Annotated in this window: 82 protein-coding genes and 1 tRNA gene; 37 read left to right on the top strand and 46 right to left on the bottom strand. The window is 58.2% G+C overall.

From position 1 onward, the window contains the following. Nucleotides 1–198 precede the first annotated feature (198 nt). Nucleotides 199–2,406: a penicillin acylase family protein gene (locus E5K02_RS10775; RefSeq protein WP_135394726.1), complete on the bottom strand. Its 2,208-nt coding sequence runs from the start codon at nt 2,404–2,406 to the stop codon at nt 199–201. A gap of 226 nt (nt 2,407–2,632) precedes the next feature. On the opposite strand from E5K02_RS10775, the gene E5K02_RS10770 reads away from it, so the two are divergent. After that, entirely contained in the window at nt 2,633–3,433 is an 801-nt protein-coding gene (locus tag E5K02_RS10770; protein WP_135394725.1) for an alpha/beta fold hydrolase, read from the top strand. A gap of 79 nt (nt 3,434–3,512) precedes the next feature. On the opposite strand, the gene E5K02_RS10765 is transcribed toward E5K02_RS10770, so the two are convergent. Next, nucleotides 3,513–3,866, bottom strand: coding sequence for a HesB/IscA family protein (locus E5K02_RS10765; protein ID WP_135394724.1), 354 nt, complete (start codon nt 3,864–3,866; stop codon nt 3,513–3,515). Between the two features lie 153 nt (nt 3,867–4,019). On the opposite strand from E5K02_RS10765, the gene E5K02_RS10760 reads away from it, so the two are divergent. Beyond that, nucleotides 4,020–4,556, top strand: a complete 537-nt coding sequence (locus E5K02_RS10760; RefSeq protein WP_135394723.1) for a DUF7935 family protein — start codon at nt 4,020–4,022, stop codon at nt 4,554–4,556. A 164-nt stretch (nt 4,557–4,720) separates the two neighbouring features. Here E5K02_RS10760 and bshA read toward each other — a convergent pair whose 3' ends face one another. Next, complete coding sequence (gene bshA, locus E5K02_RS10755) at nt 4,721–5,857, bottom strand: N-acetyl-alpha-D-glucosaminyl L-malate synthase BshA (protein WP_135394722.1); 1,137 nt, start codon at nt 5,855–5,857, stop codon at nt 4,721–4,723. Between the two features lie 192 nt (nt 5,858–6,049). Further along, nucleotides 6,050–9,004: a glycoside hydrolase family 3 N-terminal domain-containing protein gene (locus tag E5K02_RS10750; RefSeq protein ID WP_135394721.1), complete on the bottom strand. Its 2,955-nt coding sequence runs from the start codon at nt 9,002–9,004 to the stop codon at nt 6,050–6,052. Between the two features lie 284 nt (nt 9,005–9,288). Between E5K02_RS10750 and mutL the strand changes: the two genes are divergently transcribed. The 4 genes from mutL (at nt 9,289) to E5K02_RS10730 (ending at nt 13,615) form a co-directional block, all read left to right on the top strand. Next, entirely contained in the window at nt 9,289–11,247 is a 1,959-nt protein-coding gene (gene mutL, locus E5K02_RS10745) for a DNA mismatch repair endonuclease MutL (RefSeq protein WP_135394720.1), read from the top strand. A gap of 20 nt (nt 11,248–11,267) precedes the next feature. Then, nucleotides 11,268–12,053 carry a rhomboid family intramembrane serine protease gene (locus E5K02_RS10740; RefSeq protein ID WP_135394719.1) on the top strand — a complete coding sequence of 262 codons (786 nt, stop codon included), beginning with the start codon at nt 11,268–11,270 and terminating at the stop codon, nt 12,051–12,053. A 12-nt stretch (nt 12,054–12,065) separates the two neighbouring features. Beyond that, the gene (locus tag E5K02_RS10735) at nt 12,066–12,956 is read left to right on the top strand and encodes a rhomboid family intramembrane serine protease (protein WP_135394718.1); all 891 of its coding nucleotides are present in this window, start codon (nt 12,066–12,068) and stop codon (nt 12,954–12,956) included. A 98-nt stretch (nt 12,957–13,054) separates the two neighbouring features. Beyond that, complete coding sequence (locus E5K02_RS10730) at nt 13,055–13,615, top strand: DUF4468 domain-containing protein (RefSeq protein ID WP_135394717.1); 561 nt, start codon at nt 13,055–13,057, stop codon at nt 13,613–13,615. Nucleotides 13,616–13,637: 22 nt separating this feature from the next. Here E5K02_RS10730 and E5K02_RS10725 read toward each other — a convergent pair whose 3' ends face one another. The 3 genes from E5K02_RS10725 to tilS all read right to left on the bottom strand — a co-directional run bounded on the left by E5K02_RS10725 (nt 13,638) and on the right by tilS (nt 16,800). Beyond that, on the bottom strand, nt 13,638–14,336 hold the full coding sequence (locus E5K02_RS10725; RefSeq protein WP_135394716.1) for a DNA alkylation repair protein: 699 nt from the start codon (nt 14,334–14,336) through the stop codon (nt 13,638–13,640). Nucleotides 14,337–14,430: 94 nt separating this feature from the next. Further along, nucleotides 14,431–15,372, bottom strand: a complete 942-nt coding sequence (gene mdh / locus E5K02_RS10720; RefSeq protein WP_135394715.1) for a malate dehydrogenase — start codon at nt 15,370–15,372, stop codon at nt 14,431–14,433. A gap of 99 nt (nt 15,373–15,471) precedes the next feature. Next, the gene (gene tilS, locus E5K02_RS10715) at nt 15,472–16,800 is read right to left on the bottom strand and encodes a tRNA lysidine(34) synthetase TilS (RefSeq protein ID WP_135394714.1); all 1,329 of its coding nucleotides are present in this window, start codon (nt 16,798–16,800) and stop codon (nt 15,472–15,474) included. 86 nt (nt 16,801–16,886) lie between these two features. On the opposite strand from tilS, the gene E5K02_RS10710 reads away from it, so the two are divergent. From E5K02_RS10710 to E5K02_RS10680, 8 genes are all read left to right on the top strand, one after another. After that, the gene (locus tag E5K02_RS10710) at nt 16,887–18,617 is read left to right on the top strand and encodes an OstA-like protein (RefSeq protein ID WP_135394713.1); all 1,731 of its coding nucleotides are present in this window, start codon (nt 16,887–16,889) and stop codon (nt 18,615–18,617) included. A 55-nt stretch (nt 18,618–18,672) separates the two neighbouring features. Beyond that, nucleotides 18,673–19,497 carry an outer membrane protein assembly factor BamD gene (locus tag E5K02_RS10705; protein ID WP_135394712.1) on the top strand — a complete coding sequence of 275 codons (825 nt, stop codon included), beginning with the start codon at nt 18,673–18,675 and terminating at the stop codon, nt 19,495–19,497. A gap of 93 nt (nt 19,498–19,590) precedes the next feature. Further along, a complete protein-coding gene (locus tag E5K02_RS10700; RefSeq protein ID WP_135394711.1) occupies nt 19,591–19,935 on the top strand; it encodes a DNA-directed RNA polymerase subunit omega in 345 nt (114 codons plus the stop codon). An 11-nt stretch (nt 19,936–19,946) separates the two neighbouring features. Then, on the top strand, nt 19,947–20,498 hold the full coding sequence (locus tag E5K02_RS26160) for a flavoprotein (protein ID WP_317128908.1): 552 nt from the start codon (nt 19,947–19,949) through the stop codon (nt 20,496–20,498). Nucleotides 20,499–20,558: 60 nt separating this feature from the next. After that, complete coding sequence (locus E5K02_RS26155; RefSeq protein ID WP_317128907.1) at nt 20,559–21,212, top strand: phosphopantothenoylcysteine decarboxylase; 654 nt, start codon at nt 20,559–20,561, stop codon at nt 21,210–21,212. Continuing rightward, nucleotides 21,205–22,125, top strand: coding sequence for a type IX secretion system protein PorD (gene porD, locus E5K02_RS10690; RefSeq protein WP_135394710.1), 921 nt, complete (start codon nt 21,205–21,207; stop codon nt 22,123–22,125). The genes E5K02_RS26155 and porD overlap by 8 nt, the downstream gene beginning before the upstream one ends. Nucleotides 22,126–22,343: 218 nt before the next feature. Then, nucleotides 22,344–24,017, top strand: a complete 1,674-nt coding sequence (recN, locus tag E5K02_RS10685) for a DNA repair protein RecN (RefSeq protein ID WP_135394709.1) — start codon at nt 22,344–22,346, stop codon at nt 24,015–24,017. A 154-nt stretch (nt 24,018–24,171) separates the two neighbouring features. Further along, nucleotides 24,172–24,993, top strand: a complete 822-nt coding sequence (locus tag E5K02_RS10680) for an enoyl-ACP reductase FabI (RefSeq protein ID WP_135394708.1) — start codon at nt 24,172–24,174, stop codon at nt 24,991–24,993. A 204-nt stretch (nt 24,994–25,197) separates the two neighbouring features. Here the strand turns inward: E5K02_RS10680 and E5K02_RS10675 are convergent, their stop codons facing one another. Continuing rightward, nucleotides 25,198–26,133 carry a D-2-hydroxyacid dehydrogenase gene (locus E5K02_RS10675; protein ID WP_135394707.1) on the bottom strand — a complete coding sequence of 312 codons (936 nt, stop codon included), beginning with the start codon at nt 26,131–26,133 and terminating at the stop codon, nt 25,198–25,200. Between the two features lie 61 nt (nt 26,134–26,194). After that, the gene (locus E5K02_RS10670) at nt 26,195–26,602 is read right to left on the bottom strand and encodes a hypothetical protein (protein ID WP_135394706.1); all 408 of its coding nucleotides are present in this window, start codon (nt 26,600–26,602) and stop codon (nt 26,195–26,197) included. Nucleotides 26,603–26,862: 260 nt separating this feature from the next. On the opposite strand from E5K02_RS10670, the gene E5K02_RS10665 reads away from it, so the two are divergent. Then, nucleotides 26,863–29,013 carry a carboxy terminal-processing peptidase gene (locus E5K02_RS10665; protein WP_135394705.1) on the top strand — a complete coding sequence of 717 codons (2,151 nt, stop codon included), beginning with the start codon at nt 26,863–26,865 and terminating at the stop codon, nt 29,011–29,013. Nucleotides 29,014–29,718: 705 nt separating this feature from the next. On the opposite strand, the gene E5K02_RS10660 is transcribed toward E5K02_RS10665, so the two are convergent. Further along, on the bottom strand, nt 29,719–30,219 hold the full coding sequence (locus E5K02_RS10660) for a hypothetical protein (RefSeq protein WP_135394704.1): 501 nt from the start codon (nt 30,217–30,219) through the stop codon (nt 29,719–29,721). A gap of 229 nt (nt 30,220–30,448) precedes the next feature. Between E5K02_RS10660 and E5K02_RS10655 the strand changes: the two genes are divergently transcribed. Beyond that, complete coding sequence (locus E5K02_RS10655; protein WP_135394703.1) at nt 30,449–31,786, top strand: cytochrome P450; 1,338 nt, start codon at nt 30,449–30,451, stop codon at nt 31,784–31,786. Between the two features lie 73 nt (nt 31,787–31,859). After that, on the top strand, nt 31,860–32,273 hold the full coding sequence (locus E5K02_RS10650; protein WP_135394702.1) for a tellurite resistance TerB family protein: 414 nt from the start codon (nt 31,860–31,862) through the stop codon (nt 32,271–32,273). A 22-nt stretch (nt 32,274–32,295) separates the two neighbouring features. On the opposite strand, the gene E5K02_RS10645 is transcribed toward E5K02_RS10650, so the two are convergent. From E5K02_RS10645 to E5K02_RS10625, 5 genes are all read right to left on the bottom strand, one after another. Beyond that, nucleotides 32,296–32,694, bottom strand: coding sequence for an ACT domain-containing protein (locus E5K02_RS10645; protein WP_135394701.1), 399 nt, complete (start codon nt 32,692–32,694; stop codon nt 32,296–32,298). A 50-nt stretch (nt 32,695–32,744) separates the two neighbouring features. After that, on the bottom strand, nt 32,745–33,359 hold the full coding sequence (locus E5K02_RS10640; RefSeq protein ID WP_135394700.1) for a hypothetical protein: 615 nt from the start codon (nt 33,357–33,359) through the stop codon (nt 32,745–32,747). Nucleotides 33,360–33,441: 82 nt separating this feature from the next. Continuing rightward, on the bottom strand, nt 33,442–33,744 hold the full coding sequence (locus E5K02_RS10635) for a hypothetical protein (protein ID WP_135394699.1): 303 nt from the start codon (nt 33,742–33,744) through the stop codon (nt 33,442–33,444). Nucleotides 33,745–34,015: 271 nt separating this feature from the next. Next, nucleotides 34,016–35,224 (bottom strand): porin, encoded by a 1,209-nt coding sequence (locus E5K02_RS10630; RefSeq protein ID WP_135394698.1) that lies wholly within the window; start codon nt 35,222–35,224, stop codon nt 34,016–34,018. A gap of 200 nt (nt 35,225–35,424) precedes the next feature. Continuing rightward, nucleotides 35,425–36,123 (bottom strand): hypothetical protein, encoded by a 699-nt coding sequence (locus E5K02_RS10625; RefSeq protein ID WP_135394697.1) that lies wholly within the window; start codon nt 36,121–36,123, stop codon nt 35,425–35,427. A gap of 180 nt (nt 36,124–36,303) precedes the next feature. Between E5K02_RS10625 and E5K02_RS10620 the strand changes: the two genes are divergently transcribed. After that, complete coding sequence (locus tag E5K02_RS10620; protein ID WP_135394696.1) at nt 36,304–37,524, top strand: PAS domain-containing sensor histidine kinase; 1,221 nt, start codon at nt 36,304–36,306, stop codon at nt 37,522–37,524. A 10-nt stretch (nt 37,525–37,534) separates the two neighbouring features. Here the strand turns inward: E5K02_RS10620 and E5K02_RS10615 are convergent, their stop codons facing one another. From E5K02_RS10615 to E5K02_RS10605, 3 genes are all read right to left on the bottom strand, one after another. Continuing rightward, nucleotides 37,535–38,158, bottom strand: coding sequence for a DNA-3-methyladenine glycosylase I (locus tag E5K02_RS10615; protein WP_135394695.1), 624 nt, complete (start codon nt 38,156–38,158; stop codon nt 37,535–37,537). Between the two features lie 78 nt (nt 38,159–38,236). Then, the gene (locus tag E5K02_RS10610; RefSeq protein ID WP_135394694.1) at nt 38,237–38,815 is read right to left on the bottom strand and encodes a hypothetical protein; all 579 of its coding nucleotides are present in this window, start codon (nt 38,813–38,815) and stop codon (nt 38,237–38,239) included. Nucleotides 38,816–38,932: 117 nt separating this feature from the next. Beyond that, nucleotides 38,933–39,196, bottom strand: coding sequence for a barstar family protein (locus E5K02_RS10605; protein ID WP_135394693.1), 264 nt, complete (start codon nt 39,194–39,196; stop codon nt 38,933–38,935). Nucleotides 39,197–39,367: 171 nt separating this feature from the next. On the opposite strand from E5K02_RS10605, the gene E5K02_RS10600 reads away from it, so the two are divergent. Further along, a complete protein-coding gene (locus E5K02_RS10600) occupies nt 39,368–40,240 on the top strand; it encodes an EamA family transporter (protein ID WP_135394692.1) in 873 nt (290 codons plus the stop codon). A 5-nt stretch (nt 40,241–40,245) separates the two neighbouring features. Here the strand turns inward: E5K02_RS10600 and E5K02_RS10595 are convergent, their stop codons facing one another. Then, nucleotides 40,246–41,316 (bottom strand): SDR family oxidoreductase, encoded by a 1,071-nt coding sequence (locus E5K02_RS10595; RefSeq protein WP_135394691.1) that lies wholly within the window; start codon nt 41,314–41,316, stop codon nt 40,246–40,248. Nucleotides 41,317–41,558: 242 nt separating this feature from the next. On the opposite strand from E5K02_RS10595, the gene E5K02_RS10590 reads away from it, so the two are divergent. Then, complete coding sequence (locus E5K02_RS10590; RefSeq protein WP_135394690.1) at nt 41,559–42,296, top strand: hypothetical protein; 738 nt, start codon at nt 41,559–41,561, stop codon at nt 42,294–42,296. 309 nt (nt 42,297–42,605) lie between these two features. Here E5K02_RS10590 and E5K02_RS10585 read toward each other — a convergent pair whose 3' ends face one another. From E5K02_RS10585 to E5K02_RS10560, 6 genes are all read right to left on the bottom strand, one after another. After that, entirely contained in the window at nt 42,606–43,310 is a 705-nt protein-coding gene (locus E5K02_RS10585) for a hypothetical protein (protein WP_135394689.1), read from the bottom strand. 225 nt (nt 43,311–43,535) lie between these two features. Then, nucleotides 43,536–44,246: a hypothetical protein gene (locus E5K02_RS10580; RefSeq protein ID WP_135394688.1), complete on the bottom strand. Its 711-nt coding sequence runs from the start codon at nt 44,244–44,246 to the stop codon at nt 43,536–43,538. 418 nt (nt 44,247–44,664) lie between these two features. After that, on the bottom strand, nt 44,665–46,476 hold the full coding sequence (locus tag E5K02_RS10575) for an ABC transporter ATP-binding protein (RefSeq protein WP_135394687.1): 1,812 nt from the start codon (nt 46,474–46,476) through the stop codon (nt 44,665–44,667). A gap of 73 nt (nt 46,477–46,549) precedes the next feature. Beyond that, entirely contained in the window at nt 46,550–47,101 is a 552-nt protein-coding gene (locus tag E5K02_RS10570) for an ankyrin repeat domain-containing protein (RefSeq protein ID WP_135394686.1), read from the bottom strand. Nucleotides 47,102–47,103: 2 nt separating this feature from the next. Then, on the bottom strand, nt 47,104–47,394 hold the full coding sequence (locus E5K02_RS10565) for a putative quinol monooxygenase (protein WP_135394685.1): 291 nt from the start codon (nt 47,392–47,394) through the stop codon (nt 47,104–47,106). Nucleotides 47,395–47,465: 71 nt separating this feature from the next. Continuing rightward, nucleotides 47,466–48,038: a hypothetical protein gene (locus tag E5K02_RS10560; protein WP_135394684.1), complete on the bottom strand. Its 573-nt coding sequence runs from the start codon at nt 48,036–48,038 to the stop codon at nt 47,466–47,468. 263 nt (nt 48,039–48,301) lie between these two features. Between E5K02_RS10560 and E5K02_RS10555 the strand changes: the two genes are divergently transcribed. The 4 genes from E5K02_RS10555 (at nt 48,302) to E5K02_RS10540 (ending at nt 54,487) form a co-directional block, all read left to right on the top strand. Continuing rightward, on the top strand, nt 48,302–49,390 hold the full coding sequence (locus tag E5K02_RS10555) for a sensor histidine kinase (protein ID WP_135394683.1): 1,089 nt from the start codon (nt 48,302–48,304) through the stop codon (nt 49,388–49,390). A 187-nt stretch (nt 49,391–49,577) separates the two neighbouring features. Beyond that, nucleotides 49,578–50,000: a response regulator gene (locus tag E5K02_RS10550; protein WP_135394682.1), complete on the top strand. Its 423-nt coding sequence runs from the start codon at nt 49,578–49,580 to the stop codon at nt 49,998–50,000. A 78-nt stretch (nt 50,001–50,078) separates the two neighbouring features. Continuing rightward, nucleotides 50,079–51,629: a M28 family metallopeptidase gene (locus E5K02_RS10545; RefSeq protein ID WP_135394681.1), complete on the top strand. Its 1,551-nt coding sequence runs from the start codon at nt 50,079–50,081 to the stop codon at nt 51,627–51,629. A gap of 125 nt (nt 51,630–51,754) precedes the next feature. Further along, nucleotides 51,755–54,487, top strand: coding sequence for an alpha-L-rhamnosidase-related protein (locus E5K02_RS10540; protein ID WP_135394680.1), 2,733 nt, complete (start codon nt 51,755–51,757; stop codon nt 54,485–54,487). 63 nt (nt 54,488–54,550) lie between these two features. Here E5K02_RS10540 and E5K02_RS10535 read toward each other — a convergent pair whose 3' ends face one another. The 3 genes from E5K02_RS10535 to E5K02_RS10525 form a co-directional block, all read right to left on the bottom strand. Then, a complete protein-coding gene (locus E5K02_RS10535; protein ID WP_135394679.1) occupies nt 54,551–55,408 on the bottom strand; it encodes a dienelactone hydrolase family protein in 858 nt (285 codons plus the stop codon). 94 nt (nt 55,409–55,502) lie between these two features. Beyond that, nucleotides 55,503–55,871 (bottom strand): cupin domain-containing protein, encoded by a 369-nt coding sequence (locus tag E5K02_RS10530; RefSeq protein WP_135394678.1) that lies wholly within the window; start codon nt 55,869–55,871, stop codon nt 55,503–55,505. Between the two features lie 11 nt (nt 55,872–55,882). Further along, nucleotides 55,883–56,131 (bottom strand): Kazal-type serine protease inhibitor family protein, encoded by a 249-nt coding sequence (locus E5K02_RS10525; protein ID WP_135394677.1) that lies wholly within the window; start codon nt 56,129–56,131, stop codon nt 55,883–55,885. Nucleotides 56,132–56,383: 252 nt separating this feature from the next. On the opposite strand from E5K02_RS10525, the gene E5K02_RS26150 reads away from it, so the two are divergent. Both E5K02_RS26150 and E5K02_RS10515 read left to right on the top strand, forming a co-directional pair. After that, nucleotides 56,384–56,818, top strand: a complete 435-nt coding sequence (locus E5K02_RS26150) for a YtxH domain-containing protein (protein ID WP_135394676.1) — start codon at nt 56,384–56,386, stop codon at nt 56,816–56,818. A gap of 168 nt (nt 56,819–56,986) precedes the next feature. After that, nucleotides 56,987–57,370: a YtxH domain-containing protein gene (locus E5K02_RS10515; protein ID WP_135394675.1), complete on the top strand. Its 384-nt coding sequence runs from the start codon at nt 56,987–56,989 to the stop codon at nt 57,368–57,370. A 716-nt stretch (nt 57,371–58,086) separates the two neighbouring features. Here the strand turns inward: E5K02_RS10515 and lysS are convergent. From lysS to E5K02_RS10485, 6 genes are all read right to left on the bottom strand, one after another. Beyond that, complete coding sequence (lysS, locus tag E5K02_RS10510) at nt 58,087–59,649, bottom strand: lysine--tRNA ligase (RefSeq protein WP_135394674.1); 1,563 nt, start codon at nt 59,647–59,649, stop codon at nt 58,087–58,089. A 305-nt stretch (nt 59,650–59,954) separates the two neighbouring features. Next, nucleotides 59,955–60,995: a hypothetical protein gene (locus tag E5K02_RS10505; protein WP_135394673.1), complete on the bottom strand. Its 1,041-nt coding sequence runs from the start codon at nt 60,993–60,995 to the stop codon at nt 59,955–59,957. A gap of 227 nt (nt 60,996–61,222) precedes the next feature. After that, a complete protein-coding gene (locus E5K02_RS10500; RefSeq protein WP_135394672.1) occupies nt 61,223–63,367 on the bottom strand; it encodes a carboxy terminal-processing peptidase in 2,145 nt (714 codons plus the stop codon). A 356-nt stretch (nt 63,368–63,723) separates the two neighbouring features. Then, complete coding sequence (locus E5K02_RS26245; protein ID WP_394346417.1) at nt 63,724–64,545, bottom strand: hypothetical protein; 822 nt, start codon at nt 64,543–64,545, stop codon at nt 63,724–63,726. 196 nt (nt 64,546–64,741) lie between these two features. Then, complete coding sequence (locus E5K02_RS10490) at nt 64,742–65,110, bottom strand: hypothetical protein (RefSeq protein ID WP_135394671.1); 369 nt, start codon at nt 65,108–65,110, stop codon at nt 64,742–64,744. Between the two features lie 126 nt (nt 65,111–65,236). Then, nucleotides 65,237–66,427 carry a proline dehydrogenase family protein gene (locus E5K02_RS10485; protein WP_135394670.1) on the bottom strand — a complete coding sequence of 397 codons (1,191 nt, stop codon included), beginning with the start codon at nt 66,425–66,427 and terminating at the stop codon, nt 65,237–65,239. A gap of 176 nt (nt 66,428–66,603) precedes the next feature. Between E5K02_RS10485 and E5K02_RS10480 the strand changes: the two genes are divergently transcribed. Then, the gene (locus E5K02_RS10480) at nt 66,604–67,701 is read left to right on the top strand and encodes a bifunctional 3-deoxy-7-phosphoheptulonate synthase/chorismate mutase type II (protein ID WP_135394669.1); all 1,098 of its coding nucleotides are present in this window, start codon (nt 66,604–66,606) and stop codon (nt 67,699–67,701) included. A 21-nt stretch (nt 67,702–67,722) separates the two neighbouring features. Here E5K02_RS10480 and E5K02_RS10475 read toward each other — a convergent pair whose 3' ends face one another. Next, nucleotides 67,723–68,172 (bottom strand): hypothetical protein, encoded by a 450-nt coding sequence (locus E5K02_RS10475; RefSeq protein WP_135394668.1) that lies wholly within the window; start codon nt 68,170–68,172, stop codon nt 67,723–67,725. A gap of 121 nt (nt 68,173–68,293) precedes the next feature. Between E5K02_RS10475 and aroB the strand changes: the two genes are divergently transcribed. Both aroB and E5K02_RS10465 read left to right on the top strand, forming a co-directional pair. Further along, nucleotides 68,294–69,343 (top strand): 3-dehydroquinate synthase, encoded by a 1,050-nt coding sequence (aroB, locus tag E5K02_RS10470; RefSeq protein WP_135394667.1) that lies wholly within the window; start codon nt 68,294–68,296, stop codon nt 69,341–69,343. Between the two features lie 212 nt (nt 69,344–69,555). After that, the gene (locus E5K02_RS10465) at nt 69,556–70,644 is read left to right on the top strand and encodes a 3-phosphoshikimate 1-carboxyvinyltransferase (protein ID WP_240737217.1); all 1,089 of its coding nucleotides are present in this window, start codon (nt 69,556–69,558) and stop codon (nt 70,642–70,644) included. Here E5K02_RS10465 and E5K02_RS10460 read toward each other — a convergent pair. The 6 genes from E5K02_RS10460 to E5K02_RS10435 form a co-directional block, all read right to left on the bottom strand. After that, nucleotides 70,641–71,441: an ABC transporter substrate-binding protein gene (locus tag E5K02_RS10460; protein WP_317128906.1), complete on the bottom strand. Its 801-nt coding sequence runs from the start codon at nt 71,439–71,441 to the stop codon at nt 70,641–70,643. The genes E5K02_RS10465 and E5K02_RS10460 overlap by 4 nt on opposite strands. Before the next feature lie 12 nt (nt 71,442–71,453). Beyond that, nucleotides 71,454–72,326: a glycosyltransferase family protein gene (locus E5K02_RS10455; RefSeq protein WP_135394665.1), complete on the bottom strand. Its 873-nt coding sequence runs from the start codon at nt 72,324–72,326 to the stop codon at nt 71,454–71,456. A gap of 119 nt (nt 72,327–72,445) precedes the next feature. Continuing rightward, nucleotides 72,446–73,516 carry a M42 family metallopeptidase gene (locus E5K02_RS10450; RefSeq protein WP_135394664.1) on the bottom strand — a complete coding sequence of 357 codons (1,071 nt, stop codon included), beginning with the start codon at nt 73,514–73,516 and terminating at the stop codon, nt 72,446–72,448. A 133-nt stretch (nt 73,517–73,649) separates the two neighbouring features. Then, entirely contained in the window at nt 73,650–75,218 is a 1,569-nt protein-coding gene (locus E5K02_RS10445; protein WP_135394663.1) for an acyl-CoA carboxylase subunit beta, read from the bottom strand. A gap of 168 nt (nt 75,219–75,386) precedes the next feature. Then, nucleotides 75,387–77,987: an ATP-dependent Clp protease ATP-binding subunit gene (locus E5K02_RS10440; protein WP_135394662.1), complete on the bottom strand. Its 2,601-nt coding sequence runs from the start codon at nt 77,985–77,987 to the stop codon at nt 75,387–75,389. 122 nt (nt 77,988–78,109) lie between these two features. Continuing rightward, nucleotides 78,110–78,730, bottom strand: coding sequence for a WbqC family protein (locus E5K02_RS10435; RefSeq protein WP_262709842.1), 621 nt, complete (start codon nt 78,728–78,730; stop codon nt 78,110–78,112). A 187-nt stretch (nt 78,731–78,917) separates the two neighbouring features. On the opposite strand from E5K02_RS10435, the gene E5K02_RS10430 reads away from it, so the two are divergent. Both E5K02_RS10430 and E5K02_RS10425 read left to right on the top strand, forming a co-directional pair. After that, nucleotides 78,918–79,790: a hypothetical protein gene (locus tag E5K02_RS10430; RefSeq protein WP_135394661.1), complete on the top strand. Its 873-nt coding sequence runs from the start codon at nt 78,918–78,920 to the stop codon at nt 79,788–79,790. Further along, the gene (locus tag E5K02_RS10425; RefSeq protein WP_167856355.1) at nt 79,787–80,683 is read left to right on the top strand and encodes a lysophospholipid acyltransferase family protein; all 897 of its coding nucleotides are present in this window, start codon (nt 79,787–79,789) and stop codon (nt 80,681–80,683) included. Before E5K02_RS10430 ends, E5K02_RS10425 begins: the two co-directional genes overlap by 4 nt. A gap of 230 nt (nt 80,684–80,913) precedes the next feature. Here E5K02_RS10425 and E5K02_RS10420 read toward each other — a convergent pair whose 3' ends face one another. Next, complete coding sequence (locus tag E5K02_RS10420) at nt 80,914–81,543, bottom strand: L-threonylcarbamoyladenylate synthase (protein ID WP_135394660.1); 630 nt, start codon at nt 81,541–81,543, stop codon at nt 80,914–80,916. Nucleotides 81,544–81,737: 194 nt separating this feature from the next. Beyond that, entirely contained in the window at nt 81,738–82,733 is a 996-nt protein-coding gene (locus E5K02_RS10415) for a T9SS type A sorting domain-containing protein (protein WP_135394659.1), read from the bottom strand. A 464-nt stretch (nt 82,734–83,197) separates the two neighbouring features. On the opposite strand from E5K02_RS10415, the gene mltG reads away from it, so the two are divergent. The 6 genes from mltG (at nt 83,198) to E5K02_RS10385 (ending at nt 86,928) form a co-directional block, all read left to right on the top strand. Further along, nucleotides 83,198–84,271, top strand: a complete 1,074-nt coding sequence (gene mltG, locus E5K02_RS10410; protein WP_135394658.1) for an endolytic transglycosylase MltG — start codon at nt 83,198–83,200, stop codon at nt 84,269–84,271. A gap of 2 nt (nt 84,272–84,273) precedes the next feature. Continuing rightward, nucleotides 84,274–84,636 carry a hypothetical protein gene (locus E5K02_RS25535; protein WP_167856354.1) on the top strand — a complete coding sequence of 121 codons (363 nt, stop codon included), beginning with the start codon at nt 84,274–84,276 and terminating at the stop codon, nt 84,634–84,636. A 4-nt stretch (nt 84,637–84,640) separates the two neighbouring features. Further along, the gene (locus E5K02_RS10400; RefSeq protein WP_135394656.1) at nt 84,641–85,156 is read left to right on the top strand and encodes an acyl-CoA thioesterase; all 516 of its coding nucleotides are present in this window, start codon (nt 84,641–84,643) and stop codon (nt 85,154–85,156) included. A gap of 7 nt (nt 85,157–85,163) precedes the next feature. Then, nucleotides 85,164–86,105: a YihY/virulence factor BrkB family protein gene (locus E5K02_RS10395; RefSeq protein ID WP_135394814.1), complete on the top strand. Its 942-nt coding sequence runs from the start codon at nt 85,164–85,166 to the stop codon at nt 86,103–86,105. A gap of 148 nt (nt 86,106–86,253) precedes the next feature. After that, a tRNA-Ser gene (locus E5K02_RS10390) sits at nt 86,254–86,340 on the top strand. A 96-nt stretch (nt 86,341–86,436) separates the two neighbouring features. Then, nucleotides 86,437–86,928 carry a hypothetical protein gene (locus E5K02_RS10385; RefSeq protein WP_135394655.1) on the top strand — a complete coding sequence of 164 codons (492 nt, stop codon included), beginning with the start codon at nt 86,437–86,439 and terminating at the stop codon, nt 86,926–86,928. Here E5K02_RS10385 and E5K02_RS10380 read toward each other — a convergent pair. From E5K02_RS10380 to E5K02_RS10370, 3 genes are all read right to left on the bottom strand, one after another. Beyond that, on the bottom strand, nt 86,909–87,238 hold the full coding sequence (locus tag E5K02_RS10380) for a hypothetical protein (RefSeq protein WP_135394654.1): 330 nt from the start codon (nt 87,236–87,238) through the stop codon (nt 86,909–86,911). The two genes, E5K02_RS10385 and E5K02_RS10380, sit on opposite strands and share 20 nt — an antisense overlap. Beyond that, nucleotides 87,235–87,438, bottom strand: coding sequence for a hypothetical protein (locus E5K02_RS10375; protein WP_135394653.1), 204 nt, complete (start codon nt 87,436–87,438; stop codon nt 87,235–87,237). The genes E5K02_RS10380 and E5K02_RS10375 overlap by 4 nt, the downstream gene beginning before the upstream one ends. Before the next feature lie 69 nt (nt 87,439–87,507). Then, nucleotides 87,508–88,098 (bottom strand): DUF551 domain-containing protein, encoded by a 591-nt coding sequence (locus tag E5K02_RS10370; RefSeq protein ID WP_135394652.1) that lies wholly within the window; start codon nt 88,096–88,098, stop codon nt 87,508–87,510. Nucleotides 88,099–88,148 lie beyond the last annotated feature (50 nt).

The following is an 88,148-nucleotide window of genomic DNA, read 5'->3' as shown; positions in this document are numbered from 1 at the left end:
CCTGAACTGCTGCCCATGCACGTCTACTGGCCTAGTAAAGTAGTCCTACAGACCAGATTGAGTTCAAGAAACTCGTTCACCTTTCAACGTTCATTTAACTCAGGATGGTGATGAGTTTCCTGAACTCTTTGCTTTTCGGAAGTTTGGGTAAGGACAAGCCCCCAGCCGGGGCTTTTTGTTAGTACACACTCCACAGCATTACTGGCCCGGCGAATACGTCCGCTCGGCGTGCTGCCGAATTTCCTCGGGGTAGAACAGCACGTCCTTGAAGTTCTCTTCCACGTACAAGCCGGCCTGGTCGGTGAAGTGGGCCGAAGTGGGCTGGTTGTTGTTGCCGCCGGCCAGCACCGAGCGGGCCTTCACGCGGGGCCCAAACTCAACGACGGCAATAAAGCTGTTGCCCACGTAGCCGTAGCGCTTCTTAGTATTGGGTGCCGTTCGGGCGCCAAAAGCTGCCAAGGAGCCCCAGGCGGAGGAAGTAAAAGCCACCGGCAGGCTGGGCTTCGTGTCGTCGTAAGTTTCCTGAATCTTGCCGGTTAGGCGCTGGAAGCGGTTCACCTCGCCCCAGGGCATCTTCCAGGTGCCGAAGTCCTTGGTCAGCTCGTCGAGGGTTTCCTGCAGGGCCGCTACCTTTTCCGTGGGCGTGGTTTTGGCAATTGTAAAAGCCGTGAAGGAGAGGTTGTCCAGGCGCAGATCGGGCGTGACGCGGGTGCGGGCCAGCTTCTGGATTCTTTCGCCCCAGTAAATGGCCAGGGTCTGGGCCACGGAGGTTTTGCTGTAGCGTTTGTCCCAGCTACGTAGCAGCTTCATGGCTTCTACCACCTCGCCTTCGGGCGGGTTAGAACTGTCGACCACAAACTGGAAGTCCTTGGCCAGGGCGGGCAGCAGGTCTTCGAAGCCAGCCAGGTAAGGGTCCTTGGCGGCGGCAATGAGCGTGTCGAGGGTAAACATCGGCTTGCGGCTCAGCACCCGCACGGCATTCACGCCCCGGTAGTTTTCCGCGTCGGGGGCCATGTAGGCCGGGTACTGCTCCCGCTTGGGGCTGCTAGGGCCCGACACGGTAAAGGGCGTGGCGTTGCAGTTCTGAATCCAGCCGCTGGCCGGGTTTTTCACCTGCACGATTTCCTCCACCTTGTGCAGGCCTTTCCAGTCGGTTTTGGGGTTGCTGCCATCCACGGGCATGCTCCAGTCGAACTGCGCATCGCGCCGGGGCATGAAGTTGCCATGCCAGTAGGCAATGGTACCCTTGCTGTCGGCAAACACGGTGTTGTTCGAAGCGTTGCCGTTGAGCTGCATTACCTTCTGGAACGAGGCGTAATCCGTGGCCTTGGTCCGCAGATACGACTGCTGCAGCGCCTCCAGGGGCGTATCCATCATGCGCACCGTCACCCACTTATTCTCGGCCTGCTGACCCACTACCGGCCCGTGGTGGGTGCGGTAGGTCGTGAATTCCTTGCGGGCCAGGGTGCCGTCGGCCTGCTTGTAGGCAATGGAGACTTTAGTGGTTTGCACCGGCCGCAGCTTGCCGCCGTAGCGGTACATCAGCTTGCCGTCCTGTTGCTGCTCAATGGTTTCCAAGTATTCGTCCATCGAGTCGGCAAAGCTGGAAGTGTGCATCCAGCCGCAGTGCTCATTAAAGCCCTGATACACAAAAAACTGCCCCCAGGTCACGGCCCCGTAGGCGTTCAGGCCCGTGGCGCTGGTCATCTGCACCTCGGGCCGGAAATAGAACGAAGTGTGCGGGTTAATCAGCAGCAGGGCGTGGCCGCTGGCGCTTTTGGCCGGGGCAATGGCAAACCCGTTGGAGCCCACCGGCTCCCGGTCGGGCCGCTCGAAGTCGGGCCGCATCCACGACGTAGACTTGCGCTGGCCGTAAAAGTTCTTGAGCCGCTCCAAGGGCACTACGCTGATGTTGCCGCCGATGCTGCCTTCACTAAACATCAGGGGCATCCAGGGTTGGAAGCGGCGCAGCAGCCGGGGTTTCACGCTGGGGTGGGAGTAGAGGTAGTAGTTGGTGCCGTCGGCAAAGGCGTTGAGCAGCTGCTTCATCCAGGCCGGACTTTTCTGGTAGATGCTGATGGCCTGGGTGGAATCCAGAAACAGCCGGGCCCGCAAGTCCTGGTAGATGGCCGCCTCGCCTTCCACCTCGGCCAGCCGCCCGATATTGACGATGTAGTTGTCCTCGACGCGGGCAAAGTCGTCCTCGCACTGGGCGTAGAGCAGGCCGAATACGGCGTCGGCGTCGGTTTTGCCCGTTACGTGCGGCACGCCCCAGTTGTCGCGCACGATGGTGATTTGCTTGGCCTGTTGCTGCCAGCGGGCAATTTCGGCTGATGTAAATGCCTGGGCCTGCCCTAGCGTCGGCAGGGCGCAGGAAAGGGAAAGGGCTAGTACAAAGCGGTTCATAGTCGAAGCGTAAAAGCGAAGGGCAACCTTGGGTTTGCTGTGCCAAAGTAAGATAAAGGCTGCTAGCTCTACGTAGGGCGGGTAAAGCAGGGTAGATACACGGGGTTGCCAGCAAGGATGCTTACAACCGGAAGGAATTTTTTATCTTATTTCTATAATTATTTGTCTTGTTGTGTTGTAATGCTTAATTACAAAGACATTAGGCTGTATTCACCTATTCGAAGCCATGACCACTCTGCAGCGAAACAATGTTCGGGTACTGGGGCAAGGACCGCGGCCGATAGTTTTTGTGAACGGGTTTGGATGCGACCAAAGCATGTGGCGCTACCTGATTCCCGCCTTCGCCGACTCCCGCCAGTTTACCCTCGTGCTCTACGACCATGTGGGGGCCGGACAGTCGGTAGCGGAGGCCTATAAGCCCAGCCGGTACAGCTCTTTGGAAGGCTACGCCCAGGATCTGCTTGAAATCTGCCACGAGCTGCACCTGACGGCCGTAACCCTGATTGGGCACTCGGTAGGCGGCATGATCGGGACCTTGGCCGCCATTGCCGAGCCCGCCCTATTTCAGCAGCTGCTCTTGCTCTGTCCCTCGCCTTGCTACGTCAACGAAACCGACTACCACGGGGGCTTCGACCGGGCCGATCTGGAAGCCATGCTCACCTTTATGGAAACCGACTACGTGGGCTGGGCCGACACGTTTGGCCCTTTCATCATGGGGGCCCCCGACCGGCCTTCGTTAGCCGCCGAGCTTATTCACAGCCTTTGCCAAACCAATCCGGCCATTGCCCGGCAATTTGCCCGGGTTACCTTTCTTTCTGATAACCGGGCCGATGTGGCCCGCCTGCAGCACCCTTGTCTGCTGGTGCAGTGCGAGCAGGATTTGATTGCCCCCCTGGAAGTGGGTACCTACCTGCAAGAAGTTATTCCGGGCGCCAAGCTGGTGACGCTGCCCATTGCGGGCCACTGCCCCCAGCTGAGCGCGCCTATACACACGCTCAATGCTATAGAAGATTTTCTGGCCGTATAAGTCGGGCCGACGAGTACTACACAAAAAGCCCCAGCCGCAAGGCCGGGGCTTTTTGTGTAGTTGGTGCTCTGGGGAAGGCTTAAGCCGAAAACGACGAGCCGCAGCCGCAGGTGCTCTTGGCCTGGGGGTTGTTGAACACAAAGCCGCGAGCATTCAGACCGTCCTGGAAGTCGACTTCCATGCCCAGCACGTACATAGCGTGCTTTTTGTCCATGATCAGCTTCAGGCCGTCGAGGTCGTACACTTCGTCGTTATCCTTGGCCTTGTCGAAGCCAAGCAGGTAGCTCATGCCCGAGCAGCCGCCGCCCTGCACGCCGATGCGCAGACCGTATTCGGTCGGCACTTTCTTTTCCTCGATGATATTCTTTACCTCAACCAAGGCCCCCGGCGTGAGGGTGATGGGAGCAATTTTAGTTGAAACGGCCGTTGCCATAGTGCGTTCGTTGTTAGAAGAGTAAGCGCAAAGATACGAAGCCATGTGCATACACCATTCGCTCCGACCCGTATAGAACAGCAAGAATGGGTATCCGGTTCACCGAATATTTCCCGACCTTGCTTCCTCTAAAATAGCAGTTTTCCTTTCCGCATGGACACCACCGCGTACATTTTTGACTTATTGAAAATTATTCTGCCCGCCCTTATCGTCGCTGGCTCCCTGTTTTACCTGATTCAGCAGTACCTGGAAAAAGAGCAGCAGCGCCGCCTGATTGAGCTGCGACTGGAAAATTCCAAAACTACGCTGCCCTTGCGTTTGCAGGCCTACGAGCGGGTGACGCTGCTGCTGGAGCGCATCACGCCCAACAACCTGCTGGTGCGCCTGAGCAGCGCGGGCCAATCGGCCTCAGAATACCACCGCCTGCTGATAACCGAAATCCGGGCCGAGTACGAGCACAACCTCAGCCAGCAGCTCTACATGAGCCCCGAAACCTGGGAGCAGGTCAAGCAGGCCAAGGAGAACATCTTGACTATGATTAACAAAGCCTACCACGCCCTGCCCACACCCCAGCAGGCGCGCGGCACCGAGCTAGCCAAGCGGGTGCTCGAAACCCTCATCACCGATGAAGTAGACCCCACTACGCAGGCGCTATTAGCCGTGAAGCGCGAGGCCTCGGGCTTGTTTTAACCGTGTCATGGTGAGCGGAGCGCGGCCGTCCATCCTCTGAACTATGCGGAGCCTTCTAAAGTGAAAAGCCCTTAATCGGTAGCAACGATTAAGGGCTTTCTGGGTAAAGGGCATAACTGCCTTCGCAAAAGACGGAGGCGCTTCGCTCGCCAGGACTGGCGTACCTACACCGCCGCCAGCTGCGCGTCGATAGCGCGCTGGTAGCAGGCTTCGTAGAGCGGAACGATATTCTCGACGGCAAACTCCTCAGCCCGGGTGCGGGCGGCCTCCTTGAAACGGGGCAGGTTATCGTCCTGTAGCACGTACAGGGCGTTTTTAACCATATCCTCCACGTCCCCGATTTCGCTGAGCATACCCGTCACGCCGTGCACGTTGAGCTCGGGAATACCCCCGGCGTTGGTACTGATAACGGGTACTTCGCAGGCCATGGCTTCCAGGGCAGCCAAGCCGAAGCTCTCCTTCTCGGAGGGCATCAAAAACAGGTCGGCGATGCTGAGCACTTCCTCCACGGCTTCGAGCTTGCCCAGAAAGCGGATGTCGTTGCAGTAGCCTATTTCCCGGCACAGCTTCTCGATGCGGGGCCGGTCGGGGCCGTCGCCCACGAGCAGCAGCTTGGCTGGAATCTGCTTCCGTACTCCGGCGAAGATGTTGACCACGTCGTCCACGCGCTTCACCGAGCGGAAGTTGGACGTATGCACCAGCAGCTTTTCGCCCTCGGGCGCAATAGCCGCCTTAAAATGGCCTTTGTTCTGCTTTTTGAAGCGCTCCAGATTGATGAAGTTGGGAATCACCTCAATGTCTTTCTCGATGGCGAAGTACTCGTAAGTTTCCTTGCGCAAATCGGCGGATACGGCCGTCACCCCGTCGCTCTGGTTGATGCTGAACGTGACAACCGGCTCGTAGCTGGCATCCTTGCCCACGAGCGTGATATCGGTGCCGTGCAGGGTCGTAATAACTGGCACCGTCAGGCCCTTGGTGCGCAGAATCTGCTTGGCCATAAAGGCCGCTGAAGCGTGGGGAATGGCGTAGTGCACGTGCAGCACGTCGAGCTTCTCGTTCTGCACGATGTCGACCATCTTCGAGGCCAGGGCCAGCTCGTAGGGCGGAAACTGGAACAGCGGATACGGCGGAATATAAACCTCGTGGTAGAACAGGTTTTCGTTGAAGAAGTCGAGCCGTACGGGTTGGCTGTAGGTAATAAAGTGCACGCGGTGGCCTTTCAGAGCCAGGGCTTTGCCTAGCTCCGTGGCTACTACGCCGGAGCCGCCAAACGTAGGGTAACAGACGATGCCGATATTCATGGAGAGAGGAAGGCAGTAGTGTGAAGCTCCAGCTTTACACCTCGTTAAACGACACTGCAAGGGGGAAATAAAGGGGGCAGATCGGGGCAAAGCTGGAGCTTTGCCAGGAAAACAAAATCGGCGGTAAGCCGCTCAGAGAAACGTCTTACCGCCGATTGCGGAGTCAAAGAAACAGAAATGCTGGGCAACAGATCATGTCTTTTGTAAAGACTTGTAAATAACGTCGTGGATGCGTGTGCGGATGTTGTACTGGCGCAATTTGTTGTTGCCGCCGTCGGGATACACCCGATTGGAAAGAAAGATGTAGAGGATTTTGTTTTCGGGGTCCATCCACACGCAGGTGCCGGTAAAGCCCGTGTGACCGAAGGTGCTGGCCGGCGACAGGTTGGAGGTGGGGCCCTCGGGCTTTTCGGGGTTGCCGTGGTCCCAGCCCATGCCGCGCTTATTGCCCGCTACCTGAGGGCGGGAAAACTCTGTTACAATTGGGCTCTGGAAATAGCGCTGTCCACCGTAGCGGCCGTTCTGCAAATCCATCTGCATCAGAATGGCCAAGTCGTTGGCGTTGGCAAACAGCCCCGCGTGGCCGGCTACGCCACCCAGCAAGGCCGCGGCCTGGTCGTGCACCGTGCCTTGCAGCTGGGTTTTGCGGAAGTACGTGTCGTTTTCGGTGGGGGCAATGCAGGACTTGGGAAAGCGCTCCAGCGGGTTGTAAGTCATGGAAGCCAGTCCCAGCGGCTTGTAGAAGGTGCGCTGCAGGAAGGCATCAATCGGCTCGTTCAAGACCTTTTCACTCAGACGCTTGAGTACCATAAAGCTCAGGTCGCTGTACTCAATGGGGTACTTACCCTTGATTTTGGGTAGCATGCTGCTGCGCACAATCCAAGTCCAGACGGAATCATCCACGGCTTTGGTGCTGAATGTGCCGGGGGCTACCTCATTGGGAAAGTCATCGGAGCGGGTGCTGGCGTAGAACGTCGGTTTGAGTCCGGCTTTGCCCACGGTCCGCTCCCAAGTTGGGATGCCGGGCTTGAGGCCCGCCTGGTGCAGGAGCACGTCGCGCACCGTCATGTCCTTCTTGTTCGAATTTTTCAGCTCGGGCAGGTAGTCGGCCACCTTGGCATCGAGGTTGATTTTGCCCTGGTCTTTCAGATACATTACCGCCTGCAGGGTCCCGGCCACTTTCGTTACGGAGGCTAGGTCGTAGAGCGTGCTGCTTTCTACCGGCTGGCTCTTGTCATAAGTACAGTAGCCGTAGCTCTTGTCGAAGACCACGGCGCCGTCTTTGGCAACGAGAACCTGACAGCCGGGCGCCGCTGCATACGCCACCGACTCCAGGGCAATGTTGTCGATCTGACTCAGGATTTTCGAGTCCAGGCCTTCACTCTCGGGCGTGGCGTAGCGCAGGCGGCGGAAGTCGGGCGTGGGCAACCCAACCCCGGCTTTGAGCAGGGGCGACACCGTTACGGGCAGGCGGCCCTTGGCTGGCAGGGCGCCAAACAAGACCTGTGGCACCACCAGCTGGGACGGATAGTTGTCTTCGTAGCCGCAGACCAAGTTGCGGGCTTCCTCCACGTATTTCAGGGCGTAGGCGTTGCCCATCACCACAACCACCGTTTTCAGCTTCGGATTGGCCTGCAGGTCTTTCAGAAACTTCAGAGCTCCTTCGCCGATGCCGTAGTTGTGCGCAGGCGTATTGTTCATGCCGTGCAGGCTCACCACCACTACGTTGTAAGGCGTCAGGCGCGCCTGCAGCCGGGTAAAGGTAGAGTCGAGGGCGTACCGGTTGGGCACGGAGTATACCGGGCCGTTCTGGTACTTGTTCATAATGGTCCCGAAGGTGCTGCCCGTGCCAGTCCCAATGGTAACGGTGGCAATGCGCAAAGTATCGAGGCGGTGGAAGGGGAGCAGGTCGTCCTGGTTTTTCACCACCGTGGTGGCGTGCTCATAGATCTGCTGCTGCACCGTGCGGCTCAGCGGCCGGTTCAGGTTCTCCACCAGGTTGGGCACGTCCACGGGCTGGTAGCGGTTCAGGCCGGCCCAATACTTGGCCCGCAGGATCTTGCGCACCCGGTAATCAATGTCTTCCTGCGCAATCGTGCCGGCCGCCACTGCTTCCCGGATTTTCTGCAGGGCCATGGGCACATCTTCCGAGAACAGCAGCACGTCGTTGCCCGCCAGCAAGGCCAGCGCGTCCAGCTCGCCGGGCTTGTAGAGGTTAGCCACGCTCTTCATGTTGAGCGCATCGGTGAAAACCAGGCCTTTATAGCCCATTTTCTCCTTGAGCATACCCGTCACCAGGTTTTTGGAAATAGTGGCCGAGACGGACTGCACCGTGTCGAAGAGGGGCATGTAGAGGTGGCCTACCATCACGCCCATTACTCCCGACTGAAACGCCTGCTGAAACGGGTACAGATCCACGTTGGTCAGGCGGGCCAGATCGGAGTTGATAACCGGCAGGGCTACGTGCGAGTCCACGTCGGTGTCGCCGTGCCCGGGAAAGTGCTTCACCACGGCCACAATGCCATGATCCTGCAGGCCGCGGATGTAAGCTACCCCACGCTTAGCTACTTGCTCCTTGTTTTCGCCGAAGGAGCGGTTGCCGATAACCGGGTTGTCGGGGTTGGAGTTAACGTCGATAACGGGCGAAAAGCTCACGTGCACCCCCAGGGTCTTGAGCTTCAGCGCAATTTCGCGGCCCATCTGGTACACGTACTGGTCGTCGTCCATGGCGCCCAGGGTCATCTGCTTGGCGAAGTGCATGCTCGAGTCCAGGCGCATATCCAGGCCCCACTCGGCATCCATGGCTACCAGCAGCGGCACTTTGGCTTCGGCCTGGTAGCGGTTGGTCAGGGCCGCCTGCCGGCGGGGGCCGCCCTGCAGAAACATCACGCCGCCCACGCCATACACTTTCACCAGCTCGTCGATGCGCTGGACGTGCTTTTTGTCCTTGTTGGAGTAGGCCGCCACCATAAAGAGCTGACCCAGGCGCTGGTCGGGAGTGAGGGTTGCAAACACGCTGTCTACCCAGCTTTGCTCGGCGGCGGAAATAGGGGGGATGTCCTTGTCCTTGGGGGCCGACGACGAGATGATTAGACCCGTGACGGCCAGAATAACCAGTAAGAGACTAATCCGAAATTCCTTGAGCATTGACTCCCGTGGTAGCGTCGTAAAGTTGAATCTGAGCGGAAATAGCCCTACTTTTGTGTTCCTCTGAAAGGAAAATCGTGCCAGGGATTTGGCCGCTGTTGCGGGCTTTCTTTCCCCTACTTTCCTCTCTTCTAACGCGTCAAAACCAAGAACGGTATGGCGCGCGGCACACAAAAGTTGGCCGCAAACTTACGGATAAATTTCCGAGGTCGGACGTTTTCTGCCCTCCGGTTTCCGTAGTAAGCGTTGCTAACCAATTCAGTATCACCTTCAGTTCCCGGTCGATGGCGGATGTAATTCAGTTGCTCCCCGAATACCTTGCCAACCAGATTGCGGCAGGAGAGGTGGTCCAGCGTCCGGCGTCGGTAGTTAAAGAACTACTCGAAAACGCCGTCGACGCCAAGGCTACCCAGGTGCAGCTTATTGTGAAAGAAGCGGGCAAACAGCTCGTGCAGGTGGTCGACAACGGGGCGGGCATGTCGCCCACCGACGCCCGGATGAGCCTGGAGCGGCATGCGACCAGCAAGATTCGCACCACCGAAGACTTATTTAAAATCCGGACCCTGGGTTTCCGCGGCGAGGCCCTGGCTTCCATTGCCGCCGTGGCCCAGGTAGAGCTGCGCACCAAGCAGCGCGACCAGGACACGGGCACGCTGCTGCTCATCGAAGGCTCCCAGGTAATGAGTCAGCAGCCCGTGGCCTGCCCCGACGGCACCAGCATTGCCGTCAAGAACCTGTTCTATAACGTGCCGGCCCGGCGCAACTTTCTCAAGACCAACGCGGTGGAAATGCGCCATATTCTGGACGAGTTCCAGCACGTGGCCTTGTCGAACCCCCAGATTGCCTTTTCGCTCTACCAGAACGATTTGGAGGTGTTCAACCTGCCGGCCGGCCGCCTGAGCCAGCGCATCGTGGCCCTGCTGGGCAACGGCTACAAAGAGCAGCTGGCTCACTGCGAGGAAGTCACGCCCTTTATTTCGGTGAAAGGCTACATTGGTAAGCCCGAGTCGGCCAAGAAAAGCCGGGGCGACCAGTTTTTCTTCGTCAACAACCGCTTCATCCGCTCGGCCTACCTCAACCACGCCGTGCTGGCCGCCTACGAGGGCCTGCTGCCCAAAGACACCCACCCGTTCTACGTGCTGTTTCTGGAGCTCGACCCCAAGGCCATCGACATCAACGTGCACCCCACAAAGACGGAAATCAAGTTTGAGGACGAGAAAACCGTGTATGCCATTGTGCGGGCCGCCGTGAAGCAGTCCTTGGGCATTCACAACATGGCCCCGTCCCTGGACTTTGAGGGTGACGTCAATTTTGCGCCCATTCAGCCCCTGCGCGCCTCGCCCAACGCCAACCCGTTCGGCGACGATTACCGGCCCGACGCGCTGGCCTCGGCCGCCGCCCGGGCGGCCGCCCCAGCGCCCAAGGAGGGCGGCGGCAAGGGTGCCGGGGCCGACCGGCAGGTACCGCCGCGGCCTACCGAGCAAGCCAAGCGGGACCTGGAAGCCTTTTACAAGTCCTTGGGTCAAACAATAGTGCCCGATTTGCCGGAAACGGCGGCGCCTGTTACGATTGAGAAATTCGAAAAGGCCACCAATCCGCTGGTGATGTCCAACCCGGTACCCGCCGCCAAGGCGGCTCCGGAGTTGCCCTTGCCCGAGCAAACCAGTGGGCCGGGCAACCGCGCCGTGCAGATCAACCAGCAATACCTGGTGGTGCCGGTGAAGTCGGGCATGATGCTTATTGACCAGGTGGCGGCCCGGGAAAGAATTCTCTACGAGCAGTACGCCCAGGCGCTGGAGCGGCAAAGCGGCAGCTCCCAAACGCTGCTGTTTCCGCGCACCGTTACCTTCACGCCCCAGGATTTTGCCATTCTGCGCGAAGTATCGGCGGCCTTGCACGATTTGGGCTTCCGTTTCAACGAGTTTGGGCCCAATACCATTGCCGTCGAGGGTATTCCGGCCGACGTGGCCAACCGGGACGAGCGGGAGCTACTGGAAGGGTTGATTGAGCAGTTTCGTACCCACGCCGGCCCCGTCCGCCTCGACCGGCGCGAGCAGCTGGTGCGGGCCCTGGCCCGGCGCCTGGCAACCAACAGTGACAATGCGCGGTTATCGGATGTAGAAATGACGGCCCTGGTCGACCGGCTTTTTGCCTGCTCCGTGCCGAGCTACACGCCCGACGGCCGCCGCACCCTGGTTCTGCTGGAGTTAAACCAGCTGCAGGACCTTTTCCGTAAACCCTGATTTGGCCCCAAATTCCCTGCATGTTCAACCTGACCCCGACAGTCCGCATCCTGCTTTTTATCAACCTAGGGGTGTATCTGCTGCAAACCCAGCTAGCCCGGCAAATGAATATGCTGGCGCTGTTTCCCGTCACGTCCGACTACTTTCAGCCCTGGCAATTCGTAACCTATATGTTCATGCACGGCGGCGTGATGCACCTGCTCTCGAACATGTTTGGGTTGGTTTCCTTCGGGCCTCTGCTCGAGCAGCGCTGGGGTGGCAACCGGTTCCTGACGTTCTGGATGATTTGTGGTATCGGGGCCGGGGTGCTGTATTCGGGGGTGCGCTACTACGAGCTGAACCGCATGCAGCAGGATATTGCCGCGTTTCAGCAGAATCCGAGCGACGTGAACCTGAAGGACTTTGTGGAGCGCAACCTGCCGCAGTACGAAGCGGCTTTTGAGCCGGTGATTCAGCAGCTGCACAAAACCCCCGACGACCAGAAGCTGATTCAGGGAGCCCTTACCTCCATCCAGGAAACCTTTCGGGCCGGGCTCAACTCTCCCATGCTGGGGGCTTCCGGCGCCTTGTTTGGCATCTTGTTCGCCTTTGCCTACCTGTTTCCGAACACTGAGCTCATGCTGCTCTTTTTGCCTTTTCCCATCAAGGCCAAATATTTCGTGGGTTTGTATGCCCTTTATGAGCTGTATAACGGGGTGCACCGGACCCCGGGCGACAATGTGGCGCACTTTGCCCACTTGGGTGGATTGTTGATTGGGTTTATTGTGTTAAAATTCTGGGAGCGGGGTCGTACCCGGTTCTACTAGCGTAGCCCATCCATGAGTATTGTCAACGATATCCGCACTGCCTTCAGCCGGCGCGACAACGCCCTGAACCAGCTGCTGCTGATCAACGTGCTGGTGTTTGCCGTCCTGATTGTGCTGCGGGCCATTCTGTATGTAGCCAGTGCCAGCGGGGCGTACAACGTGGTAATGCGCCAACTGGCCATGCCTTCCGACCTGCCCAGCCTGCTGCGCCACCCCTGGACCATTCTCACCTATGCCTTCACCCACGAAGGCTTTCTGCACATTATCTTTAATATGCTGAACCTGTACTGGTTTGGCATGCTGATCCGAGAGTATCTGGGCAACCGCAAGCTGGTGAGTATCTACATTCTGGGCGCTTTGGTCGGGGCCGTATTCTTCCTGCTGAGCTTCAATCTGATACCGGTTTTTCAGGTGCGGCTGGGCATTCCGATTGTCGGCGCTTCGGCCGCCGTCACGGCCATTATCGTGGCCGCGGCCACCTTGCTGCCCGACTATACCTTCAACCTGATCCTGATCGGACCGGTGAAGATTAAATACATTGCGGCCGTTGTGGTGCTGGTTTCCATTGCCGGCATCAACGGGGGCAACCCCGGCGGGGAGCTGGCCCATATCGGCGGCGCCCTGATCGGGTTTTTGTTTATCAAGCAGCTGCAGGCCGGGCGCGACCTGGGCCGCCCCGTACAGGCCGTCGGCGACTTCGTGGGCAATATCGTTTCGGGCCGGCCGCGCATGAGCGTAACGCACCGCAGCCGGGCCGCCGAGGCGCCCACGGCGAAGAAAGCCGGCCCGGGCCGCCCCGAGCAGGACGAAATCGAACTGATTCTGGACAAGATTTCCCGCTCGGGCTACGAAAGCCTGTCGAAGGAAGAAAAGCAGAAGCTATTCAAGGCCAGCCAGAAGTAAGCAGGCCCTGCGGACCAGAAAAGACCTGTTGAGGATACTCGACAGGTTTTTTTGTGCTCCGGTATGCAAAAGCAGAAGCTCGGCGGTAACTAGCAGCTATGAAGTCATGTTACATAGCCTTGCTTGCACTTAGCATCAGCAGCTCGGCCGCCGCGCAAAAAAGCCCGAAGCCTCACGGCTATAGCCGCCTGCCCCAGGTAGACTACAAAGTGGTCTACAGCGGCATAGTGCCCGCCGATGGTATTGCCCAGAGTGTCTTGTTTGAGCGCGCCAAGCAGTGGATGGCCCGCAACATAACCGGCAGCCCCGACACGAGCCAGACCCGTAACAGAGAAACGGGCACGCTGGTAGCCCACGGACTGTTGCAGCAACCGCCCGTCGGGTTGTTTAAGGACCCCAATAGCTACGCCTACGACTGCACCGTGCAGGTGAAAGACGGCAAGTTCAAATACCAAATTGACCACATCCAGTGGACCTATAGCACCCTGGATGTCAGCGGCAAGACTCTTCAGGGGCCTTACACGCTGGCCGTCGAATACCTAGGCTCTATGAAGCCGGGCTACGCTGAAGACCGCGCAGCCTACCTCGACGAGCAAGCCAAAGCATTGATTAAGTCGCTGGAAGAAACGATGGTGCCCAAGCGGTTAGAAACCTGGTAGCGGCTACACCCAACCAGGGGCATTATGCCTGCAGATGAAACTGTCGCCGCGCGGGCGGCAGCCGTTCAATGGCATAGCGCAAAGCCGTGCGGGGTAGCTGCCCGTGGTGGTCGATCAGAAATTCTTCTAGAGCGTCCTCGTTGCGCTTGCCCACTTCCCGCAGCATCCAGCCCATGGCTTTATGAATCAGGTCGTGGGGGTGGGAGAGAAGCTGCTCGGCCAGGGCAAACGTGTCCTGAAACTGCCCTTTGCGAATAAAGGCCAGGGTGGAAACTAAGCTCATGCGCTGGCTCCACAGGTTGGGCTCGACGGCCAGCTCGTAGAGCAGGGCTCGGTCCTTATCCAGCAGATGCGTGCCTACCAGCAGCGGGCAGGTAATATCTACCAGGTTCCAGTTGTTGACCCGGCTGCGGTTGCGCAGATAGCCCTCGTGAATAAGCTGCTGCTGCGCCGGGCCGGCCTTGGCGAATTGCAGCGTCCAGATGATGAGGGCCGTTTGGCGATGCTCGTGCCAGGGGCTGGCCAGCAGCGTTTCTGTCTCGTTCATGGGCAAGTGCCGAAACTGGCGGGCCAGCTGCCGCTGCTGGGGTAGGGGGAGGCCCAGAAACTGGTCTCCTTCGCCGTACTGGCCCGGGCCGGTTTTAAAAAAGCGCTGCAATAGTATTGCCCGTTTGGGGTCGGCTAGGCTGTCGAGGGCTTGAGCAAGGCTGGCGGCTGTCATGTGCTATTCCGAAGCAGGTGGAGCAGCGAATATAAAAAAGCGGCCGTCCTGCTTCTGCAGAACGGCCGCTTCTATTGGGTCAATTTCCGGAAAGCTAGGCGCTGGCCTTGCTCATGTTGTCCAGCGCATCCATGACTTCTTTCACGTGGCCACGCGAAGTTTCCAGCAAGGCCTTCTCGTCGTCATTGAGCTGGAGCTCAATCACCTTCTCGATACCGTTCTTACCCAGGATAACCGGAGCTCCCAGGTATACGCCGTTGATGCCGTATTCGCCCTGCAGTTCGATGCACACGGGGAACACGCGGCGCTGGTCGCGCACGATGGCCTCGACCATCTGGGCGGCGGCGGCGCCAGGAGCATACCAGGCCGACGTACCCATCAGCTTTACCAGTTCACCACCACCCACGGCGGTGCGCTGCACAATGGCGTCCAGTTCAGCTTTGCCGATCAGCTCGGTTACCGGGATGCCGCCCACGGTGGTGTAGCGGGGCAGGGGCACCATCGTGTCGCCGTGGCCACCCATCAGCACTGCCTGAATATCTTTGGGGCTAACGTTGAGGGCTTCGGCTAGGAAGGCGCGGTAGCGGGCCGTATCCAGGATACCCGCCATGCCAAACACCTTCTCGCGGGGCAGACCCGAAGTGAGGTGGGCCTGGTAGGTCATCACGTCCAGCGGGTTCGACACCACGATGATAATGGCGTTGGGCGAGTATTTTACTACCTGCTCGGTTACCGATTTGACGATGCCAGCGTTGGTCGAAATCAGGTCGTCGCGGCTCATGCCGGGCTTGCGGGGTAGGCCCGAGGTAATTACTACCACGTCGGAGTCAGCCGTACGGCTGTAGTCGTTGGTGACGCCTACCGTGCGGGTGTCGTAACCGATAACGGGAGCCTTTTGCCAGATATCCAGGGCTTTGCCTTCCGCAAAACCTTCCTTAATGTCAACCAGAACAACTTCGTTGGCGATTTCGCGGGTGGCTAATACGTCGGCGCAAGTAGCGCCCACGTTGCCAGCCCCAACTACGGTAACTTTCATTGGGTGAGGGTTGGGTTGAGAATTTTATTCGCAGCCGTAAAAGTAAGCGAAAACCCGTAGTGGCCTAGAACAAGTTACGGGAACGATACCAGTCGGAAATTACATGCGTCGCACCGTCAGTACGCGCTGGGTGTCTTCGGTGATTTTGAACCGGTCATCGGGACGGAAGCCGATAACCCAGGCAATCTTCTGGTCGGCCGTGACGAGCACGCGCACGTCGTCCTTGAGGTTGAGCGGCACTTTCTGGTCAATCAGGAAGTCCGAAAGCTTCTTCTTGCCCTTCATACCGATGGGCATAAACCAGTCGCCCTCCTGCCAGCGCCGCACCGTGAGTGGAAAGCTCAGCTTATCGGCGTCCATGGTAGCCACCTGTTTGCTGCGCGGAATCTCCTGGTCCGAGGCTTCGCTCAGCTCGGCGCGCAGGTTGAGGCCCTCGGCCTTAAGCTCGGTCTGCCCGGCCTGCAACTGATAGGTGCCGAATTTGGTCAGGCTGCGGGGCTTGATGACCAGCTGCTCCCGGTCCTTGACCAGCAGGTGCGTCGGCGACTCAAACCGCCGGCCCGACTCGCCCTGGAAGGCGGCCACAATGTCCTTTACGACCAGGTAGGAGAACCCGAAGGGTTTGAGCAGTTCGTGCAGGACCAAGGTAGTGGCGGCCGTGCGCTGCAGCGTCGGGATGTTCAGGTACACCACCTCGGCTTCGTCGCGGCGGACCTGGGTCTGGGTGTCCTCTACGTAGCGGCGCAGAATTTCCTCGGCCCCGCCCACCCGCTCGGCCGTAATCTGCAGGGTCTGGTCGAGGTTGGGGTTGATGTCGCGCAGCACCGGCAGCACGTCGTGGCGGAGACGGTTGCGCTGGTAGAGGGTGCTGTCGTTGGAGGCGTCTTCGCGCCAGATCAGCCGGTTTTCCACCAGGTAGTCGTACAGATCTTCCTTGCCCATACCCAGTAGAGGCCGGATGATGCGGCCATTTTTGGCCTTAATGCCGTGCAGGCCGGCCAGGCCGGTGCCGTGGGTCAGGTTGAGCAGCATGGTTTCGGCCGCGTCGCGCTGGTGGTGGGCCGTGGCAATATAGTCGAGCTGCTGGGTCTGGCGAATCCGCTCAAACCAGGCGTAGCGCAGGGTGCGGGCGGCCATTTGGGTGGAAATTCCTTCCTGGGCCGCAAACTCCTTGGTTTGGAAGAACTCGGCGAAATAGGGCACTTCGTACTTTTTAGCCAGCTTGCGCACAAATTCCTCGTCGGCATCGGCTTCCTCGCCGCGCAGGCCGAAGTGGCAGTGAGCAATGGCAAACTTAACTTCAAGGCGGTGCAGCACATCGGCCAGCACTACCGAGTCCATGCCGCCGCTGACGGCTACCAGCAGGTAATCGGTAGTGGGGGCGAAAAGCTCCTGCTCTGCAATAAACTGACGAACACGCTCAAGCATATAAAAACTGATTCGGGAAGGCAACATTGGGCACTACGCTGCAAAGATGGGCGTTACCAGCGGGCCTTCCGTACCTTTGCCCCGAAATGCGTTTTGTAAAGTTTGTTTTTCTGGTTTTTCTCGCCGCGCTGCCCCTGCTCAGCTGGGCTCAGCAACGCCCCCGGCCGGCGGCCCCACCCGCACCCCCCAAAGGCCAGCGCATCGAGCTGCTGCCCGGTACCGAGAAGCTGATTGGGGGCACCTTCAACGGCGTGGAGATTCGTAAGCTCATTGGCAACGTGAGCTTTAAGCAGGGCACCACCTTGCTTTACTGCGACTCGGCCTACCAGTATCTGGAGAAAAACGCCCTGGAGGCCTTCAGCAACGTGCGCATCATCCAGAACGACACGGTTACCATTACCGGCGACCGGGCCACCTACGACGGCGACACCCGCAAGGCCCGCATGACGGGCAACGTGGTGATGCGCGACCCCCGCATGACCCTGACCACCACGCTGCTCGACTACGACCTGAACAAAAACCTGGCGTACTACAGCACCGGCGGCCACCTCGTCGACCCCGAAAATACCCTGGACAGCCAGTTTGGGTACTACAATACGGTGTCGAAGGTGTTCAGCTTCAAGCGCAACGTGAAGCTGGTGACCAAAGAAAACAACATCGACACCGATACGCTGCAGTATAATACGGTGTCGAAAATTGCCTACTTCTTCGGCCCTACGCGCATCACGGGTAAGCAGGGCAACCTGTACGCCGAAAACGGCACCTACAATACCATTACTAAGGTTTCTAACTTCCAGCGCAACGCCAAGATTGAAACCCCGAACTACCTGCTCGGCGGCGACAAGCTGGTGTACGACGAGGCCCGGCAGTACGGCGTGGCTACCGGCCACGTGTCGATGATTTCGAAGAAAGACAACCTGGTGCTGCGCGGCGACGTGGGCAAGTACTGGCGGGCCCAGGGCCGGGCCAAGGTCTACGGCAGCAGCCCGGTAATGCGCAACATCACCGACAACGACACCTTGTACCTGGCCGCCGATACGTTGGTAAGCGTGGAGGGCCGCCCGCCCCAAAACGCGGCGGGCGTGCTGTATGCCTACCCCAGGGTAAAAATCTTCCGCACCGACCTGCAGGGCCGCTGCGACTCGCTGACCTACGACCGGCAGGACTCGATTATCTACCTCAACAAGCGCCCGGTGCTGTGGTCGGATAAAAACCAGCTGACGGCCGACAGTATGGAAATTCGGCAGCGCAACAAGAAAATTGACCAGATGCGCCTGTATGCCAACTCGTTTATCATCGGGCAGGACACGATTCTGAACTACAATCAGGTGAAGGGGCGCAACATGGTGGCCTACTTCGTCGACAACAAAATAAAAAAAGTGGATGTGCTTGGCAACGCCGAGAGCCTCTACTATGCTCTTGAGGGAGATACGGCTACCACGGGCCTTAACAAAGCCGTGAGTGCCAACATGGCCCTGCGCTTTGCCGACAACAAGCTCCAAACCATTACGTTCCTGACCAACCCCGACGCCAGCTTTATTCCGCCCCACGAGCTGAAGCCGGAAGACCAGAAGCTCAAGGGCTTTACCTGGCGCGCCACGGAACGCCCCACGCGTCGGCTGGTGTTAGGCAAGCACTTTGCCCTGCCCGTGAAAGCCAAAGCCAAGCCCAAGGCGAAAGTCAAACCTAAAACGGCCGTCAAAGCCAAGTCGAAACCCGCAACCAAGCCGAAGACTGCCGCGCCGAAAGCCACTTTGCCCAAGCCGGCCACTCCGGCTCCGAAGCCGAAAGCGCCCCTGACCCGGGCCGCTAAGTAGGCCACCGGCCTTCACCTTTGATTCGGCCTTGTAATCCGTTACCTTTGCCCCCCTTATGCTGTCTTTTCGCCCCGCCTTCTTTGTTCTGTTAGTGAGTACGTTGCTGCTTGGCTCGTGCTCCGGCTACCAAAAGCTGCTCAAGAGCAGCGACGTCAACAAGAAGTACGAGGCCGCGGTGCAGTACTACGACAAAGGCGACTTTTTTAAGGCTGGTACGCTGCTCGAGGATCTGATTCCGCTGCTGAAAGGTCGTCCCGAAGCGGAAAAAGCCCAGTTCTACTTCGCCAACACCAACTACCGGCAGCGCAACTACGTGCTCAGTGCCTACTACTTCAAGTCGTTTGCCGACACGTATCCCAACTCGCAGTACGCCGAGGAAGCTACTTTTTTGAATGCCAAGTCGCTGTTTCGCGACTCTCCGGAGTTTGAGCTGGACCAGACCAACACGTATTCGGCCCTCGAATCCATCCAGGACTTTCTGAACCGCTATCCGTCGAGCCAGTTCCGGCCCGAGGCGGAAAATATGTCGCAGGAGTTGCAGAAAAAGTTGGAAAACAAGGCTTTCCAGAGCGCCAAGCTCTACTACAACGTGCGCTACTACCAGGCGGCCGTTACGGCGTTCAGCTCCTTTCAGCAGCAGTACCCAGCTTCGGCTTTCAACGAGGATGCGGCTTTCCTGAAGCTAAGCGCCCAGTACGACCTGGCCAAGGAAAGCGTGCCGGAAAAGCAGCGGGAGCGGTACCTGGACGTATTGTCTTTTTACCAGGCCTTCATCGACAACTATCCGCAGAGCCGGAACCTGAAAGCTGCCGAATCCATGTACACCGCTTCGCGCGACGAAATGGCCAAGCTGAAGCCCGCCGATACGGCTGCCAAGTAAATTGTAACGAGCTGATGTCGTATTTTGGGCGGAAGTTGACCGCTCGAATGGCCTCGGCTCATTTTTTAAGTAGTACTTAAGACCCTTCATCATATGAAAACTCCGAACAACGTCTCTGCTTCCATCGTGACCCGCAACATGTCGGACTTCACCCACGAAACCGGCAACGTGTACGAGTCGATTGCCATCATCTCGAAGCGCGCCAACCAGATTTCGGTGAAGCTGAAAGAGGAGCTCAACGGCAAGCTGGCCGAGTTTGCTACCACGGTCGACAACCTGGAAGAAGTATTCGAAAACCGGGAGCAAATCGAGATTTCCAAGCACTATGAGCGTCTGCCCAAGCCGACCAACCTCGCCATTGAGGAGTTTCTGGAAGGCAAAGTGACGTTCCGTACGCTCGAAGAAGAGGCGCTGCCAGTAGTTCGTCCTACTGAATAAGTAGCCGCGCGATGCCGCTACAAGGCCGCAAAATCATTCTGGGCGTGTGTGGCAGCATTGCTGCCTACAAATCCGCCATGCTGGTGCGGCTGCTGATCAAGGCCGGGGCTGAGGTGCAAGTCATTCTGACGGCCTCGGCCTCGGCCTTTGTCACACCTTTAACCCTGGGCACCTTGTCTAAAAAGCCCGTGCTGACGGGTTTTCTGCGCGACGAGGCCGCCGGCGAGTGGCACAACCACGTCGAGCTGGGGCTCTGGGCCGATGCCTTGGTCATTGCCCCGGCCAGTGCCAACACGGTAGCCCAGCTAGCCAACGGGCACTGCCCCAACCTGCTGGCGGCCGTTTATCTGTCGGCGCGTTGCCCGGTGTTTTTGGCTCCCGCCATGGACCTGGACATGTACGTGCATCCGGCCGTGACCCACAACTTCGAGCGCCTGCGCAGCTTCGGCAACCACGTGCTCGAGTCGCCGGTCGGGGAGCTGGCCAGTGGCTTGTCGGGCCCGGGGCGCATGCTGGAACCCGAGGATATTGTGGCCCGATTGGAGCAGTTCTTTAGTGAATAAAAACCCAACGCCTCATGCCTCGCTACGGCACGAGGCGTTGGCATGCAAGCAAGTCAAGCAATGCGCGTCTTACTTACGGCCGGCCCCACCTACGAGCCGATTGACCCGGTTCGATTTATTGGCAACCATAGCACGGGCAAGATGGGCTATGCCCTGGCCGAAGCATTTGCTGCAACCGGCGCGCATGTAACGCTCATTAGTGGCCCCACCAGCCTGTCCAACCCCAGCAGCCCGCTGATTCATACTACGCGGGTCCAAACTGCGGCCGAGATGTTTGCCGCCGCCGCCGCTGCCGCGCCCGAGGCCGACGTGTGGGTTTTTGCCGCCGCCGTGGCCGATTACCGGCCGCGCACCGTAGCCGAAAACAAGATCAAAAAGGAGGGCGACACGCTGACCCTGGAGTTGGTCAAGAACGTGGACATTGCGGCTACGCTCGGCCAAACCAAGCGGGCTGAACAATTTTCCGTGGGTTTTGCGTTAGAAACCAACGACGAGGAAGCCCACGCCCGGGGCAAGCTGCAGCGCAAGAACTTCGACCTGATTGTGCTCAACTCCCTGCGTGACCCCGGGGCCGGCTTCCGCCACGATACCAACAAAGTGATGCTGCTGGACGCGGCGGGCCAAATGACTATCTTTGAGTTGAAGCCCAAAGCCGCCGTGGCCCACGATATCGTCCGCACCGTTCTTGCCCGCCTTTCCCTCCGCCATGCGTAAAGTTCTGATTCCGCTGCTGTTTGTGCTGACCCTGCTGACCCGCCCCGGGCAGGCCCAGGAAATATTGGCCGATGTGCAGATTACGGCCGAAAACGTCAACATTGCCGACCGGCAACTGGTGCAGCAGATGAAGAACGACATGCAGGCGTTTTTGAACACGCGGGCCTTCACCAACCAGACCTACCGGCCCGAGGAGCGGATCCGGTGCCGCATCTTTGTGGGTATTACCAACGTGCCCCAGACCGGTACCTACGAGGCCACGGCCCGGATTGTGTCGACCCGGCCCGTGTACGGCACCAGCTACGAAACCAACTTGCTGTCGTTTGCCGATAAGCGCTGGGTGTTCAACTATTCGCCCCAGAACCCGATTGACTACTCGGAAAACACGTTTGTTTCCAACCTCTCGTCCTTGTTGAGCTTCTACGCCTACATCATTATCGGCATGGACCAGGACAGCTTTTCCCGGCTGGGCGGCTCGCCTTACTACGACCGGGCCCGCAACATTCTGAATAACGCCGCCAACCAGACCGTGACCAATGAGGCCGATCCGGCCTGGCAGGATGCCGAGTCGCGCAACCGCTACTGGCTCCTCAATAACCTGCAGGACCCGCAGCTGGAGGCCTTCCGGACCGGTATTTACGCCTATTACCGGCAGGGGCTGGACATTTTTATTCAGAAGCCAGAAGAAGCCCGTACCAGCCTGTTTACGGCGTTGCAGGGCGTGCAGCAGGCCGCCATTCGCCGGCCCGGCACCCTGCTGGCCCGGGCCTTCTTCGACACGAAGTCGGATGAAATTTCCAATATTTTCCGCACGGCCCAGGACCAGCAGCAGAAGCAGCAGGTGGTCAATATGCTCACGGAAGTAGACCCCACCAACTCGGCCCGTTACCAGACAATTCTGCGCCAGCCGTAGTATTAGCGGGTGCGAATATAGAGCTGTGAGTTGCTAAAGTAGTTGGCGTAAGGTGGTTGTATCGTGAAAATCAACTAATTTTATTAGTTGGAACCAGGCTGCAAGAAGTTTTGGTGCTACGAGCTAGCTTTCCGTCTTTCTAGAGAAGGCCGATGGAGTAGTTGGGCACCAAGGCAAATCCGGCCTGCTTTCTATCCCCGCCAACTAATTGCAAAACCGTGCTGGTTGATCTTCGCATACAGAACTACGCTCTGATTGAGCAACTGGAGCTGCGGCCTTCCGCATTGCTCAATATTATTACCGGCGAAACCGGGGCTGGTAAGTCCATCATGCTGGGCGCTATTGGCTTGCTGCTCGGCAACCGGGCCGATTCCAAGATGCTCTTCGACACGCAGCGCAAGTGTGTTATCGAAGGCCAGTTCGATATTTCGAACTATCAGCTCCAGGATATTTTCGACTCCGAAGATCTGGACTACGACGCCCAGTGTATTCTGCGTCGCGAAATCAGCCCCTCGGGCAAGTCGCGGGCCTTTGTGAACGACACGCCCGTAACCCTGGACACGCTGCGCAACATCGGGGCTAACCTGATGGACATTCACTCCCAGCACGATACGCTGCTGCTCGGCGACGCCGTATTTCAGCTGAATCTGCTGGACCTTTATGCGGGCCTGGTGCCCACCCGGGCTCATTACAGCAACGCTTACCGGCAGTACCGCAAGCTGGAAGCCGACCTGAAAATGGTGGAGGACCAGATTGCCCAGGCCAACAAAGAGCTGGACTACCATAGTTTTCTGCTGAGCGAGCTGGAGGAGGCCCGCCTCGATGATGAGGATCAGGAGTCCCTGGAACAGGAAATAAAGCAGCTGGAGCACGCCGAGGAAATCAAGTACAAGCTCACCCAGGCCTTGCACAGCCTGAGCGAGAGTGAGTACTGCGCCGCCGGGAGCATGAAGGAAGCCGCCACGCTGCTCGGTCAGATTTCGGGTTATGCCGACTCGTTCAAAGTACTCAAAGAGCGCCTCGACAGCTGCCTGATCGAGCTTCACGATATTGCCGATGAAGTGGAAGCCACCGAGCGGCGCACCGAGGGCGACCCGGCCCGTATCGACGAGCTGCAGAGCCGCCTCAACGTACTCTACAACCTGCAGCGCAAGCACCAGGTGCGCGACGTGCCCGAGCTGATTGCCGTGCGCGACGACCTGCGCCAGAAAGTGGGTTCGGTGCTAAACCTGGACAAGGAACTCTCCCGCCTGCGCAAAGACACGGAAGGGGCCCTGGCCACCGTGACGCGGCAGGGCAGCAAGCTTTCGGAGAGCCGTAAAAAGGGCTTTCCTAAGTTTGAGAAGGAACTGGCCGGGTTGCTGGCCGAGCTGGGCATGCCCCACTCGCGCATCGTGGTGCAGCACAGCACCGGGCAGCCGGCGGCCAGCGGCATCGATATTATCAGCATTCTGTTTACGGCCAACAAGGGTGCCCAGCCCCAGACGCTGAGCAAGGCTGCCTCGGGGGGCGAATTCTCCCGCCTGATGCTGTGCATTAAGTATATGCTGGCCGACAAAACCGCGCTGCCGACCATCGTCTTCGACGAAATTGATACGGGTATTTCGGGCGAAATTGCGGTGAAAGTGGGCCGTATGATGCAGCAGATGGCCAAAAAGCACCAGCTCGTGGCTATTTCTCACCTGCCCCAGATGGCCGCCGCCGGCGACGCGCACTACTTCGTCTATAAAGAGGACCGCGCCGACCGCACCGTAAGCCGCATCCGCCAGCTGACGACCGAAGAACGGGTGCGGGAAATTGCCCACATGATAGCCGGGGCTAAGCCCAGCGAAAATGCCTTCCAGAGTGCCCGCGAGCTGCTGGCTATGCGGGGCGAAATCGTGGCTGCCTAATCCGGAACCGTCCGAATCAGAAGAGGCCCTGCACCATGCGGGGCCTTTTTTGTGTGCGTCTTAGCCGTTTGCAAACCCGGGAAAAGCGCGGGTGCGTGATGGAACCGTTTGAAAAGCTATTTTTGCCCACCATTCCCCTGCAAAACACAACCTCATGTCCAATAATCTGCTTGCCGGCAAAGTCGGTATTATCTCCGGCGCCCTCGACGAAAAATCCATTGCCTGGAAAGTTGCCTTGAAAGCCCACGCTGAAGGGGCCCGGTTTGTGCTGACCAACGCCCCGCTGGCCATGCGCATGGGCGAAATCAATAAGCTCTCGGAGCAGTGCGAGGCGCCCATTATTCCGGCCGACGCTACCTCGATGGAGGACCTGGAAAAGCTCTTCACCGGTGCCCAGGAGCACCTCGGCGGCAAGCTTGACTTTGTGCTGCACAGCATTGGCATGAGCACCAACATCCGCAAGGGCAAGCACTACGGTGAGCTGAACTACGAGTGGTTCCTCAAAACCCTGGATGTATCAGCCCTGTCGTTTCACAAAATGATGGCCGTAGCTGAAAAGCAGGACGCCCTGAATGAGTGGGGTTCGGTAGTAGCCTTGTCCTACATTGCCGCCCAGCGCGTATTCCCCGACTACACCGATATGTCGCAGGCCAAGGCCGTGCTCGAAAGCATTGCCCGCAACTACGGCTACCGCCTCGGCAAGCAGAAGAGAGTGCGCGTAAACACCATCAGCCAGTCGCCGACCAAAACTACGGCCGGCACCGGCGTGGGCGGCTTCGACGCTTTCTACGACTACGCCGACAAGATGTCGCCGCTGGGCAACGCCCCGGCTGAAGCCTGCGCCGACTACTGCATCTCGCTGTTCTCGGATCTGACCCGCTACGTGACCATGCAGAACCTGATGCACGACGGCGGCTTCAGCAGCACGGGTATTTCGGAGGATATCGTGGAGACGATTACCAAGCTGAATTCGTAATTACGTTTCAGTGCTAACGCAAAAAGCCCGGCCAGTTGGTCGGGCTTTTTTGATGCAATTGCGCCTGGCAATTAGGCATAAGCCAACCTCAGTCAAACCGAATTTCGGTGGGCCACCAGTAGAACAGGCCGCTGCTCAAGAAAAAGCCTGGAAAGTATTGCTGCATAAAGGCAGCGCTGGGCAGGGGAGACATAGTTCTATTGGCTAATACCCGCGCCCCAGCTCCACCAGATTCTCCAGCGGCTCGCCGCGGCGCAGCAGCTCCAGGTTGTGCAGCAGCATTTCCACTTTGCCTTCGTCTTCCCGGGGCTGGCCGCCGCCGGTGTGCTGGGTGAGCAGCACGTTGGGTAACGTCCAGAGCGGGTTGTCGGCGGGCAAAGGCTCCTGCGCCGTTACATCGAGCACTGCGCCCCCGAGGCGGCCGGCTTGCAAGGCGGCTAGGAGGGCGGGCTCGTCGGTGGTATTGCCCCGGCCTACGCTGGCGTAGATGCTGCCGGGTGCCATAGCCGCTACCAGCTCCGCCGAAAAGAAGTTTTCGGCGCTGCCCGGCAGGCAGTTGACAACGATGTCGGTTTCGGGCAGCACGGCCAGCAGCTCGGCGGCGGAGTGGAGCTGGGCCTGCGGATCGGTGCGGGCCAGCAGCTGCACTGTGCACCGAAAGCCGCTGAGCTGCTCGCGCACGGCCTGGCCGATGGCTCCGGCGCCCAGAATCACGACCCGCTTGTGGCGCAGCAGCCCGGTTTGGGCCCGCAGCGGGGCACCTACCCAGCGGCGTTGTTGCTGGAGCACGGCCAGCTGGGGAATCTGCCGGTACAAAGCCAACAGGCCCGCTACCATGGTTTCGGCGCAGGGCCAGGCAAAAAAGTCGCCCATGTTGGCCACCGGAAACGGCAGGTGCAGCCCCCGGTACCGCTCAAAACCGGCCGAGTCGATTTGCCAGAAGCGCAGCGGCAGCGGGGAGGAACTGGTAAACCAGGCTGGCGGCACATTGCCCAGGACCACTTCTGCCCGCTGAAAGGCCGCTAGCTGCTGCTCGGGAGCCAGATCGGTGCGAAAAACTGGCATGACCCCGGCCGGAAGCTGCTGCATTAACGCGTGGCGGGCGGCCGGGCTAAGCGCCGAATAAATGAATAGGTGCATGGTTGCTGGGGCTGCCTAGATGAGCTGGTTGGCAGCTACATTTCTCTAGTCGGTCTGGGTTTTATGGTTGGGCGCGTAACCACGTCTGGGCCTCGGTGAGGCTGGCGAAGAGCTGAATGTGCAGCAGGTCGCCGATGCGGTGTTGCAGGTCTTCAATGGAAAGCTGACCAAACACGTCGGGCGACAGGACCTGGGCGAAGTAACGGAGCCCGGCACTGATAATCAGCGGGGTCCAGACCTGCTGAATCCAGTCGTTGGCTTCCGTAAACGTGCCGACCAGGTCGCGGTGGTCGTTGAGCAGCTTGGGGCAGGGCGCGGCGCGCAGCATGTCCACGTAGGTGAGGCCCCCGTCCATGATAGTGCCCATGGTCTGGCGACCCTGCCAGCGGGCATGAATCCAGTTTTCCTGCTGATTGCGCTCCACGGTAAGGTATACTGACCCGTCGCCCCGGTAAAGAGATGTTGTCATGGTTAAGCGAATGGTCTGTAGCCGATCAATTGGCTAAAAACGCGTTATTGGCACAAAGATGCAGAATTGTGCGGCCCCGGCCGGGCGGGGCTGAACTACTGGCCTCCCCGGCATCGTTGTGCAACTAGCCTGGCAGTTTAGTGTCTTACTGTCTGCTGTTTCGGCACCACGAGTTGGAGCAGAGCCAGGGCACCTACCACGCATCTTGGGCTGAGAACCGGCCATCCTCTACGTTGTTATATCTTTTTTGTCCATAGCACATGGCATCATTTCGCTCTTCTCTAGGTTTCTCAGCCCTGCTGCCGGGCCTGTTTGTTTTATTGCCCAGCGGGGTATTGTCGCAGCAACCTGTAGATGATCTGCCGCCGCAGAAAAAAGAAGTGCTGCTGGCTACCGTTACGCAAGGCCTGGGCGTGGCCCACGTGCAACCCGAACAGCTCAATGACGATTTCTCGCGCCGGGTATTTTCGCTTTACCTCAAGCACCTCGACGGCAGCAAACGATTCTTACTGCAGCCGGATATCAAGCAGCTACAGCAGTTCGAAACCAGCATCGACAACGAGCTCAAGCAGGGCAAGCACGGCTTTCTGGACTTGAGCACCAAGCTTATCAACCAGCGGGTGCAGGAAGTGCAGAGCCTGTACCGGGAGCTGCTGCAGCAGCCGTTCGAGTTTACGGCCAACGAAACCCTGGAAACCGACGCCGACAAGCTGAATTACCCAACCGATGCCGCTGCCCGCAAGGAGCGGTGGCGCCGCCTGCTCAAGTACCAAACCATGATGCGGGTATCGGAGCTGATGGACGAGCAAAACCGGAAACAGACCAAGTCGCTGGCGGCGGCCAAGGCCAAGCCCTCGGATGCCAGCATCTCGCCCCCGGTGCGCACACCCGCTCAGCTCGAAGCCGACGCCCGCAAGCAGGTGCTCAAGTACTACGACGAGTCGTTCAGCGACCTGCGCCAAACCGATGAGGCCGACCGCCTGGCCGAGTTTGCCAATACCATTGCTAATACCTTCGACCCGCACTCGGAGTATTTTGCGCCCAAAGACAAAACCAACTTTGACCTGGCCCTCACCGGCCGCCTCGAAGGCACCGGGGCCCAGCTAGGGGAGAAGGACGGGCAGGTGTTCGTGGCCAGCATCGTGCCCGGCTCGGCTTCCTACCGGCAGGGCGAGCTAAAAGCCGGCGACATTATTCTGCGCGTGGCCCAGGGCGCCGCCGAACCGGTGGCGGTGGAAGGCATGCGCTACGACAAGGTAGTGCAGATGATTCGGGGCAAGAAAGGCACCGAGGTACGCCTGACGGTGAAAAAGCCCGACGCCAGCACCAAGGTTATTTCCATCATCCGCGACATCGTGGTGCTCGAGGAAACCTACGCCCAGTCGGCCGTTATCAACGAAGGCGGTAAGAAAATCGGCTACATCCTGCTGCCCAGCTTCTACGCCGACTTCAATCACAACGGTGGCCGCAACTCGGCCGACGACGTGAAGGCGGAGCTGGCAAAGCTGAAGCGCGAAAACGTGGACGGCGTAGTGCTCGATCTGCGCTTCAATGGCGGGGGCTCCCTGCAGGACGCGGCCGAAATGGCGGGCCTGTTTGTGGCCAGTGGCCCAATGGTGCAGGTAAAAGGCCGGCAAGGTGCGGCCCAGCTCGTCGGCGACCCCGACCCGCAGGTGCAGTACGACGGTCCGCTGGCCGTGCTGGTCAATAAGTACAGCGCTTCGGCCTCCGAAATTCTGGCCGGCGCTATTCAGGACTACAAGCGCGGGGTAATTGTGGGCAACACCACCTACGGCAAGGGTACGGTGCAGCGTGTGTTCGAGCTGGACGATATTATGAATCCGCAGCTGGCCAGCCTCAAGCCGTTTGGCTCGCTGAAGATGACGATTCAGAAGTACTACCGGGTCAGTGGCTCTTCCACCCAGTTTAAAGGCGTAACCCCGGACATTCAGGTGCCCGACGCCTACAGTGCCCTGGCCGACGGTGAGCAGGATACGGACTACCCACTGCCCTGGGACGAAATTGCCCCCGCTACCTACCAGACCTGGGCCGCCGCCCCGGCCGTAGAGAAGCTGGCTGCGGCCAGCCGCCAGCGGATTGCCGCCAACTCTGCGTTTGGCTTGCTCACCGATGCGGTGCAGGGCATGGTAAAGCGCCAGAAAGACACCCAAGTGTCGTTGAACCTGACGAAGTACCGCGCCGAGCAGCAGCTGGCCCACGAGGCCGCTGAGAAATTCAAGCAAACCCAGCAGGCCGCGCCTACCCTGGAAGTAGCGCCGCTGCTGGCCTCGGCGGCTACCCCAGCCGACAGCCTAGCCAGCGGCCGAACCGCCCGTTTCGTGCAGCCGCTGCGCAAGGATCTGACATTGCGCGAGGCCGTTGCCGTGTTGCAAGACGAGTTAGTGAAGTAACTGGCCTTCCTGTTGCTTCATAACAATGCCCAAAAGTCGCACGACACGACGTCGGAAGCTAGGAAAGAAATCTTCTACAGTCACTCACGCAACCAGTACTTGGATTCCGTCTCGGTACTGGTTGATTGGGCTCGTAGGAAGCTTGATTTTTGTGTACTTCATGCCACGAAAGGTTCTGTATGGAGAATGGTTTGGTCATGACGTATTCTTGCTTAGCTTAATTTTTGGCCTAGTGCCTGTCCTGGTATATCTCACCATCCAAGCATTTGTGGTGGGTGGAAAGTGGGCATCTATAGTAGCGTACGCAACCCCGCTGCTTGTTGGCCCAACCTTTGGTCTGCTTATGGAGCATAGAGAACAGCAGGCTTTACACGAACAGGGTGTGTGGACTAAAGGCATCGTTAGGCAGCGGGAGCAGGTCAGACCCAGAAAAGGAAAACCTTATTGGCAGTTTTACTGCACCTTCACTGTGGAGGGAACAACTTACCAAACAGCCTACAGACCGGAGAATAACTATTCTCACGCTCCAGGCGACACCCTAGACATTGTTTACTGCCAGGACTTCCCGAAAATCAATGAAGTCGGGTTTCTCTACCAGCGGTAGTAAGCTTGTGCTGTAAACACTTATTCTTTAAAATACACTTATACAAAAGCCCGCCACAAGAACATTGCGGCGGGCTTTTTCATGACCAACAGGTAGCAGCGCTACTCCCGTAGCCACCGCTCCATGCGCGGAAACCCAGCAGTAGTCGTCAGGCCCATCCATACCAGCAAGGGCAAGCCAATATTCTGACCCGAGCGAAAGTTCTCAATCAGCCAGTCGCTCTGATTACGGTAGCCGGCCGGATGAAACACAACTTCGGGCGGCAGGCCCAGGGCTAGGGAGGCGGCATAGGACCATCCCAGTACGGCCAATTCATCACCTTCTTTCTCAGGAGTATTTTCCGTCACGTTGGCTTGCAACAGGTGGCGCTCGGCGGCGGGCGTCACAGCAATGTGGCCGGCCTCGTGCAGAATGTCGCCGGGGTAAAGCAGCAGCAGCCGGTCGACCACCAGTACGCCCCGGTCGATGAGCAGGCCGGGCAAAAAGGTCGCGCGGCCTGTCAACTCTTCTTCGCGCACCTCCAGGCCAATGTCGCGCACGAAAGCTAACAGCGGGTCAATCTGGGGGTTGGGGGCAGCCAAAGTGGTGAAGGAACGAAGCATGGGCGCAAGATAAGACGCGGCTGCCGAAGCCCTGCCGCCAAAGTCTCAAGACCGGGTGCCAAGCTCCACGCTAACACCTGATTCCTATGTCAGGCGTATCCTGGAGGGCGAATGGACGTATGAAAAAAGGCCCCTACCGTCCTATTAGGGCCATGCTCAACTGTAGTGGGCGTGCATGTCGCATGTCAGCTGCTTCTGTTCCTACTGCCTTTTCCTATCCACAACTGCTATGCAAACAATACCCCGTGACTCTAGTCTGGACAGCACCCTTGATGTGGTGCGCGAAGGGTTTCCATTCCTTTGGAACCGTACCCGCCGTCTGCATTCTGATATTTTCCAGATTCGCTTACTGGGTATGAAAACCATCTGCCTGCACGGTCCGGAAGCAGCGCAGTTGTTCTACGACCCGGCCCGCTTTGTTCGGGAAGGCGCCGTGCCCCGCCGCATCCAGACAACGCTCATGGGCCTGGATGCCGTGCAGACCAAGGATGGGGCCATGCACCGCTGCCGCAAAGACGCGTTTATGTCGCTGATGACGGACCAGAGCCGCCGGCAGCTGTTGCAGCTGCTGGCCGACGAGTGGCAAGCCGCCGCCGCACAGTGGGAGCAGCAGCCGGAAGTGGTGCTGTTTGAGGAAGCCCAGGAAGTGCTGTGCCGGGCCGCTTGCGCCTGGGCCGGCGTGCCGCTCAAAGACAAGCAAGCCCGGCGGCGGGCCCGCGACTTTGGGGCCATGGTCGATGGTTTTGGTGGCGTGGGGCCTCGGCACTGGCGCGGCAAACGGGCCCGAACCCGGACCGAAAACTGGATTGAGGGCATCATCAAGAAAATCCGTAAGGGCAAGCTGCCGGTAGTTAAAGGCAGCGCCGCCGACGTTATGGCCTACCTGCGCGACGCCGACGGGCAGCAGCTGGATGCCCGCATGGCTGCCGTTGAGCTGATGAATGTGCTGCGGCCGATTGTGGCCATTGCTACCTATATCACCTTTGCGGCGGTGGCCTTGCACGAATACCCGGCTTACCGCGGCCTGCTGCGCGCCACTCACGAAGACTATACCGAGTTCTTCGTGCAGGAAGTGCGGCGCGACTTTCCGTTTGCGCCCTTTCTGGGGGCCCGGGTGCGGGAAGACTTTACATGGCGCGGCTGCCAGTTTGCGAAAGGTACCCTGGTACTGCTCGATGTGTACGGTACCAACCACGACCCGCGCCTGTGGCACAACCCCAACCTCTTCTGGCCCGACCGGTTCCGCAACCGCCCCATCAGTCCCTTCGACTTTATTCCGCAGGGGGGCGGGCACTACGAAAATGGCCACCGTTGCGCCGGGGAGTGGATTACCATTGAAGTACTCAAGCAGGCCGTTACCTTTCTCAATACCGGCCTGCGCTACGACGTGCCAGCCCAGGACCTGCGCTACAGCCTCACCCGAATGCCCACACTCCCGGCCAGCGGCTTCGTGATGCGCAACGTGCGGGTTACCGGGCAGCTGGCTCCTACGGCGGTGCAAACCAGCGCCTGCCCGTTTCATCATCACTCGGCCGCCCATACGGCCGTCCGGCCACCGGCTGCTTAGCCAAGCCGTTGCCGGTAGCTTCAGCTAGTAGCACCAGGCAAAGGCTACTGTTTTCACTCTTTTACTTTCCCCCATGCAAGAGCAACATTCCCTGGAAGATGTGCTAAACACGCCCCAGAAGAAATTATCCTTTTTTCAAAACCTGGTTCTTATAGCCGCCGCCGATGGCGAATTGGACGAGCAGGAAAGCCAGTTGCTGCTCCAGATTGGCAACCGGCTGGGGTTGAAGCCGGAAGAGGTGCAGCCCATTGCCGACAATCTGGACATACTGAGCTTTATCGTGCCTTCCGAAGGCCTGCAACGCACCCTGGAGCTGCAGACGCTGGTGCAAATGATGCTGCAGGACGGACAAATTGACCCCCGGGAGTACGGCCTGTGCATGGAATACGCCAACCGCATCGGCTACGGCAAAGACATTCTCGATGACATGGTGTCGCAGCTGGCCGGCGGGGCTCCGCTGGGCCCGCGCAATCCGCCCACCGTGTAAAGTGACTGGTGGCGCTACAGTTCTATTCCTGGGCGGCCAGTTCCTGTAGCACCTGCAAGGCCCGGTCGGCGTCGGTAGCGGCCACGAAAATATGGTCGTGGTAGTAGGCCGCTACCACGTTGCAGCTGATCTGGGCGCGAGCCAGGGCCTGGGCAAAAGCAGCGGTGAGGCCCACGGCTTCGAGCGAGGAATGCACCGTCAGGGTAAGCCAGGCGGCCCGGTAGGAGTAGGGCAGCTGCAGCCGGTCGGCCGTAGCCTGGGGCAGGATGACCGTTGGGCCCTCGGCTTCGCGAAACATCCCAATACACTCGCTCAGGTCGACGCCGGCCAGGGAGGGCAGGGAACAAAAGACGTAAGTGCCCGGCTGCCGCACCGGCCGCAGGGTGCGCAGCAGTTGCGCAAGGTTGGTTTCACCGCTCATACGGGCGAAGGTAGGGCCAAACGGGCAAGGGCAACCGGCGCGGCCGCGAACTAGCGGCGGTTGCGGCCCAGCATTACCTCCACGGCAATCAGGACGAGGCCCAGCAGGATGAGGAAAGCCAAGCTGCCGTAGCCAACCCACTTTTCGCCGGTTTTGCTGAACAGGTAGGCCCCGCGCTGCCCGCCATACAGCGTTTCGGCCTTAATGGTGCCGGCCCGGCTCAGGGTGCCCACCACGAATACCTCACTGCCCCGCTCGAAGCCGTTGTAATTAGCGCGTTTGGTTTGCTTCTGCCGGGCGGTTTTTTCCAGGGCATAGCCCGGCTCAACGGCCACGGTGCCATCGGCGGTTTCCAGCAGCAGGGCGGGTACTACCCGGTCGTCTTCCACCCACACGCCCGGCTCTTTTTCCGAATAGCGTAGCTCGCTGCTGCGCACATAGGCTACCAACGTGCTGTAGCGCTGGGGCATTGTCTGGCTAATACGGCCTTCTACCAGCACGTCGCTGCCGACGGGCAGCCGGCGCACGGCCGCGGCCGACAAGGGCTCAAGCCGACGAAGGCGGGACAAAACCGAATCAGAAAAGTTGAACAGCACCCACAACTGTACCAGGGCGTAGCCAATGGCCAGCAGCCCCATCCACACGAGCTTGTATCTTTTGAGCATTCCGGTTACAACGCATCCACTGAGTAGGCCAAGTAAGGCGGCCGGGCGGGAAAAAGCAACTACTGCGGCTGTTCACCCACTCCTACTGAGCCCGCAGCCAGGACTGGGCCGTGGGCAGGCTGTCGAAGAGGTAAATATCCAGCTGGTCGCTGATGCGGTGCTGCAGGTCTTCAATGGAGAGCTGCCCGAAGATATCCGGCGACACTACCTGGCCAATAGAGTGCAGCCCGGCACTGATAATCAGGGGCGTCCAGACCTCCTGAATCCAGGCGTTGGCCTCACTGAAGGTGCCCACTAAGTCGCGGTGGTCGTTGAGCAGCTTGGGGCAGGGCTGCTGGCGTAGCATGTCGAGGTGGGTCAGGCCGCCATCCATTACCGTACTCAAGGTTTGACGGCCGTACCAATGGGCATGAACCCAGTTATCAGCGGGCTGGTACTCAAGTGTAAGGTAAATGCTACCGTCTCCCCGCCGCAACGAATGAATCATAACTACGCTCTTCCAATAGGTGTTTCCGCAACCAAGCAGGGAAACACGTGCCGCAAATAACGCGGCAAAAGAAGAATAGTTGGCGAATCGAAGCCCTAAATATCTACTGTTGAGCTACCCCAAAGGCTCGGAGTGCGGGGAGTTGCTGAGGTAACGCCTGGCATGCCGACTAAAAATTAAGCTGGGCCTGCAGGCGCAGCAAGCCGCCCCGCTGCCGGTTGTCGGGCCGTTGGAAGTCCTCAAAGCGGCGCGACGACAGCGTATACATCGTTACCAGCTCGAAGCTGCTGAAGGGCTGCCATTCTACCCCAAACTCGGCTTCGCGCACGGTGTAGCTGCGCGCATCCCGCTCGTGTTTCTTGCCCCCGTCGTAGTACTGCATCCGCACAAAAGGATAAAACTGCTGCTGTTGGTACTGCAGGCGCATGTTCAGCAGCACGTAGCCACCGTGCAGCCGCTGGGTTTCGATGCTGTCGGTGCTGGGGTTGAATTCCGGGCCGCGGCCCACATTGTACTCGGCCTGTACCCCAAATGGCTGGGGGTAGAGCACGAAGGTGGCCGCCAGGCGCTGGTCGGGGTAGCTCAGGTCGGGGCGGTGCTGCACGCCGGTCGAGAGTTGGTCTTTGGCTACTACGTACTGGCCCGTGTAGGCCTGCACCGAAGGCTCCATCAGCTGGCTGCCCAGTGCGAAAGGGTAGGCCACGCGGGCCACCACGTGGCGCTGGTCGTTGAGCTCAGGGCGGTTGGCCGTTTGCCCGTTATACACGCCCAGGCCCAGTACGCCGTAGTCGCCCGAGCCTTTCAGGCCATCCTTCACCAGCTGGCTGAAGCGCTTCCGAATGTTGGTCGGGGCCCAATAAAAAAAAGCGCCCAAATCCCGTTCATTGGATAGGGCGCTGTTCAGCGCATCGTTGCGGTCCAGGGCCAGGCGGTTCTGGCTCGACTGCATGTTTTCGAAGCCGTAGGGCACTTTGCTTTGGCCCACCCGCACCCGAAACTGACTCGCCTTGTCCAGGCCCAGGTCCATGTAGGCGTCGCGCAGCAGCCCCACGTTCAGGGTCGAGTTGCCGCTGAGGGTGCTGGCAAAGTCGGGCTGCAAGTAAAAGTAGATCCGCTCGTTGAGCTGCCCGAAGAAGATCAGGCGCACCCGCCGCAGCGAGAAGCCGCCATTGGTGCCCCAGGATCGGTCGCACTGCTCGCACTGCAAATTGGGGTTGGTTTCCAGCAGACGGTTGTAGCGGGCCTGCACGTAGCCGCGAATGGCGAAGCTCTCAAACCACTTTTTAGAGGCCGGTGGGGCCTTCATTACTGAGTCAGCAGCTTGGCCGTGGGCAAGGCCGGCTGCAAAAAGCAACAGGCTGGTTAACAGTTTCTTCATAAAAAGGTAATGCTGGCGCAAAGTGCGGCATTACCTGTTACCTAAATGTGATGAGTGTGTTAAGAGAATGTTTCCAAATTAGGCCCCCAACGACGCCGGTGAGCTAAGCCGCGGGACTCATCTTACCCTTGGGCCCAAACAAAAGGTCTGCCGGGGTAGGGGCAGACCTTGCGTTGGCTGTTGCTGTGCGGGGCCGGAGCCTAGCGGGCTTCTTCGGCTACGGTATCGGCTTGCGTGGTGGCCTGGTAGGTATCGGCGTATTTAAAATCGTCGAGCCAGTAGGCTGAGCCCACCACTTCCAGCACCAGCACGCAGGCTTCCTGCCGGATGGTTTTCAGCTGCCAGATGATAAACTCCGCCTCCGGGAAGCTGTTGCCCGCCAGCTGCTCGCCGAACAGGCGCTTGAGCAGAGTATTGCCGGGCATGCCGGGGGCCAGCAGGCGCAGCAGCGGGGCTTCGGGCTCGGCAGTCAATAGCGTGAGGTCGTCGGGTTGATCGGCGGTGAGCTGTACCTGAAACTGTACGGCTTCAGCCCGGGGAAATTTGCCGTTGTAGGCTTCGTACAGCAGTTGGGTGGCCTTGAAGAAGCCTTCGTGCTGGTGCAGCTGCGGATTTTCTTCCCAGAGCTTTTCCGTCAGCATCTGGTGGGCCAGGTTCTCGATTTGTCCGCTGCTGAGCTGGTCGGCAAACAGGTAGCCCAGCACCAGGGCCGCGGCTTCGGTAGGCTCCAGGTCGGTGAGGGCCATCAGGCACATGGCTTTCAGCTCGGCGGGCTCAATCTCGCCGGCTTCCTCAAAGCTCATCAGGCGCAGCAGCTCCAGATAATCCTGGTTGGTCCAGGAGCCGGGCAGCACGCTCAGGGTCGTAAAGGAAAGGCGTTCAACAGTGAAGTTTTTCATAGAAGCACTAGCGAAGGGGCGACGGTAGCCGCGGCGGTCCGGAAGTTCCGGGTCGTAATTGCTTGGCTTACGCGGTATTTCACCAAACACGCACGAAATCCTCGGATATAAAGCTGAGCCGGTGCGCTGGGTTGCCGCCCGCTGGGCAAATGCCTGTGTTGTGGGGGAAGTACGTACACTATGATTTGCCTACCTGCCATGCCCTCCGACGACAGTTCTTCTTCCGCTAATACCAGCTCTCTGGAGCAGGAAAACCAGGTGCTACGGGAGGAAATCCGCCTGCTGCGGCAGGGCAAAAAGGCCACCGCCAGGCGCCGGGTGCAGCAGGAGCAGTACGCCCAAAGCCAGGAGCGCTTCCGCACTGTGTTCGAAAACTCCCCGCTGGGACAGAAAATTATTACCCCGGATCTGACCATCCGCCAGGTGAATCAGGCCATGGCCGACATGCTGGGATACGCCACGGAAGAGCTTATCGGGCATAAGATCCTCGAGTTTGCCCACCCCGACCACCGCCCCGACTGGCACGAGCTGCAAACCAAGTTGTGGGAGCACCGCTTACCCAATTTTACGCTGCAAACCTGCCTGGTGCGGGCCGACGGCTCCAGCTTCTGGTGCCAGGTAACCTCCGTGCTGTTTCCCGACGAAGGCGCCGAGCTGGGCTACACTGTTCTGGAAGATATTTCCGAGCGCAAAAAACTGGAAGCTGACCTCAAGCGCCTCTACGACGCCCAGGAAACCATTCTGCAGCTCACTACCCACGACCTGAAAGGCCCCATTGCCCACATCGAGCTGCTGGCCGACTTGCTGCAGCGCGAGCTGGTTGGCCGCGCCGCCCTGCTGCCCGAAATGGCCCACTACCTGACCCTGGTGCAGCAGTCGTGTATCCAGGCCAATACCCTGCTGCAAGATATCCTCTACGTGGGCGACCTTGATGCGCACGGTCTGCACAAGCAGGCCACCGACCTGAACGCCTTTCTAACCGCGCGCCTGGAAGTGCACGAGCTGGCCGCCAAAGAGAAAGGACTGCAGCTAAGCCAGGAGCTGCCCGCCGGGCCTCTGCACGCCCGAATCAACCCGGCCAAGTTCAGCCGGGTGCTCGACAACCTGATCAGCAATGCCCTGAAGTTTACCCCGGCCGGGGGCACTATTACGCTGGGGCTGCAAGAGCACCGGGGCAAACCCCGGCTGTGGGTGAAGGATACGGGTATCGGGATTCCCAGCAAGCTGCACGGCAGCCTGTTTGAGAAGTTCAACCCCACCCGGCGGGCCGGCCTGCACGGCGAAACGACTACGGGGCTGGGCTTGTTCATTGCCCGGCAAATCGTGGAGCTGCACGGAGGCTGCATCTGGCTGGAAAGCCGGGAGCAGGAGGGAGCCTGCTTTTTTATCGACCTGCTCTAGCTCAGGGGTATTACAGCTGCGCCGCCAGGGCCTTGCACTCGGCGTGGCGGGGGCAGCTGAGCAGGTGGTCGTTGACCAGGCCGGCGGTTTGCAGGATGTTGTAGCAGGTCATGGGGCCGGTCATCACGAAGCCGCGCCGCTTGAGGTCCTTGCTCATGGCCTCACTCTGCGGGGTGGTCAGCGGGGCGGGGTTGGCGGCACTGCGTTGGTTATCGACGGGGCGGCCGCCTACGTACTGGTAGAAAAACGGCAGCAAGCCGGCTTCGCCGCCCACCTCGGCTTGCAGGCGCAGCCAGGCGCGAGCGTTTTGCACGGTGGCTTCGAGTTTGCGTCGGTTGCGCAAAATCCGCGGGTTCAGCAGCAGCTCGGCCAGGTCGTCGTCGGTGAAACGGGCAATCCGCTCGGGCTCGAAGTTGGCCAGCAGCTCCCGAAACCCCTCGCGTCGCTTGAGCACCACCGGAAAATCGAAGCCCAGCTGAAAGGTGTGGAGCACCAGGTACTCGAACAGGATGCTGGCCTCAGCCACCGGCTCGCCCCACTCGTGGTCGTGAAAGGCGCCGAGCAGCTCGTTGTGCTCGGCCCAGGCGCAGCGGCCGGTGGTTGAGCCACTAGTGGCGAATGGTGGTGTAATCATGGCTCTGTGTACTGGTATGGAGCTGCGCGGTTAAGTCAGCAAGCATATTCAGTATGCTGTAAAGCAGCAAAACTTCCCCTAATACTCCAGCACGTCGTCAATCTTATACCCGTCGGGCGTCTTGATGACCTTAATATCCCCTTTGCCGTCCACCTTGTAGGTCAGGTCCCGGGTGGTGACGGCGAAGAGCAGGCCGTTGTCCTTGGTGCGTGTCTTTAGCGCACAGCGCGTTACCTTAACGGTGCCGTAGTCCTGGCCCGAGAACAGAAAGCTGCCCGTACCCACGTACTGAGTTTGGTAGCGGGTGTCCCATTTCTTGTGGAAGGCGGCGTCTTCTTCCTCACCCCCGTATTCCAATTGGATAGCATCGAGTTTGTACTCAATGTACTGGCGGGTATAAATGCTGCGAGGGTTATCCGGGTCGATGTTTTTTCCGTCGTTTTCTTCTTTGAAGTTGTCCTCAATGCTGGTAATCAGCCACTGGCGGGCCTGGGCGGTATCAGCGGCGGGGGTAGGGTCAGGTGCTGCAGGAACCGGGGCAGTTGGCGCGGCGGTAGTTTCGGCCACTACGGGGGCGGCCGCCGGCTGTTCGGCCTGCGGGCCTTGGCAAGCCGCCAGCGCCGTTAGCAACACGCCGATAGTAAGGGTATGTCTCATGGTAAGGGAAAGCAAAGCTGTGGACGGCACTACTTGCGGCAAAGCAACCCCAGCTGCCAAGGATAGAAAAAATCAAATATAATAGGCCCTTGTTGTACTCTGGCCCAGGCCCAGACTTTAAGCCAGTACGATGCGCTTGGGGGCCATTTCTGCCGCATAGTCCTGCATTACCCGCCGCAAAATGTTCATGTCGTGGGGACAGTGCGCCGCAAACTCCTGCCAGTGGACGAGGGTAAGCTGCTCCGGCATATCTACAATGGCCACGGCCGAATCCCAAAAGGCGTCCCAACTGGGGCCGTACCACTCCGGAAAGCCCAGAGCTTGCTTGAAGAGTTGGTGCAGGGCGGCTTTGGTTTGAATACCAGTCAGGTCGAGCGTCATAAATAGATGGGCTAAGTAAACGGTTGCTATAGCACCTGTGACAAATACTACTGGCTACGATACGGGTATCTATCCAAAATAGCACCCGTGCATCGGTATTTGTATTCAATCTGGGCCGACCTTTACGGCCTGGCCTAGCCGCTTTACTTACCCGGCCCTCGATCCTGCCTTATGTCTACTTCAGCCCGCTTTACGTTGCCGGCGGTTCCGGCCGTGTTGTTTTCAATTGTCAGCGTGCAGGGCGGCGCGGCCATTGCCAAGGGTTTGTTTCCGGCGCTGGGAGCGGCCGGTACCAGCAGCATCCGCATCGGCTTGTCGGCTTTGGTGCTGCTGCTGGTGGTACGGCCCCGGCTGGGGAAACTACAGGCGGCGCAGTGGCGGGCGGTAGTGCCCTACGGACTCACGCTGGGGGCCATGAACTTTCTGTTTTACTGCGCCCTGGCCCGCATACCGCTGGGGCTGGCCGTCACCCTGGAGTTTGTGGGCCCACTGGTGCTGGCCTTGTCGGGTTCCCGGCGCTGGCTCGACGGGGTGTGGGTGCTGCTGGCCGCGGCCGGCATTGCCCTGATTGCCCCCTGGCAGGGCACCGGCCTCGACCTGCTCGGTCTGGGCTTTGCCCTGGCGGCCGGGGCGTGCTGGGCCTTCTACATCGTGCTGGGGCAGCGCACGGCCGCGCTGCTGCCCGGGTCGGTAGCCGTGACCGTGGGCATGCTCGTGGCGACGGTGCTCGTGCTACCCTTTGGCCTGGCGGGCGGCCGCCTGCTCAGCCTCACACCCCACTTGTTGCTACTGGGTGCCGGGCTGGCTTTGTTTTCCAGTGTGCTGCCCTTCACCCTGGAAATGCAGGCGCTCAAAACCATGCCCACCCGCACCTTCAGTATTCTGATGAGCCTGGAACCCGTCGCCGCCGCCGTATCGGGGTGGCTGCTGCTGGGCGAGCAGCTCACCCCGGGCCAGTGGCTGGCGGTGGGCTTCATCGTGGTAGCCAGCGCCGGGGCCACCCTGACCACGGCCCGCCCCCAGCCGGCCCTGCACGGGGAGTAGCCGCGCTACGGAATCAGCCGGTCCTGGCGCAGCTGGGCAAACAGGTCGAAGAAGGAATCCTCGGTGGGCTGGTACACCAGAAAGCCCAGCTTCCGGCTTTTGGCCATGTCGGTCATCACCTCGATGGGGCGGCCCAGGTCGAGGTCGGTGTGCCAGGCGGAGGCCAGGCGGTGCAGGTTGGGCTCGGCCAGGTGGTGGCGCTCGGCAATGTTGCGCCACAGGTCGGCATCCTGGGCCAGCTCAGTTTCCAGCGGGCGGATGGTGCCATCGAAGCCGGCGGCTTCCACGCCAAACCAGTCGGCCAGCCGGCCCCACAGCCAGCTCCAGCGAAATACGTCCCCGTTCACGATGTTGAAGGCCTCGTTGCGGGCGGCTTCCGTCGTGGCCGCCCACACCAGCTGCTTGGCAATGATGCGGGCATCGGTTACGTCGGAAAGACCGTTCCACTGGGCCTCGGAGCCAGGAAACTGAAATTTGCGGCCCGTTTCCTTGCAAATGCTGGCGTACACGGCCAGCGTCACGCCCATGTTCATCTGGTTGCCCACCGCTTTGCCGATAATGGTGTGGGGGCGGTGCACGCTCCAGCCAAATCCGTCGCGGGCCGCGGCGGCGTAGACTTCGTCTTCCTGGGCGTAGTAGAAGTTGTCGAGGGGTAGGCGGGGGTGTTCTTCGCGTACGGGCGTCAGGGGCAGGGTGCCGCTCTTGGCGTAGGCATCGAATGGCCCCAGATAGTGCTTTAGGCCCGTTACCAGGGCCACGTGCTGCACCGTGCCTTTGGGCGACAGAGCATCGAGCAGGTTGCGCACCATGCCGCCATTTACCCGGATATTTTCGGCCTCGGTGTCCTGCCGCAGCCAGCTGGTGATAAACACGTGGGTGGGCTGCACGTCGGCCAGGGCGGTTTGCAGACCGGCCGGGTCGAGCAGGTCGGCGGCCACGGGCCGCACGCCGATGTTGGTGCTGCCCGGGTTGCGGGCCAGGCCGTAGGTAATCCAGCCGTGGGCCAGCAGTTCCTGGCAGAGGTTGCTACCGATAATGCCGCTGGAGCCAACGACGAGGGCTATGTTAGTGTTCATGGATTCCGATATCTGAGTTGCAGCCAAGCCGCTTACGGGGCGGTGGAAGCTGTTGTAACAACTGAAACGTAGAATCGGCCGGCGGTTTACGCGAAATTAGCTAGCAGACCCTGGTGCGGTCCAGCTTTGGCAGGTCAATACGACAAGGAGCTACCCAAGGGCGTGGCGGCTAATGGCGTGGCGGGATTAGATGTGGAGTGCTAGTTTCGCAACCTACCTATGACCACTATTCCTTTAGTATCATGCCTACCAACCTCGAAAAACGGGTAAATTTCCTCACCGCCTACGCCATCGGCAGTACCGTGGCCTTGGGCCTGCTCGTGTTGACTTCCTTCGCCAGGAAAGACAAAATCCAGACCCTGGACGAGCTGACCGTCAAGCGTGTTAACGTCATTGGCGAAGACGGGAGCCTGCGTATGGTCATCAGCAACAAGGACCGGCAGCACTCGGGCCGCATGAACGGCAAGGACTACCCCAAGCGCGAGCGGCAGGCGGGCATGATTTTCTTCAACGATGAGGGCGACGAGTGCGGCGGCCTGGTGTACGCTGGCGAAACCAAGAAGGGCGAAACCAACTCCGGCATGTCCTTCACCATGGACCAGTACCACGACGACCAGGTCATCCAGATTCTGAACGCCGAATCCTACGCCGAAGGCAAGGCCAGCATCCGCCGCGGCATCAGCATCAACGACTACCCCGTGGGCTCCAACATCGACGTGCGCAACGCCAAGCTCCTGGAGCTGGAGAAAATCAAGGACAAGGCCGAACGGGACCGGAAAATAGACGAGCTCTTCGCCCAGGAAGGCTCCAAAAACCGCGTTTTTCTGGGCCGCACCGGCTCCAACAACTCCGGCCTCTTCCTCTCCGGCCCCGACGGCAAGCCCAAGCTCAAGCTCTACGTGGACGCCAGCGGCAACCCCCGCATCGAAACCCTCAACGAGAAAGGCGAAGCCAAAAACCTACTCGACGAGAAGAAGTAGAAGGGGGCAATGGCAGCCACGCGTAGTCGTCACTCGTCTCAGCCGGGTAACTGACGCGGGCCAGTAAAGCAAAATAGCGTTCTGGCTGGTCAGCAGCCGTTTTTCAGAATGCATAAGGGCCTGCTGACCAGCCAGCGGCCCCTTACGAAAACCCGGAAGTGCCTGCTGACCAATCAGCAAGCTGTTAAAGAAATAGTGTAGCCTCCGCTGACCAGCCAGGGCGTACTTTCACAACGCTAAAAATGCCTGCTGACCGGTCAGCAGGCATTTTTGTAGAATAAAAACGAGTTGCTGAGCAGTCGGGAAGCACTACTCGATAGTAGCAGCGGCCGCTCTGGCCTTAGCAGCCTTCAGGGCCCGATTCGATTTATTCACCTTCCCAAAGTCAAAGAACCGGTACACCTGTTCGGGCTCCTCGAAACGCAGCTCCAGCTGGGCCTTGAGGCGGCGCAGGGCGCGGGCCAGCTTTAGCCAGTCGGCCGAGAGGGCCACGCGGGCCTGCGACTTGGCCGCGCCGGCGGTGCTGCGGCTGTGGTCGGCATCAGTGAGCTGCTGGTAGGCGGCCTTGGCGGCGGCGGGCAGGCCGGGGTAGCTCAGGGCCGCCGCGTGCTGGGTATAGAGGTCGAGCAGGAGCTTGGAATCCTGGAGTAAGTCGGCCTGCTCCAGGGCCCTGAGCTTGCTCTTGCCATACTTTTTGAAATCGGCGTAGGCGGGCAGCTTCCGCAACTTGGGCGTCACGTAGTCCTTCATCGTGTCATCCACGAAGGCCAGCCACTGCTTGCGGGCCGCGCGGAAGCCCTCGGTGCCGCCCGCCGTCGATTCGCCGGCATCGGTCAGGTTCACGTCGAAGCCGGCCAGGGCCGTTTGCAGGGCCGTGAGGTGAGGCGTGACGTCGCTGCCGAGGTCGGCCTGCTGCACGGCCGCGTGAGTAGCCGCGCCCAGGGCTTTAAAGTTGGTGCGCGACATAGGCAGGGTCGCGAAGAAATTGTCGAAATAACTTTGGTAAGCAGACATAAAGGAGAAATAAACAGGTATATAAAATAGCCCGACCCGGCGAGGCCGGACCGGGCGTAAGGTATTGGGTTTGAGATGGTGGGCAAGTGGGGAGGGTAGGTTTATTTTTCGCAGGAAGGTGCAGTCACTCGGCACAGCCGAGCGACTGGGCGGGGTTCTTCGGATATGGAGAATTTAGAGTAAGCCTGACGGGCTTACTGGGGCCACATCGTCCGGTCCCAGGCTTCAGAACGCCCCGCGCTGAACCGGGCGACGGATGAAAAAATACCGGGCGCTTAGCGTCAGGCTAGGCTTTATACTGTAATAGGCGAAGTGTTCTATCGTGCGTCTAACGGTTTCTAAGTTTTGATTGATAACCAGATTAAGCCCTACATCTACCCGCTGCCGCACCGTGAGACCTGCCCCCAGCCCACCGGTGAGGTACTTATTCCAGGCCGTTTCATCAATCAAGTAGTGGCTGTAGGGCACGCCATCTGCGGACAGAATAATTTCCTGTCTGTACACATGATATAAGATGCTAATGCCCAGCAGGCCGTCGATGTGGAAGGCCTGCTGTGGCCGCGTAAGTCGGTAGCGCGCCAGCAGAGGAACGGCCGCATCGTACTCGCGGCGGCGGTCAGTGGATTCGAGCAACTGCCCATCGGGGGAGTAGCCGCTGCTTGAGACGTTCCGGTCGGCCGGGTCGCGCTGGCTAAACTCGGCCTGCACGGCCAGGCGCGGCGTAAGCTGGTACCCACCCGACACGAAAAAGGGCGTCAGGCCGACTTTGCCCAGGTACCGAATCGGGCCCGGCCGCGAGATAGTCTCGTAAAGTTGGAGCCCGGTGGCCACCCCCGCAAACCACCGGTAGTGTGCCGGCGGCTCCACAGCAGGCAGGGTCTGGGCTTGCGCCGCGCCGCTAATGAGCAACCCCACCGGTAGTAGATAGGTCTTCATACCAAGATTGTTAAAGCAAGAAACTGCTCGCCACTAAGGCGGCCCACTGCCTAACGCGGCTGAACTGCTTGGCTATATGTAGCCTCCGGAAAAACGGCTTGGCTGTGCCGAATGACTGCCGAGGAGAGCCTGAAACACACCGCTTCGAGGAGCGGACGGGAATTCATACTTCGTTAACCTTCCCCTTCCCGAAGCGGCTCGTAGTTTACTTTTCGGCGCTTGTTCTGGCACCGAGTGATTCCTTGGACGCATTGATAGCCTATATTTCTCCGCTAGAGCATCAGCAACAACTTCCTTACAGTCAGTACCCTGAGGAAGCTTGACGCAGCTAAGTAAGCTGCGTATCTGCGGCGACAGTTAGGATTGAAAAAGACAGCTATAGCAAGTGTATTTAAAAATGGATTCTTAGAGTAACCATCTACGCCGCCGTATCGCCCACCTCGTCCTCATCATCGACCATCACCCGGGCCAGCTTCTCGATATTGAGGCTCCTTGCCGAGGCGTCGAAAATCTCGCGGTAGGTACCGCGCAGGTCGTAGAGCTGCTCGTGGGTGCCGCTTTCCACCATGCGGCCCTGCTTCATGACGTAGATGCAGTCGGAGTCCACGATTTGGGCCAGGCTGTGGGAGATGATAACCACCGTGCGGCCTTTTTTAATTGCGTCGAGGGAGTTTTTGATTTGCTCGGTGGCAATGGCGTCGAGCGAGGCCGTGGGCTCGTCGAGGAAGATGATGGGCGGGTTTTTCAGAAACAGCCTCGCAATGGCAATGCGCTGCTGCTGGCCCCCGCTGAGCTGCTGGGCGTCGCTCTGGTAGCCCTTGGGCAGCTCCATAATTTGCTCGTGGAGGTAGGCCTGTTTGGCGGCGGCCTGAATTTGCTCCAGCGTGGCGTCCATCACCCCGTAGCGGATGTTTTCCTCGATGGTGCCCTTGAAGATGTGGTTTTTCTGGAGCACCAGCCCGATGCGCTGCCGCAGGGCGTGGGTGTCGTAGTCGGCCAGGGGGCGGCCGTCGAGCAGCATTTTGCCGTGGTCGGGCTCGTAGAACTTGCAGAGCAGGTTGATGATGGTGCTTTTGCCGGCCCCCGAGAGGCCCACCAGGGCGGTGGTTTTGCCTTCCTCGATGGTCAGGCACACGTCGTGCAGGGCCTGGGTGCCGCTGGGGTAGGTGAAGTCCACGTTGCAAATCTCGAAGGTGCCGCGGAGCTGGTCGGGCTGGATAGAGCCGGTCTTCTCGCGGGCGTCGTCGGCGTCGAGGATGTCGAAGAAGCCTTCGGAGTAGGTCAGGGCCTCGTTCATCTCGTCGTAGATGCGGTGCAGCTGCCGGATGGGGGCCGACACGTTATTGAAGAGCAGAATATGGAACATGATGGCCCCGATGCTGATCTGCCGGTCGAGCACGAGGTAGGCCGTCAGGATGATGATGAGCACCACGCCCACCTGCTCGACAAAGGTTTTGAGTCCGTCGTAGAGAAAGTTGGTTTTGCGGGTCTCAAGCTGGGCGTTCTGTAGGTTCTGCTGCACCTGGGCCTGTTTCTGCTCCTCGTAATCTTCGCGCACGAAGCTCTTGATGACCACGGCCGAGTCAATCAGATTCACCAGACCCTGGCTTTTGGCTTCGCGCAGGCCGCGCAGGGCCCGGCGCGTGCCGTTGAGCTTGTCGGCCTGCTGGTAGCTGATCCAGAAGTAGACGGGCAGCACCGCCACGGCCACCAGGCCCACGTACACGTTGGCCATAAACATGACCACCAGGGCCACGGCGGCGTTGGCAAACAGGGGCAGGATGTCGATAAAGAAGTTCTGCACCAGCTTCATCAGGCTTTCCACGCCCCGGTCGATGCGGGTTTGGAGCTTGCCGGCCTGGTTGCCACTGTCGGAGTAAAAGCCCAGCTCGTAGCTCAAGAGCTTGTGAATGGCGTCCTGCGAGAGGGTACTCGACACGTTGATGCGGATTTTCTCCCCGTAGAACTTCTGCCCGAACTGGATAAAGGTGTTAATAACCTCCTTGCCCAGCAGCAGCCCACTCACCCAGAGCAGCATGTTCAACCCTTGTGCCAGCCCCAGGTTGCGGTTGAGCAGGCTTTGCACCGTATCGACGGTGTAGCGCAGCACGAAGGGGTTGACCTGGGCCGCCAACGAGCCCACCAGGGTCAGCAGCAGGGTGCTGATGATCAGGCGGCGGTAGGGCAGCACGTAGGGGTAGAGGCGGCGGATAATTTCCCAAAGACTCATGAGCGGCAGCGCGGACGGTGTGGTAGTGTCCGGTTAGACGCGGGGAGGGGCAGTGGGGTTATTGGGGGCTATTCTAAAAATTCTTGGCTGCCTTGCTAACCACCCGCTGGATGTCGACAGTGCGTTGGTTTCCAACGGCCATCCGGCTCTTCGCCTCCCGCAAGGCCTGTTGGTCATTGAGCATCGGATTGGCACCGTGCTCCAGTAATACCCTGACGTTGTCTAGTCGCTGATAAATAATAGCGTTAACCAGTGCCTGGCCCTGCGCCCTGTTGACGTCGGCACCTTGTTCAATCAGCCATGTAAGAAACTCGGGTGGCATGCTGATGGCAGCCCTGTTGAGTACCATTCCATTATGCACATTAACAGCAATACCCCGAGCCAGGCAAAATTTTGTGGCTGCTACCTCGCCATTTTCCACTGCATAGCGCAGCGGGTCATCGTCGCCCCAACTTAGCTGGGCGGCGTGCTCTAAAAGATATTCGGCTAATTCTAGGTGTGAATAGGCCACGGCACAGGTTAAAGCCTGATTCAGACTATCCTGGTCAAGCCCAGCGGCTACTAACGCAGCCACAGTGGCCCGGTCATCATCAGAAGCCGCACTCAGCAGTTCAAGCGTAGCCATTATTACTCCACCACCGCGTAGTGGTTCATCTCCTGAATGCTCTGGTAAAACGGCTTCACCAGCTGAAAGAACGCCCCAAAGGCCGGGCTTTTGCGGAAGCCGTTGAGGTGACGGTCTACCGAGGTCCACTCGATGCGCCAGATGAACAGTTCGGGGTCTTCCTCGCAGTGCGTCAGCTCGTAGCGGAGGCAGTCGGGGGACTGGGCCAGCAGCTCGTTGGCCTGGCGCAGGGCTGCTACAAAGGCCGGCTGCTGGTCGGCGGCAATGCGGTAGCGGATGTATTCGACGGTCATCGTAGTAGCAGTGAGTAAGCTGTTGAAGATAAGCTTTCTGCCGTACTTCCGCCCCTGCCTATGCGTTACGATTACGTTACCGGTGGATGCTGCCGGCGGTACTGGGCTACCAAGCGCAGGAGGTAGGCATGCAGCGCGAAATGGTGTGCTGTATTCGGCACGAAGGCTTTGTAGTGGTTGCCGCGGGGCCCCAGGTTGAGTTCCACCGTGGCCGAAAGGTCGCCAGCAGCGGCCGGAGGGGGCGGGAGGCTGTCGGGAGTCAGGTTCTGGGCGGGGGGCAGCGCAAACAGGGCCGTGGTCAACGAGTAGAGCGTATCAAGCTGCCCGGGGCGCAGGGCCAGGCGCGTGGTGTCGCGCGGGTCGGCCAGCTGGCGGATTCTTTTCTGCCTGTTCGAGGAAGTAGCATACTTCACCAGGTGCAGCGTGTCGGGGCCCAGGCGCACGGCCGGCCCGATGCCGCTATTCTCTCTTCGGTTTGTGGGCTTGAGGTTGGCCAGAATATACCGTTCCCGGATGCCGCCCACCGCGTCGCGGATGGTAACAATCAGGTCGAAGTCATAGAACCGAAACTGCCGGGCTGCCGGCTTTTTCTCCGCGCAACCAGTCCAAAGTGCCGTTAAGCTTAGGTAGAGCAACCACTTCATATGCTCTGCTAGTACGGGCAATACGCCCCCTTGTCCGATAATTCTTGCCAAGCCCAAGCGTAGGCGGGGGCCCATTGTCGGGCTGTTGGGCTAAATTGTTTTTATCAAGGAAAAGTGACCCAACGGTGCGTAAATCAGACCGCCACGCAACACGAACCAGTGCGCGACCTACGCGTACGTTCAACTAGAATAAATGCCCACCTCAACCATGTAGTCGCCATCCGGGGTGGTCTGCCAATAAATTTCTACTCACACACGAGGGTATGCTGGATATAGGCCAATTTTTGCTGGAGCAAGCCCAGACCCACCCACAGGTGCAGTTTGTGTACGACCTAGCTAGCGGCCGGGTGGTGTTTGTGAATGCCGCCTACGAATGGGTGTTGCACGGCCGTCGGGACCAGGTGAATGAGGAACTGCCCGCCTTGCTCAACCGCCTGCACCCCGACGACCGAGACTACCTGGCTGAATGCTGGCACCGGTGGCGGCAGGGGGAGTTGCACGAAGAAGTCGTATTTCGGCTGCTGTTGCCAGGCGAGCGGGTGCAATGGCTGGAGCTTACCCCGAGCTTTCTGCCGCGTAGTGCGGACGCGGGCTGGGTAGGAGGCCAGCTGCGCGACGTGAGCGTGGCCCAGCAGTACAAAGCCCACGCCGATAGATTCAACGCCCGCAAAAACTTGCTGTTGGAAATTCTGTCCGTCGACTTATCCGACATGCTGGTGCTTTCCCAGAACCTGCACCAGAATGCTGAGGACGAGGTAAACAGCTTTATTCGGGTGCGGCTGCTTCAGAGCCTGGAGCGCATCGAGGCCCGGGGGCAGGAAGGCGTGCGGCGGATTCAGGAGTTTGTCAGCGAGGAGCTTCAGACTTCGGCGGCTGTTTCCTTGCATCTACAGCGGGTCGACCTCGGCGAAAAGATCCGCCTGCTGCTGCAGGACTACCCCAAGGCGGCGGACCTGGCGGCCCACACCCTGAAGGTGCAGTGTCCTTCGTACCCGGTGTATGCGAAGATTGACGTCAACAAGTTTCTACAGATTCTGACCAACCTGCTTAGCAACGCCCTGAAGTTTACGCCCGACGGAGGCGAGTTGCTCATTCAACTTATGGTCGTTGGCAGTCAGTGGGTCCAGGTAACGGTCAGCGACAACGGCATCGGGATTCCGGAGAACTTGCTGCCCCGGGTGTTTGAGCGGTTCACGCCCGCCCGCCGGCCCGGCCTACGCGGCGAAACCACACTAGGTGTGGGGCTATCCTTATGCAAGATGCTGGCTGAGCTGCACGGGGGAAGTATTTCGGTGCGCAGCCGGGAAGGAAACGGCACCACCTGCCTGGTTATGCTGCCCCTGGTACCCTAGCCACCGGCTACGGATTACCCGTCGCAGCCGAATGTTGTACGTAAGCTGTTGAGAATGGTGCTACTAGAAAGGGTGAGGGCAAAAGGAAAGCGGAATTTTGGAATTTCTTGCCAACAGTACCTGCTTTGTTACGTATGCGGGGAATTAACCGCTGCCGAAAGCGGTTTTTGCGCACTTTTCCTTTCGCATGCAAAAGCTTTCCTGTGTCTTGCTTGTTGACGACGATCCTATCACCAACTTTCTCAACCAGCGCTTGCTCGATGAGCTGGGCCTGGCTGAAAAACTATTAGTGGCTCTCAACGGCAAAGAGGCAATTGCGCTAATCGAGGAAAATTGCGCCTCGTCTTCCCCCGCCGATTGCCCGGCCCTGGTACTGCTGGATGTGAATATGCCCGTAATGAACGGCTTCGATTTTCTGGATGCCTACGAGCAGTTGGAGGCGGCGCAGCAGCATCCAAGCGTGATTATTATGCTCACTACCTCGCTTCATCCCCGCGATGTGCAGCGGGTAGAGGCCCTCAACATTGCGGGCTTCCTGAACAAGCCCCTGACTAAGGAGAAAGTAGAGGGCATCCTGCAGGCGCATTTCAGCCAGCAGCTTCCCCACTAGCGGCGCAGCACGCTGCAACGGCCCGGCGGCTTCTGTTACTTTAGCTTCTGAAACCGTTGTGCCTCTTTCTTGCGTGCTATGAACCAACTACTCCTCTTCACAGGGGCGGCCCTGCTCGCCGTTCCGGCCTATGCCCAGTCGGGCCAGAAACTCGACCAAGCTGTACTCGATAAAATTCGGGACGAAGGCCTGAACCGCTCCAAGGTGATGGAAACCGCCTTCTACCTTACTGACGTCAGTGGGCCGCGCCTGGCTAATTCCCAGGGGCTGCAGCGGGCCAACGAGTGGACGAAAAAGCAGCTCACCAGCTGGGGCTTGGTGAATGCCAACATTGAGCCCTGGGGCACTTTTGGCCGGGGCTGGGATATTGAGAAGTCGTACGTGGCCATGACGGCGCCCTACTACCATACCCTGATTGGGGCGCCCAAAGCCTGGACGCCCTCCACCAGCGGCCCGGTGAAAAAGCAGGTAATCGTGGTTAAAGCCAGTACCGAAGCCGACCTCGACCAGTACAAGGGCCGGCTGCGGGATAAAATCGTGCTGACGGAAGTAGCTACCCCGCCCCAAACGACCTTCGAGCCGGATGCCCGCCGCTACACCGACGAGGAACTGAAAAAGATGGCCGAGGCGCCGGCTGCCTCGCCCGCGGCCCCGGCCGATGCCGAGCGGCTGGCGGCCCGCCGGGCCCAGATTGCGCTACGAGCCAAAATGGCGGACTTCTACCTCAGCGAAGGGGCCGTGGCCGTGCTCAGCAGCCGCGGGGGCTCCGACGGTACGTTCTTTACCAGCAACGGCGCGCCCTACGCGGCCGATGCCAAACCGGTACTGCCGGAAATGGAAATGGCACCCGAAGATCAGCTGCGGCTGATTCGCCTGGCCGAGGCCGGGCTACCGGTGGAAATTGAGCTGGAAACCCGCACCCGCTTTCAAACCCAGGACCTGAAGGGCTACAACGTGGTAGCGGAAATTCCCGGCACCGATAAAAAGCTCAAGAATGAAGTCGTGATGCTGGGGGGCCACCTCGACTCCTGGCACGCCGCCAGCGGGGCCACCGACAATGCCGCCGGCTGCGCCGTGATGATGGAAGCCGTGCGCATTCTGCAGGCCACCGGCGTGAAGCCCCGGCGCACGATTCGCATTGCCTTGTGGGGCGAAGAGGAGCAGGGACTGCACGGCTCGAAAAACTACGTGAAAAACCACTTTGCCGACCCGGCTACCATGCAGCTGCTGCCCGACCACGCCAAGGTGGCCGCTTACTTCAACCTGGACAACGGCGCGGGCAAAATCCGGGGCATCTATGCCCAGGGCAATGAGGCAGCGGCCCCCATCTTCACCGACTGGCTCAAGCCCCTGGCCGACCTGGGTGCCTCGACCGTGACGCTGCGCAACACCGGCGGCACCGACCACCTTTCCTTCGACGCGGTGGGCCTGCCGGGCTTTCAGTTCATTCAGGACCCGCTGGACTACGGCACCCGCACCCACCACACCAACATGGATACCTATGAGCGGCTGCCGGCCAACGACCTAAAGCAGGCCGCCGTGGTCGTAGCTTCCTTTGTGTACAACGCGGCCATGCGCGACCAGAAACTGCCCCGCAAGCCGCTGCCCACCGCCAGCAAGACCCAGTAAAGCCGGCCGTTTCCGGCCGCTTTGCCAACGCCCCGGTTGCTCGTCTGCCGGGGCGTTGTGCGTTGGGGCCGGCGCCATTTTTTCCATTCGGCGCGTAGCTTAGGGGCCCGCCACGTCTGCTTTGTATGAAATTCCCCGCCCGCCTATTCCTCTCACTGCTCGCCTTAGGATCCTGCCAGGTGCACAAGAACCCGCCCGCCCTTTCCTCAACCACTACGTCGGCCCCGGCCGTGCCTGTCTGGCAGTCGGCCGCCTATACCGTGTACCCCGACTCAGTGGTGCAGGGCCCGCACGTGGCCCGGGCGGTGTCACGCCGGGAGCTGACGTCGAACTACCGCAGCCCGGCCAACGCGTTTCAGAGCCCGCGCATCAGCTTCAAGTTCAGCCTCAACGGCAAGGACAACGAGATGCCGCCCGGCCAGGACCACGTCATCGTGGCGCTGCCGCGGGCCGGGCAGCCGCTTGAAACGCCGCTCATCGTATTCGGCCAGCAGTACCTCGACCCGGCGCCCGTGCCGGCCGATACCTACCTGGCCCCCAACACACCGCTGAAGATTCGGCTGGACTTGCGGCCCATGCGGGCGGCTTTGCAGCGGCAGGGCTTTTATGAGCTCTACAACGGGCAGAAGCTCTACCAGGACGACTTCAAGCACGTCTTCGTGGCCGGCAACGCGGCCCCGCTCAGCTGGGACTTCGACAACCTGATCAACAAGCCCGGCCTGGAGCTGACCGACCCCGACGGCAACGGCATCTTTGAAACCACGGTGGTGCTCAACGCCCATTCCGACCAGGAAACCACCGCCAGCCGCTGGCAGGCCTCGCTCGACGTGGCTGCCTTTCCTCAGCTCACCTCCGACTACCCCTTGCTCGACGCGCTCTATAACCTGGCCCTGGAAGAAGCCCGGCGCGCCGTCGAGCCCGACGGCACTTTCCGCACCGGGCAGGAGTGGGCCGGCGTCTGGACGCGCGACATCAGCTACTCCATCATTCTGGCCCAGGCCGCTTTGCAGCCCGAGGTGGCCAAAACCAGCCTGCTGCGCAAAGTCACGCCCCGGGGCCGCATCATTCAGGATACCGGCACCGGCGGAGCCTACCCGTGCTCTACCGACCGGATGATCTGGGCCGTGGCGGCCTGGGAAATCTACCTGACTACCGGCGACGAAGCCTGGCTGCGGCAAGTGTACCCGATTATCAAGAATTCCATCGAAGATGATATAGTAAACGCCTACAACCCCGCGACGGGCCTGGTACGGGGCGAGTCGTCGTTTCTGGACTGGCGCGAGCAGACTTACCCGAAGTGGATGCAGCCGGTGGATATTTACCAGTCGGAAAACCTGGGTACCAACGCCGTGCACTTTCAGGCCAATCAGGTGCTGGCCCGCATGGCCGAAAAGCTGGGGCAGGCTGAAGTGGCCGGCCGGGCCCGGGAGCGGGCCGCCCGCCTCAAGGTCGGCATCAACGAGTACTTGTGGCTGCCGCAGGCAGGGTACTATGCCCAGTTCCGCTACGGCCGCGCATATCCGCTCATCTCGCCCCGCGCAGAGGCCCTGGGCGAAGCACTAAATGTCCTGTTTGGCGTGGCGGGGTCCCAGCAGGCCCAAAGCGTAGCGGCCCGCACGCCCGTTATGGACTACGGCATTTCCTGCATCTATCCTCAGATTCCGGGCATTCCGCCCTACCACAACAACGCGGTGTGGCCGTTTGTGCAAAGCTACTGGGGGTTGGCGGCGGCCAAAGTCGGCAACGAAATCGCCTTTCTGGAAAGCCTGATGGCCGTAGCCCGCCCCGCCGCGCTGTTCCTGACCAACAAGGAAAACTTCGTGGCCAGCAACGGCGACTTTGCCGGAACCCAGGTCAATAGCAGCGTGATGCTCTGGAGCCTTTCCGGCAGCCTGGGGCTGGTCTACAAAGGTCTGTTCGGCATGGATTTTCAGCCCAACGGTCTGCGGTTTCAGCCCTTCGTGCCCCAGGCTCTGCAGGGCACCCGCCGGCTCACCGGCTTCCGCTACCGCCAGGCCGTGCTCAACATCGAAATGGTCGGCTTCGGCAACCGCATCGACAGGATTACCCTTGATGGGCAGCAGTTACCCGATGCTACCGTGCCCGCCGCGCTGACTGGTACCCACACTGTGCAGATTAAACTGGTAAACAGTGCTCCCGAAGTCAGTTATAAAGTTACGCACGTGCCTCACCACGTCTCGCCCATGACCCCGGTCGTGCGTTATGCCAACGGCCAGCTAACCTGGAGCCCGGTGGAGGGTGCCCGGGCCTACCAGGTGCTGCGCAACGGTCAGTTTGTAGGCCGCGCCACCACGCCCGAGTTTGCCGTGCCGCCGACTTCGGGCTACGCCGAGTACCAGGTTGTCGCCATTGATGCCCAGGGCTACGAGTCGTTTGCCAGTGAGCCGCTGGCCGTAGCAGGGGAGAAGTTTAGCCGAGTGTATGACCTGGGTACTGGCCGCTCTAAATCTCCTAAGCCCTACCAAGGCTACACCGGCCAGGGCTTCGTGGAAATCAGCACAACCCAGAACAAGACGCTGGCCCTACCCGTCACGGTGCCGGCCGCCGGCCTCTACGCCATCGACTTTCGCTATGCCAACGGCAACGGGCCCATCAATACCAGCAACAAGTGCGCTATCCGGACCCTGCGCCGCGGCCGGCAGCTCCTGGGTACGGTGGTGCTACCCCAGCGCGGCGTAGAGGAGTGGTCCGACTGGGGCTTTTCTAACCCGGTGCTGGTGCGCCTGGAAAAAGGCACTCATCCGCTGACGCTAACCCTGGAAGCGGCCAACGAGAATATGAACGGCGAGGTCAATCAAGCCATGCTCGACTATCTACGCCTGACAAAGGTAGACTGAGGGCATTCAGGGGCTTTGATCAACCAAAAAGGCCCGGTAGTCTGACTACCGGGCCTTTTCGTGCTAGGAAAGCTTTTCCTGAAACAGGCGTAAGGTTCGTTCCCAGGCCAGTTTGGCCGCTTCGGCATTGTAGCGGGCCGGGGAAGAGTCGTTGTTGAAGGCATGGTTGACACCCTCGTAAATAAACTGCTCATAGGATACGCCGGCCGCTTTCAGAGCCGCTTCGTAGGCCGCCGCCCCGGCATTGACCCGCTCATCGAGGCCGCCGTAGTGCAGCAGCACGGCCGCTTTGATCATGGGTACATCTTCGGCCTTGGGCTGCATGCCATAATAGGCTACGGCTGCGTTGAGCCGCGAGTCGTGCACGGCCAGCTGGTTGGCCAATGCCCCGCCCCAGCAAAAGCCCACGCACCCGGTTTTGCCGTTGCTGTCGGGGCGGGTGCGCAGGTAGTTCAGCGCCCGTAGGTAGTTACTTAGGTTCTGCTGGGCGTTGAGTTTGCCAATTAGGGTGCGGCCTTCGTCTTCGTTGGCGGGTGTGCCCCCAAACGGCGACAGCGCGTCCACGCCCAGGGCCAGGTAGCCAGCCTTGGCCACGCGCCGCGTCACGTCCTTGATGTGGGGCGTCAGGCCCCGGTTTTCGTGAATAACCACCACGGCCCCGCGCTTCTTCCGGCCTTTCGGCCGGGCCAGGTAGCCCTTCATCACCGTTTCGTCGCCGGGCCAGGTTACTTCCTCAATCACCAAACTCTTATCGGTTTCCTCAATGGTAGCCGCCTCGGCATAGCCGGGGTCCAGCACCGAGAGAGCCGACATGGCCAGGGCCATTCCGCCGGTCAGCTTCACAAGTCGCTCGATAAATTCCTTGCGGCTAAGCGGCTTGTGGGTATACTCATCAAACAGGTTAATGATGCGCTGGTCCATACGTGGTGAAGTGGGTGGGAAGGGTGACCGACTCTAATATACTAGATATGTCCAGCCCGGCAGTGCTGTCGGCGGCGGCACGAGTTGCCTAGGGCTACTCTTCCCGGTTGACGGTATCCATGGAAAAGGCCGGTACGCAAATCGACCAGTATTCGCACTCCGCGTCGAAGGGGTTGGAGTAGCGCACCCGGGCTCCGGCCTTAATCAGCAGCGACTCGCCGGCCCCGAGCTCAATGATGTCGCCATCGACTTCAAACCGCTTTTGCCCCCGCACCACGATGGTGATTTCGTCGAACGCCGGGTTCTGGTGGGGCTCACTCCAGTGGGGCGGAGCTACCATGTGGGCCACGCTGTACGCACCGGTCTGGGTGCTGGCCCAGCCAATGTGCTCCTCGATGAGTTTGCCGTCGGTAGTCGGGACGCGAAAAGGGTTTTGCTGACGGAAATACCGTTTTTCAGACATAAGGCAGGTCGTTAGTTGGTGGTGGAAGCGGGCGGGCACTCCCCTTTGGTAAAGGACGTAACGCCGGCATTGGTCGCTACGCAGGCATTGCCGTAGGTTTTGCCGTCGCAGCCGCACACGGGTGTATAATCCATGGTGCACATGGCGTCCTTACGGATTTTGGTCGGGTCAATGCAAGGAGCACTAGCCGTGGGCGGCGTAGCGCGGTTGCAGGCCAGCAGGGTGAAAAGCAGCCCCAAAGCTGCGCCAGATCGGAACATACGAGTAGACTTAAGGTGAACAGGCCTATCAAACGAAGACCCCGCAAATATGTAACGGCCGACTAGATATTTTACTTTGACTATTTTTAGCTTTAGCCCATAACCCGGTTGGCCGGGCTTCGTATAGGCAGGCAGACTGGCCCCCCAGCGGCTGAGCTTACAGCGTTGAGCACCTCCTGCCCGACTACCTGCCCCGCACGATCTAGTCCGACCAACCACTGTTCAATTATTCACCCCATTCTCCCTAACACCATGTCGTATCACGAAGAAGACAACTCGGGTAAAATCCTTTTGGCTGCTCTGGCCGGCGCCGGCGCTGGCATCATTGCCGGTCTGCTGATGGCCCCCGATAAAGGCAAAGCAACCCGCGAAAACCTGCGCAACGCAGCTACCAAATACAGTGGCACCCTGGGCGAGCAACTCTCCAAATACGGCGAAGAGCTGGACTCGAAATTCAAAGGCTACGTGGAAAAGCTCGAAGAACTGGGCGTAACCGGCGTAGGTAGCAGCCTGAACCTGAAAGGCGACTGGAACGAGTCGAAAGGCAAGCTGAAGCAGCAGTACGCGCAGCTCACCGACGAAGACCTGGAGTACACCGAAGGCAAAGGCGACGAGCTGATAGGCCGCTTGCAGACCAAGCTGGGCAAAGGCAAGCGTGAAATCACCAAGCTGCTCAACGACCTGTAAGCCGGTTTTTAGCTTACCTGAACCGTCAGAACGGCCCCGTTTCCTTTCCAGGAACAGGGCCGTTTTTCGTACAACTTTCGCGGGGCATCCCCGTTACATTTCGACAAGCTATCCACTGCATTTAGCAGTGGGACATTCACCTTCTTTTCACAGCTTACCCGTTTTCCGATGAAAGACAATAGCGGTAAAGTAATTTTATCCTTGCTGGTTGGCGCCACGGCTGGCGTGGTTGCGGGCCTTTTGCTGGCCCCCGAAACCGGCGAAGAAACCCGCTCGGGCCTCAAACAGTCGGCCTCTAAGTGGAGCGACGACCTGACTCGGCTGCTCAACGAAGCTGTAGCCCGTATCAATGCGCCCAAAGCCGGTGAAGCAGCCACCGATGCCAATGCCGAAAGCCGCACTGCTGCCGATGATGTGCTCAACTCCATGAGCCAAGACACCGGCACGGGAGCTAGTTCCCACACCACTACGGCTGCCAATACGCCCGGTGCTAGCGAGGAAACCACCAACCCCGAAGCCTCCGGCACCAGCGAATACGGCAAGTCGCTGTAAATTTTTTCTGTCCGGGCGTAACCTTCTCGCTTGGGCCGCGTTAAAAACACTACAACGAGCTTGAAAGAAGGTCGGAGATGCTGATAAAGCAAAATTGCCAGCAGTAGGAGCTTCTAGTGGTAACGGTTTATGTGCCGCTAGCAAAATCAGACTTGCTCATCGCACATTTCTTTATCGTGCCCCGATTGGAAGGGTAAGCTAGTTGTTTTAAAGAAAAGCCTCCCGCGACTTTACGCGGGAGGCTTTTCGATTTTAGACGCTTTACTTGATGCCTTCTCCCGCTGGAAATACTTTCATCCACTCCAATGATGGACCATGGCTTGCGCGTAAACGAAGCACACAAGCCGCTGATGTATGCTGCATAAAGTCGAACTTGTTGCAGGATACCGTACAACACGGCACGCACGAATAGCTGCCAGTGGCTTAGGCTTACGGTTCGTACCCGAAAAATATTCTTCAACTTTTTGTAACCCTACCTGGGCTGGGCCGTTAAAGAAATCATAACCGACTTATCTGAAGTTGGGATGTCTTGAAAGTAAAATTGCCGGCCGTAGAGCTTCTAACAGTAACTGGTTTATGTGCTGTTAGTAAAATCGTACGTAGCCCGTGTAAGCTTCTTTTAGGAATCCCGTTAGAACACTCATAAGTTAGTTATCAAAGAAAAGCCTCCTGCGACTTACGCAGGAGGCTTTTCGATTGTAGGGCCTGCCAGGAGCTTATTCCTGGGTTTCCGGCTTCGGCGCATTCTCCGACTTGCTGTATTCTGGCTTCATTTGGGGGAAGAACAGCACGTCCTGAATCGAGTTGGAGTTGGTCATAATCATGCTCAGGCGGTCGATGCCGATACCCAGACCGGCCGTAGGCGGCATGCCGTACTCCAGAGCCCGCAAAAAGTCCTCGTCGAGCACCATGGCCTCGGTGTCGCCGCGCTTGCCTAGCTCCAACTGGTCCTCGAAGCGCTGGCGCTGGTCGATGGGGTCATTCAGCTCGGAGAAGGCGTTACAGATTTCCTTGCCGTTGCAAATAGCCTCGAAGCGCTCCACCAGGCCCGGCTTCGAGCGGTGCTTCTTGGCCAGCGGCGACATTTCCACGGGGTAGTCGGTGATAAACGTGGGCTGAATCAGCTTGGGCTCCACGTGCTCCCCGAAGATTTCGTCGATGATTTTGGCCTTGCCCATGCTCGGGTCGAGGCCCACTTTGAGCTCCTTAGCGGCCGCGCGCAGTTCGTCTTCGCTCTTGCCGTCAATGTTTAGGCCCGTAAAGTGCTCAATGGCCTCGGCCATCGTAAAGCGCTTCCAGGGGCGCTGGAAGTTGATGAGGTTCTCGCCCACCTGCACTTCGGTTTTGCCGTGCAGGGCCAGGGCCACGCGCTCCACCATTTCCTCCACCAAGTCCATCATCCAGTAGTAGTCCTTATAAGCCACGTAGAGCTCCATCTGAGTGAACTCCGGGTTATGGAATCGGCTCATACCCTCATTACGGAAGTCCTTGGAGAATTCGTAGACCCCGTCGAATCCGCCCACGATAAGGCGCTTGAGGTACAGCTCGTTGGCAATGCGCAGGTAAAGCGTCATGTCCAGCGTGTTGTGGTGGGTCTTGAAGGGCCGGGCCGCCGCCCCCCCGTAGAGGGGCTGCAGGATGGGGGTTTCTACTTCGAGGTAGCCTTTGTCGTTGAGGTAGTTGCGCATGGCCTGCACCAGCTGGGTCCGCTTCACGAAAGCGTCGCGCACGTGCGGGTTTACCACCAAATCCACGTAGCGCTGCCGGTAGCGGGCCTCAGGGTCGGTGAAGGCGTCGTAGATGGTTTCCTTACCAGTTTCCTCATCTACCACGCGGCGCACTACGGGCAGGGGGCGCAGGCTCTTGCTGAGCACCGTCAGGCCGGTGACGTGTACTGAGGTTTCGCCCACCATCGTCTTAAACACGTGGCCTTTCACCCCGATAAAGTCGCCCAGGTCGAGCAGCTTCTTGAACACGGTGTTATAGAGCTCCTTGTCGTCGCCGGGGCAGATTTCGTCCCGGTTAATGTAGAGCTGAATGCGGCCCGAGGCGTCCTGCAGCTCGGCAAACGAGGCCTTGCCCTTTACCCGCACCGACATCAGCCGGCCCGCCAGGCTTACTTCCTGGAAGTTGTTGAGCTCGGGGTGGTAGTTGTCGAGAATTTCCTGGGCGTAGAAGTTGACATCGAATAGCTCGGACGGATACGGCTCAATGCCGAGCTTCTGAAGTTCCTCCAGCTTCTGGCGGCGTATCTGTTCCTGTTCGCTGAGGTGCTGCATGAGAATGGTCGTTTATAAGCCTGCAAAGGTAGTCTGAAACCTAGATTTTTACACCGTATATAAAAGAACGTCATTCCAAGTGGAGTCGAGGAATTTCGCGTGCAATGGTATTGTCCTGCTGAGCTTGACGCAGCATCTTTACCGCTAAAGTAAAATCAATTACTACTGCGGTAGAGATGCTGCGGCAAGCTCAGCAGGACGGTTTATTTGAAGCAGGTCCTCTTTAGACAAACAAAAAGCGCCATTCCAAAGGAATGGCGCTTAGGTCTATATGTAGTAAGAAACAAATGGCGAAGGAAGGCTGCTTAGGCAGCAATACCCATTTGCTGCTGCGGCTCTTGGCCCGTGAGCAAGGGCTCGATGCGTGTGTGCAGGCGCTCAACTACGAAGTTGTTCTGCAAATGCTTGGGTAGCTCGCGCACCAGCTGCTGATAGCGCTCCAGGCCCATGGCCTTGGCAATGTAGCTTTCGTGAATGCCATTAAGGTAGCTCACAATATCGAGCAGCGACTGGTGGAAAAGCTTGAAGTCAATCTCAGCTTCTACGTAGCGCTCAATCTCCCGGCTGGTCTGGGAAATGCGTAACCGGCCCAGCAGGTCGAAGATGGTAGTGTAGCCCAGGCGCCAAGTAATCTGCTGCCAGTGCGAGGCCGTCCACTTGTCGAGCACCTTGCCGGTCTTCTGGCTGCGGATGGCCGTGTTAGGGTTGGCCTGCACCTGCTGACGGGTAATCTGAGCTTTCATCTTGCGCGTAGTGCGCAAAAACTGCCCGATCTGGGCCTGCGCCTCGATTTCCTTGCCCGCAATGTGCAGGCCCGGCTTGTAGCCAGCCAGCGGCAACCGATGAATACTGAAGTCGCCGTAAGCGCCGGCGGCATAGAAGGAAACGGGGCGCGGGTAAGCGTTGCGCACTACCAAGCGGCCCACCTCACGCCGAATCAGCGAAGGGTTGTTAGATCGTACGCCAGCTGTATACAAGAAAGCTTGCAGGCCCGACAGGATCGTGTGATACGCCTGAGGGAAGGTCCAGTGCAGGGCATTGCGCAGGTACTCCTCGTCGCCCAGCTCGGCCGTAGCTCGCAAGGCATACTCAGTACTCCAGCAAGCCTGCAACAGCTTGCCTACCGCCTGGATGTCAGCCTCCGTCAGCTCCGCTTGGTGAGCCCGGAAGAAAGGCAGGTGCTGCAAGCCACCCGTTGCGTCATCATTCTCCTGAACATGATAGTTGATGGCAAAGAAGTAGTTGAGAAACACCTGGGCCGGAATAGACTTGCGCCAGGTTTCCTCAGCTTGCTTTTGCTCGTCGGTGACGAGCGGAAGGATGTTGTTCTCAGTTGTCGTTGTCATGCTAAGTAAACAGTATGGGGACGTGTGAAGTTGCATAATTGCTAATTATTTTCGCACATAATTAGGATGATTAATAAATTGATTTTCAATAATTTAACTGAAAAATTTATGAGCTATATCAAGCTTGTAAATGTGGTCTATTTGCCAGTGAAATTAGTTAAAATACTTGACATAAAAAAAGGCTTTGCGCAAGTGCGCAAAGCCTTATAAATCAGGTTAGTGGCTGCTTACAGCTGATCTTTCACAACTGCTACTGCTTCACGCAGAGTAATGTCGCTTTTTAGATTTTTGGTAAAGCGGCTAGCGCGATTTACTTCCACCGTATCCGAGCCTAGTTGCCGTACGTCAACTGCCAAAGGCGCAATAGCCAAAAACTGAGCAGCTTTCTGTAAAGCCTCGTATTTCTCCGACTCAGCCTTGGCCTGTTCCTGTTCGGCGCGGAAAGAGGCTAGTTTCAGGGATACCATGGTGTCATCCTTACGCTTGCGCATACGCTGCACCATCTCATTCATCAGCTTGAAGCTAGGGCTGCTGGCCACCCGAGCCTGGCTTGAGGAACGAAGTTTGTCAACAGCCGGAGCGGCACTCCAAGGCTTATAGCGGGCAGGAGAAATTTCGTCCCACTTCAACGGATAATCCGACTCCTTTTCGCCTTGGTCGAGGTAGCTATACGCGTCGGGTAGCACGATGTCGGGCACAACGCCTTTAAATTGGGTAGAGCCACCATTGATGCGGTAGAACTTCTGAGTCGTAAGCTTCAGCGAGCCGAAAGGTTTCAAGCTGTTAAAGTCACCGAGCATATCATCCAGATCAAAAATACGCTGCACCGTGCCCTTGCCGTACGTGCTGGCTGAGCCCATAATTACGCCGCGCTTGTAGTCCTGAATTGCAGCGGCTAGAATTTCGGAGGCCGAAGCACTGTACTTGTTCACGAGTACCACCAACGGGCCGCTGTACTGCACGCGGGGGTCACGGTCGTTGAGGATGCTAGGTGAACCTTGGGGAGAGCGAACTTGCACTACTGGGCCATTCTCGATAAACAAACCAGCCATTTCCACCGCATCCTGCAACGAACCACCGCCGTTAAAGCGCAGGTCGAATACAATGCCGTCAACTTTTTCCTGGCGCAGTTTCTCCAGTTCCTTCTTTACATCTTCAGCCGAGCTACGACCGCCGTTGTCGTTGAAGTCAGCATAGAAGGTAGGCAGGCGCAGATAGCCGATTTTCTTACCGTTCTCCTGGATTGTGGCCGACTGGGCGTAGGTTTCTTTCAAAACCACTACGTCGCGGATAATGGAAATAACTTTGGTGCTGGCATCGGGCTTTTTCACTGTCAGGCGCACTTCCGTTCCTTTTTTGCCTTTGATAAGCGCTACCGCTTTATCCAAACGTAGTCCTTCTACCGATACGGGTTCGGCAGTGCCTTGCGCTACGCGCAGGATAATGTCACCAGCTTTCAGCTCGCCCTGCCGGTAAGAAGCCGAGCCAGGAATTACGTCCGACACTTTGATTTGCCCATCTTTTTCCTGCAGCGAAGCCCCGATACCTTCGAAACGACCCGTCATGGCTACGTCGAAGCTCTCTTTGTCGCGGGGGGCAAAATACTCGGTGTGAGGGTCGTAAGTGTTAGCAATCGTATTGGCATACACTGCCAGACGCTCGTTGGCGTCGGTCTGGGCCATGTCCTTAAACTGCTCATCGAAGTACTTCAGAACCCGCTTACGCGCTTCTGCTTCCATTTCAGCAGGGGTACGGGTAGGCTCAGAAGTAGTAGCGGGGGAGGGCTGAACCGAAGTAGAAGCCAATGGCTTGTCCTTCTTTTTTTTCTGCTCGTCCATCATCTCAGACACACGAATCAAGGTCTGATACTTCAGGTACTTGCGCCACTCTTCGCGTTGGGCTGCTGCATCGGCAGCAAAGACCATTTTGTCGGGCTCGGTTTCGAACGACTCTTCTTTGGTGAAGTCGAAAGGCTTGGCCAGAATATCGCGGTACAGAGCCTGAATATCCTTGGTACGCTGCTCCATGAGCTTGGTGCTCAGGTCGAGAAACTCGTGCGTACCCCGTTTTACTTGGTCATCGATGTCGCTCTGGAACTTGCGCAGCTGGGCTACATCCGACTGGAGCAAAAACTTCTTATTGTAGTCGACCCGCTTCAAATACAGATCAAAGACCCGCTTAGAGAAGGTATCATCTACTTTTTCGGGCTGGTAATGAGCGGCACTCAGACCCTGTAGCATAGCCTTAATGAGCACCTCATCCTTCTGGGGTGGACTAACATCATTGCGCCGATACAGCTTATACGATGCAAGCACGAAGACTGCCAGCACCAACGAGGCATACAGGCCTATTTTCAGTCGGGGGGAAGACATGGAAAATCAGAATGAGATGAAGAAAATCAAATGTAGACAAAAGCCGTTCCGAACTCATACGCCCGTCAAGCTGTCGGTTTGAATCCAAAACGCGGAAAGAACTATAATAAGTGCCCGCGTTGGATTTTCAATGCTAAGGGGCGGAAATTAGGCCGCCAAGTTGCACTGGCGGCTACCTTCCAAAGGTTAAGCGAATGCCAAGCAACCATGTTGCATAGAGTTACTGGTGCGCTGATGTCTTCTTCGTATACGACTTGACCTAGGTAGAAAGTTGACGCAAGGCCAAAATAAAAAAGGCCTTCTACCAGTGGTAGAAGGCCTTTTTACAATTTAAGCTACTAGAGGTTACTTAGTGCTTAGTAGCGACGTACCCGGTCAGCGTTGCTGCGACGGAACTCGTCTTCGAAGTATTTAGCGTCTTCGTCGTTGCGGGGCTTTACACCCATTACGATACCGCCGTTTTTGATGTCATTTTCGTATTCAGCGGCATGCTCTTCGGGGATGCCCGAGCCTACCAGGGCACCAACCAGGCCACCCGTCAGACCACCGGCACCGGCACCAGCCAGAGCAGCGGCGATAGGACCAGCAATTACCAAGCCCAGACCGGGCAGAGCAACCGACGTACCGATAGCAGCAATGGCGCCGATAACAGCACCGGCTGTGCCACCAATGGCCGAGCCTACGCCAGCACCTTCCATGGCTTTGTCACCAAGGTCGGTATGGGCCGTGTGGTCACCGAAGTGCGTTTTACGGGTTTCGTCCGACATCAACAGGTTCACGTCGTCTTTGCCGTAGCCACGCGACGAGAGCGACTGATAGGCGCGCTCAGCGCTGTCACGGTCACGGAACGAGCTGGTCAGCATGCCCGGGCCGGAAGTGTTCTGATAAGGCTGGCCCGTTACAGCGTGAGCTGCTTCATCAGCACCGTTTTGTACGGCATCAATACCACGGCCTACTACTGCACCAGGAGTGCCGGCAATGGCAGCACCTTTAGCCGTTGCGCTGTAATCGTCGCCGCCTACGTTCGAGGAAGTGGCACCTGTGCCAGCGTTGTAGCTGGTATTTTCATTGCTTGAGCTCGAGCTATTGCCCATGCCGGTAGCGTTGTTAGAAGTGCCATAATTGGCGCCAGCGCCAGTACCAGTATTTTGCGGATTGAGCGATTCGTTGGTGTTCATTGGAAAGGTTAGTTGAGTGGGGAAGGGAATAGGTAAGGAAGCCAGAAGAGGAAGCTACCGTGAAGTAGTATGTGCTTCAGCTTCGGGGTTCTTAACGTGAGCTTTCTCCAAGGGGTTACAAAAAAACTTTTACCAGTCCAAGTATCCCCGCCTTTTTTTTCTAATTGACACCGCAGAAAGCCGCCAAACTAGCGGCCTAAGCGAATTGCTCGTAGTTAGCCGTATTCAGCCAAAAGGCGCGGCACTCGCGCCGCATTGTTTTCAGAAAGTCCGGATCCTGCTTCAGCGTCCGCCATTCACCTAGGCCAAGCCGCTCACAGAGCTTGTAAAAGTTGTCGCCTTGTCCTTTGGAGCCTTCTACTTTCACCAAGCAGCTTAAAATAGGCCGGCCTGCTTGATGCTCAGTTTCCGAAATTTCGGCCAGTAACTCGTTTAGGCGAGCTTTCTCGTGGGAGATTTCCAGATTAAAACCTAATTCAGCTTCCTGAACCAAATTGAGGTAACTGGTAGTGCCTACTTGGTGGCGGGCAAATCGGATTAAATGGCTACGTACTCGGCCGATCATGTGGGTAGGGAGCGAAATGGGTGATGAAAGTAAGAAAAAAGGCCCACAACCCAGGATTATCATTTCCTGGGCTGCGGGCCGCCGCTAACCAAAATTGTGCCGAGTAAGGAAAACCTTGTCTACAGGCTATTTACGGGCCTTACGCCGGGCTATTTCCTTTTGAATAAGTAAAAACTCCCGGCTGCTCTGGCCAGCAATAGCCGTATTTTCGTCGGCCCGGCGTAGCAGGTAGGGCATTACCGATTCTACGGGGCCGTAAGGCACATACTTAGCCGTGTTGTAGCCGGCGTTAGCCAGGTTATAGGTAAGGTTGTCGCTCATGCCGTAGAGCTGGGCAAACCAGATGCGCGGGTCATTGGGGCGCAGGCCGGCTTCTTGCATCAGCTCGGTAAGCAACAAGGAACTAGCCTCATTATGCGTGCCAGCGCAGATGCTGATCCTATCGGCATGGGCGACGCAGTACCGTAAGGCCTCATCATACAGCTGATCGGTGGCATTCTTGGTGGGATTAATCGGGTTTTGGTAGCCCCGTTGAGCGGCCACCCGGCCTTCCTTCTCCATATAAGCACCCCGCACGAGTTTCCCACCCAAGTAGTAGTTGCCTTTCACCGCCGCGTCATACGCCTGCTGAATCGCCTCAAGCCGGTCGTGGCGGTAGAGCTGGTACGTGTTCCAAACGATGGCCGACTCGCGGTTATACTTCGCCATCATCTCGTAGGTCAAGTCGTCGATGGTGGTTTGGAACCAGCTTTCTTCCGCATCCACAAACACCCGAACGCCATACTGATGGGCGCGGGCGCAGATAGCGTCTACCCGGGCTTTGGCGCGGTCGTAGCTGGCTTGCTCAGCGGCAGAAAGCGTTTGGCCGCTCTGCACTTTCTCCAGCAGGGTGCTGTCGGCTACGCCGGTTACTTTGAATACCGAGAAAGGAATATGCGTCGAGCGGTGGGCCAAGTCGATGGTCGCCAGAATCTCGTCGCGGGTTTGGTCGAAACTCCGGTCATTGCCTTCTCCTTCCACCGAATAATCGAGGATGGTGCCAATATTATAGCGACCCAGCTCTTCAATCACGGGCAGACACTCGCGGATAGTCTCGCCGCCGCAGAACTGCTCGAAGATGGTTTTCTTGATCAGAAATTTGACCGGTAGATTCCACTTCAGCGCAGTTTTCATCAAGCCGCCCCCGGTTTTAACCAAGGTATTGTTGTTCATGGCGGCGAACAGGGCGTACATTCGGCGCAGCTCACCATCTGATTTGGAGGCGAAGGCAACGGCCGTGTCGGTAAAGGAAATGGGCGGAGATTGGGTTACTGGCATGCGGGTGGCTAGCTTTGGGCGGGCTAATAGGAGAGGCCTCTTTGGCAGGGCGAAGATAGCCGTTAAACATCGTTCCGGCCGGCATAGTTACCGTGGTACCTTGTCATTTTTTGGGTATTTCCTCTGGTTAGGCAAGCCGGCGCCAATCAGCGTCTCCGTTCTTTTTCACTCCACCTATGGAAAGCGCAATTACCACCGAAACCTTTTTCACTCGCATCCTAGCCGCCAAAGGCAGCCCCATGCTGATTGCGGGGCCCTGTAGCGCCGAAACAGAAGAACAAGTTTTGGCCACCGCCCGGGGAGTGCAGGCCTTGGGCAAGATAGATTTGTTTCGGGCGGGCATCTGGAAGCCGCGCACCCGGCCCGGGTCGTTTGAGGGAGTAGGAGTGGGGGGGCTGCATTGGCTGCGCCGGGTCAAAGAAGAGGTGGGCTTGCCCGTGACGGTGGAAGTTGCCACGCCCCGCCACGTGGAAGACGCACTGGCCTACGGTGTGGACGTACTCTGGATTGGGGCGCGCACGACGGTGAACCCATTTGCCGTGCAGGAGCTGGCCGATGCCCTAGCCGGAACTAATGTTCCCGTTATGGTGAAAAATCCGGTTAATCCGGATGTCGCGCTGTGGGCTGGGGCCTTGGAACGGCTCGAGCGGGCCGGCATTACCCAGCTAGCGGCCATCCATCGGGGCTTCAGCACGTTTGCGCCCTCGCGCTACCGCAATGCTCCCACCTGGCAACTGGCTATCGAGCTTAAAACGCGTTTTCCCCACTTGCCGCTTATCTGCGACCCCAGCCATATTGGGGGCCGGCGTGACCTGCTGCTCCCCATTGCTCAAAAGGCCCTGGACCTGGACTACGACGGGTTGATGATAGAAACCCACCCGGATCCGGACCATGCCCTAAGTGATGCCGAGCAGCAAGTGACGCCTCCGCGGCTGGGCGAAATTCTGGCAGAATTAAAATACCGGTACCGTTCGAGCGACAACGCGGACTATCTGAACAAAGCCGAGGAGCTGCGCCAGAAAATGGACGTGGCCGACCGGGAAATTATCGAAGCCCTGGCCCGGCGCATGGCCTTGGTAGAGGAGCTGGCCGAGTATAAGCGCGAAAACAACGTTAAGATTCTGCAGCTGGACAGATGGAATGAAATCTTCACTTCGCGCCTGCAATGGGGCAACAAACTGCGTGTCAATGAGAAGTTCGTCGCCGAGCTTTACAAGCTTATACACTTGGAAAGTATTCGGAAGCAAACCGAAATTCTGCAGCGGCCTGATTAACCCCTGCCCTTGCCAGCCTGTTTAATTCTTGCCCGCTAAGCCGGTATAGTTTCTTTCGGAGTGCTTGCCTTTGTAGTAGACGTTGCCTCCCTTACTGTTGTCCGTATCCTGCAGAATAAGCTTGTTGCCCGAAACGGTGTAGAACTGCTGGCTTTTGTAGCCTCGATAGATGATAAGGTTCTTGCTTTTGCGCCAGCCGTTACCCACAGCTTTCAAGCGGAACTTAGCGGCGCCTATCATGGCTCCATCCTGATAAAAGCGGGCCCGGCCCCGCCGGTCAAATTCCACTACTACGGTATGCCCGGTACTGGCTGGCGTAGCAGCCCCGGTGCTGGCAGTGCTGGCAGTCTGGACCCATTCCCAGCGGCCAACCAATTGCTCCTCCATGGTGGGCATCGAGTCACGGCTACATGCCGAACCACTGACTGCTACACAAAACACGTAGAGCCAGGGCGAATAAAAAGCTTTCATGAGAGTAATAGAGTAGTTGTTACTTTCCCAAACGTGTAATTCTCTTAAACCTAAATTTTGCACCAAAATAAGGTTTTGTTGCCTTAAAACATGCCACTGGTGAAATTTATTTTGTTTAAAAATGAAATATTTGAACAATGAAGTTGTGATTGGAGCCGATGCTCTACCTAAGTTGCTGGAAGCCTTACAGCAACCGGCTGTAAGTCAAATATTTGTAGTGGTAGATGCCAATACGTTCCGGTATTGCTACCCTATTCTGCAGCCTCAGTTACCGGCCCACACACTTATCGAGTTGCCCGCTGGCGAGGAGTACAAGACCATTACCAGTTGCGAAACCGTGTGGAATCAGCTCACTGACAATTCAGCGGACCGGTTTGCGGTGGTAGTCAACCTGGGTGGGGGCGTTATCACCGACTTGGGCGGGTTTTGTGCCGCTACCTACAAGCGGGGCATCCGGTTTATTCAGGTGCCAACCACCTTGCTGGCGCAAGTTGATGCCAGCGTGGGGGGCAAAACCGGCATTGATTTTCAGGGCTTCAAAAACCAAATCGGCGTATTTCAGGAGCCGGCGGGGGTATATATCGACCCCCAATTTCTGCGTACGCTGGACGGCCGCCAATTGAAGTCGGGCTACGCGGAAGTTGTCAAGCACTGGCTGATTGCTGATGCAGGGGCTTTTGCTACCCAGCGTCAGGCCGGCGTGTTGGTAGAAGACTGGGCTTCTATCATCGAGGCCTCCGTGGCCACCAAGCAACGGATTGTGGAAGCCGACCCGCTGGAATCGGGGCTGCGCAAGGTGCTCAACTTTGGCCACACCGTGGGCCACGCCTTGGAAAGCTATTTGCTGGCGCAGCCCGGCCGTGAAATTCTGCACGGTGAAGCCGTTGCTGCTGGCATGCTCTGCGAGGCGTGGCTGTCGGCCCAGCGCGGTTTGCTCAGCAGTCAGGAGCAGGAGAGCATCGAGCTATTTCTATTTTCCGTGTTCGAGAAAGTGCAGTTTGTAACCCTGGAAGCCGAGCCCATTGCCGAGCTGGCCCTGCAGGACAAAAAGAACAGTGGCTCGACGATTAACTGTACGCTGCTGGATGGTATTGGCAAAGCCCTCTACGACCAGCCGGTGACCGTGGCGGAAATTGCGGAGTCGTTGCGCTACTATCATCGGTTAGAGTAGGCTAATTTGCGGCCGCAACTTTTTTTCTGACTAAACGCTTTTCACCCATCGATACTTCTTCTTCCTTACTGCTGCGCTGGCAAGGAGCTCCCTTAGGGGGAAGTGCCCAGCTGCCGGCCTCTAAAAGTGAGAGCAACCGGGCCCTCATTATTCAAGCTCTGGCCGGGGGCGGACAACTCCGCAACCTTTCCGACGCCAACGATACCGAGCTGATGCAGCGGCTGCTGGCCGAACCCGCTACTGCCCCTAAGCTCAATGCCGAAGATGCCGGTACCGTGATGCGGTTTCTGACGGCGTATCTGGCAGTAACGGGCCGGCAAGTGCTGCTAACTGGTACGGCCCGCATGCGGCAGCGTCCCATTGGCGTGTTGGTCGATGCCCTGCGGGAGTTAGGTGCGCGTATCGACTATACCGAGCAGGAAGGCTACCCACCCCTGCAACTGCAAGGGTGGGTGCCGGAACTCAACGAGCAAGAGCCCGCTGAGTTAAGTGTGCGTGGCGACATCAGCAGCCAGTATATTTCTGCCCTGATGATGGTAGGCCCCCAGTTGCCGGGCGGTTTGCGGCTGCGCCTGACCGGTAAAATAGGCTCCCGGCCCTACATTCGAATGACGCAGTCATTAATGCAGCATTTCGGGGGCCAGTGCCGCGACTTGGGCGAAGTAATTGAAGTGCGCCCCCAGGCCTACCACGCAGCCGACTACACGATAGAGTCCGACTGGTCGGCGGCTAGCTACTGGTACGCCATGGTGGCGCTGGCACCGGCTGGTTCTACGATTACGCTACCGGGGTTGCGCCAGCACTCTTGGCAAGGCGACCAAGCCATTGTGCGCATTATGGCGCAGCTAGGGGTAGCCACCGAATTTAGCGAACAGGGCGTAACGCTCACCCAAGTTCCAGTGGGCAGTGGGGTAGAGCTGGACTTTACCGATTGCCCCGACCTGGCCCAAACGGTAGCCGTAGTGGCAGCCGCCCTCGGCGTGCCGCTAGTTCTTACGGGTTTGGAAAGCCTGCGTATCAAAGAAACCGACCGAATTGCGGCCTTGCAGACTGAGCTGGCTAAGTTTGGTGGGGCCCTGGTGGATGAAGGCGCTGGGCGGTTCCGGGTTCCGGTTGCCGCCTTCCAGGTTGCTGGTCAGACTGTCGAAACCTACCACGACCACCGTATGGCCATGGCCTTTGCCCCGCTGGCGGTGCGCGGCCCGCTGACGGTGCTGGCCCCGACCGTGGTTCGGAAGTCCTACCCGCAGTTCTGGAAGGAATTGCGAAAAGCTGGCTTCGAAATAACGGAGCAGGCTTAGCGGGCTAGTTGCTGCAAATACTCAGCGGAGTATTGCAGCCGGCTACCGTACCAGCTGAACAGCTCCCCATCAACAATACGCACCGTGGCCGAGGGACAGATTTTCTGAAATTCGGCCACGTGCTTTTCGGCGAATGGGTAGGGCTCCGACGACAGCAGGATGAGCTGGGGCGCAGCGGTAGCCAGCTGTTCAGCCGTTATTTCGGGGTAGCGGCTGCGGGCGGCAAACACGTTGCGGAAGCCCGCCCGCGTCAGCATATCATTGATAAAGGTCCCGCTGGCCGCTACCATGTAGGGTTTGCGCCAGATAAAGTAAGCGGCCGATAAGGTAGGCTTTTGGGGCAACAAGGAGGCAAAGGAGGCAAGAATGGTATCAGCCAGTTCCTGAGCGCGAGGCGCGGTGCCCGTCAGGGCGCCCACTTGCCGGATCATCCGCCCCGCCTCATCCAGGTTGCTGATGTCGCTTAGCCACACTGGGTACTTTTCCGCCAGCTGCTCAATGCCGACTTGGTAATTTTCCTCTTTATTACCAATAATCAGGTCGGGACGCAGCGCATCAATTTTGGCAAAGTCGAAGTTCTTGGTGCCCCCGATGATAGCAGCTTGCTGCCGGGCCTGGGCCGGGTGAATGCAGAATTTAGTGACGCCGACCACGCGGTGAGCTAGCCCCAAATCGTAGAGCAGCTCTGTTTGGGAGGGTACCAGCGAAATAATCCGCTGGGGCGGGTACGCCACCGTCACGCGCCGCTGCATCTGGTCGGTAAACGTAAGGGGCGGCTGAATAACGGGCAGGTCCACAGGCGGCAGAAATTAAATCAGCTTGTAGTTCTTGAACTCAAACAGCCGTTTGCCGGTAGCTTTTTCTATCCAGTACAGCAGCCGGTTTTTTAGGGAAAAGCGCTTCTTGGTTACATCAATAGCTACTTGCCAGTTCAGGCGGGCAATGCGGCCCAGCATTACGCGGGGGTGAGGGCCCGTAAATTTTTCCAGGGAGTCGTACTCGTCAAAGGTAAATGCTTCGGCCGTGGCCCAGGGCTGTTGCTCGGGGGGCAGGTCGCCGTGCCAAAGCTGGTTGATGTGCTTCATTTTCTGCATCATCTGCGCCGGGTTTTTCACCCAGCCGTAGTGATACACAAAGGCATTAGCTGGCTTCACCCGTAACTTCTCCCCGTTCATGCGGAAACCTTGGGCATCCTTGAAAGAGGTAATGGCTTTGTCGTTGCGAATAATCCGCACCTCGTGCCCGTACCAGCGCCGCGAGTCGCCAACGTAGTCAAAAGTGCCATAGAAATGCAGGTACTTGAAAAGTAGACCCTGCACCGTTTTGTCGTGCAGGTGGCGTTGGGCCGCCGCCCGAATGGCCGCGTGGTCCTGCTCGGGTACGACTTCATCGGCCTGAATGTAGAAGGCCCAATCGGCGTCGGGTGCAATCTGTTGGAAAGCCTTGGTCGTTTCTACGGCCAGCACTTCTCCGCCCTTGCGCAGGGTGGGGTCCCATACCGAATGCACGATGCGCAGCTTGGGCGAGCCAATCGACCGGATCAGCTCCTCGGTAGCGTCGTCGCTGTTTCCGATACTGACCAGCATTTCATCGACCACCGGCAGAATAGACTGAATGGCCTCTACAACGGGGTAGTCGTTGATAACCGCATTCCTGACAATGGTGAAGCCGGAAATTTTCATGCGTTGGAATCAGAGAAAACGCATCATCCTGAGCCCGTGAGAACTTCTGCGTTAGTCAGAAAGCTGGTCTAACAGAAATTCCTCACACGCTCAGGATGACACTAGCAATAGAACGGAGCTTAGCTGAAATAGCGGAAGTCGTGGCCGTCCTCAATGCGCAGCAGGGTTTCGTAGATCAGCTTGGTTACGTTGTCTACGTCCTCGGCGTGGACTGTTTCTACGGTAGTATGCATGTACTTTAAGGGCAGCGAGATAAGCGCGGCTGCCACGCCCGAGCCCGAGTAGGCGAAGGCATCGGTATCGGTGCCGGTAGCCCGGGTGGCGGCAGCCCGTTGGAAGGGAATATCCGCTTCCTGGGCGCTTTTGATGATCAAGTCCCGCAGGTTGTTTTGCACCGCGGGGCCATACGTAATAACCGGGCCTTTACCGCAGTGCAGGTCCCCGGCCGTCTTTTTCTCATACATCGGCGACTGGGTATCGTGAGTCACGTCGGTGATGATGGCCACATCGGGGTTGATGCGGTGGGCCACCATTTCGGCCCCGCGCAGCCCGATTTCTTCCTGCACCGCATTCACGATGTAGAGGCCAAAGGGCAGCTTTTTGTTGTTTTCCTTCAGCATGCGGGCCACTTCGGCAATCATGAAGCCCCCCACACGGTTGTCGAGGGCCCGGCCCACGTAGAACTTGTCGTTCATTACCATGAACTCGTCTTCGAAGGTGACCACCGAGCCTACGTGAATGCCCATTTCCTCGACTTCCTTCTGGGAAGAAGCGCCGCAGTCCAGGTAAATCGTCTCGATGGTTGGCGCCTTATCTTGCTCCACCTTGCGCACATGGATGGCCGGCCAGCCAAAAATGGCTTTCACAATGCCCTTGTCGGTGTGGATATTGACCCGTTTGGAAGGTGCTACCAAAGCATCGGAACCGCCGTTGCGGCGCAGGTAGATATAGCCTTCCTTGGTAATGTAGTTTACAAAGTAGCTGATTTCGTCGGCGTGGGCCTCAATAACCACCTTGTACTTCGCTTCCGGATTGACCACGCCAACCACTGTGCCGTAGGTATCCACGAAATACTCGTCGATGTACGGTTTGAGGTATTCGAGCCAGAGCTTTTGACCTTCTTTTTCAAAGCCAGTCGGGGATGCGTTATTGAGGTAGCGCTGTAGGAAATCAAAGCTTTCTTTACGCATGAGCAGTCAGAGGAAACCACGCCGAAAGCGCGGATGAAAAAATGAAACAGCACCTGCCGGTCACGTTTGCAGATAATACACAATTGCGAAGTAGGCAGGGCAGTTACGATATTAGGATTAAAATTGGTTTAATCTACAGGGGAATATTGCCATGTTTCTTACGGGGTAGCACATCTACCTTGTTCTCCAGCATCTTAAAGGCCCGGATTAACTTCTGCCGAGTCTGGGAAGGCAGAATGACTTCATCAACAAAGCCACGGTGAGCGGCCCGGTAAGGGGTAGCAAACTTCTGCTGATACTCGTCGACCTTTTCCTGGAGCTTGGCTTCCGGGTCGGCCGCTTGGGCAATTTCCCGCTTGAAGATGATTTCGGCTGCTCCCTTGGCACCCATTACCGCAATTTCAGCCGTGGGCCAGGCGTAGTTCATGTCGGCGCCGATGTGCTTGGAGTTCATCACGTCGTAGGCTCCACCATAGGCTTTGCGGGTAATGACGGTAATGCGCGGCACGGTAGCCTCGCAGAAAGCATAAAGCAGCTTGGCGCCGTTGGTAATGATGCCGCGCCACTCCTGGTCGGTGCCGGGCAAAAAGCCGGGCACGTCTTCCAATACCAGCAGCGGAATGTTGAACGAGTCGCAGAATCGCACGAAACGGGCGGCTTTGGTCGAAGCGTTGATGTCGAGCACGCCAGCCAACACGGCGGGCTGATTGCCCACAATACCGATGCTGCGGCCACCCAGGCGGGCAAAGCCCACGACGATATTCTCGGCAAAGTTCTGGTGCACCTCCAGAAAGGAATCCGCGTCAATGATGCCCTCGATTACCTCCCGGATGTCGTAGGGCTGGTTGGGGTTTTCGGGAATGATATTATCCAGCGCCGGCCGGGATTCGTCGCCCTGGGCCTCGTAGGGCAGGGCCGGGGCCGTTTCCTCGCAGTTCTGGGGCATGTAGCTCAGCAAGGCCTTGAGCTGATTAATGCAGGCTACTTCGTTGGCGCAGCTAAAGTGAGTCACGCCGCTTTTGGCCGAGTGGGTGCTGGCGCCGCCCAGCTCTTCGCTGGTCACGTTTTCGTGGGTCACGGTCTTCACCACGTTGGGGCCGGTCACGAACATGTAGCTCGTGTTTTCCACCATCAGGATAAAGTCCGTAATGGCCGGCGAGTATACCGCCCCGCCCGCGCAGGGCCCCATAATGGCCGAGAGCTGCGGCACCACGCCCGAGGCCAGGGTATTCTTGTAGAAGATGTCGGCGTAGCCGCCCAGGCTCACCACGCCTTCCTGAATCCGGGCCCCGCCCGAGTCGTTCAGGCCGATGACGGGCGCGCCGTTCTTCATGGCCAGGTCCATAATCTTGACGATTTTCTCGGCGTGGGTTTCGCTCAGCGAACCGCCAAATACCGTGAAGTCCTGGGAGAAGACGTACACCAAGCGGCCATTCACCGTGCCGTAGCCCGTAATTACGCCGTCACCGAGGTAATACTCCTTGTCCAGGCCGAAGTCCTTGGAGCGGTGCATTACAAACTTGCCAATTTCCTCGAACGAGCCTTCGTCCAGCAAGAGGTCCACCCGTTCCCGGGCCGTGAGCTTGCCTTTGGCGTGTTGGGCGTCGATGCGGGCTTGGCCGCCGCCGAGCAGGGCCTCCTGATTTTTGCGGTCGAGGATTTCGAGTTTGCTTAGTTGGGCGTCAGCGTGCGGATCGGACATTGAGAATTCGGTGGGATGAGAAGTGAGGTCAAAGGTAAGGTAAGGGCGCAAAAAAAGCCGCACCAGATTTGGGCGGCTTTTGTTGCGCTCTGCAGAAATTCTGAGATGGTTATAACGCAAGAAAGCCAGCCCCTCACAGGACTGGCTTTCTTGTTCACGCTTAGCAGCTTACTTGCCTTTCTCCGTGTCCGGCGATTCGGGGGCCTCTTCGGGCCGCTCGTCGCTGGCGAGGTCAGGTTTCTCACCACTCTTGCTTACAGCAAAGGTCAGTTCTTCTCCGCCTTCGGTGAAGTCGGCGGTAATAACGTCACCCTGCGCGATTTCGGCTTTCAGGATTTCCTCCGCAATCGGGTCTTCAATGTACTTCTGGATAGCCCGGTTCAGCGGACGAGCGCCGTACTTGGGGTCGTAGCCTTTGTCGGCTACGAAGTCCTTGGCAGCTTCGGTCAGCTCTACTTTGTAGCCGAGCGTCTGAATGCGCGAGAGCAGCTTCGACAGCGAAATGTCGATGATGCGGTGAATATCCTTCTTCTCGAGTGAGTTGAAGACGATAACGTCATCCAAGCGGTTGAGGAACTCGGGCGAGAAGGTTTTCCGCAGGGCATTAGTGATGGTGCCTTTGGTAATCTCGTCCAGGTTTTCCGTCCGGGCCTTGGTACCAAAACCAATACCAGCGCCGAAGTCCGCCAGGTCACGCGCCCCAATGTTGGAGGTCATGATGATGATGGTGTTGCGGAAGTCCACCTTGCGGCCCAGGCCGTCGGTCAGGATACCATCGTCGAGCACCTGCAGCAGCAAGTTGTACACGTCGGGGTGAGCCTTTTCAATCTCGTCGAGCAGGATGACCGAGTAGGGCTTGCGGCGGATTTTCTCCGTCAACTGACCGCCTTCTTCGTAACCTACGTAGCCGGGAGGTGCCCCCACGAGGCGCGATACGCTGAATTTCTCCATGTATTCGCTCATGTCAACGCGCACCAGAGCGTCTTCCTTGTCGAAGAGGTAGGTAGCCAGAACTTTAGCCAGCTCGGTCTTACCAACACCCGTCGGACCCAGGAATACGAACGAGCCAATGGGCTTCTTGGGGTCCTTCAGGCCCACACGGGTGCGCTGAATGGCTTTTACCAGTTGCTTGATGGCTTTGTCCTGGCCGATTACTTTGCCCTGCAGCTCTTCGCCCATATTGAGCAGCTTCTGGCTTTCGTTCTGGGCCACGCGGCTCACGGGAATACCGGTCATCATGGCGATTACCTCGGCCACGTTTTCCTCTTTCACCGTGTAGCGCTTCTTCTTGGTCTCGTCTTCCCAGTTCTTTTTAGCCTGGTCGAGCTGTTCCAGCAGTTTCTTTTCCTTGTCGCGAAGCTGGGCGGCTTCTTCGTATTTCTGCGACTTCACCACCCGGTTTTTCTCCGTCTTGATATTCTCGATGCTCTCTTCAAGCTTCAAGATATCTTCGGGCACCACGATGTTGTTGATGTGCACGCGCGCCCCAGCTTCGTCGAGAATGTCGATGGCTTTGTCGGGCAGGAACCGGTCACTCATGTAGCGGTCCGACAGCTTGACGCAGGCTTCAATAGCCTTGTCGGTGTACACTACGTGGTGGTGGTCCTGGTACTTGTCCTTGATGTTGTGCAGGATTTCGATAGTTTCCTCGGGCGAGGTGGGGTCCACCATTACCATCTGGAAACGACGGGCCAAAGCGCCATCTTTCTCGATATACTGCCGGTACTCGTCCAGCGTGGTAGCGCCGATGCATTGAATCTCGCCGCGGGCCAAGGCTGGCTTAAACATATTCGAGGCATCCAGCGAACCGGAAGCACCGCCGGCACCCACGATGGTGTGGAGCTCATCAATGAACAGGATAACGTCGGGCGACTTCTCCAGCTCATTCATCACGGCCTTCATGCGCTCTTCGAACTGACCACGGTACTTGGTACCGGCAACCAGCGAAGCCAGGTCAAGCGTAACGACGCGCTTGCCGAAGAGCACGCGCGAAACCTTCTTCTGGATGATACGCAAGGCCAGGCCTTCGGCAATAGCCGTTTTACCTACACCGGGCTCACCAATCAGAATCGGGTTGTTCTTTTTACGACGCGACAGGATCTGGGCTACGCGCTCAATTTCCTTTTCCCGGCCCACGATGGGGTCGAGCTTGTCTTCCTCAGCCAGCTTGGTCAGGTCACGACCAAAGTTGTCGAGAACGGGCGTACGCGACTTTTCACCGGGCTTCTTCGGGGCCGAGCTGCTGCCCGCGCCACCGCGGCCGGCACTACCGCCAAAGAGTTTGTCGTTGTCGTCGTCGTCAGTGTCGGGGGCGCGGTCGGTGGGGGCAGTGTTGCCGTGGTAGTCCAGCGAGTCGCGAACGGCTTCGTAGTTCACGTTGAATTTGCTCAGGATTTGGGAAGAAATATTGTCTTCGTCACGCAAAATCGACAGCAGCAGGTGTTCCGTGCCAATGATTTCACTCTTGAAGATTTTGGCCTCCAGGTAGGTGATCTTGAGAACTTTCTCGGTCTGTTTGGTCAGCGGAATCGAGCCGGTAATGCTCGTCCCCTGCGTGGCCGTATTACGAGTTGCTTGCTCAAGGGCGTATTTCAGCTCTTCCACCGACACGCCCAATTTCTTGAGCAAGCCGATAGCAGTGCCTTCCCCTTCGCGAATCATGCCTAGTAATAGGTGTTCGGTACCGATATAGTCGTGACCGAGCCGGATGGCCTCTTCCCGGCTCAGGGAGATGACCTCCTTGACTCGATTTGAGAATTTAGCTTCCATGCAGATAAGTAATGAAGAAAAACGGTGCCCCGCAAGCCAAGGTTATTGAACGATGAGCGGGTTGGGCCGAAGTAACCTGAAAACAGGTAAATACGGGCGAAGGTTCGGAGGCGACAATTGCACTACGCAAGAAAACTGCCGGCGGCCGGGCCCTGCATAAAAAGCAGGTCTAAGATGCTGAGTCCCGGTACAAAATCTTTACCAAAGGTTTGGGTGTAGGGTTGAACCGACTTCCTGTCAGGTTCTGTGACAGCCTGTGCTTTTGGTGTCAGACAATCGCGCCGGTCGAGCACGAGGGGAGCAGAGTAGTGGGAGTAATACTCGGTAGTGAATTCCACCGGAATTCGCAACCGCAGGCAGCGTAAGTAAAACTGCAGAAAGGCTAGATTGAGTTCGAAGAGAAGGGAAGGTTTCTGTACGTAAATGTCGTGCAGATAGTCGGCGTAATATTCAAAATACGGAGTGCCGCCGTATGCGGTTTGCAGGCTGCGCCAGTGTTGGTGCACCCAGTTCTGCCGGTAGTCGATTTCAATGGCCGAGGTTTTTACTTTTTCGCTGCGGTTGCCATCGATAACCGGGACCGTAAGCGGCTTCACGCCCTGAGCAGTCAGGATCAGGCAGCGGTTGCGGTAGGTCTGCTTGCGGTAGTTGTCGTGCTGCTCCAGCCAGAGCGTGTCGGCTCCGGCCAACTCGGCGAAAAACTGAGCCGGCGGATTGTACTGAGATTCGAAGAGGATAGGCACCAGAGTGGAAAAGGAGGGCGGAGTAAGTGAAAAGTATTTAAATAAACACCTGCCAAATAGTATTTGGCTAACATGAGATGTAAATCCTTTTTTAAACGTACATTTCTCGTCTTAGGGGCTGAACCATTACCCTACCAAAAGTGCTTTTGGGGCTTAGCAACATCACTCAATACGTCAAACTGACACTATGCGCTCCATTCTGTTACTTCTAACTCTTCTGTTGTCTTATGTAGCCCAGGCGGCTACCCCGCCGCAATTGGTGCTGGATGTGGCGCGCTTTCGCAACGAAGATATGGCCGTGAAAGGAGCCGTAATTGAACTATATGCTACCGTGCCGGGTCAGTCGCTGACCTACAAACGCCGTGCCCCCAAGGTGTTTCAGGCCGCGGCCAGCATTACGTTGGAAATTATCCGGGAAGATGGCTCCGCAGCCTATCAAGAAACCATTACGCTCAAGCCCCCGGTGCTAAGTGATACTTCTGTCAGCCTGAAGAATCCGGTAAGCTTTCAAAAGCTGATTCTGCTGCCCGATGGCAAGTATACCTTGCGGGGCCAGGTACGCGACCAATACCGGGCTGGGCAAAACAACGTGGTAGAGCAGCCCTTGCTGGTGGAATCGGCCGCCAAGTCAGTAGGGCTGAGCGACGTGGTGCTGTTGTCGCGAGCGGCTTCGAAGTCGGGGGAGCAAAGCAATTTTGCCCGCGGCGGCTTTAGCCTCACCCGCGCCGCCGGCGGCCTCTACGGGCGCGGCGCTGACAAGGCTTTTTTCTACGCGGAACTCTACAACCTGAAGCCTGACCAAACGGCTCAGCTACGCTACCGACTACGTCAGGATGGCATGAAAAAGGACGCGCTGACTTCCAATGCAACTATCCAAGGGGTAGTGGGGCTACGCACTCCCGTGGTTGGAAGCCTAGACATGAACAAACTGCCCGGGGGTGACTACACGCTTACGATAGAAGTGCGCGACGCTAAAAACAAGCTGGTTTCTTCCCAAATTGCGCGTCTGCGTCGCAACGTGGCAGAGTATGCCCCGGTTGGCGTCGTGGCTCCCCGATGAATAAACCCTCCGTTCGAAAGTACCCACTGCGCTATTTGCCCCTGCAATGGCTGTTGATAGGCTTGGCGCGTTTGCCGCTTGGCGTTCTCTATATCGTAGCCGAAGGCTTGTATGGGCTGATGGCCTACGTGATTCGCTACCGGCAGAAGGTGGTGCTAGAGAATCTGCGCAATTCTTTCCCTGAGAAAACCGAGCCGCAGATCCAGCAGATTCGCAAGGATTTCTACCGGCATTTCTCCCAGGTGATGGTAGAGATTCTGAAGCTGGCGGCCATGTCCGATGCCGAATTGCGGCGGCGGGTCACGATTCGCAATCCGGAGCTGCTAGCCGAGCCTTTTAAGGCGGGCCGGACGGTGCTAGCTTTGGGTTCTCACGCGGGTAATTGGGAGTGGATTCTGCCCTCAGGAGCCCTGGAGTTTCCGGGTAAGGCGTACGGCGTCTACAAACCACTGAGCAATCCTTTCTTCGAGGACTTTCTCTACCAGCTGCGCACCCGGAGCGGCGCCCACCTGATTCCGATGCGCGATACCCTGCGCGACTTGGTGAAGCGCCGCACCGAAGGCCGGGCCATGAGCATGCTGACCGACCAAGCCGCTGGCCCCGAAGACAAACCGTACTGGACAACCTTCCTGAATCAGGAAACCAGCTTTTATAGCAGCGCCGACCGTCTGGCTGGGCAGTTCAACTGTCCGGTGGTGTATGTGAATATCCAGCGGGTAAAACGCGGCTATTATGAGCTGGTTATTTTGCCGCTACACGACGGAAATACTCCCCTGGACAAAGACGCTTTTGCCCTTACCGAGGCCTTTGCCCGTCATCTGGAGCGCGACATCCAGGCGGCCCCGGCTAACTACCTCTGGACGCATCGGCGCTGGAAGCACAAGCGGGTTTGATTGTTAAATGCGCTGAGGTGCTCGTGTGAAAAATGTGAGGAATGTGCCCTCACGCAGCTGCGAAGCCGTCCGCACTCCCATAGAGTAGCCGCGCCCTTTTAGCAGGAAGCCCCCTACTACAGCGTGTGGTAAGGGGCTTGTTACTTTATAGAATCAGCATGACTCAGAGGACGGAAGGCCGCGCCATGTGGCTAAATCAGCTTCCTTGTTCTGCTTGGCACTACCTTCTGCTACAAGTATTGCTCGATGTCGCCGGCACCCTGCCGGATAATATCAAAATCTTCGTTGGTGCAGTCCACTACCGTGCTGGCGATGTTGTTGCCAAAGCCGCCGTCGATAACCAGGTCGACCAGGGAGCGGTACTTCTCGAAAATCAGGTCGGGGTCGGTGGTATACTCCAGCAGTTCGTCGTCGTCGCGGATGGAGGTCGTGACGATGGGGTTTCCCAGTTCTTTCACCAGGCCCAGGCAGATGTTGTGGTCGGGCACGCGGATGCCCACCGTCTTGCGCTTAACGCCGCCGTACTTGGGTGCTTTGGGGCTGGCCTCGAAAATAAAGGTAAAGGGGCCGGGCAAGGCTTTTTTCAGGACTTTATAAACCGGCGTAGTAATGCCGTGCGCATAGTCGGAGATGTGGGAAAGGTCGGAGCAGATAAAGGACAGATTGGCCTTATCCGGGTGAATGCCTTTGATCCGGCAGAGCTTTTCCACGGCCTTGGCATTGTGAATATCGCAGCCCAACCCGTAAATCGTGTCGGTGGGGTAGATGATAACGCCGCCGTTTCGGAGTACCTCCACAGCTTGCAGCAAACGGTTTTGAGGTGGGTTGTCGGGGTGAATGCGAAGCAACGTGGCGGCCATAGCGGGGAGGTAAATAGTGAGAAGAAAACGGATGACGGCGGGTGGATGGGGCCGGACAAGGTACTAGCTGAAGAACAGAACTACCACACATTCGCACAATTTGTCCGCAGGGTTACTACTTCAGGCGGTAAACAGCATAAAAAAAGCCCCGGCCAACGGTGGCCGGGGCTTTGGTAGCCAGTAGTTAAGGTAGCTTATTGCTTTACGAATGAGCGAGTAGCAGTGCCATCAGCCGTGGTGAAGCGCACAGAGTATACCCCAGCACGCAGGGCCGACACGTCGAGGCTGAATTCCTGCTGGCTAGCGACGGTCTGACGTACGCGCTGGCCCAGGTTGTTGAAGATTTCCACGGAAGCGCCAACGCCTTCCTTGCCTACGCGCAGGGTGAGGCTGTTGGCGGCAGGGTTCGGGAACAGGCTCAGGGAGCTTTCCAGAGCCTTGTTCTGGGTAGCCAGCGTGGTGGTGCCGGTAGCCAGCGAGAAGTCGTCAACGGCCAGGATGGCGTCGGCGCCCACGTCGTTGTTGTCTCTCCAGCGAATCCACATCGTGGTGCCGGCGGGCCAGGTCAGGCCCGTAACTACGCCCCCAATGAATTTGGAGTTGGTAGCGGCGTTGCCATCTATGTTGCCAGCGGTGGTAGTGTTGTTGAGCTCCACCAGATCCAGGGCGGTTACGGGCGTCCAGGTGGCACCCGTCGAGTTGATGCCCGTGGCGTTGAGGCTGTATTCGAAAGCCGTGGTTTCAAGGTTGGCGTTATCGCCACCGCGCCACTGCTCGTTGCGAGCCGTGATGGTTACGCGCGTAATAGTCGCCCCGCTGTTGTTGGTAAACACAGCACCAAACACTGGAACCGTGCTACCCGAAGCCAGGCTGCCCAAGCCGCGGTCAGCGTCATTCGCCGTGCCGTTAGGGCCAACATTGTACACCGCGCCTGATTGAGCGGAGGCTGTTAGAACCGTGGGAGGCAGGGTTTCGTTGGCTGTGCCCGAACCCGAAAGCCGCACACCCGTCCAACCGGTGGGATACGTCGTACCCGTCGCCGTGATGCCGTCAAAGTTCTGGGTATACACAGCCGTGCCGCCCGTGATGCTAATTGGCGTTTGGGCCTGAGCTGACAAAGAAAGACCGAGGAACAGCGCTGCGGCGGGCAGCATGCGCAGGCGCGCAATGGAAGGAGTAAAGAGTGCCACGATAGTCAGTTGGTAAAAGTGAAAAGATGAAAAAAGAGGTGGAAAGAAACTCCAGAGTGTCGTGTACGAAATTCTTGAAGCAAGGTAGGTAAAGGAAAAAGCCCGCAAAAGCTTGCCGTATACGGGTTAGGTGCTAAAACTAAGCGAATACGGCGCAACCCCCAAATTTTGTGTGTATTGCCTCAATGTTACCATTGCGTTACGTTGAGTGGTTAAGCTTCCTTGCCCGGCTACAAGTCACCACCGCTTTATGGGAGTCGCAGAGCCGCTTGCTCAGGCTCGGCCCAGGAATACGGATGCGGGTGGGGCCTGGGCTAAGAAGTAGGGGCCGGCGGCGAACGGGAAATGGTAGAACAGTGGATAAGGCGTACTTTTGAAGCGGCAAACGCCAGGCCGCCGCTTCGGATGCGCGGGCTGGTTGCTTGTTCGTAGTTCCGGTACTTGACCCCCGTCTTTCGTCTGCAATGACCAAACCCCGCATTGATTACAGAGCCAAAGCGCTCCGCCGCCGTAACCGTTTCGCCTACACGGTAGGAGTACTGGGCATCATTTTCATTACGTTTTTCTACTATTTCTACCAGGTTTTCTTTACGCCTAACGTGGAAACCAAGGGCCGCCCGACCTACGTGCTGGTGCGGCGGGGGCAAACGGCCAAGTCAGTGCTGGATTCCATCGACCGGTCCGGAGCCATTGTCGACAAGTTGTCCTTGCATTTTGTGGCCCGGCTAATGAAATACGACAAGCTGGTGAAACCCGGCCGGTATGAGCTCAAGGACGGCTACACCAACCGGGAATTGATTTCCGACCTGCGGGCCGGGCGCCAGTCGCCGCTGAAGCTCACCTTCCAAAACATCCGTCTGCGGGAGGATTTGGCCCGCAAGCTGAGCACGGCCATTGATGCCCGCCCCCACCAGTTCGACTCCTTGCTGAGCAGCCCGACCTATACCAAGAGCTTAGGCTTCGACACGACCAGCATCATCGGCATGTTTATTCCGAACACGTACGAGTTGTATTGGAACTCTTCCGCCGACAACCTCATGCAGCGCATGAAGAAGGAGTACGAGAAGTTCTGGACTCCGGCCCGCGACGCCAAGCGCAAAAAGCTGGGCCTTACCCGCGAGCAGGTCAGCACCCTGGCTAGCATTGTGGAAGCCGAGCAGCAGCAGCACGCCGACGAGCGGCCCCGGGTGGCGGGCGTGTACCTCAACCGGCTCAAGCGCAACATGAAGCTGCAGGCCGACCCCACGGTGGTGTACGCCAACGGCGACTTTGGCATCAAGCGGGTGTTGAATGTGCATCTGCAGAAAGATTCGCCCTACAACACCTACAAGTACGCCGGCCTGCCGCCCGGCCCCATCAACCTGCCCAGCATTGCCAGCATCGACGCCGTGCTGAATCCCGAGGAGCACAGCTACCTGTATTTCTGCGCTAAGGAGGATTTCAGCGGCTACCACGCCTTTGCCACCAACGAAGCCGGCCACCTAGTTAACGCCCGCCGCTACCAGGCGGCCCTGAGCCGGGCTGGAATCATGAAGTAAATGTGGAAAATGTGCTGAGGTGGTTGAATGTGCGGAATGCCTTAATAATACTTGCCTTGGGTTTAGCAGGCTGCGCGGAAAAGCCACAATTTGATCTGGTAGCTATAAAATCCGTTAGGTTTCAAACACTGTTTCGCCCAGGCGTAGTCATGACTGATAAGGCTACTGATAGTGTGCGGTACCTCGTCAATGACTTTCTCAATACTGGTGAGGTTACTGACTATCGTGTTGCTTCGCCTTACTACAAGATAACACTCACGTATGCGGACGGCAGACAGGAGCGGCTATTGGCGAATGACACGCTGTTTGAGCAGCAAGGCAAGACCTACCTGATTCAGCAAAATTTTGAAAATTACCTAAAGTAGGCCTATGTACTCTTCCGACACCCAAATCCGCGTGCGTTACGCCGAAACCGACCAGATGGGCTACGTCTATCATGGCAATTACGCGGCGTACTTCGAAGTGGCCCGCACTGAGGCCTTTCGGCAGCTGGGCATCCGTTACAAGGACCTGGAAGCCGACGGGGTAGGCATGCCGGTAGGGGAGATACGGACCCGGTTTCGGCGCCCGGCCCGCTACGACGACCTGCTCACGGTGCGCCTGCTGCTCAAGCAGCCGGCCGAAGGCTCCCGGGTGTTGTTTGAGTACGAAATCTATAACGAGGCCCAGGAACTGCTCACCGAGGGACATACGTTGATGGTATTTGTCAGCACGGCCACCGGCCGGCCCGTACCTATTCCAACGGAAATTCAGAACAAGCTGGCGCCGTATTTCACGGACGATGAATTGACCGGCCCCATTACCCCGGCCGCGCAGAAACTGCCTGCCGAAGCGCCAGCGGCGGCGGCTTTTGTGCCTAATAAAACTACTAAGCCCACCGAGTAAGATGGCAATGCGCCTGCCCGTCCGCCGCTACCACCTGCCCGACGTGCGCCGCCGGCGTTCCTACCGCAAGTTTATCGTGTGGCTCAAGCAGCTGCACATTGCCCACGGCCGCGCCTCGGTCTATGATGTAGTCGACCGGATGATTCAGGAGCTCAAGCTCGACAGCATCAGCAAGCGGGCTTCCTACATGGCCTTCAACCTCACGGTGGCCCTGTTTCCGACCATCATCTTCCTCTTTACCCTGATTCCCTACATTCCGGTGCCCAACCTGAACGTAGACATCCTGCAGTTCCTGGGCGACCTGATACCGCGGGAAATGTACGTGGCCGTGTCGGGTACTATCGAGGACATCGTGAATATTCCGCACGGGGGCTTGCTTTCCTTCGGTTTTGCCACGGCCCTGGTTTTGAGTTCCAACGGCATTATGGCCCTGCTCGACGCCTTCGAGAAGAAGTACCCTTCCTTTAAGCGTCGTACCTACCTGCGCAAGCGCGTCATTGCCACCCTGCTCACCATCGTGCTGTCGGCGGTGCTGCTGTTTGCCATTGCCGGTATCTTCTTTGGTACCTACATCATCGACGCGCTGGTCTTCCACGAAATCGTGCCCGAGCAGTTTACCAGCCAGCTGATTTCTATTCTGAAATACGGCTCGGTCATCGGACTTTTTCTGCTCACTACCTGCCTGGTGTACTACTACGTGCCGCCCGTGCACGATAAGTGGCCGTTCCTATCGGCGGGGGCGGTGGTAGCGACGCTGCTGATTTTTCTGGTGTCCTTCCTGTTTATTCTCTACGTGAAGATTTTCGACAGCTACAACCATTTCTACGGCTCCATTGGTACACTGGTGGGCTTCATGGTCTGGCTCGACTTTGTGTGCATGACCCTGATTCTGGGCTTTGAAGTCAACGTCAGCATCGATGCCGTAACTGGACGGCTGAAAACCCGCTAAGCTATTCAGAACGAATCAGTAAGGCACTTAAGGTAGTGGGAGGGGCTAGACAGAATTGGAAAAAGCGTGAAAAAAATGCGCTGTAGGTATTGCACACAAGCAAATGCCTGCTACTTTTGCCGTCCCGAAACCATTCATTATTACCTACAGAGAGGTGGCAGAGTGGTCGAATGCGACGGATTCGAAATCCGTTATACCGGCAACGGTATCGGGGGTTCGAATCCCCCCCTCTCTGCATTTAATCCACCAAGCCCCGTGTTTCTCAATGAGTTACGCGGGGCTTGTTTGCTTTGGTATAACATAGGTAGAACATTCGCCACCCTTTCCTGCCATGACGGACAACAACCAGCCTACCGAGAAAAAGAAGTATAAGTATCCACAGCCCAGCAAGGCCATCAAGAGCCCGGAGCTGAAGGAACACCTGCAGAACATGATTGCCGTGCGCTTCCTGCTGGAGGTGCACGAGTTGGAGCGCAGCGGCCGGGTGGAAAGCCGCTCGCAGCTGGAGCGCGACCTGATGGTGCCGCTGGCGGCCATATCCGTAATCCGCGCCGGCCGGCGCAAGCTCGATGTGGTCGAGCTGGCCCGCTTCAAGGAGTTGTATAACGCCGACGTGTTTTATATCCTGACCGGCTTCCGCAAGCCGGAAATTAGCGGGCCGCTCAAAGGTGGGGTGCGCCTGGATAAGTTTGAGGGCTTCGAGTTTGAATACCGCACCGCCCCGAGCGAAGTGCTGGCCGGTATTGCCGAGAAGATCGACAAGGACCGGGGCGTGGCTGGCCTGGGCCTAAAAGCACATCAGCCTACTCCTGAGCAGGAGTAGGCTGAGCGGTACTGGTAAAACCAGAATGTGGCGGCCGGGGCCGGGGCGGTGACTTTACGCCTCGGCCGCCTGGTTTACGGGCGGGCGGGTGCGCCTGCGCATCAATGAAGCGCACCTGCGTGCCGTCGCGCAGGGTATCGACCACGTAGGGCAAGGGGTTTTTCTGGCTGTTCATGCGCCTAGTGATGGCGCTGGGATGCGACAAGCCCGCCGCCTTTGCATAGGCTGCGGGCTGCATCCAGCGGTCAGGTTCTACCTGCCACGGCGGCTCAGTCGAAGGAGTGGGGGCGTCTGGGGGTGTTTTGCTCATTGGCTGGCGGGGGGTTGGTGAAAGTCTGCAGGGGGCCGGCGTTGGCGCCGCAAAGTTGAGATATTCTCCTGAACGGTGTTGATGCCTTCCTGGACCATTTCAATTAATTGCGTGGCCGCAGGCATTGGGGTCAGCTGCCGGCGCAGGGCAGCGTCGGCGCGAGCGGCATCGAGGGCCGGCTGGTGGGGTAGCTTTTTCATAGTGAGTAGGGGTTAAGTTGTCCGTGGTAGAGCGAGGTTAGTAGGTGGTAGCGGCTGTAAAGGGCAGGCTTAGGTCTGGCTGGGAGGATTTGGGAGTGGCATCCAGTGGCTTATTCTTTCCCATTGAAATTCATCAAAGCACCCATGCTGCGCGTTGAGAAAGCTGGTCTTGACCTCTTGAGTGCCGTCGCCGTAAACAAAGCAGACCAGCACCTTCTGCGCAACCTCCGGTAGCCTTTCTACCACTGATACCCACGCTGCCTCTGACGCAGCGGGCTGCTCAGCGTACTGCATCCCATCGACGTAGGCATTGTATGCTGGGCAGCGCCGGTCGTGGCCTGCTTTCCACAGGCAAGTACAGGCGGCCGGCTGCTGGGTGGTGCGCAGGGCGCGTAGCTCCAGCCACAGGGTTAGTTCTGATGCTCGAACCAAGCTCTTTTTAGTCAGGTAGTCCAGCAGCTTGGGCGAGTCTACAGCGTAGGCAATGTGGTCGCCGTGCGTGCCTTCGGCTATGCTTTCAGCTTCCACTTGGGTGTAGAGGCCGGCCGCGCTGATCCGGTGCGTGTACCCTGCTTTGTTGGGGTTCCAGTAGGGTGCGCCGTACTCGACATTTACCCCACCTTCATACGTTTTAGCTAGGACAATCCAGTTCTGTTCCATTGATTTTTACAGGTAAGAGCGTGAGGGTAGCGCCGCCGTGCAGGACGGTT

The organism is Hymenobacter metallicola (assembly GCF_004745645.1).
GTDB classification, from domain to species: domain Bacteria; phylum Bacteroidota; class Bacteroidia; order Cytophagales; family Hymenobacteraceae; genus Hymenobacter; species Hymenobacter metallicola.
The sequence above is the reverse complement of the archived record's forward strand: the minus strand, read 5'-3'. Positions and strand labels throughout refer to the sequence as shown.

What these genes read in the sequence shown, in the direction of transcription:
- E5K02_RS10775 (WP_135394726.1), bottom strand. Translation starts at nt 2,406, where the DNA reads ATGAACCGCTTTGTACTAGCCCTTTCCCTTTCCTGCGCCCTGCCGACG.
- E5K02_RS10770 (WP_135394725.1), top strand. Translation starts at nt 2,633, where the DNA reads ATGACCACTCTGCAGCGAAACAATGTTCGGGTACTGGGGCAAGGACCG.
- E5K02_RS10765 (WP_135394724.1), bottom strand. Translation starts at nt 3,866, where the DNA reads ATGGCAACGGCCGTTTCAACTAAAATTGCTCCCATCACCCTCACGCCG.
- E5K02_RS10760 (WP_135394723.1), top strand. Translation starts at nt 4,020, where the DNA reads ATGGACACCACCGCGTACATTTTTGACTTATTGAAAATTATTCTGCCC.
- bshA (WP_135394722.1), bottom strand. Translation starts at nt 5,857, where the DNA reads ATGAATATCGGCATCGTCTGTTACCCTACGTTTGGCGGCTCCGGCGTA.
- E5K02_RS10750 (WP_135394721.1), bottom strand. Translation starts at nt 9,004, where the DNA reads ATGCTCAAGGAATTTCGGATTAGTCTCTTACTGGTTATTCTGGCCGTC.
- mutL (WP_135394720.1), top strand. Translation starts at nt 9,289, where the DNA reads ATGGCGGATGTAATTCAGTTGCTCCCCGAATACCTTGCCAACCAGATT.
- E5K02_RS10740 (WP_135394719.1), top strand. Translation starts at nt 11,268, where the DNA reads ATGTTCAACCTGACCCCGACAGTCCGCATCCTGCTTTTTATCAACCTA.
- E5K02_RS10735 (WP_135394718.1), top strand. Translation starts at nt 12,066, where the DNA reads ATGAGTATTGTCAACGATATCCGCACTGCCTTCAGCCGGCGCGACAAC.
- E5K02_RS10730 (WP_135394717.1), top strand. Translation starts at nt 13,055, where the DNA reads ATGAAGTCATGTTACATAGCCTTGCTTGCACTTAGCATCAGCAGCTCG.
- E5K02_RS10725 (WP_135394716.1), bottom strand. Translation starts at nt 14,336, where the DNA reads ATGACAGCCGCCAGCCTTGCTCAAGCCCTCGACAGCCTAGCCGACCCC.
- mdh (WP_135394715.1), bottom strand. Translation starts at nt 15,372, where the DNA reads ATGAAAGTTACCGTAGTTGGGGCTGGCAACGTGGGCGCTACTTGCGCC.
- tilS (WP_135394714.1), bottom strand. Translation starts at nt 16,800, where the DNA reads ATGCTTGAGCGTGTTCGTCAGTTTATTGCAGAGCAGGAGCTTTTCGCC.
- E5K02_RS10710 (WP_135394713.1), top strand. Translation starts at nt 16,887, where the DNA reads ATGCGTTTTGTAAAGTTTGTTTTTCTGGTTTTTCTCGCCGCGCTGCCC.
- E5K02_RS10705 (WP_135394712.1), top strand. Translation starts at nt 18,673, where the DNA reads ATGCTGTCTTTTCGCCCCGCCTTCTTTGTTCTGTTAGTGAGTACGTTG.
- E5K02_RS10700 (WP_135394711.1), top strand. Translation starts at nt 19,591, where the DNA reads ATGAAAACTCCGAACAACGTCTCTGCTTCCATCGTGACCCGCAACATG.
- E5K02_RS26160 (WP_317128908.1), top strand. Translation starts at nt 19,947, where the DNA reads ATGCCGCTACAAGGCCGCAAAATCATTCTGGGCGTGTGTGGCAGCATT.
- E5K02_RS26155 (WP_317128907.1), top strand. Translation starts at nt 20,559, where the DNA reads ATGCGCGTCTTACTTACGGCCGGCCCCACCTACGAGCCGATTGACCCG.
- porD (WP_135394710.1), top strand. Translation starts at nt 21,205, where the DNA reads ATGCGTAAAGTTCTGATTCCGCTGCTGTTTGTGCTGACCCTGCTGACC.
- E5K02_RS10680 (WP_135394708.1), top strand. Translation starts at nt 24,172, where the DNA reads ATGTCCAATAATCTGCTTGCCGGCAAAGTCGGTATTATCTCCGGCGCC.
- E5K02_RS10675 (WP_135394707.1), bottom strand. Translation starts at nt 26,133, where the DNA reads ATGCACCTATTCATTTATTCGGCGCTTAGCCCGGCCGCCCGCCACGCG.
- E5K02_RS10670 (WP_135394706.1), bottom strand. Translation starts at nt 26,602, where the DNA reads ATGACAACATCTCTTTACCGGGGCGACGGGTCAGTATACCTTACCGTG.
- E5K02_RS10665 (WP_135394705.1), top strand. Translation starts at nt 26,863, where the DNA reads ATGGCATCATTTCGCTCTTCTCTAGGTTTCTCAGCCCTGCTGCCGGGC.
- E5K02_RS10660 (WP_135394704.1), bottom strand. Translation starts at nt 30,219, where the DNA reads ATGCTTCGTTCCTTCACCACTTTGGCTGCCCCCAACCCCCAGATTGAC.
- E5K02_RS10655 (WP_135394703.1), top strand. Translation starts at nt 30,449, where the DNA reads ATGCAAACAATACCCCGTGACTCTAGTCTGGACAGCACCCTTGATGTG.
- E5K02_RS10650 (WP_135394702.1), top strand. Translation starts at nt 31,860, where the DNA reads ATGCAAGAGCAACATTCCCTGGAAGATGTGCTAAACACGCCCCAGAAG.
- E5K02_RS10645 (WP_135394701.1), bottom strand. Translation starts at nt 32,694, where the DNA reads ATGAGCGGTGAAACCAACCTTGCGCAACTGCTGCGCACCCTGCGGCCG.
- E5K02_RS10640 (WP_135394700.1), bottom strand. Translation starts at nt 33,359, where the DNA reads ATGCTCAAAAGATACAAGCTCGTGTGGATGGGGCTGCTGGCCATTGGC.
- E5K02_RS10630 (WP_135394698.1), bottom strand. Translation starts at nt 35,224, where the DNA reads ATGAAGAAACTGTTAACCAGCCTGTTGCTTTTTGCAGCCGGCCTTGCC.
- E5K02_RS10625 (WP_135394697.1), bottom strand. Translation starts at nt 36,123, where the DNA reads ATGAAAAACTTCACTGTTGAACGCCTTTCCTTTACGACCCTGAGCGTG.
- E5K02_RS10620 (WP_135394696.1), top strand. Translation starts at nt 36,304, where the DNA reads ATGATTTGCCTACCTGCCATGCCCTCCGACGACAGTTCTTCTTCCGCT.
- E5K02_RS10615 (WP_135394695.1), bottom strand. Translation starts at nt 38,158, where the DNA reads ATGATTACACCACCATTCGCCACTAGTGGCTCAACCACCGGCCGCTGC.
- E5K02_RS10610 (WP_135394694.1), bottom strand. Translation starts at nt 38,815, where the DNA reads ATGAGACATACCCTTACTATCGGCGTGTTGCTAACGGCGCTGGCGGCT.
- E5K02_RS10605 (WP_135394693.1), bottom strand. Translation starts at nt 39,196, where the DNA reads ATGACGCTCGACCTGACTGGTATTCAAACCAAAGCCGCCCTGCACCAA.
- E5K02_RS10600 (WP_135394692.1), top strand. Translation starts at nt 39,368, where the DNA reads ATGTCTACTTCAGCCCGCTTTACGTTGCCGGCGGTTCCGGCCGTGTTG.
- E5K02_RS10595 (WP_135394691.1), bottom strand. Translation starts at nt 41,316, where the DNA reads ATGAACACTAACATAGCCCTCGTCGTTGGCTCCAGCGGCATTATCGGT.
- E5K02_RS10590 (WP_135394690.1), top strand. Translation starts at nt 41,559, where the DNA reads ATGCCTACCAACCTCGAAAAACGGGTAAATTTCCTCACCGCCTACGCC.
- E5K02_RS10585 (WP_135394689.1), bottom strand. Translation starts at nt 43,310, where the DNA reads ATGTCTGCTTACCAAAGTTATTTCGACAATTTCTTCGCGACCCTGCCT.
- E5K02_RS10580 (WP_135394688.1), bottom strand. Translation starts at nt 44,246, where the DNA reads ATGAAGACCTATCTACTACCGGTGGGGTTGCTCATTAGCGGCGCGGCG.
- E5K02_RS10575 (WP_135394687.1), bottom strand. Translation starts at nt 46,476, where the DNA reads ATGAGTCTTTGGGAAATTATCCGCCGCCTCTACCCCTACGTGCTGCCC.
- E5K02_RS10570 (WP_135394686.1), bottom strand. Translation starts at nt 47,101, where the DNA reads ATGGCTACGCTTGAACTGCTGAGTGCGGCTTCTGATGATGACCGGGCC.
- E5K02_RS10565 (WP_135394685.1), bottom strand. Translation starts at nt 47,394, where the DNA reads ATGACCGTCGAATACATCCGCTACCGCATTGCCGCCGACCAGCAGCCG.
- E5K02_RS10560 (WP_135394684.1), bottom strand. Translation starts at nt 48,038, where the DNA reads ATGAAGTGGTTGCTCTACCTAAGCTTAACGGCACTTTGGACTGGTTGC.
- E5K02_RS10555 (WP_135394683.1), top strand. Translation starts at nt 48,302, where the DNA reads ATGCTGGATATAGGCCAATTTTTGCTGGAGCAAGCCCAGACCCACCCA.
- E5K02_RS10550 (WP_135394682.1), top strand. Translation starts at nt 49,578, where the DNA reads ATGCAAAAGCTTTCCTGTGTCTTGCTTGTTGACGACGATCCTATCACC.
- E5K02_RS10545 (WP_135394681.1), top strand. Translation starts at nt 50,079, where the DNA reads ATGAACCAACTACTCCTCTTCACAGGGGCGGCCCTGCTCGCCGTTCCG.
- E5K02_RS10540 (WP_135394680.1), top strand. Translation starts at nt 51,755, where the DNA reads ATGAAATTCCCCGCCCGCCTATTCCTCTCACTGCTCGCCTTAGGATCC.
- E5K02_RS10535 (WP_135394679.1), bottom strand. Translation starts at nt 55,408, where the DNA reads ATGGACCAGCGCATCATTAACCTGTTTGATGAGTATACCCACAAGCCG.
- E5K02_RS10530 (WP_135394678.1), bottom strand. Translation starts at nt 55,871, where the DNA reads ATGTCTGAAAAACGGTATTTCCGTCAGCAAAACCCTTTTCGCGTCCCG.
- E5K02_RS10525 (WP_135394677.1), bottom strand. Translation starts at nt 56,131, where the DNA reads ATGTTCCGATCTGGCGCAGCTTTGGGGCTGCTTTTCACCCTGCTGGCC.
- E5K02_RS26150 (WP_135394676.1), top strand. Translation starts at nt 56,384, where the DNA reads ATGTCGTATCACGAAGAAGACAACTCGGGTAAAATCCTTTTGGCTGCT.
- E5K02_RS10515 (WP_135394675.1), top strand. Translation starts at nt 56,987, where the DNA reads ATGAAAGACAATAGCGGTAAAGTAATTTTATCCTTGCTGGTTGGCGCC.
- lysS (WP_135394674.1), bottom strand. Translation starts at nt 59,649, where the DNA reads ATGCAGCACCTCAGCGAACAGGAACAGATACGCCGCCAGAAGCTGGAG.
- E5K02_RS10505 (WP_135394673.1), bottom strand. Translation starts at nt 60,995, where the DNA reads ATGACAACGACAACTGAGAACAACATCCTTCCGCTCGTCACCGACGAG.
- E5K02_RS10500 (WP_135394672.1), bottom strand. Translation starts at nt 63,367, where the DNA reads ATGTCTTCCCCCCGACTGAAAATAGGCCTGTATGCCTCGTTGGTGCTG.
- E5K02_RS26245 (WP_394346417.1), bottom strand. Translation starts at nt 64,545, where the DNA reads ATGAACACCAACGAATCGCTCAATCCGCAAAATACTGGTACTGGCGCT.
- E5K02_RS10490 (WP_135394671.1), bottom strand. Translation starts at nt 65,110, where the DNA reads ATGATCGGCCGAGTACGTAGCCATTTAATCCGATTTGCCCGCCACCAA.
- E5K02_RS10485 (WP_135394670.1), bottom strand. Translation starts at nt 66,427, where the DNA reads ATGCCAGTAACCCAATCTCCGCCCATTTCCTTTACCGACACGGCCGTT.
- E5K02_RS10480 (WP_135394669.1), top strand. Translation starts at nt 66,604, where the DNA reads ATGGAAAGCGCAATTACCACCGAAACCTTTTTCACTCGCATCCTAGCC.
- E5K02_RS10475 (WP_135394668.1), bottom strand. Translation starts at nt 68,172, where the DNA reads ATGAAAGCTTTTTATTCGCCCTGGCTCTACGTGTTTTGTGTAGCAGTC.
- aroB (WP_135394667.1), top strand. Translation starts at nt 68,294, where the DNA reads ATGAAATATTTGAACAATGAAGTTGTGATTGGAGCCGATGCTCTACCT.
- E5K02_RS10465 (WP_240737217.1), top strand. Translation starts at nt 69,556, where the DNA reads ATGCAGCGGCTGCTGGCCGAACCCGCTACTGCCCCTAAGCTCAATGCC.
- E5K02_RS10455 (WP_135394665.1), bottom strand. Translation starts at nt 72,326, where the DNA reads ATGAAAATTTCCGGCTTCACCATTGTCAGGAATGCGGTTATCAACGAC.
- E5K02_RS10450 (WP_135394664.1), bottom strand. Translation starts at nt 73,516, where the DNA reads ATGCGTAAAGAAAGCTTTGATTTCCTACAGCGCTACCTCAATAACGCA.
- E5K02_RS10445 (WP_135394663.1), bottom strand. Translation starts at nt 75,218, where the DNA reads ATGTCCGATCCGCACGCTGACGCCCAACTAAGCAAACTCGAAATCCTC.
- E5K02_RS10440 (WP_135394662.1), bottom strand. Translation starts at nt 77,987, where the DNA reads ATGGAAGCTAAATTCTCAAATCGAGTCAAGGAGGTCATCTCCCTGAGC.
- E5K02_RS10430 (WP_135394661.1), top strand. Translation starts at nt 78,918, where the DNA reads ATGCGCTCCATTCTGTTACTTCTAACTCTTCTGTTGTCTTATGTAGCC.
- E5K02_RS10425 (WP_167856355.1), top strand. Translation starts at nt 79,787, where the DNA reads ATGAATAAACCCTCCGTTCGAAAGTACCCACTGCGCTATTTGCCCCTG.
- E5K02_RS10420 (WP_135394660.1), bottom strand. Translation starts at nt 81,543, where the DNA reads ATGGCCGCCACGTTGCTTCGCATTCACCCCGACAACCCACCTCAAAAC.
- mltG (WP_135394658.1), top strand. Translation starts at nt 83,198, where the DNA reads ATGACCAAACCCCGCATTGATTACAGAGCCAAAGCGCTCCGCCGCCGT.
- E5K02_RS10400 (WP_135394656.1), top strand. Translation starts at nt 84,641, where the DNA reads ATGTACTCTTCCGACACCCAAATCCGCGTGCGTTACGCCGAAACCGAC.
- E5K02_RS10395 (WP_135394814.1), top strand. Translation starts at nt 85,164, where the DNA reads ATGCGCCTGCCCGTCCGCCGCTACCACCTGCCCGACGTGCGCCGCCGG.
- E5K02_RS10385 (WP_135394655.1), top strand. Translation starts at nt 86,437, where the DNA reads ATGACGGACAACAACCAGCCTACCGAGAAAAAGAAGTATAAGTATCCA.
- E5K02_RS10380 (WP_135394654.1), bottom strand. Translation starts at nt 87,238, where the DNA reads ATGAGCAAAACACCCCCAGACGCCCCCACTCCTTCGACTGAGCCGCCG.
- E5K02_RS10375 (WP_135394653.1), bottom strand. Translation starts at nt 87,438, where the DNA reads ATGAAAAAGCTACCCCACCAGCCGGCCCTCGATGCCGCTCGCGCCGAC.
- E5K02_RS10370 (WP_135394652.1), bottom strand. Translation starts at nt 88,098, where the DNA reads ATGGAACAGAACTGGATTGTCCTAGCTAAAACGTATGAAGGTGGGGTA.